Genomic DNA, 113710 nt, shown 5'->3' on the forward strand with positions numbered 1-113710 from the left:
ACCGCCCGCTGCCTGGGCGGCAGGTGCTGCAGCGCGGCGATGAGCGCGAGCCGGATGCTGTCGCGTGAGGTGACGATGGCGGCGGGGTCGTCGGCCCCGGCGCCGACCATCCCGGTGGGCACGGGCTCCAGCCACGGCACCTCGTCGCCCTCGACCAGGGGGCCGGTCGCCTCGGACGCGGGCGCGCCGAGCCCGGTCGGCAGCGGCCGCCGGCTCCGGCTGTCGAGCGCCGTCAGGCAGGCCGTCGTGGCGATGCGGTAGAGCCAGGTGCGCAGGGACGAACGCCCCTCGAACCCGTCGTAGGCGCGCCACGCGCGCAGATAGGTCTCCTGGACGAGATCCTCGGCGTCGTGCACCGACCCCAGCATGCGGTAGCAGTGCGCCAGCAACTCGCGCCGCATCTGGTCGGTCTGCCGCAGGAACTCCTCGTTCGACGGCCGCTCTGTCATTCTCCCTGTATAGCCCCCGCCACCGACAAATCGACGGGTCTCAGGGACGTACAGAGAGGACGATCTTCCCCGTCGTACGACCGGACTCGCCCAGCTCGTGTGCCTTGGCCGCGTCCGCCAGCGGCAGGACGGCGGCCAGTTCGGCCCGCAGCTTCCCGGCCTTCGCCAGCGCGGCCAGCGCCTTCATCGCGGCGTGGTCGGGCTCGACGAGCATGGCCGCCGACCGGATGCCCCGCTCGGCGGCCCGCGCGTGCAGGCTCTCGTCCAGGAGGGAGAGGGCCAGCGAGACGATCGTGCCGCTCTCGCGCAGGGTGCGCAGCGAGCGCGGGCCGTAGTCGCCGCCCATGGTCTCGATCACCACGTCGACGTCGCGGACGACCTCGGCGAAGTCCTCGTCGCGGTAGTCGACCAGCTCGTCGGCGCCGAGGTCGCGGAGCCACTCGTGCTTGGCGGCGCTGGCCGTACCGATCACGTACGCGCCGCGCGCCTTGGCGATCTGCACGGCGAAGTGCCCCACACCGCCCGCCGCGGCGTGTACGAGCACTCGATCACCCGCCTTCAGCCCGGCGGTGTCCACCAGTGCCTGCCAGGCGGTCAGCGCGGCGAGGGGGATCGCGGCCGCCTGGTTGTGGTCGAGGTTCGCGGGTTTGGGGGCGAAATGGCGGGCCGGGGCGCTCACGTACTCGGCGTAGGCGCCGTGGCCGTACGGAAAGCGGAGCATGCCGAAGACCTCGTCACCGGGCTGGTAAATGGTCGTGCCCAGGCCCACCTGCTCGACGACACCGGAGACGTCCCAGCCGAGCACGAACGGCGGCGCCCCCAGCTGGCCCCCGCTGGCCCGGGTCTTCCAGTCCGCGGGGTTGACCCCGGCCGCGTGCACCCGCACGAGCACCTCGGTCGGTCCCGGCGTGGGCCTGTCCACCTCGATCGTCTTCAGCACTTCTGGTCCGCCGAGGGCGTTCTGGCTGATCGCGCGCATCTTCATGCGCTCAAGCTTGCTGCGCCGGGTATCGGGCAGCGAGTGGCCCGGAGGCCAAGATGTGTAAAGATCGGGCCATGCATCGTGTGGTCGTACTGGCGCTGCCGAACGTCATCCCGTTCGAGCTGAGCGTGCCGTCCAGGATCTTCTGCACGGCACATGGGCCGGGAGACGAGCCGCTCTACCAGGTGATCACCTGCACGCTCGACGGCGGCCCCGTGGCCACGGCCGCCGACTACACGATCGCGGTCGAACACGACGCGAGCACGCTGGCGAGCGCCGACACTGTCGTCATCCCCGCCGCCGCCGGCTTCGCGGACATCACCGGCCGGGAGTCGCTGCCTCCCGAGCTCCTCGACGCCCTCGCCCTGGTACGGCCGGGCACCCGCGTCGTCTCGATCTGCATCGCCAGCTTCGTCCTCGCGGCCGCGGGACTCCTCGACGGCCGCCCGGCCACCACCCACTGGCGGCACGCCGAGCGCTTCGCCAGTCTCTTCCCCCATGTGCGGATGGACTCGGACGTGCTGTTCGTGGACGACGGCGACGTGCTCACCTCGGCGGGCGCGTCGGCGGGCGTGGACCTCTGCCTGCATCTGGTGAGGCGCGACCACGGCAGTGAGATCGCCAACCAGGTGGCCCGCCTCTGCATCGTTCCCCCGTGGCGGGACGGCGGCCAAGCCCAGTACGTCGAACGCCCGGTCCCCGAACCGTCGGCCGCCGGCACCGCCCCCACCCGGGCCTGGGCCCTCCAGCACCTGTCCACCCCGCTCCAGCTGGCCGACCTGGCCGAACACGCGGGCATGAGCAGACGCACCTTCACCCGGCACTTCCGCCACGAGGTGGGCCAGAGCCCCGGCCAATGGCTGCTCCAGCAACGCGTGGAGCTGGCCAGACACCTCCTGGAGACCACAGACCTGCCGGTGGACCGGGTGGCGGAGCAGGCGGGCTTCGGCACGGCGGCCTCCCTGCGGCAGCACCTGCACGCGTCGGTGGGGGTGTCCCCACACGCGTATCGCCGCACCTTCAGGGCCGTCGGCTGACGGCACGAACTAGAGATCGTTGACGAGCCGTGCGGCGGCGATCTCGATGCGCCGCTGGATCTGCTCATAGGTGCGGCGCCCGCGCAGCATCTCCAGGAGCTCCTGCACCCACACGCTGGACAGCGACCCCGCCAGGTCGAGCTGCACCTCGCTGGCCCGATCCCGGGTGAGGTCGGCGGACACGCGCAGCAGCAGCCCCGTCATTCGGTCGCCGAACGGCGTCTCCACCTCGGCCATGATCAGCGACCGGATCAGCGCGTCGGCCAGCTCCGGCTCGCGCATGAGGCCGCGGGTGGCGCGCATCAGGACGTCGACCGCGCGGCCCGCCGGGGTGGAGGCGCTCGGCGGACGGCGTTGGATGCTGCTCTCCAGCAGGTCGATCTCCTCGCCGACGACCGCCACGACCAGGTCCATCTTCGACGGGAAGTAGCGGTAGAGGGTGCCGAGCGCGACGCCCGCCCGCTCGGCGACCGTGCGCATCTGCATGGCCTCGACGCCGCCGCGCGAGGCCAGGGCGGCGGCGGCCTGGACGATGCGCTTGCGGCGCTGGTGCTGGCTACGCGTACGGACGCTGTGACCGCCGGACGTGGAATGGCTCTCCATGATCCCCTCGGTGTCGCTGGGGGGCGCGGCGGTCGTCGCCTGCGGGGTACGCATGAGAACACGTTATCTGATTTCTCGATAACTCGGCTTGTTACTCGCGAGTCACAAAGAACCTGTATAGGCGCATGTCTGCGGCGCTACAGGCATATATCCAGACTTGTTGGGATGTGTCGTGGCTGGACAGATATTAGAATCTGTTCTAGTTTGCGGAACTGTTGACCGAGCGCTTGCTGGGAGGGTCGATGGCCGCGGACACACTCGCCGCCCTGCTACTGGCCCGGGCCGATGATGACCGTCCGGGGCTGGTCTTCGAGGATCGCGTGTGGTCGTGGCGTTCGGTCGTGGCCGCCTGCCGTACCGCCGCCGCCTGGCTGAACGCCCGCGCCTTCGACGGGCCGCCGCACGTGGGGGTGCTCTGCGACAACGTGCCGGAGATGGTGTTCCTGCTGGGTGGGGCCGCGCTCTCCGGGCGGGTGCTGGTGGCGCTGAACCCGACCCGATCGGTGGCGGAGCTGACCCGCGACGCCGCCGCCACCGACGTCGGCCTCCTGCTGTGGGACGTGCCTTACGAGACGGTGGCGCGGTCCGTCGCCGATGCCTCGGGAACTGCCTCGATGCCCGTCCCGGACTGGGGCTCGGGGGACACATCGGACCTGGGCGTGAGCCCGCCTGATCAGGGCGCGAGCCCGCCTGGCGCGAGCTCGCCTGATCCGGGCGCGTTGGTCATGCTGATCTTCACCTCCGGGACGTCCGGACGGCCGCGCGCGGTGCGGATCACGCAGCGGAAGATCGCCGTCCCCGGCGTCTCGCTGGCCGCGATGCTGACCCCCGCCGACGCCGTCTACTGCGCGATGCCGCTCTTCCACTCCGGCGCCGTCATGGCCGCCTACGCCCCCGCCGTCGCGTCCGGGGCGGCGCTGGTGCTGCGCCGGCGGTTCTCCGCGTCGGGTCTGCTGCCGGACATCAGGCGGTACGGCTGTACGTACCTCCACTACGTCGGCAAAGTGCTCTCCTACGTCCTGGCCACCCCGAGACAGCCCGACGACGCCGACAACCCCCTGAGGCTCGCCTTCGGCAACGAGGGGAGCGCCACGGCGACCAGGCGGTTCGGGGAGCGGTTCGGCTGTCACGTGATCGACGCGTTCGGGTCGACGGAGACGGCCATCTCGCTCACCCCGGACCCATCGGGGCCGCCCGGCTGTCTCGGCAGGCTGCCGCCGGGCATCGAGATCCGCAGCTGGCTGACCGGCCTGCCGTGCCCGCCGGGCCGCGTCGAGGACGGGCGGCTGCTCAACCCCGACGAGGCGGTCGGCGAACTGGTGAACACCGGCGGCCTCGGCCTGTTCGACGGCTACTACAACGACCCGGAGGCCGACGCCGAGCGGATGCGGGAGGGCGCGTTCTGGTCGGGCGATCTGGCGTACGCGGACGGCGACGGCTACGTGTTCTTCGCCGGGCGGGGCACCGAGCGGCTCCGCGTGGACGGCGAGAACCTGGCGGTGGCCCCCATCGAGGCGGTCCTGCGGGAGTTCCCGGGGGTGATCGAGGCGGCCGTCTATCCGGTGCCGGACGCGGCGGCCGGAGACCAGGTCATGGCGGCGCTGGTCCTGGAGGCGGCGTTCGACCCCGTCGCGTTCGCCGGCTTCCTCGCCGGGCGCCGCGATCTGGGTGCCAAGTCGTTCCCCCGGTACGTACGCGTCTCCGATGCTCTGCCCCAGACCCCCTCGCACAAGGTCGTCAAGCGTGTCCTGGTGAAGGAGGGCTGGCGGACGGCCGACCCCGTCTGGTGGCGCCCCACGGGCGCGGAGATCCGATTACTGGGCGGCGCGGACGTCGCGGCGATCGAGCGGGAGTTCGCCCGGCACGGTCGGCAACACCTTTTGGAGAAATAGTGGATTTCAACCTGGATGAGACCCAACAGGACCTGCGTACCCTGACCTCCGACCTCCTGGCGAAGGAGGCGACCCCGGAACGGCTGGAGGCGCACGAGAAGAGCGGCCGGCCGTATGACGAACGGCTCTGGCAGGCACTGTGCCAGGCGGAGTTGATGAGCGTGTGCGTGCCGGAGGACGCGGGCGGCGCCGGGCTCGGGTCCGTCGAGCTGGCCGTGGTGCTCCGCGAGCTCGGCGCGCGGGCCGCACCGGCGCCCGCGCTCGCGACGCTGGTGAGCACGCTCGCACTGGCCCGCTACGGCACACCCGCACAGCGGCGCCGCCGAGCAGATGCCGCCTCCTCGGAGCGGGAGCGGCTGTCGGCCGACAGCGTCGGCACGGTGGCGCTGCGGGAGCCGGGCCGGGCGCCGGCGGCCCCGCCGTTGACCGCCGCCGAGCAGGACGGCGACGGGTGGGTGCTGACCGGCCGCAAGGTCGGGGTCCCGTACGGGAGCGAGGCCGCGTACGTGCTGGTCACCGCGGACGAGGGGGTGTTCCTGGTCACCGGCGGGTGGACGGCGCACCCGGAGTTCGCCGCCAACGGCGAGCCGCTGGCCACCGTCGTGCTCGACCGGACCCCGGCCGAGCGGCTGGCGGGTCCGGAGGCGGTCTCCGGTCTGCGGCAGATCTTCACGGCGGCCGTCGCGGCCCAGGCGAGCGGAGTGCTGGCCGGCGCTCTGAAACTGACCACCGAGTACATCAAGAACAGGAAGCAGTTCGGCCGGGCCCTGGCCGAGTTCCAGGCGGTCACCGTACAGATCGCCGACGTCTACATCGCCACGCGGGCGCTCGACGTGGCCGTGTGGTCGGGCGCCTGGCTCCTGGCCAACGACCTCCCGGCGGAGGAGGACCTGGCCGTGGCCGCCTTCCACGTCAGCGAGGCGTACAAGGCGCTCTACACCTGCCAGCACCTGCACGGCGGCCTGGGCCTCGACGTGACGTACCCGCTGCACCGCTACTTCGCGCACGCCAAGCACCTGACGCACCTGCTCGGCGGCGCCGACGCCCAGTTCGACCTGATCGGAGCGCTCGTCTGATGCTGATCGATCTGACCCCCGACCAGCGCAGGCTCCGCGACGAGCTGCGCGAGTACTTCCAGAACTGCCTCACCGACGAGGACCGCCGCAAGATCGCCCAGGACCCCTTCGGCACCGCCTACATGGAGCACTGCCGCAGGCTCGGCCGCGACCGCAAGCTCGGCCTCGGCTGGCCGAAGGAGTACGGCGGCGCCGGCTACGGCCCGCTCGAACAGCAGATCTTCGCCAACGAGATCGCCCGGGCCGGCGTGCCGTACCCGATCATCACGCTGCAGACGGTCGGGCCCACCCTGATGCAGTACGGCACGCAGGAGCAGAAGGAGACGTTCCTGCCGAGCATCCTGGCCGGCGAGTGCCACTTCGCGATCGGCTACAGCGAGCCCGAGGCCGGTACGGATCTGGCCTCGCTGCGGACCACGGCGGTGCTCGACGGCGACCACTACGTCGTCAACGGCCAGAAGATCTTCACCAGCGGCGCCCACTACGCCCAGTACATCTGGCTCGCCACCCGCACCAACCCCGACGCCAAGAAGCACAAGGGCATCACGATGATGATCGCCTCGACCGACGATCCCGGCTTCTCCTGGACCCCGATCATCACCATGGACGGCCGTCACCACACGAACGCCACCTACTACGCCGACGTCCGCGTCCCGGCGAGCATGGTCGTCGGCGAGGTGGACAAGGGCTGGGACCTGATCGTCAACCAGCTCAACCACGAACGCGTCACGCTCGGTCCCGCCGGGAACCTCGGCCAGACCTACGACCGCTTCCTGGCCTGGGCGCGGCGTACCGGGCTGGTGGACCAGCCGGACGTACGACGGGCGCTCGGCAGGGTGCGGGCGTACTTCCGGACGAACGAGCTGCTCAACTGGCAGGTCGCGGCGAACATGGACCTCGGCTGGCTGGGCGCGCCCGACGCGTCGGCCACCAAGATCTACGCCTCGGAGCGGGTACAGGAGGTCGGCCGGCTCGTCGGCGACATCCTGTCCCGCTACGGCGACCCGTCGGACCCGGAGACGGCCGAGCTCCTGGAGCGCACCGATCACGGGGTGAAGGGCGCGGTGGTGCTGACGTTCGGCGGCGGGGTGAACGAGGTGCAGCGCGAGCTGATCGCGATGCTCGGCCTGAGCCTCCCGAGGCCGCCCCGATGACCGACGCCCCCACCCCCGACCCGTCTACTTCCGACCCGTCTACGCCCGATCCCGCGAGCGTGGACAGGGAGCTGCGGGAGCTGGCGGACAAGCAGGCGGCCCTCGGGGAGATGCGCGGCGCCCCCGCGGCCGATCCGGTGAACGCGCCCATGATCAGGCACTGGCTGGACGCCCTCGGCGACGCGAACCCGGCCTACCTCGACCAGGGGGTCGCCCCGCCGGCGATGATCCAGGTCTGGACCATGCAGGGCCTGCGGCAGGACGCCGCCAAGGACCGCTCGCCGGTCGACGACATGCTCGCCGCGCTGCAGGCGCACGGCTACACGGGCGTGGTGGCGACGAACTGCGAGCAGACCTATCACCGGTATGTACGGCTCGGCGAGCGCCTGACCCCGTCGACCCGCTTCACGAGCCTCGTGGGCCCGAAGCGTACGGCGCTCGGCGAGGGCTACTTCGCCACCTGGAACGTCACCTGGTACGACGAGGCGGACGAGCCAGTGGCCGAGATGATGTTCCGAATCCTGAAATTTCGCCCACGCACCGGCCAGCGCCCCAGCTCCGCCGCCGCGCCAGCCACGAGCGCACCGTCTGCGACCGTGCCTTCCGAGGCCGCACCATCTACGACCGCACCATCTGCGACCGGGCCTTCCGAGGCCGCGAAGCCCCCGGAGGCCGGCCGCGAGCCGTACCCGTTGCGCCCCGCCGTCAACGCCGACACGGCCTTCTTCTGGGAGGGCGTCCAGCAGGGCGAGCTGCGCGTCCAGCGCTGCGCCGACTGCGGCGAACTGCGCCACCCACCCGGCCCGATATGTCCCGCCTGCCGTTCCACCAACCGCACCCACACCGTGGCGAGTGGCCACGGCACCGTCTACAGCTACGTCGTCCATCACCGCCCCCCGGTGCCGGGACGCGAGACGCCCTTCGTGGTGGCAGTGGTGGAACTGCCAGAAGGAGTGAGGATCGTCGGAAACATCGTGGACTGCCCGACCGACGCTGTCAGTATCGGCATGTCGTTGCGCGTGACGTATCGCGCGCTGGACGACGAACTAGTCCTGCCCATGTGGGCGCCAGGGGAGTCGTGATGCGGACGCTGACCGAAGACCAGGTCGAGCTCGGTTCGGCGCTGCCCGAGCTGTCGATCGAGCTCACGCCCACGGTGGTCGTCTCCACCGCCCTCGCCACCATGGACTTCACCCCGGTGCACCACGACGTCGAGCGCGCCCGCGCGCAGGGCTCCAAGGACATCTTCCTCAACATCCTGACCACGATGGGGCTGGTGGAGCGGTACGTCACGGACTGGGCGGGGCCGGCGGCCGTCATCAGGCGCATCAACGTCAAGCTCGGCGTCCCGGCGTACGCGGGCGACCAGCTGAGCTTCACCGGCACGATCGTCTCGCGGGCGGCGGGAGAGCTCACCGTCGAGGTACGCGGCAAGGTCAGCCTCGGCGACCACGCCACCGGCACGATCACCCTCAGCCTCCCCACAGCCCCCTGAAACAGCCTCCCGACTCCGAAGGAGTGGCACGTCAGTGCTCAAGTCACGAGCCGCCATCGCCGGCATCGGCGCCACCGAGTTCAGCAAGCGATCCGGCCGGTCGGAGCTACGGCTGGCGGCCGAGGCCGTGTTCGCGGCACTCGACGATGCCGGGGTGGCGCCGGGTGACGTGGACGGGATGGTGACCTTCACCCAGGACACCAACCAGGAGATCGCCGTGGCCCGCGAGATCGGCGCCGGTGAGCTCACCTACTTCTCCAGGGTCGAGTACGGGGGCGGCGCGGCGTGCGGCACGGTGGCCCAGGCCGCCATGGCCGTCGCGACCGGCATGGCCACCACCGTCGTCTGCTATCGGGCGTTCAACGAGCGGTCCGGCCGGAGGTTCGGGCAGCCGGACGCCCGCCTGGGCGGCCAGCCGACCTCGCAGGGGCTGGAGATGAGCTGGCATGTCCCGTTCGGGCTGATGACGCCCGCCGGGTGGGTGGCCATGTTCGCCCAGCGGTACATGCACACCTACGGCGCCACATCAGAGGACTTCGGCCGGGTGGCCGTCGCCATGCGCAGGCACGCCGCCACGAACCCCGCCGCCTGGTTCCACGGCCGGCCCATCACCCTGGCCGAGCACCAGGAGTCCAAGTGGATCGTGGAGCCGCTGCACCTGCTCGACTGCTGCCAGGAGAGCGACGGGGCCGTGGCCCTGGTGGTCACGACCACCGAACGAGCCCGTGACCTGCGCCGCTCCCCGGCCGTGATCACCGCCGCCGCCCAGGGGTCGGGCTCGGGACAGATGATGATGACCAGCTACTACCGCGATGACATGAGCGGCCTGCCGGAGATGGGAGTCGTCGGCCGACGTTTATGGGAAATGTCCGGCCTGACTCCGCAGGACATCCAGACCGCCATCCTGTACGACCACTTCACCCCATTCGTCCTGGCCCAACTGGAGGAGCTGGGCTTCTGCGGCCGGGGAGAGGCTCCCGGCTACCTCCAGGACGGCGGCATCGAGCTCGGCGGCCGCCTGCCCGTCAACCCGAACGGCGGCCAGCTGGGCGAGGCCTACATCCACGGCATGAACGGCATCGCCGAGGCCGTACGCCAGCTGAGAGGCACCTCCGCCAACCAGGTGAGCGGCGTCCGCAACGTCCTGGTGACGGCGGGAACCGGCGTCCCGACCAGCGGTCTGATCCTGTCGGCCGGCTGACGGCGCCTTGGGCGGCTCCGGCCGTCGGCGGGGAAATCACGGGCGGTTCGTCACGCGACCGGACGGCTCACTGGGCTCGCTCCGGTGTGAGCAAGAGGCGGGGCACGGCATCGACGGCGGACAGCGGGACCCGGAAACGGTGCTTCGGAAATGATCACCGGGTTGGCGCGTAGGGCCTACCGACCGTTGCGGCAGGTTCATGGAAGCACCGCGCGCAGCGTCGAAGGCATGCTGGGCTGCCTCGTCCACTGTCGTCTGGTCCGGGGAGTTGTCGTGCAGGCTGTGGTGATCACCATGGTGGCGGTCTTCTTTTGCGGGATGGGGGTGTTCGGGTTGTTCGCACCCGCCGCGCTGATCAGGCCGTTCCGGATGATCGCCGACTCGATCGAGGCGCGCAGTGAGGTCCGGGCGGTGTACGGCGGCTTCGGCGTGGCCGTCGGCGGATTGTTGCTGATGGCGCTTGCCGACGCGGGCGGGATACGCACGGGGGTGGTCATCACCGTCGCCGTGTCCCTGCTGGGCATGGCCTTCGGGCGGCTGGTGGGGCGGGCGCTCGAGCGGCCGGCGTCGTTCTATCCCGTCTGGTGCTACTTCTGGGTAGAGGTCGCCGCCGCAGGCGCGTTGCTGGCGAGCCTTAGGTGACGGCGTCAGGTGATGGGTCCAGGCAGTGGATCGTCAGGTCATGGGTGAGCAGGGCACTGGGCGCGAGGCCGAACATGGCGTGGAACGCGGTGCTCAAGTGGGACGGGCTGGCGAAGTAGCCATCGGCCGCCGCTCGGGTGAGGTTGTGGCCCGCCGCCAGTGCCCGCGCGGCGCGATGCATCTGCGCCCACAGCCGGAAGCGGCGATACGACGTCCCCGTGCCGTCTCTGAACAGCCGCAGGAAGCGAGACTCCGACAATCCCAGCTCGGCGGCCAGCGGGGCGGCGGGCAGCGGCTGGCGGGCGTCGATGAGCCGCTGGGTCGCGGCCGTGATCCGCGGGTCGGCGTACGACGTCCTGGCGTGGCCGGTGGCCTTGGTGATCCAGGCGGCGACCTGCGGGACGGGAGTCTGCGAAGACAACTGCGCCGCCCAGGCGAGCAGGTCGTCCTCGTGCCGGTGCTCGGCAAGGATCTTCTCATGGCCGGTGGTGAAGCAGGTCCGGCACGCCTGGTCGTCCGCCGAGCCGGGGTCGAGGTAGAGGAACACCATGTGGTCGCCGGACGCCGTGAGCTGGTGGCGTACCCGAGGGGCGACGAGCGCGGTGCGCGCCCGCAGTTCGCCACCGGTCATCGGGTGAACGGTGAAGGGCGCGTCCACGCCCACGGCCATGCACGCGACCGCGCCGGAGTGCGGTCCCAGCCGCAGCGACGGTCCGGCGTACAGGGCGCGGCCCGGCCACAACCACACCGTCGCCCCGGCTGTGGCGCGACGGATTGGTGAAAGCGCCGGCATCGAAGTCTCCTGCAGGCTGAGCGGAAAGCCGAGAACGTGTGAAGGAGGATACGGTGCGTTCCGTCGCTCGCATCACGGGGATGCTGCTGTTCGTCGCCGTGGGACTGCTCAACCTCGCGCCGGGAATCGCGGCGCCGGCCGCGCCGGCGGTGGCCGCCGTCCTCACCCGCGCCTGGACCACCCGCCCGCCGACCAGCGGGTGAACGGCTAGTCGTGCTTGGTCGGCCGCGTTTTCCCACGCCGATCACACATGTCTTCCACATTTGACCGGCGAGGACGGCTCCACGCGACCGGGTGATCGTTTCCGGTCACGGCACTAGCCGATGATGAGCGGGATCGCGAAGAACACGATCATCGCGATGGCGACGCAGACCAGGAACCCGACCAGTTCCCACGCCCAGTCGTGGTGCCGGTCCTTGCCAGGGCGTACCCGGGCTCGCGGTATGTCCGGGACGTCCGGGAGGTCCTCGGGTAGGTCGTCCACGATGGGCAGGTCGTCCACGGTCGGCGGAAACGGCAGCGGGGCCGGCAGCCGGTAGATGGGCTCCTTGGCGGCGGTCCTGGGGACGAAGAAGGCGCCCGGTTCCCTGGCCTCGCCCTTGTGCACGAGGATGTCGCCGATGGCGGGCAGTTCCTCGGTGATCGGCTCGTCGTCCAGCACGTCTCCCGGAATGGACGCCGAGAGAGTGAACGGCCGTTCCGGCAAGGGCTGCTCGGCCGGCTCGGCCGGCTGGGCGGGTGCGGGCTTCTCGGCAGCGGGCTGCGGCAGGCGGAACAGCCCATCACGCACCGGCCGCGCGCCGAAGAGGGCATCGTCGGATGGCCGCGCGCTGGGCAGCCGAGGCGTGAAGAACCGCTGTCCCTCAGGAGCCGGGGTCTCGGAAGCCGGACCGGCAGGGGCGGGGCCCTCAAGAGCGGGGCCGGGTCCGAACGGGTCGCGGAGTTTGGGCATCGGTGCCGTGGGTGCCTCGTGCTCCGGCACACGGGACGGCGACGGCGGCGTCAGCAGCTCTGTCGGGAAGATCCCGGTGCTGGTCGCCGCGTCCGCCACAGCCAACGGTTGCGGCCACGTGGGCGGCCCCGGCCAGAGCGGCTTGACGAACATCGGCGCCGCCGTACGACCGGGTGGGACCTGAGGAGCGAAGTGCGAGTGGAGAGAGGCGGGCGGCGGCGGCCAGGGCAGCCGTCCCAGTATGTCGCGCAACGGCGCCACACCGAGCGCCCCGTAGACGTCGGCCACCGGCTTGGTCACGCGGGTTTCTGTGCAGGCCAGGGTGGTGTCGAGCGCCTGCCGGTAACGGTGCGTGGCGCTGGTGGCCAGCTCGTCCGCCGTGTCCGGTGCCACGTCGAGCACCCAGGCCAGCTCGGCGCGGTCCAGCCCGCACACCTCGCACAGCACGAGCACCTCGCGCTGATGCGGGCGCAGCTCCCGCAGGACCCGCTCCACCAGCGCGGACGCCGGGTCGATCAGTGGGTCGACCGCCGGCGGCGCGTAGACGACGTCGCGGCGCTGGATCTCGCGGCGGGCGAACGCGAACAGGGCGGCGCGGGCGGGCGGCGCCCCCTGCCCGCCGGCGTGGGCGGACGTCGAGGCGGTAGCCCCAGAACCGCGGGCGGACGCCCAGGCGTCGGCTGCGGAACCGAGGACGGACACCAGGGCGTCGGCTGCGGAACCGTGGTCTCCGAGCTGGTCTGCGCAGTACGCGAACAGCCCGGCGGCGTAACGGTCGTAGAGCTCCGCGATCAGTTGTGCCCGGGAGGGGTGATCGGTGAGCAGGTCTGTCACGGGGCCGGATCCTCTTGCTGAAATACGGACGCTTGAGGTGGGGGGTGCGGCGTCTGAGTTTGTGGTGTTAATCATGCCAACTTACCCAGGTGCCGCGCACTATCAGAACGGCATTTCGCCTGAAACTTGCAGCTACCTGAAGCGTTTCAGATGGGGCCGAGGGGACAGGGTGTGCTGGATCACCGTAGTCTGGTCGTCCTGAGAGATCATGCGGCGGCCGTAGCAGGGGGGCTGCGGCCCCCGCCACGAACGCGAGAGGTCGCGCGTGATCACATTTGACGACGTCACCAAACGCTATCCGGACGGCACGGTCGCAGTCGATCACCTGAGCCTTGAGGCGCCGACGGGTGAGATCACCGTGTTCGTCGGCCCCTCCGGTTGCGGGAAGACGACGTCCCTCCGAATGATCAACCGGATGATCGACGCCTCAGAGGGGCGGATCCTCCTTGACGGTGAGCCCGTGCAGGGCATCGATCCGCCGACGTTGCGGCGTGGCATCGGCTATGTCATTCAGCAGGCCGGGCTCTTCCCGCACCGGAAGATCGTTGACAACATCGCCACCGTCCCCTATTTGCTCGGCTGGGACCGCAAGAAGGCCCGTGACCGCGCCATGGAGCTGCTCGAACGCGTGGGGCTCGACTCGGCGATGGGCGAGCGTTACCCGTTCCAGCTGTCCGGCGGGCAGCAGCAGCGGGTCGGTGTGGCCAGGGCGCTCGCGGCGGACCCGCCGGTGCTGCTCATGGACGAGCCGTTCAGCGCGGTCGACCCGATCGTCCGCACCAGCCTGCAGGAAGAGCTGCTCAGACTGCAGGCGGAGCTGAACAAGACCATCGTCTTCGTCACCCACGACATCGACGAGGCCATCAAGCTCGGCGACCGGGTGGCCGTCCTGCGCGTGGGCGGCCAGCTGGCGCAGCTGGCCGACCCCAAGACGCTGCTGTCGGAGCCCGCCGACGACTTCGTCCGCGAGTTCCTCGGTCATGACCGGGGCATCAGGCGCCTGCAGTTCATCTCGACGGAGGGTCTGCGCCTGCGCGACGACCTGACCGTGCCCGAGGGCTTCGAGGGGCCCACGGACGAGCCGTGGCTGCTCGTCGTCACCGGGGACGACCGGCCGGTCGGCTGGATCTCGCGCGAGCGGCCCGCCGAGCTGGAGCCGTACGGGACGTTCGTGCTCGGCCGCGACTCGATGCGCTCGGCCCTCGACGCGGCGCTGCTGTCGCCGTCGGGCTGCGCGGTGGCCGTCGACGGGGACGGCAAGGTCGTCGGCGCCGCCACCCGGGAGGCGCTCGACGAGGCACTGGCGGAGGCGGCCGATGGCTGACGGACCTCCCTCCATGTGGGCGATGGCTGACGGACCTCCCTCCATATGGGAGTGGATCGCGCGCAACTGGGACACCGGGCGGGTCGACAGCATCAAGAACCTGCTCGGCGATCACCTGATCATGTCGCTGGTGCCGATCGTCGTCGCGCTGATCGTGGCGCTGCCGCTGGGATTGGCCAGTGTGCGCTGGCGCTGGCTCTACCAGCCGACCACAGGCGTGTTCAACGTCATCTACGCGCTGCCGTCGCTGCCGGTCTTCATGCTGCTCATCCAGTTCAGCGGCCTGTCGAAGACGACCGTGATCGTCCCGCTGACCTTCTACGCCTGCGCCGTGCTCATCCCGTCGGTCGTCGACGGGCTCGGCGCGGTGCCCGAGCACGTGCGGCAGTCGGCCGTCGCGATGGGGTTCACCCCGCTGCGCCGCCTGATACAGGTGGAGCTGCCGATCGCCACGCCCGTCGTGATCGCCGGGCTCCGGGTGGTCGCCGTCTCCAGCATCAGCCTCGTGAGCGTCGGCGCGCTGATCGGGCAGGGCGGCCTGGGCATGCTGTTCACCAGGGCCTATCAGAACCCGTTCGTGCCGCCCGCGCTCGTCGGCATCGTGCTGATCGTGCTGCTGGCCCTTATCGCCGACGGCCTCCTGGTGCTCGCCCAGCGGCTGCTCACGCCCTGGGTCCGGGCTAGGAGGTCCGCGTGAACTGGCTGCTGGAGTTCTTCGGCGACGCCGACAACTGGTCGGGCTCGGCGGGCATCCCCGCGCGGCTGCTCGAACACCTGGAGTTCTCGGTCATGGCGCTGGCCCTGGCCGTGCTGATCGCGATCCCGCTCGGCCTGCTCATCGGGCACACCGGCAAGGGCGGGATCGGCGTGGTGGTCACGGCCAACCTGGCCAGGGCGCTGCCGACGCTGGGGCTGCTGGTGCTGTTCGTGCTGCTGCTCGGCACCGCGTCCATCCTGCCGGTGATCATTCCGCTGGTGCTCCTGGCCATACCGCCGATCCTGGTCAACACCTTCGAAGGCATCAGGGGCGTGGACCCCGAGCTGCGTGACGCCGCCTACGGGATGGGCTTGCGGAGCGGGCAGGTGCTCGGGCGGGTGCTGGTGCCCGTGGCGCTGCCGCTGATCCTCCTGGGGCTCCGGCTGTCGGCCATTCAGGTGGTCGCCACCACCACGATCGCGGCCTACACCGGATTGGGCGGCCTGGGGCGATTCGTTATCGACGGGTTCTCGACTCAGGATTACGCCAGCGTCGTCGGGGGTTCAGTACTGATTGTGTTGTTCGCGCTCGTCGTGCAGGTGCTGTTCACCCTCGTTCGGAGGGTGACGGTCTCCCCAGGGGTGAGCCAGCGGGTCAAGGTCCGCTAATCTCTCCAATACCTGCCGCTAAGGAAGGAAATAACGATGAAACGCATGTTCGGCACCGCGGCGGTGCTGCTGACGGCATCGCTCGCGTTGGCCGCTTGTGGAGGTGGCGGCAGTGGTGGAGGCAACCCGCTCAACACCACGAGCGCGGCGCCCAGCGGTTCGGCCTCCGCGAGTGGCGGCAAGGTCATCATCGGCTCCGCCAACTTCGATGAGAACACCCTGCTGGCCTCGATCTACGCCCAGGCGCTCCAGTCCAAGGGCGTGCAGGTCGAGGAGAAGCCCAACATCGGCACCCGTGAGGTCATCTACGACCAGGTCAAGAGCGGCGGGCTGACCGTCGTGCCCGAGTACAACGGCAACTTGCTGGCCTTCGTCGACAAGGAGACCAAGGCGAAGACCACCGACGAGGTCAACGCCGGACTCAAGGAGAAGCTGCCGCCCGAGCTCGAAGTCCTCGACTCCTCTCCCGCCGAGGACAAGGACACCCTGACGGTCAGCAAGGACACGCAGGCCAAGCAGTCGCTGAACACCATGGACGACCTGGCCAAGGTGTCCAAGACCATGGTCATCGGAGCTCCGGCCGAGTTCAAGAAGCGCTGGGAGGCGGAGCTGAAGTCGGTCTACGGGATCGAGTTCAAGGACTGGAAGGCCACCGGCGCCACGACCGCCGACGCCATCAAGGACGGCACGGTCCAGGTCGGCAACGTGTTCAGCACCGACCCGAAGATCGCCGCCAACAACCTCGTCTCGCTCCAGGACACGAAGAACCTCTTCGCCGCCCAGAACGTGACGCCGCTGGTCAACAAGGCGGCCGTGAACGACACGGTCAAGACCACGCTCAACGCGATCTCGGCCAAGCTCACGACGCAGGCGCTGCTCGACATGATGCAGAAGATCGCCGTCAACAAGGACGAGCCCGCCACGGTGGCCAAGGAATGGCTGACCTCCAACGGTCTCGGCTGACCCGCCCGGCGAGGGTCCCCGCGCTTCGGGGGCTCTCGTCGTGAGCGAGTTCACCGAGGCGATGGCGCAGCTCGCGGCGGGCGTGGCGGTGGTCACCGTGCGCGACGGCCGCGACGACCTGGGCACCACGGTCTCGGCGCTGATGTCGGTCTCGTTGGAGCCGCCGCTGATCCTGGTGAGCCTGGGCAGCGGCGGCTACCTCTGCGAGGTGCTGCTGCGCCAGGACCGCTGGGCGGCCTCGCTCCTGTCGGCCGGGCAGGCCGCGATCGCCAGCCGCTTCGCCACCGCCGGCCGGCCCAGCGCCCGCCACCTGGTGGCGGGCACCGCGCACCATCGCGGCGCCCACTCGGACGCGCTCGTCGTCGAGGGCGGCGTCGCGGCCCTGGAGGCGGAGACCATCCAGGTGGTCCCCGCCGGGGATCACACGCTGTTCGTCGCGCGCGTGCTCGCGGTGCCGTATGTCACGCCCTCGCTCCAGCCGCTGGTCCGGCTCCGCGCCCGCTACCGCCCGATGGGCGGCTCCTGACGAAAGCGCCCACCGGACCTCACGTACGGCGGTCTCAGCGGATCGCGTACCAGCTCGGGAGGGTCAGCGGCCCGGCGGCCGGGAGGCCCAGCTCGGCGGAGAGCCGGGCGAGCGGCCCCCAGGCCTCCAGGCGGACGCGGGCCAGCGCGGCGGCCTTGTCCTCGCTCGACTCCGGGCCCAGCAGCCGCTCCAGCGGGTTGAGCCGCGGATAGACCCGCACGGGCGCCTCCGCGCCCAGGCCCGCGCGCTTCCTGGCCATGCCGAGCGCGTCCTCGAGGCCGCCCAGCTCGTCGACCAGGCCGCAGGAGCGGGCGTCGGAGCCGGTCCAGACGCGACCGCGGGCCAGCTCGTGGGCGCGGTCCCGGGTCAGGCCGCGACCCTCGGCGACCTTGCCCACGAAGTCATCGTAGATACGGTCGAGCCAGGCGTTGACTCGCTCCCACTGCTCGGGGGAGAAGGCACGCGTCGCGGAGAACATGCCCGCGTTGGCGCCCCCGGCCACCAGTTCGGAGTTGACGCCGAGCTTCTCCAGCAGTTCCCGCATCACCGGCTTACCGGCGAACACGCCGATGGAGCCGGTCAGCGTGCCGGGCTGGGCGACGATCACGTCGGCGGCCATCGAGACGAAGTAGCCGCCGGACGCGGCCACGTCGCCCATCGACACGATCACCGGCTTGACCTTGCGGGCCAGCACGACCTCACGCCAGACCGTGTCCGAGGCGACGTACGAGCCGCCGGGGCTGTCCACCCGGAACACGATCGCCTTGACGTGCTCGTCGCGCCGGGCGGCCCGCAGCGCGGCGCTCACCGTGTCGGAGCCCATCGCGCCGCCGCCGCCGAGCGGGCTGCGTCCGCTGCGGCCGGACCTGATCTGCCCGTTGCCGTGGACGAGCGCGATGCCGGCGGCCGTCGGGTGCGGCAGCTTGCGTACGGCCGCGGCCTTGGCGTACCGGGAGACGTACTGCAGGTGCGGGTCGCCGCCCGCGGCCCGCTTGACCTCGTCGTACACCTCGTCGCGGTAGGCCAGCCCGTCGACCAGGCCGGCCTCCAGCGCCTCGGCGCCGATGAAGGGCCCCTGGTCGATCAGCTCGCGCACCTTGGCCGGGTCGAGCCGGCGGCCCTCGGCGATGCCCGCGCCGACCTGCTCGATGACCGACTCGACGATGCGGGTCATCGACTCGCGGTGCGGCTCGGTCATGTGGTCCTGGGTGAACATGTTGGCCGCGGTCTTGTACTCGTGACGCTGGCCGACCTCGTAGTCGACGCCCAGCTTGGCCAGCGTGCCCTTGACGAACCGCTGCTCCAGCGCCACGCCCGTCAGCCCCACGTCGCCGCTCGGCTGCAGGTAGATCCGCTCGAACGCGGTGGCCAGGTAGTAGGGCACGGTGGCGTTGCCGAACTCGCCGAACGTCTCGGCGAAGGCGACCGTCAGCTTGCCCGAGTCCCGGAACTGGGTCACCGCCTGGCGCAGCTCCTGCACCATCGCCAGACCGAGCGGGTTGCCGCCCATCTTCACGACCAGCGCCTTGACCCGGGAGTCCTGCCTGGCCCGCTTGAGGCCCGAGAGCACATCGGCCAGCCGCGTCTTGCGCATGGACAGCACAGCGGAGAGCGGGTCCGCCGGTGGCCCTTCGGTGAGCCCTTCGGTCAGATCGAGCTCGAGTACCAGCGGGGCGGTGCGCCGCTGGCGAAACCTGTCAACGGTATCCAAGATCGCCTTGCCTGCGTCCATAAAAGCCACCCTAAGCGGCAGGAGTCGGTCATGGGTTGACCAAACTCCTGCCGGGGGCCGGTCGGCAGGCTAGGCGGGGGCCGGTCGGCAGGCTAGGCGGGGTTGGGCGGCAGGCTGGGCGAGGGTCAGACGGCCGGCTGGGGCGGCAGGATCGCGCTGGCGAGGTTGATCCGTTCGGTGTTCACCACGGTGAATTCGCTGCTGTAGGAGATGTCCATGCCGGTGTTCTGCAGCTTCGCCACGACCTGGGCGACGCTCAGGCCGGGAAAGGCCTGCTTCATCACCGCGAACCCGCCGGTCACGTGCGGCGCGGCCATCGAGGTGCCGCTCAGCTCCGCGAAGGTGCCACCGGGCACCGACGAGTTGATCCGGACACCGGGCGCGAACACGTCCAGCATCGCGCCGCGGTTGGAGAACGAGGCGATCTGGTCGCTGTCGTCCGTGGCGCCCACCGCGATGGCGCTGGAGACACAGGCCGGCGAGGCGACGCCGTCGTTGCCGGAGTTGCCCGCCGCGACCACGGGCGCGACGCCGAGCGCCCGCAGGGCGTCGAACTGCGCCTTGTGGGTGCCGGCCCGCGGGTCGCTGTCGCACGGCTCGGTGTACATGCGGCCGCCGCCGAGGCTCATGTTCACCGCGGCGATGTGCCGCGCCTTGGCCGCCTTCGCGACGTACTCCAGCGCGAGCTTCTGGTCGGAGGTGTAGCTCAGGAAGCACGGGGTCGCGGGGGCTCCTGCCGCGCCGCAGGCCGTGGCGCTGTTGATGCGGGTGAAGACTTGGATGGGCAGGATGGCCGCGGCCGGGGCCACACCGTTGGACGGAGCGCCCCGCACCATCGCGCCCGCCGCTATGCCGGCCACATGCGAGCCGTGGCGGCACTGGTTGACGCCGTTCACGATGCACAGCGGGGTCTTGGCGTTCGCCGCGCCGAGGCCGGTCTGGCTGGGCTGCCCGTTCGGGCAGAGCGAGACGGCCTCGACGCTCGGGTTCGTGGAGGAGAAGCAGGCTTCGTCGGTGATCCGGCCGGCGAAGAACGGATGGTCCTCGTCGATGCCGGTGTCGAGGATGGCGACCGTGGCGCCCTTGCCGGTCCAGCCCGCCGCGTTGGCCCGATCGGAGCCGATCACCTTGGTGCTCACGTCCAGGAATTTGCTGTTGTCGTCCATGAAGGCCGAGCTCAGCTCGTCCGCGTAGACGGATTTGACGCGGTAGTCGTCCCTGAGCGCGTCCAGGCACGCGTCGTCGAGTTCGGCCACGAAGAAGTTCGGCGACTTCGCCGTCTCGACGATCCGCGCTGCCGCGGAGGCCGCCATGATGTCCCTGGCGACGGCCTCGCCGTCCTGGCCCGGATGGAGCTCGACGATCGAGCGGACGCGCTGCGTCCGCTGCATCTCCGCGACGAGCGCCGGGCTGATGATCGGGCCGCCGGCGCGGCTGTCCGCGCTGCTGGTCTGGGCCGCGACGAGCGCGGCCGAGACCGTGGCGAGCGCGAGCATGCCGGTCAGCAGCGGACGTAGCTTCACTGGTTCCTCCGTGGTGGGGACAGGCGTATTGCCTGCACAGTCCCCACCCGCGAGGAGCGTGATGTCGCTGTTTCCCAAGTGACGTATCTACGCCAGAGAAACCTTTGCCGCTACTTCGGCAGGACGCTCTTCGCCGCCTTCTTCAACGCCGCATTCGTGGATTTGGCGGTGAGTCGTACCTTTTCGGCGGACTTCAAGGTTGTTGTCCCATTGGTTCCGTGGGCCCAGTTCAGCCAGCCCGCCAGCAGGGCGGCGTCCAGTTTCTCCCGGTTGGTCTTCTTAGCCTTCAGCACGCGGTACGCGGTGCCCAGGGATGACGCCTTGGTCAGCTCGGGGAAGACCGTGCTGGCCTTCTGCACCAGGCTCAGATAGCAGGTGAGCGTGGCGTCGGGCAGCTTGCCGGTGCTCCGGTGCAGCTCCACGGCCCACTTCTTGGCCGTCAGGCGGGTGCCGGTCGTGCCGCGCGTACACACCGTGGCGGGAGACTTGGGGGTGACCGTCACGGTCACGGTCACGGTGAGGGTCGGCAGCGGGACCGGCGTCGGGCTCGTCTCCGACGGCTCGGGCGACGGCGTGGGGCCGCTGCTGTCCGACGGGTCGGGCTCGGGGTCGGGGTCGGACGGGTCGGGGTCCTCGGGGGCCGGCGCCGGCGTCTGGCTGATGGGCGGCTGCGGCGCGCCGCCGGTCAGCGCGGCGAGCACGTCCAGGCGCGGCGTGGTGACCTGGGTGCCGTTGGCCTGATAGACGTACGGGCGGCCGCTCGACTTGAGCTTGTCGATCAGCTCGGTCATCGGGGTCTGCGGGGACTGCGCCTTCAGCAGCGCCAGCGCGCCCGCCACGTGCGGAGTCGCCATCGAGGTGCCGCTGTAGACGGCCGTCTGGTTGTCGGGCACCGACGAGTCGATGTCCACGCCCGGCGCGAACAGGTCCACCCCGGCTCCCCGGTTGGAGAAGTCGGCGATCGCGTCGCTGTCGTCGTTCGCGCCCACGGCCACCGTGGAGGTGATGCAGGCGGGGAACGAGGTCCCCTCGAAGTACTCGTTACCGGCGGCGACCACGGTCGCGATGCCCTTGGCCAGCAGGGCGTCGATCTTCGGCTTGAAGACCGTGCCCTCCTCGCCGTCGTCGCAGGAGCCCTCGGACGGCTGGCCGCCCAGGCTCAGGTTCACCGCGGCGATGGGCTGCGTCGAGGCTGCCACATAGTCCAGGGCCAGCCGCAGCGACGACTCGTACGCCAGCAGGCACGACGGCTCGCCGTAGCAGACCGACTCGTCGTTGACCCGGCTGAACACCTGCACCGCGACGATCCCCGCGCCGGGCGCGACGCCGCCGTTGCCCGCCGCGATGCCCGCGACGTGGGAGCCGTGCTCGCACAGGTTCTCGCCGTTGGCCAGGCACTTGGCCGTCATGGCGTCGGCCGCGCCCTTGCCGGTCTGCGTGGTCTGGCCGTTCGGGCACAGCGACTCCACGCCCGCGTCCACCGCGGAGAAGCACGCCTCGTCCACGATCCGGCCGCCGAAGTTCGGGTGGTCCTCGTCGATGCCGGTGTCGAGCACGGCCACCGCCTGGCCGGTGCCGACGAAGCCCTGGGCGTGCGCCCGGTCGGCGCCGATCTGGGTGAGGTTGTTCGCCGCCGTCGGGGGATAGGCGCGATCACGGTGGATCGAGGTGACGCGCCCGTCCGCGGCGAGCGCGGCGAGCTCCTCGGCGGTGCCCTGGACCACCATGAACGGCTGGCTCTCCGGCCGCAGCACGACGTCCACGCTGTCGGCCGCCGCCTGCTTGGCCACCGGCGCGTTCTGCGCCGGGTCGGTCAGCTCGACGATGGCGCGCACGGTGCCGCCGCTGAGCGCCAGGCCGTCTTCGAGCTTCTCCTGGGTCGCGCTCGGCGAGGGTGTCGGGGTAGACGTGGGGTCGTCGGCGAAGGCCGGAGCGGCCGGCACTAAGGCCAGCAGGATCGCGCACACGATCAAGGGGCGAAGTCGCACGATCTCGGAGTTTAGGGGGATTTATCCGGCGCGCACAGGGGTGGAACGCCCTTCTCAGCGAACTCTCACTCACTTCCCAGCGCGTCGTGACGCAGCCACACGGTGCCCAGCGGCGGAACCCGCAGCGTGGCGGAGTGCGGCAGGCCGTGCCAGGGCTCCTCGACGGCCTGGACCTCGCCCATGTTGCCGACCCCGCTGCCCCAGTAGTCGTAGGCGTCGGTGTTGACGATCTCCGTCCACTGCCCGCCGTACGGCAGGCCGAGCCGGTAGTTCTCGTACGGGCCGCCGCTGAAGTTGGCCACGCACGCCACCGCCGACCCGTCGGCCGCGTAGCGGACGAACGAGAAGGTGTTACCCCGCGCGTCGTCGGCGTCGATCCAGCGGAAGCCCTCAGGCGCCGCGTCCTGCTCCCACAGGGCCGGGGTCTCGCGGTAGAGCTGGTTGAGGTCGCGCACCAGCCGTTGTACGCCCGCGTGCCCGTCGAACTCCAGCACCCACCAGTCGAGCCCGCGCTCCTCCGACCACTCCGAGCCCTGGCCGAACTCGCCGCCCATGAACAGCAACTGCTTGCCCGGATGCGCCCACATGAACGCGAACAGGGCCCTGAGCTGGGCGAACCGCTGCCATTCGTCGCCCGGCATCTTGCCCAGCAGCGAGCCCTTGCCGTGCACGACCTCGTCGTGGGACAACGGCAGCACGAAGTTCTCGGAGTAGGCGTACATGAGCGAAAAAGTCATCTGATGGTGGTGGTACTGCCGAAATATCGGCTCATGTCGTAGATAGCTGAGCGTGTCGTGCATCCAGCCCATGTTCCACTTGAAGCCGAACCCGAGCCCGCCCAGATGCACGGGCCGCGACACGCCCGGCCACGCCGTCGACTCCTCCGCCACGGTCGTGATGCCCGGAGACTCCCGGTAGCAGACGGCGTTCATCTCCTTGAGGAACTCCACCGCGTCGAGGTTCTCCCGGCCGCCGTAGATGTTCGGCGTCCACTCGCCCTCGCGCCGCGAGTAGTCGAGATAGAGCATCGAGGCGACCGCGTCGACCCGCAGCCCGTCGATGTGGAACTCCTTCATCCAGTACAGGGCGTTGGCGACCAGGAAGTTACGCACCTCCCGGCGGCCGAAGTCGAAGACGTAGGTCCCCCAGTCGGGGTGCTCGCCACGGGCGGGGTCGGCGTGCTCGTACAGCGGGGTGCCGTCGAAGCGCGCCAGCGCCCAGTCGTCCATCGGGAAGTGCGCGGGCACCCAGTCGAGCAGCACCCCGATCCCGGCCTGGTGCATCCGGTCCACCAGGTGGCGGAACTCGTCGGGCGTCCCGAACCGGGCCGTCGGCGCGTAGTAGGAGGTCACCTGGTAGCCCCACGACCCGCCGAACGGGTGCTCGGCCACCGGCAGCAGCTCCACATGCGTGAAGCCCATGTCCTGGACATAGTCGACGAGCTGCTCGGCCAGCTCCAGATAGGACAGACCAGGCCGCCACGACCCCAGATGCACCTCGTAGACGCTCCCCGGACCCCGCTGCGCGTCCTTCTCGGCGCGCCCGGCCATCCACGACTCGTCGTCCCAGGTGTAGGCCGAGTGCTCGACCACGGAGGCGGTCTGCGGCGGCACCTCGGTCCGCCTGGCCATCGGGTCGGCCTTGTCCCGCCACACGCCGTCGGCGCCGAGGATGTGGAACTTGTACCGCTCGCCCCGCCCCAGCTCGGGGATGAACAGCTCCCACACGCCGGAACGGCCCAGCGAGCGCATCGGGTAGGCGGTGCCGTCCCAGTGGTTGAAGTCGCCGACGACCCGGACGCCGCGCGCGTTCGGCGCCCAGACGGCGAACGCGGTGCCGTCGACGTCCTCGTGCCGCATCACGCGCGCGCCGAGCACCTCCCACAGCCGCTCGTGGCGGCCCTCACCGATGAGGTGCAGGTCCACCTCGCCCAGCGTGGGCCAGTGGCGGTAGGGATCACGGGCCTGGTACGGCTCGGCGCCGGCGTACTGGACGCTGAAGGAGTAGGAGGGCACCTTGTCGAGCCCCTTGACGGTGATCTCGAAGACCCCGTGGGCCGTGTGCTTGAGATCGTGGGCCGTCCCGTCGTCCAGGACCACGCGCACCCGCTCGGCCAGCGGACGCAGCGTACGGAAGGTGACACCGCCCTCGACGGGATGTGCTCCCAGCACGGAATGCGGATCGTGGTGTGCTCCGCCCGCGAGTCGGTCGAGCTCTGTCCTCATCGGCATGCTCCCACCCTGCCCTACGTCAGTCCTACAACCCAGGCACTGCCCGCATTCACGTAGACAATCACCGAAAGTGCGAAATCTTGGGTTTATCGCGAGCCAGCGACGGGAGTAAATGCCCGCTTTGCGATGGGTTCCGGATGATCTGCGGGGGTGACCCCGGCGACCGGCGCCGGCGTCAAGAGGGGTCGGTCACGGTGGCCCGCCGCCGGTCGAGCGCCGTCCGCACCGAGGCCGCGATCCGGTCGACATCGCCGCGTTCCGCCTCGGGCAGCGGGGCGCCCACCGACGCCCTGAGTGCGCCGGCGGTGTCCAGCAGCCCGGCCGCCTCCTCGTGATGGCCGCCGAGCGCGCGGGCGCCCGCCAAGCCCTCCAGGGCGAGCGCGATCGCGCGCGGATCGTTCACCCGCCGCGCCACCGCCAGCCCTTCTCGCTGCCACTCCAGCGCGGCCACCACGTCCCCGCGCCGCTCGGCGACGAACCCCAGCTCGGCCAGGATCAGCGCCGCCCCCGGCTCGCCCGCCACCTCGCGTACCCAGTCCAACCAGCGGCGCAGCAGCCGTTCCGCCTCATCGAGCCGCCCCTGCCGCCGGGCGACCAAGGCCAGCCCGACCTCGGCGAACTCCTCCAACGGCACATCCGACCGGGCCACGGCCAGCTGCCGGGCCCGCTCGTGCAGCTCCCGCGCCCCGTCGAGGTCCCCGGTCAGCAGCGCCACCCGGCCCAGCCTGGACAGCGCGCCGGACACCTCGCTCCACAGTCCGAGCTCCTCGGCGCCACGCAGCCCGTCGCGCCGCAGGTCGGCGGCCCGTTCGTAGTCGCCGGTAATCTCGGCCAGCGTGCCGAGGTTCTCGGCCGCCCGCATCTCGCCCCACCGGTCGCCCACCTCGCGGAACAGCTCAAGGCCCCGCTCCCCGTCCTGCCGCAGCGCCGCCAGATCGCCGCGCAGCAGCGCCCGCCTGGCCCGCAGGCTCAGGGCCGCCGCCGTGCCCCACCGGTCGGCCAAGGCGAGGAAGGACTCCAGGGCGCTGTCCAGCAACGCGTCGGTGACCACCGGGTCGTCATAGCCGTACAGCGTGAAGGCCAAGAACCACTGCGCCCTGGCCCGGCGCGCCGGATCCGCGATCGCGGCCGGCAGTCGCTCCACACCGGGAGCCCGCCCCTGCCCGGACAGCATCCGCAGCCCGGCCAGCCAGACCCGGGCCTGCGCGTCGTCGGCGACGGCCAGCACCCCCTCCAGGGTCCGCCGCCCCTCGCCGAGCCTGCCGCGCAGCACCCAGTACCAGGCCAGCGCGTTCACCAGCCGGACCGCCTCGTCCGTGGCGCCGAGCCGGAGCGAGGTCTCGATCGCGGCGCGCAGGTTGGCCGCGTCGGCGTCGAGGAGCGCGAGCCAGTGCCGCTGCTCGGGTCCGCGCAGACCAGGATCGGCGCGTTCGGCGAGGTCTGCGTGGTGGCGGGCGTGCCTCAGCCGGACCGCCTCCGTCTCACCCGCTTCGGACAGCCGTTCCAGGCTGTACGCGGCCACCGACTCCAGCAGCCGGTACCTGCCGCCGGGGGTCCGTACCACCAGCGACCTGTCCACCAGCCTGGCCAGCAGGTCGAGCACGTCCAGGCCCGGTTCGGCGCAGATCGCCTCAGCGGCTTCGAGCGTGCAGCCGTCGGCGTGCACGGCCAGGCGCCGCAGCACGACCCGCTCGCCGCTGGTCAGCAGCTCCCAGCTCCAGTCGATCATCGCCCGCAGTGTCCGCTGCCGCGCGGGAGCGCCCCGATGCCCAGTGGCGAGTACCCGGAACCGGTCGTCGAGCCGGGCGGCGAGCAGGCGCGGAGTGAGCGCCCGCAGCCGGGTGGCGGCCAGCTCCAGCGCCAGCGGGATCCCGTCGAGCCGCGCGCAGATCTCCGCCACCCCGTCGTCGCCCGGCCCGATACCCGCCCGGGTGGCGAGCAGCCGCGCGGCGGCCTCCGGCCCGAGTGGCGGCACGCTCCACAGGACCTCGCCGGGCACGCGCAGCGACTCCTGGCTGGTCGCCAGCACGCGCAGCTCGGGCGCGGCCCGCAGCAGCCGCTCGGCCAGCTCGGCGACCTGTTCGACCACGTGCTCGCAGTTGTCGAGGACGAGCAGCGTCGGGCTGGTACGCAGCGCGGCGGCGAGCCGGTCGACCACGGATCCGGGCAGATCATCCCTGACCCCCAGCACCCTCGCCACCACCTCGGCCACCACGCCCTCAGCGGGAGATGCGGACGATGTGGCCGAGGCCAGCTCGACCAGCCACACCCCGCCGGGGAACGGCCGGCCGGGCTCGGCCGCCGCCTCCAGGGCGAGCCGGGTCTTACCGACCCCGCCCGGCCCGGTCAGCGTGACGAGCCGCCCGGCCCCCAACAGCGACCGCACCTCGGCCACTTCCGCGTCCCGGCCGATCAGCTCGGTCAGCGGCGCGGGCAGATTCGTCCCCGGCGGACCGGCGAGCGCTCCGGGCCCACCGGAGTCCCCCAACCCTCCCAAAGGCGCGGGCGGATGGGGGTGCGGCGGGTCCACGGGTGGTGCGGGTGGACGGAGGTGCGGCGGGCCCGCGTGTGGTGCGGGCAAGCGGGAGCGCGTCCGGTCCATGAGGGGCGTGGGTGGGTCGAGGGCTGGGTCCTGGCGGAGGATCGCCGCGTGCAGCGCCGTGAGTTCGGGCGCCGGGTCGATGCCCAGCTCCTCCGCCAGCAGTCCGCGCAGCTGCCCATAACCGGCCAGAGCCTCGCTCTGCCGCCCCGCCCGGTACAGCGCCCGCAGGTGCGCGGCCCGCAGCCGCTCCCGCAGCGGGTGCCCGGCCACCAGCTCGGCCAGTTCGGCCGCCAGCGCCCCATGGTCGCCCAGCTCCAGCCGCGTCTCGGCCAGCTCCTCCAGCGCGACCAGCCGCTGCTCCTCCAGCCGGGCCGCGGCCGCCCTGGCGAAGTCGCCGAACTCGGCGTAGGGAGCCCCCCGCCACAGGCCGAGCGCCTCGGTCAGCAGCGCCTGCCGTACCCGCGCGTCGTCGCTCTGCCCGGCACGGGCGAGCAGGGACCGGAACAGGCCCGCGTCCACCGCCTCCGCGTCCACCGCGAGCAGGTACCCCGGCGGCCGGTAGGCCACCAGTGAGCGGTCGCCGAGCGCCCGGCGCAGCTGGGAGACCTTGACCCGGAGCGCGGCCGGCGCGTCGGCGGGCGGGCGGTCGCCCCACAGGTCCTCGATGAGCCGGTCGGTGGAGACCGGCCGGCCCCGGTGCGCCAGCAGGTCGGCGAGCAACGCCCGGACCTTGGCCTCGGGTACCTGGACCGGCTGCCCGTCCGGCGTCCACACCGACAGGGGGCCCAGCACCCCGAATCTCATCAGCCCCCCATAACAAACTCCGAACCCGACCATAACCCCCGGCCAGCAGTGTGGAAGCCGTCAACGGAAAGGACTGCTCAGCATGCGTATCTCTATCCTCGGCCTGGGCCTCATGGGCCAGGCCCTGGCCCGGACCCTTGTCGGGGCCGGTCATAGCGTCACCGTGTGGAACCGTACGGAAGGCAAGGCAGACGGCCTGGGCGCCACCAGCGTGGCGACCGCGGCGGAGGCGATCGAGGCCAGCCCGCTGGTGATCGTCTGCGTGCTCGACTACGCGGCCGTGCGGGAGCTCCTCGGCTCGGTACGGCTGGACGACCGGGTCCTGCTGAACCTCACCAACGGCCGGCCCGCAGAGGCCCGCGACATGGTGGAGTGGGTGGCCGCGCGCGGCGGCGACTACCTGGACGGCGGCATCATGGCCGTGCCCCAGATGATCGGCACGCCCGGCGCGCTGATCCTCTACAGCGGCTCGCCGACCGCCTTCGAGCGCTACGAGGAGGCGTTGGGCGCGCTGGCCGGGCCCCGCTACCTGGGGGCGGACGCGGGGCTCGCGCCGCTGTACGACCTGGCCATGCTCACCGGCATGTACGGCCAGATCGCCGGGTTCCTGGAGGCGGCGGCGCTGATCGCCTCGGAGAAGCGGCCGGTGGCGGAGTTCACCACGGAGCTGCTGGTGCCGTGGCTGACCGCGATGGCCGGGCAGCAGCCCCGGATGGCGGCGGACATCGAGGCGGGCGCCTACGTGACAAACGTCTCCAACCTGGAGATCAACCAGGTGGGCATGGTCAACCTGATCCGCGCCTTCGAGGAACAGGGGGTGAAGCCGGACCTGCTGCTGCCCATGAGGGACGTCCTCGACCGGCGGGTGGCGGCCGGCCACGGCGCCGAGGGCCTGTCGAGCCTGATCGAAGAGCTGCGTTAGCGGGACGTCAGCGGCGGAAGGCGGCCAGGGGGATGCGGATCCATGAGGGCCGGTTGCGGGCCTCGTAGACCACCTCGTACACCGCCTTCGACAGCTCGAACGCGCGCAACAGCGCCGCGTCCGCCGAGGTGATCACCCCGCCGCCCTCGGTATAGCCCTCCAGGAAGGCGGCCCTGTTGCGGTCGGCCCACTCGGCGGCCCGCTCCTCCAGCGTCTCGGGCTGCGAGTGGTCGGCCAGCAGGTGCCGGGCCGCGTAGTCGAACGAGCGGAGCATCCCGGCCACGTCACGCAGCGGGGACGACAGGGCCCGGCGTTCGGCCAGGGGCTGGCCCGGCTCGCCCTCGAAGTCGAGCACCACCCAGCCGGTCGCGATACGCATCACCTGGCCCAGGTGGTAGTCGCCGTGCACCCGCTGCACGGGCACCTCGACGGTCAGGTCCTCCACCGCGTGATAGGCGGTCTCCAGGGTGTCGACGTGCTCGCGCAGCTCCGGCACCTCGCCCACGGCCCGGCCCAGCCGCCGCCGGAAACCCTCGGCCATTCGCTTGACCTCGTGCACCTCGACCAGGTCCGTGGGGAAGGCGGTGGCCAGCTCGTGATGGACGTGGGCGGTGGCCACGCCGAGCCGGTGCGCCTCGGCGGCGAAGTCGCCCCCGACCTCGCCCGCCGACAGCTCGGGCATCGAGCCGTACAGGTCCCGCACGCTGGCCAGAGCCAGGTCCCAGCCGTCGTTGGCGTTGGAGAGGTATTCCTGCATGATGGCCAGCGTCGTGGCGGTGCCGTCGAGGTCGGTCTCGATCCAGCCGTAGGGCTTGGCGATGTGCGGGGACTCGAGGGCGTCCAGCGCGGTGACGATCTCCAGCTCCGGGTTCACGCCGGGGATCAGGCGGCGGAAGAACTTGCAGATGTAGGCGTCCCCGTACACCAGGGAGGTGTTGGACTGCTCGGCGCCGAGCACCAGGCTGCGCGGTGAGGTGTCGATGGTGACGCCGGGCAGGTGGCGGAAGCGCACGGTGTCCCAGCCGCAGCCCTCGGCCATGCACTCCAGGACCCAGTGGGTCAGGGCTTGGTCGTGGACGGCGTCGTAGACGTACCACTCGGGATGGTCGGGGCCGCCTTCGAAGGCGTAGGGGCCGTGCGTGCCGATCAGCGCGTGTTTCAGCCGGTCGGGCAGCTCGGTCCGCATACCGAGCAGGATCTGGTAGCGGTCTCTCGACGCTCCCTGCCAGACGGACACGATCAGGTGGCGGAGGCCGGGGTCGTCGGCGTCGATCACGACGTCCGACTCGATCGACAGTGAGTCGATCGCGCGCCCCTTGCCGCCGAACCATCGTTGGCGACTGATCCATGCGGCAAGGAGCTCGTCAAGCACGTCTTACTCCTCCTGGGTGATGGCCGGTGGGAGTGTGAACCAATAGAACCCATGCCCGGGAAGCGTCAAAAGATACGGAAGTTCGCCAATTGCCGGGAATGGAACTCCACCCATCGTCTCAACGGGTGAGACGCCGACGAATCTGCGCAGGTCCAGCTCGACTGGCTGGGGGAAGCGCGAGAGGTTGTTGACGCACAGCATCCGGTCGTCGCCCAGCTCGCGGACGAACGCCAGCACGCTCGGGTTGGAGGAGTTGAGCTCGGTGAACTCACCCAGGCCGAACACCGGGTGCCGCTTGCGAATCTCGATCATGCGCTTGGTCCAGTGGAGCAGCGAGCCGCCGTTCTTCTGGTGCGCCTCGACGTTGAGCCCCTGGTAGCCGTAGATCGGGTCCATGATGACCGGCAGGTAGAGCCGCCCCGGGTCGCAGTCGGAGAACCCGGCGTTGCGGTCGGGGTCCCACTGCATGGGCGTGCGTACGCCGTCGCGGTCGCCGAGCCAGATGTTGTCGCCCATGCCGATCTCGTCGCCGTAGTAGAGCACCGGCGAGCCGGGCAGCGACAGGAGCAGCGCGGTGAACAGCTCGATCTGGTTGCGGTCGTTCTCCAGCAGGGGCGCCAGGCGCCGCCGGATGCCGACGTTGGCCCGCATGCGCGGGTCCTTGGCGTACTCGGTGTACATGTAGTCGCGTTCCTCGTCCGTGACCATCTCGAGCGTCAGCTCATCGTGGTTGCGGAGGAAGATCCCCCACTGGCAATGTTCCGGAATCTTGGGGGTTTGGGCCAAGATTTCGGAAATGGGGTAGCGCGACTCCCTGCGTACGGCCATGAAGATGCGCGGCATCAGCGGGAAGTGGAACGCCATGTGGCACTCGTCGCCCCCGCCCACCGGGTCGCCGAAGTACTCGACCACGTCGGAGGGCCACTGGTTGGCCTCGGCGAGCAGCACCCGGTCGTTGTAGAGCCGGTCGACCTCCTTGCGGATCCGCTTGAGGTAGTCGTGCGTGCGCGGCAGGTTCTCGCAGTTGGTGCCCTCCTCCTCGAAGAGGTACGGCACGGCGTCGAGGCGGAACCCGTCGATGCCCAGGTCGAGCCAGAAGCGCAGCACCTCCAGCATCGCGTCCTGCACGGCCGGGTTCTCGTAGTTGAGGTCCGGCTGGTGGTGGAAGAAGCGATGCCAGTAGTACTGGCCGCGAACCTGGTCATAGGTCCAGTTGGACGTCTCGGTGTCGATGAAGATGATCCGGGCGTCGGGATAGCTGCTGTCGTTGTCCGACCAGACGTAGAAGTCGCCGAACGGCCCCTCCGGGTCATGGCGCGCGGCCTGGAACCAGGGGTGGGCGTCGCTCGTGTGGTTCATCACCAGGTCGGCGATGACCCGCATGCCGCGTTTGTGGGCCTCGTCGACGAGCTTCACGAAGTCTCCGAGATCGCCGAACTCCGGCAGGATCTTCATGAAGTCGGCGATGTCGTAGCCGCCGTCGCGCAGCGGTGACTCATACAGCGGCAACAGCCACAGGCAGTCCACGCCGAGCCACTGGAGATAGTCGAGCTTGCTGATCAGGCCCTTGATGTCACCGGTGCCGTCGCCGTTGGAATCGGCGAAGCCCCTGATCAGAACCTCGTAGAAGACCGCGCGCTTGTACCAGTAGGGGTCGCGCGGCTTCTCCTCGTCGAAGGGGTTGGGAATGGGTGTGGAGCTCATGAGCACTCCCTTGGGCTCATGAAGGAGGCGCTTTCACACACGTTGAAGACTCCCCGCTGAATTCTGTGTTCTACCGTGGCGCGGCTCGTACGGTGAAGATGTGGGCTGGCTGGATGTGGGGGTCGAGGCGAACGTAGTTGTTCTGCCGCCAACGATACGACTCGCCCGACAGCTCGTCGTCGACGACGAACTCGGCATTCCAGTCGAGGCCGAGGGCCGGCATGTCCAGTTCGACCGCCGCCTCGTGGGTGTGGTGTGGGTCGAGATTGACAACCGCCAGGACGACATCGCCCAGCCCGTGCCGTCGTGTGGCGGGGTCATAGGCGCCCGGCAGGCGCTTGGAGAAGCACACCAAGTCCGGTTGGTCGACCCGGTGGAACCGTAGATTACGCAACTCCTGCAGCGCCGGATGTGCTCTTCGGAACAAATTCAGGTGCGTGATGAAGGGCGCCAGGCTCCACCCTGCCCGCTCTGCCTCCACCCAGTCCCGCGGTTTGTACTGATATTTCTCACTATCGAGATATTCCTCACTACCCGGACGGACAGGGACATTCTCCCCAAGCTCGTACCCGGAATAGACGCCCCAGGTGGGTGAGGCGAGCGCGGCGAGCACGGCACGGATCCGGAAAGCAGGATTTCCTCCGTGTTGCAGGTATTCGTGAAGAATATCCGGTGTGTTAACGAACACATTGGGCCGCAGGAAGTACGACGTCTCCCCGGACAGCTCGGCGAGGTAGGTCTCCACGTCGTGCTTGGAGTTCTTCCACGTGAAGTACGTGTAGGACTGGTGGAAGCCCACCTTGGCCAGCGTCTGCAGCATCGCCGGGCGGGTGAACGCCTCGGCCAGGAAGATCACGTCCGGGTCGGTCGCGTGGATGTCGGTCAGCAGCCGCTCCCAGAACCCCACCGGCTTGGTGTGCGGGTTGTCCACCCGGAAGATCCGTACGCCGTAGTCCATCCAGTGCCGCAGGACCCGTCTCACCTCGGTGTAGATGCCCTCGGGGTCCTTGTCGAAGTTGACCGGGTAGATGTCCTGGTACTTCTTCGGCGGGTTCTCGGCGTAGGCGATCGTGCCGTCGGCCCTGATCGTGAACCACTCCGGGTGCTCCTTGACCCACGGATGGTCGGGGGAGCACTGCAACGCGAAGTCGAGCGCGACCTCCATGCCCAGCTCGCGGGTGCGGGCGGTGAACTCGGCGAAGTCCTCAATCGTCCCCAGGTCGGGATGGATCGCGTCGTGGCCGCCGTCGACGGAGCCGATCGCCCAGGGCGATCCCGGCTCGTCGGGCTCGGGGCTCAGGGTGTTGTTGCGCCCCTTGCGGAAGGTGTGGCCGATGGGGTGGATGGGCGGCAGGTAGACGACGTCGAAGCCCATCTTGGCGATCGCGGGCAGACGCTTGGCCGCGGTCTGGAAATTTCCGGACTTGGAGACGCCGGACTCGTTGACGACCGCGCCCTCGGACCTGGGGAAGAACTCATACCACGAGCCGTACAGGGCCCGGCGCCGGTCCACCCTGATCGTCCGCGGCCGGGCCCTGGTCACCAGGGCGCGCAGCGGGTGCGCCGCCAGCAGCGCCGCCGTCTCCGGCAACTGCGCGATGGACAGCCGGGCCCTGGGGTCGAGCTGCTCGTCGCGGAGCGTGGCGGCGACGGCCAGCAGCGCGGCGCGGTGACCGCACGTGCTGTCGCCGTTGCCGTTGCCGTTGACCTTGCCGTTGACCTTGGCGGATGGCTTGGTCGCCGACGACGTGGTCGTCCGGCCGGTCCTGGTGTGGGCCGCGGGATGCCCGTTCCCATGGCTGGGCTCGGGACAGTCTGCCTGCCGTACGGCCTTGGCGGCGCGCTCGAACAGCCGGGCGCCCTCCTCGCACATGAGATCGCTGTCCATGCCCCGCGGGATCTTGATCTCCGCGTCGTGCAGCCAGGTAGCGATGGGGTCGCTCCACGCCTCCACCCTGAACAGCCAGTCACCCTCGGCCGGCAGGCACACGTCGAGGCCCCACCTGTCGGTGCCCGGCGCGAGCTCGCGCATCGGTCTCAGGCGGCCTCGCTGCCCATCGGGCGTGGTGAGCACAACGCCCGCGGCCACGGCGTCGTGGCCTTCTCTGAACACGGTCGCCGAGACCTGAAAGGTCTCGCCGGCGACCGCCTTGGCGGGCCACTGCCCGCAGTCGACGACGGGGGAGATGTCCGTGATGGGAATTCGTCCGATCATCGCATTTCAAGGTTGCGACGGCACGCTCGGTACCGCCGGAGGCTTCCGTGGTAGGAACGATCCTTGCATGTAAATTGTGGGCAGCAGTGGAGGACCTCCCGAGTGTCACCAGGAGAACCAACATTGGTGGAAGTTGCCCCAATATTTCCTCTTCATGCTTCTTCTCGGAAGGGGTTTGAACGGCCTTGCTGAAGGTGAGGGACTGAGAGGTCCCTCCTAGCCCATAGGGTTCGAAAACGTGAGAGCAATCCGCCGGTTCACCGTCCGCACTGTCCTGCCCGCGGAGTTGGCCGCCCTCGGCGAGCTCGTGCACAACTTGCGCTGGTCATGGCACCCGGAGACGACCGACCTCTTCGCCGAGGTCGACCCCCGTCTCTGGGAGCAGGTAGGGCACGACCCCGTCGCCCTCCTGGGCGCCGTCGACCACGCCAGGCTGGCCGAGCTGGCCGCCGACCGCCGCTTCCTGCGCCGTCTCGCCGATGCCGCCGACGACCTGCGCGAATACATCACCGCGCCGCGTTGGTACCAGACGCTGCCCGACGCCGCGCGCGCCATCGCCTACTTCTCCCCCGAGTACGGCATCGCCGCCGCGCTCCCTCAATACTCCGGCGGCCTGGGCATCCTGGCCGGCGACCACCTCAAGACCGCCAGCGACCTGGGCGTGCCGATCCTCGCGGTCGGCCTGCTGTATCGCCACGGCTACTTCACCCAGTCACTCTCCCCGGAGGGCTGGCAGCTGGAGCACTACCCGTCACTCGACGCGGGCGGCCTGCCGCTGACCCTCCTGAAGGAGGAGGACGGCACGCCCGTCAAGATCCGCATCGCCCTGCCCGCTGAGCGGGTGCTGCACGCGCAGATCTGGGTGGCGCAGGTGGGCCGGGTGCCGCTGCTGCTCCTGGACTCCGACGTGGCCGACAACGACGCCGCGGCCCGCGACGTCACCGACCGCCTCTACGGCGGCGGCACCGACCACCGGCTGCTGCAGGAGCTGCTCCTGGGCGTCGGCGGCGTACGGGCGATCCGCGCCTACTGCCGCATCACCGGGCACGCCGAGCCCGAGGTTTTCCACACCAACGAGGGCCACGCCGGCTTCCTCGGCCTCGAACGCATCCGCGAGCTGACCGAGTCCCGCCTCTCCTTCGACGAGGCGCTGGAGGCCGTGCGCGCGGGCACGGTCTTCACCACGCACACGCCGGTTCCGGCGGGCATCGACAGGTTCCCCGTCGACATGATCGAACGCCAGTTCGGCGGCGACAACGCCTGGCCGACCGTGCCCGTCGAGCGCATCCTCGCGCTCGGCGCCGAGGACCAGCCCGGCCGGTTCAACATGGCGATCATGGGCATGCGGCTGGCCCAGCGCGTCAACGGCGTCTCCGTGCTGCACGGCGCGGTCAGCCGCGAGATGTTCAAGAGCCTGTGGCCGGGCTTCGACGTCGACGAGGTGCCGATCGGCTCGATCACCAACGGTGTCCACGCGCCCACCTGGGTCGGCCGTGAGCTCATGGAGCTGGCCGGCCGCGAGCTGCCCTCGCTGATCGAGCGGGCGCGCGGCTGGGAGGGCGTCCAGAAGGTCGCCGACTCGGACCTCTGGGACATCAGGGGCACGCTCCGGCGGCGGCTCGTCGAGGGGGCCAGAGACAGGCTGCGCAAGGCGTGGCGCGACCGCGGTGCCTCCGACGCCGAGCTCGGCTGGATCGACGACGTGCTCGACCCCGACGTGCTGACGATCGGGTTCGCCCGGCGTGTGCCGTCCTACAAGCGGCTCACGCTCATGCTGCGCGACGCCAAGCGCCTGTCGCAGCTGCTGCTCGACGCCGACAAGCCGGTCCAGATCGTGATCGCGGGCAAGGCGCACCCCGCCGACGAGGGCGGCAAGAAGCTGATCCAGCAGATCGTCAAGTTCGCCGACCGGCCCGATGTGCGGCACCGCATCGTGTTCCTGCCCGACTACGACATGGCGCTCGGCCAGCTGCTCGTCCAGGGCTGCGACGTGTGGCTGAACAACCCGCTCCGGCCGCTGGAGGCCTCCGGCACCTCGGGGATGAAGTCGGCGCTGAACGGCGGGCTCAACCTGTCGATCCGCGACGGCTGGTGGGACGAGTGGTACGACGGCACCAACGGCTGGGCCATCCCCACGGCCGACGGGGTGACCGATCCCGACCGGCGCGACGAGCTGGAGGCCGCCGCCCTTTACGACCTGATCGAGAACGAGGTGGCCGACCGCTTCTACGACCGGGCCGGTGACGGGCTGCCGCGCCGCTGGCTGGAGATGGTCAAGCACACGCTCACCTCGCTCGGCCCCAAGGTGCTCGCGGGCCGGATGCTCCGCGACTACGTGGTCGGCCTCTATCTGCCCGCCGCACGGTCCGCCCGCGCGCTGTCGGCGGACTCCTCGGCTGCTGCCAAGGCGTTCGCGGCCTGGCGCGTACGCGTCACGCGGGCCTGGCCGGGCGTCCGGGTCGAGCACGTGGAGTCGTCGGGCATCGGCGACGCGCCTGAGGTCGGCGCGGCGCTCGAACTGCGCGCCACGGTCGCGCTCGGCGACCTGGAGCCGGGCGACATCCTGGTCGAGGCCGCCTACGGCCGGGTCGGGCCGCACGACGAGCTGATCCACCCCGCCTACATCGAGCTGCGGACCGAGGGCGCCGACGACGACGGCCGGGCCCACTACGTGGGTGAGGTGCCGCTGGACCGTACCGGCGCGTTCGGCTACACGGTCCGCGCGGTCCCGCATCACCCGCTGGCCGCCTCCCGCGCCGAGCTCGGCCTCATCACCGTTCCCGAGGAGCCCGCCGGTATGACGAACGGCATGCTCCGGTGAACGTGGTGAGCGGGCCGGGTGGGCCGTGCAATAGGGAAAACGCTGGAGGAGCGTCATAATCGGGACCGTGGACGACAGCGCGAACGGCCTGCGGGCAGACACTCTGGTGGCGACGGTCCGCGGCGTGCTTCCGTCCCTGACTCCGGCCGCGCAGACCGTCGCCCGGCTCATCCTGGAAGATCCGGCGACGGTGGCCCGGAGCACGATCACCGAGCTGTCCGCCGCCTCGGGCACCAGCGAGGCGACGATCGTACGTACGGCCAGGCTCCTGGGCTTCGCCGGCTACCCGCAGCTGCGCCTGGCCCTGGCGGCGGCGGCCGCCCAGCCGGACCGGCTGGTGCCGGGCGACCTGGCGCCCGACGACCCGCTGTCGGAGGTCATCCAGAAGGTGGCCAGGGCCGAGTCGGAGGCGATCAACGACACGGTCGCCCAGCTCACCTCCGAGCGCCTCGGCCTGGTCGTCGACGCGATCGTCGGCGCCCGGCGGGTGGACGCCTACGGCGTGGGCGCCTCGGGCCTGGTCGCCGAGGACGTGGCGCAGAAGCTGCTGCGCATCGGCCTGTCCAGCCACGCCTTCCAGGACGCCCACCTGGCGCTGACCAGCGCCGTGCTGCTCAAGCCCGGCGACGTGGCGATCGGCATCAGCACCTCGGGCGAGACGCCCGACGTGCTCGAACCGCTGTCGAGGGCGGGGGAGGCCGGCGCGACGACCGTCGCCATCACCAACAACCCCCGCTCGTCGATCGCGGAGCTGGCCGAACACGTGCTGATCTCGGCCGGGCGCGAGACGGAGTTCCGTCCCGGCGCCCTGGCCAGCCGGATCAGCCAGCTCCTCGTCGTCGACTGCGTGTTCGTCGGCGTCGCCCAGCGCACCTTCGACTCCTCTCAGGAGGCGTTGCAGAGCACCAGGCGCGCCGTCAAGGAGTTCACCAGGCGAGCGACACCCGCACGTCGTCAGCCTTGACGAACATCACCCGGTGCCCGAACTGGATCTGCAGGTACTTCGTCTCGCCCTTGACCACCTTGTGGCTCGCCTCGTCGAAGGTGACCGCCCGGTAATACTCGGTGGCCGCCTTCCCGGCCAGGGTGTACTTCTCACCGGCCGAGAACGTGTACTGCAGCGGGGTCACCGCCTGGTACGGGATGTCGGCCGGGTAGGCCTCCTGCTCCGGGTAGGCCCTGCCGTACACCGGGACGGTCGCGAGACCCGGCTTGGGCGTGACCACCAGGCCCGCGGACGGGACGGCGGTCGGCGCGGAGCGCGGGTTGTAGAACCAGCCCTTCTGGCCGAGGTACCAGATCGCGGTCCAGTCGCCCTGCCGGTCGGCGACGGCGAACCGCTGGCCGGTGCTCGCCCTGGCGCTGTGGTCGTACACGCTGTAGAGCGAGTCGTTGGTGCCCGTCGGGTGCTTGCCGATGTCCTTGATCAGCGGCGCGTCGTCACGCGGCTCGGTGCGCAGCCACACGGTCCCGGCGGGGAGCGGCGGGCAGGCGGCCTCCGGGTTCTTGCGGTCGCAGCCGTAGAAGTACGGCTTGTTGGTGGCGAAGTCGGGCCTGATCATGATGGAGCCCGCCTTGGGGCCGCCGAAACCATGCAACGGCGCGCCGATCAGGTCGAAGTAGTGCTTCCAATCCCAGAACGGGCCCGGGTCTTCGTGCATGCCCCGTACCGTGGTCGGCAGCGTGCCCGGGACGTTGTCGTGGCCCAGGATGTGCGCCCGGTCCAGGGGCACGTCGTACCTGGCCGCCAGGTATCGCACGAGCTTGGCGGACGAGCGGTACATCGCCTCGGTGTACCAGGTGCTGCCCTCGGCCAGGAAGCCCTCGTGCTCGATGCCGATCGACTTGGCGTTGATGTACCAGTTGCCGGCCTGCCAGGCGACGTCCTTGCCCTTGACGTGCTGGGCGATGTGGCCGTCGGTGGAGCGCACGGAGTACTGCCAGCTCGCGCCGTAGTTGACGTCCTGGTTCATCTTGATCGACGGGAGGAAGTAGCCCTCCATGTCATGGATGATGATGTACTGGATCTTCTGGCTGGCGGGCCGGTCGGCCAGGTCGTAGTGCCCGTAGTCGCCGTTCGGCTTCTGCGCGTAGGCCGACGGGATCCACTCGCAGGAGATCGACCTCGGGCACTCGACGCCGTCGCGGCGCGGCGGCCGGAGGCCGAGCTTCTCCAGCCACTTCTCGATCCGCTCCAGGCCGGGGATCGGCGTGAGCTTGACCTGCTGCCCGTCGTCGGTCACCCGCTCGGCGCCGTCCTCGATGGTGCTGTAGACCTCGTCGGCGAAGACCTTGGCCGCCTCGGACTCGTCGGCGCCCGAGTATTTGGCGACCGCCCCGTACCACTGGGCCGGGTCCGTGCTCAGTGGCGCGCCGATCGACTTCTGGTAGTCGGCCAGGAGCGCCGCGCCGCCCCTGATGTTCGTGGCGGCGTCGGACCGCAGCGCCTCGTGGCTCGCGCCGGTCAGCTGGGCGGCCTTCTCCATGGTCCTGAGCGAGGCCGGGATCTCGATGGGCGCGACCGCCGTCGCGGCCGGGGCCAACGGCCGGCTCTCGTCGCCGCGCGCGTCCTCCTCACCCTCGCCGTGGTGATTGGACCCGGTGTAGGCGGCGGCGTCGGTCAGGTGCATGGGGCCGAAGCCGGCGTCGTTGCTGGGCTGCCCGGCGTGGGCGTCCCAGCGCGACTCCAGATAGGAGACACCGAGCAGGACGCTCTCCGGAACCTGGAACTCCTTGGCGGCCGCGGCGAACGCCGCCTGCCGATCGGGGGGTTGCTCGGCAGTGGTGCCGGCCGCGGCCGTCATGTTGACTAATGGCAGCAAGGCGACCACCGCGATCGCCAGTGCTCTGCGCATCTACTGCTCCTCGACTGGGGGAATATCGGAGTCAGCGTCTCAACAATTTCCTTCTTCGGCGAGAGTTTTGCGAAGACATTTTTCAGCATCTGACGCCCTAGGGTGGGGCGGGTGACGTCGATCGTGACCGGTGCGGCCGGATTCATCGGCCGCGCGCTGACGTCGGCCCTGCTCGCGTCCGGCTCCCCGGTCGTCGCCGTCGACCGCCTGGCCGTCGAGGAACGACCCGGACTGACCGTGATCACGGCCGACCTGCTGGACCTGGCGCCGGGGGCCTTCTCCGGCGCGGACGCGGTCTACCACCTGGCCGGGTGCGCGGGCGTGCGCGACACCGATCCCGAGATCGCCTGGCGGCGTCATCGGGACAACGTGCTCGCGGGCGCGCGGGTGCTGGCCCTCACGCCACCCGGCGTCCCGCTCCTGATCACCTCCTCCAGTTCGGTGTACGGCGGAGCGTCCCACGGCCGGCCCAGCGCGGAGACCGACCCGGTCCGCCCCATCGGCGGCTACGCCACGAGCAAGGTCGCCTTGGAAAAGCTCTGCCTGGACCGCCCCGACGTCACGATCGTCCGGCCGTTCACCGTCGCGGGGGAGGGGCAGCGGCCCGACATGGCGCTGTCGCTCTGGTTGCGCGCCGCCCAGGAGGGCCGCCCGCTGCGCGTGCTCGGCTCGCTCGACCGTACGCGTGACGTCACCGACGTACGCCAGGTCGCCCGCGCGATGATCGAGCTCATCGGCGCGCCCGGCATCGTGAACCTCGGCACAGGCCGCGGCCACACCCTGCGGGCCATGGCGGAGGCGGTCGCCACGGTGACCGGAGCCGGTCTCACCTTCGACGTCGTGCCCGCCCCGCCCGACGAGCCCGGCGACTCACTGGCCGACACCCGCCGCCTCCGCTCGCTGCTCGGCTGGACGCCGCGTACCGATCTACTGGACCTGGTTCAGCGTCAGCAGCTTGTAATGTCCTGAGCATGGGTGATTTCGTACGCGTTGAAGTGGCCGACCAGATCGCCACGATCCGGCTTGACCGTCCCAAGATGAACGCCCTCAACAGTCAGATGCAGCACGAGCTCGGCGAAGCGGCCCGAGCCGTCGACGCCGATCCCGAAGTGCGCGCCGTCGTCGTCTACGGCGGCGAGCGGGTCTTCGCGGCCGGCGTCGACATCAAGGAGATGGTCGTCATGTCCTATGCCGACATGGCCGCCCACTCCCGCGGCCTCCAGGGCTGCTTCACCGCGGTGGCCGCCATCGGCAAGCCCGTCATCGCCGCCGTCACCGGCTACGCGCTGGGCGGCGGTTGCGAGCTGGCCCTGTGCGCCGACTTCCGGGTGGCCGGCGAGTCGGCCAAGCTGGGCCAGCCGGAGATCCAGCTCGGCCTCATCCCCGGCGCGGGCGGCACCCAGCGCCTGCCGCGCCTGATCGGCCCCGCGCGGGCCAAGGACCTCATCTACTCCGGCCGCCACGTGGCCGCCGCCGAGGCGCTGTCGATCGGGCTGGTGGATCGGGTGGTGCCCGACGCGGAGGTCTACGCGGCGGCTCTGGCTTGGGCGGGGACCTTCACGGGCGGACCCGCCGTGGCGCTGCGGGCCGCCAAGCAGGCGGTGGACCAGGGGGTGGAGGTCGATCTGGATACGGGGCTGGAGATCGAGCGGCTGCAGTTCTCGGGTCTCTTCGCGACGGACGACGCCAAGATCGGGATGCGGGCGTTCACGGACAAGGCCGAGCCGAAGTTCACCGGCCGCTGACGGGTGACCGCTTCGGGCGGCCGGAGTCGGTGTCGGTCGCCCTTAGCGGTGCCGAAGTCGGTGTCGGTCGCCCTTGGCGGTGCCGGGGTCTGCGTCGGTCGCCCTTGGCGGTGGTGGCCGGGGTCGGTGTCGGTCGCCCTTAGGCGTGGCGGCCTGGGATGACGACGGTCGTGAGTGCCCGGGGCCGGAGGGTGACGGTCCCACCGGTGACCGGACTCGCGGTGAGCGCGTTGGCGTTGTCGGTCACGTACGCGGTGGCCCGGCCGTACACACCCTGCCACGTCACGGCGGCGGTGCCGGTGTTGAGCACCTCGACCACCTGGGAGCCGTCGGGGTTGCGGAAGGCTGAAACTTTCAGCGCCGGATCGGCCGCCGTCGCGTCCAGCCGTACCGCGCCCGGCCGGATGAACCGGCTGTAGGCCGCCAGCGCCCACAGCCGCTTGGAGACGTGATACGTACCCGCGGCCTCGTCGATCTGGAGCAACGCCCGGGTGGCGCCGCGCGAGGCGCCCAGCCAGTAGACGTAGCCGCTGACGTTACCGAGCGTGAGCGCGTCATGGACGGCCCCCGCGATCGTGAAGCCGTCGTAGCCGCTGCCGTCGTCCCAGTTCTCGTTCCAGGTGGAGCCGTTGGGGTTCCACTCCGACATCCAGGTGTTTCCGCTGGTCGGCAGCGGGCCGTCCACCGGGCTGGCGTAGGTGTGGCCGGTGTGCGTCCGCACCCAGCGGCGCGCCTCGGGGTCGGCCTCGATCGCGGCCGTGTACGCCTTGGCCTCGGTCCAGCCGAAGGAGTCGCAGCAGGCCACCTTGAGGCCCTTGACGCCCTTGGCGATCGGGCCGAGCACCTTGACGAACTCGGCGGCCTGCTGCGGGGTGAACCGCATGGAGGCGTACGTCGCCGTCCAGTCAGGCTCGTTGGTGAAGCCGAGGTCGGTGATCCTGATGCCCTCTCGGGCGTAGAACTTCGCGTATTGCACCAGGTAGCGGGCATAGGCTTGCCGCCACTCCGGCTTGAGCGTGCCGCCGTTCTTGTCGTCGCCGTTGTCCTTCATGTAGGCGGGCGCGCTCCAGGCGTCGGCGTAGAACCGCTCGACCCCGTACCCCTTGGCCGCCTTCGCCACCCAGACCTGGCTGTTGTCCTCGCCGTCCCACACGTACTTGGGCGGCGCGCCGGGCCCGCCCGGGTCTTCCGGCTGGATGGAGGCCATCTGGTCGTACGGGCTGCCCACGGGGGCGGAGCCGATGCCGAGCCGCAGAATGCTGAGCCCGGCGCCCTTGTCGCGGTCGAACCACAGGTCGAGGATCTCGCGCCGCTGCTCCTCGCCGAGCGCCTTGACCAGCTCGTTGCGGCGGAACGCCTGGGAGATCCCGAACCCGTCGATCCGCTGATGCCGGACGCGCTCGCGCACGGTAATGGCCGGGGGATCCGCCGGGGCTGGGGACTGGATGATGGGTAGACCGAGCAGGGTGACCGCGACAACGCCTCGTAACATGCCGCCTCCGAAACTTTCGAAACTATCGTGATAATTTCGCCCTCGGAACCGTAAACACCCACAGCCCCTTCGTCAACCTCGCCCCCACCGCCTGCTGCCCGCCCGTCCACAAGGCTCCGCCCGCGCGCGCTTCGCCACTGGCTGGCCGGGCCTGCCACGCCTCAGCCTTCGCCGGGATGGTCGGCGTCCCAGTGGGCGCGAGCGTCTTGCATGGCGTCCTTGTGCTCGCGCGACCAGTCGGCCAATTGCTGGATGGCTCCCGCGAGGCTGCGCCCCATCGGCGTCAGACGGTACTCGACCTGCGGTGGAATCGTCGGGTACGCCGTGCGTTCGGCCAGCCCGTCCCGGCACAGCCGCCGCGTGGTCAGCGTCAGCATCCGCTGAGAGATGCCGGGTATCGCCCGGTGCAGTTCACGGAAACGCCGTACCCCCTTGGCCAGTTCCACCACCACCAGCACCGTCCACTTGTCCCCGATGCGGTCGAGCACCTCCCGGATGCCGCAGTCATCGTCCCCGCACGGGCCCCCTACCTGGGGTGTTACCTGCGTGTGCGCGACTGACATAAAAGTGCCTCCTTACGGCGAGTGTCCGCTCTCGCCCATGCTTCACCTGGCAGAACCACACTAAGGAGTCTCATGATTGTCGTTACGGGTGTGTCCGGCGGGCTGGGCGGGGCAATTCTCGGCGAGCTGCGGGCCGTGCCGGGGGTGGAGGTGGCCGGGGCCAGCAGCTCGGGTGACGGCACAACGGTTCGGCACGCCGACTTCGACCGGCCCGAGACCCTGGAGCGGGCGTTCGCGGGGGCGCGGGTGCTGATGTTCGTGTCGGCCGGCTACGCCGAGGATGACGTCGTGCTGGCCCGGCACGGCGCGGTCGTGCGGGCGGCGGCCGACGCAGGTGTCGATCATGTGATCTACACCAGCCTGGCCGGGTCGGGAGAGCGGCTCACGATCGCCCTGGCTCACCGGTGGACCGAGGCGCGGCTGGCCGAGGCACCCTTCGACGTCACGGTGCTGCGCAATGGGCTGTACGCCGAGATCCCCGCAGGGCTGGCGCTGTTCGGCGCCGCGGCGGCGGCTGAGAGTGGGGTGTTCGCGGCGCCTTTCGGCGAGGGTCGGGTGTCGGTGGTGGCCAGGCAGGACCTGGCGACCGTGGCCGCGCGCGTGGCGGCGCAGGCATGGCGGGACGTGACCTCCGGAGGGGCGCGGCGGCACGCGGGCCGGACGTACGAGCTGGAAGGGCTGAGCACCGTGGGCGGGCACGACTTGGCGGAGGTGTTGTCCGAGGTCATGGGGCGGAACATCACCTACCAGACGGTGCCGCTGAGCCAGGCGCGGGCAGGGCTGGCAGGGCTGGAGGAGTACCAGGTGGGCCACTCGATCTCGACCTTCGCCAACATCGGCGCGGGCCTGCTGGAGGCCAGGCGCAGCGACCTGCCCACGTTCGTGGACACGCCGCGGCCGGCCCGTGACCTGATCGCGGAGGCCGTGCGGTCGGGGATCAGCTCTGGAGACCGGTCCGCATCAACACGATGAGCACGAGCCCCTCCGCTCGCGCTGGTCGAGTTGGAGCGAGCCGTGCCTGCTTTGCGTACTCCGCGCGGGTTCCTCGCGCACCCCACAGACAGGTGAACCGTGTCAGCCCCGGCCGAGGACGCAGAACTCGTTGCCCTCCGGGTCGGCCAGGACCTTCCACGAAACATCGCCCTGGCCGACGTCGGCGGTCGTGGCGCCCAGCGTCCGTAGCCGGGCCACCTCCGCCGCTTGATCGTCAATGGGGTCCGGCAGCAGGTCGAGATGGATGCGGTTCCACACGGTCGGCGCGCCGGGCGTGCGAAGGAACTCCAGATATGGGCCGACGCCCTTGGCGGCGCGCAGCCGGGCATGATCGTCGGTGACCTCGTGCAGGGTCCAGTCCAGCGCCTCGTCCCAGAACCGGGCCATGGCCCGCGGATCGGCGCAGTCGACCACCACCGCGGCGATCGGCCCGGTGTCCCGGTAGATCTCCCGAGGCTCCAGCACGCAGAACACGTTGCCCTCCGGGTCGGCCAGGACCGTCCACGGGACGTCGCCCTGGCCCACGTCGGCGGGCGTCGCACCGAGCTCCTTCAGGCGCGCCACCAACTCCGCCTGATGGGCGGCAGAGGTGGTGGCGAGGTCGAGGTGCACGCGGTACTTCACCGTTTCGGGGTCCGGGACGGCGACGAGATCGATGTAGAAGGCGTCGGGGTCCGGCCAGGCGAAGCCCTCGGGTTCGAGGTTGGTCACGCCGGGTCCCTCGCTGGAAACGCCCCAGCCGAGCGCCTCCGCCCAGAACCGGCCGAGCGCCGAGTCATCCCGAGCCTTGAAATTCACCTGAACAAGTCGCAGCGCCATGCCGCCGATCATATGCCCAGGTAAATGGGCGTTATGAATCATTAAGCGGGCCGTACACCAGTCCCGTCTCGCGGTCGCGAACCGCCGGTGCTTCGCTTCGGGCGCTCCAGGGAGCAAATAACCAAGACGATGCCGGGAGCCGCTGATACGGCGCCCACACCGCGCTAACAGCGGCCCTCGGACAGTCATGCGCCGCCGTGTCAGCGGCCGCGTCAGCTCGGCAACGGCCCGATATCAGAGCGGTCGGCGATCGTAAACGCCATGAACGGTTCAGCGCCTGTCCGTTCAGCCGGATCTCATAACAGATTTAAGGGAGCACGCCACCATGTCCATCACCGTTACCGGCCAGGACCGCCCGGAGTTGCGGCAGGCCATCGAAGAGATCGTCGATTCCGGTTTCACCGGGGTGCAGCTGCGCGTGCACGATGAGCGGGGTGAGTGGGTCGGCAGCGCCGGGGTGCGCGAGCTGGGCCAGAGCGAGAAGCCGCCGACGAACGGGTGGTTCCGGATCGGCAGCGCCACCAAGACCTTCGTCGCGACCCTGGTGCTGCAGTTGGTGGCCGAGGGCAAGATCGGGCTGGACACCCCGGCGGATGACTACCTGCCCGAGTTCGGCTTGGACCGGCGGATCACGGTGCGGATGCTGCTGCAGCACACCAGCGGGGTGTTCAACTACACCGGCGAGTACTTCGAGGACGGGACGGTCGTGCCGGGGGTCACCTGGGCGGGCCAGGCGTGGGTGGAGACCCGGTTCAAGACCTACCAGCCCGAAGAGCTGGTACGGCTGGCGTTGTCCAAGCCGGCGCGGTTCGAGCCGGGGACGGACTGGAGCTACTCCAACACCAACTACGTGCTGGCCAGGCTGCTGATCGAGAAGGTCACCGGCCGCTCGTTCGCCGAGGAGCTGCGGCGGCTGATCCTGGAGCCGCTCGGGATGTCGGACACCATGGCGCCGGGCACCTCGACGGAAATCCCCGAGCCGCACGCCCACAGCTACTACCGCTACGAGGAGGCCGGTCAGGAGAAGACGGTCGACGTCACCAGCCAGAACCCGTCCTGGATCTCCGCCGGCGGCGACATGATCTCGACCACCCGGGATCTGCACACGTTCTTCTCCGCGCTGCAGGGCGGCAAGCTCCTGCCGGCCCCGCTGCTGGCCGAGATGCGCAAGCCGGACCCGAAGATCGGCTACGGCCTGGGGGTGTTCGTACAGGACACGGGCCCGGACGGCGGCACCGTCTTCCATCACAACGGTGGCATCGCGGGCTACGCGACGCTGATGTACAGCTCGCCCGACGGCGGTAAGACCATGACCGCCTCGGTGACCTACGCGGACGACGCCGCGATGTCCCAGGCGGGGGCGTTCCAGAAGGCAGTGCAGAGGCTCATCGACGAGGTGTTCTGCGGCGGGCAGACCGAGGAGGAACTATGAGATTCCCATCCCCACCAGCGACCAAGGTCTTCCGACGAGTGGTGGTCACCGCGCTGGCGGCCGCGCTGCTGGCCGGGACGGCCACACACGCCAGTGCGGACAGCAGGCCGGTGCCGAACGCCGCCGCCGGGCCGGATCGCCCGGAGCTGCGGCAGGTCATCCAGGAGGTGGTCGATTCCGGTTACGCCGGGCTGCAGATGCGCGTACACGATCAGCGGGGCGACTGGGTCGGCAGCGCCGGGGTGCGCAAGCTGGGCGAGGCCGCCAAGCCGCCGACGGACGGGCGGTTCTGGATCGGCAGCTCCACCAAGAGCTTCACCGCGACCCTCGTGCTGCAGCTGGTGGCCGAGGGCAGGATCGGGCTGGACAGTCCGGTGGCCGGCTACCTGCCCGAGCTCGGGCTGGACCGGCGGATCACCGTGCGGATGATGTTGCAGCACACCAGCGGGTTGTTCAACTACACCGGCGAGTACTACAACGACGGGACGTACGTGCCGGGGATCCCCGCCACGGGCAAAGAGTGGGTGGACAACCGGTTCCACACCTACCAGCCCGAGGAACTGGTCCGGCTGGCGTTGTCCAAGCCGGCGAAGTTCGCGCCGGGGACGAACTGGAGCTACGCCAACACCAACTACACGCTGGCCCTGCTGCTGATCGAGAAGGTCACCGGCCGCTCGTACGCCGAGGAGATGCGGCGGCGGATCCTGGGGCCGCTCGGGCTGCGGGGCACCGTGGTGCCGGGCGCCCGGACGCGGCTCCCCGGACCGTACGCCCACGGCTACTACCGCTACCAGGACGCCGGCCAGTGGAAGGTGGTCGACGTCACCCGCCAGAACCTCTCCCTGCTGGCCGGCGCCGGAGACATGATTTCGACCACCCAGGATCTCCAGACGTACTTCTCCGCCCTGCAGAGTGGCAAGCTCCTGCCGGGCCCGCTACTGGCCGAGATGCGCAAGCCGGACCCGAGAAGCACCGGCCTCTTCGGCCAGTACGGCCTCGGTCAGTACGTGCTGGACACCGGCCCGGACTGCGCCGGTATCGTCCTCAACCACGACGGCAGCCCTCCGGGCGGCTACGGGTCGCTGATGTACAGCACGCCCGACGGCAGCAAGACGCTGACCGCCTCGCTGACCATGGGGGACGCCGCGGTCGACCAGTCAGTGGTGTTCCCGAAGGCCTTGGACAAGCTCATCAAGGCGGTGTTCTGCGGCACATCTTGAGGGTCAACTCCTTACAGCCGCGCACCAGGCAAAAAACGCTGACCGGGGTCAGGCCGAGCTCAATGAGCTCGGCCTGACCCCGTTCGCATGCGCAGACCCATCCAGACGGCGTGTCACGTCCGCAATGGGACGAACGGTGCCCGGTGCGCAATAGACTTGGATAATTCGTTATCTTGTACCATTCGTGTTTATACGGGTAGGTTTGGTCGCATGACCGCATCCAGCACTCCGACCATCGCCGAGGAGCTGCGCGGCGCCGGCCTGCGGGTGACAGCGGCCCGCGTCGCGCTGCTCCAGGCCGTCCGGGACGGTGACCACCTCGGCGTCGAGGCGATCGCCTCCGGGGTGCGCGATCGCGTGGGCCACATCTCGCTGCAAGCCGTTTATGAGGCACTCCACGCGCTCACCGCGGCGGGACTCGTACGCCGCATCGAACCGGCCGGCAGCCCGGCGCGGTACGAGGGGCGTGTGGGGGACAACCATCACCACATCGTGTGCCGGTCCTGCGGTGCCGTCGCTGACGTCGACTGCGCGGTCGGCGAGGCGCCCTGCCTGACCGCCTCCGACGAGCACGGCTTCTCGGTCGACGAGGCCGAGGTCATCTATTGGGGCCTGTGCCCCGGCTGTTCCACCGCCCGTACTTCCTGAGCACGTGATTCACATAGTCCGGAAGGATTCCCATGACCGAGAACCATGACGCGATCGTCACCGACCCGAAGACGGAGGGCGGAGGTGGCTGCCCGGTCGCGCACGAGCGCGCGCCGCACCCGACTCAGGGCGGCGGAAACCGCCAGTGGTGGCCGGAGCGGCTCAATGTGAAGATCCTCGCCAAGAACCCGGCCGTGGCCAACCCCCTCGGGGAGGAGTTCGACTACGCCGAGGCGTTCAAGACCCTCGACCTCGCTGCCGTCAAGCGGGACATCGCCGAGGTGCTGACGACCTCGCAGGACTGGTGGCCGGCCGACTTCGGCAACTACGGCCCGTTCATGGTCCGGATGGCCTGGCACAGCGCGGGCACGTACCGGATCAGCGACGGCCGCGGCGGCGCCGGCGCCGGCCAGCAGCGCTTCGCCCCCCTCAACAGCTGGCCGGACAACGGCAACCTCGACAAGGCGCGCCGCCTGCTGTGGCCGGTCAAGAAGAAGTACGGTCAGAAGCTCTCGTGGGCCGACCTCATGATCCTCACCGGCAACGTCGCCCTGGAGTCGATGGGCTTCAAGACCTTCGGCTTCGGCGGCGGTCGCGCGGACGTATGGGAGCCCGACGAGGACGTCTACTGGGGTCCCGAGACCACCTGGCTCGGCGACGAGCGCTACACCGGTGACCGGGAGCTCGAGAGCCCCCTCGGCGCGGTACAGATGGGCCTCATCTACGTCAACCCGGAGGGCCCGAACGGCAACCCGGACCCGCTCGCCTCGGCTCGCGACATCCGTGAGACGTTCCGCCGGATGGCGATGAACGACGAGGAGACGGTCGCCCTGATCGCGGGCGGTCACACCTTCGGCAAGACCCATGGCGCGGGCCCCGCGGACAACGTCGGCCCCGACCCTGAGGCCGCCTCGATCGAGGAGCAGGGCCTCGGCTGGCGCAACAGCTTCGGCACCGGCAAGGGCGGCGACGCGATCACCAGCGGTCTGGAGGGTATCTGGACCAACACCCCGGTGACGTGGGACAACAGCTTCTTCGAGATCCTCTTCGGCTACGAGTGGGAGCTGTTCAAGAGCCCCGCCGGCGCCCACCAGTGGAAGCCGAAGAACGGCGCCGGGGCGGGTACCGTCCCCGACGCCCACGACTCGTCGAAGAGCCACGCCCCGACGATGCTGACGACCGACCTCGCGCTCCGCGTCGACCCGATCTACGAGCAGATCTCGCGTCGCTTCCTCGAGAACCCCGCCGAGTTCGCGGACGCCTTCGCCCGCGCGTGGTACAAGCTGACCCACCGCGACATGGGCCCGATCGTGCGCTACCTCGGCTCGGAGGTCCCGGCCGAGACGCTGCTGTGGCAGGACCCGCTCCCCGCCGTGACGCACGAGCTCGTCGACGCCGCGGACATCGCCACCCTCAAGAGCCAGATCCTGGCCTTGGGCCTGCCGGTGTCCCAGCTGGTGTCCACCGCGTGGGCGTCGGCGTCGTCCTTCCGTGGCAGCGACAAGCGCGGCGGCGCCAACGGCGCGCGCATCCGCCTCCAACCCCAGAGCGGATGGGAGGCCAACGACCCCGACCAGCTGGCGATCGTGCTGCGCGCCCTGGAGAGCATCCAGAGCACCTTCAACGCCGCCCAGACCGGCGGCAAGCAGGTCTCGCTCGCCGACCTGATCGTGCTCGCCGGTGCCGCGGCCGTCGAGCAGGCCGCCAAGAGCGCCGGCTTCGACGTCGAGGTCCCCTTCACGCCGGGCCGCGTGGACGCCTCGCAGGAGCAGACCGACGTGGAGTCGTTCGCCGCGCTCGAGCCGGTCGCCGACGGCTTCCGCAACTACCTCGGTAAGGGCAACCGCCTTCCGGCCGAGTACCTGCTGCTCGACCGGGCGAACCTGCTGACCCTGAGCGCCCCCGAGATGACGGTCCTCGTCGGTGGTCTCCGCGTTCTGGGCGCCAACCACCAGCAGTCGTCGCTCGGCGTCCTCACCGCGACCCCCGGGGCTCTGACGAACGACTTCTTCGTCAACCTGCTCGACCTGGGTACGACGTGGAAGGCGACGTCCGAGGACGCGAACACGTTCGAGGCCCGCGACGCCGTCACGGGCGAGGTCAAGTGGACCGGCAGCCGGGTCGACCTCGTCTTCGGGTCGAACTCCGAGCTGCGCGCGCTCGCGGAGGTCTACGCGAGCGATGACGCGAAGAAGAAGTTCGTCAACGACTTCGTCGCCGCGTGGGACAAGGTCATGAACCTGGACCGGTTCGACCTCGCCTGATCCTCGACGTCTGATCCTTGATGTCTGATCACTGACGTCCAGGTCGGCCCACATCGGCCGACCTGGACGTTTTGTCATATGAACGGGCCGTACCGGGTAGCCATGCAGGTATGTCACCGGATGTCGTGAACGACGACCTCTTTCGCGTCGCGCTCGACGAGCTTGGCGCCGTGCTCGCGAAGATCGACGAAGGGTCGATCGACGCGGCCTGCCGGCTGATCGCCGACGCCAGAACGATCGGCGTCTACGGCTGTGGCCGGGAGGCGCTGCAGATCAAGGGTTTCGCGATGCGCCTGTACCATCTCGGCCTGCCGGTGGCGGTGGTCGGCGACATGACCATGCCGGCGCTGGGGCGCGAAGATGTCTTCCTCGCCACCTCCGGCCCCGGCGAATCCTCCACGGTCCTGGCCCTGATGCGGACGGCGACGGCGTCGGGCGCGACCAACCTCCTGCTGACCGCTGAGTCCGAGAGCAGCGCGGCGGAGCTCGCCGATGTCGCGCTCGTGATCCCGGCGCAGACCATGGCTAGCGACCAGGGCGAAAGGCGGGCCTCCATCCTGCCGATGGGGTCGGTCTATGAAGGCGCGCTGTTCGTGCTGTTCGAGGTGATGGTGCTGAAGCTCGGGGCGCTGATCGGCGCCACGCGAGAGGCGATGCGCGCCAGGCACACCAACATGGAGTGAGCGAGCCGGTGGTCAGCTGACGGTAGCGGCGCTCGTCTGGCGCATGTACGTGTCGATCAGGGCGAGGGTGGCTCCCGGTTGCTCGACCTGTGGCAGGTGGCCCGCCTCGGGGATGATCTCAAGCTGGGCGTCGCCGAAGGCGGCCGCGTACGCCGCGCCATAGGCGGGGGTGACGATACGGTCGCTTTCCCCCCAGAGCAGCAGGGTAGGCAGGTCGACGCGGGCCAGGCGGCGGGCGAGCTTGAGATCGTGCATGTACGGCTCGCCGGCCAAAACGCGCATGGTGGCCATGTTGCCCTGCCGGAGGGCGAGTTGCCCGGCGGGGAGGTCGGCGGGATCGACGTAGAAGCGGTCCGAGTCGTGCCAGGAGTACTCGGCGACGCCACGGGCGTCGAGGGCGAAGAAATCCCTGATCGGCTCGGCTTCGACGTGCACTCCGACGGGGTCGATCAGGACGAGTCCGGTGATGATCCCCGCGTTGTCGCGTACGGCCATCTCGGCGGCGGTCCAGCCGCCGAGTGAGGAGCCGATGACCAGCACGTCGGACAGCTGCCGGTCGTGGAGATAGTGCAGATAGGCGAGGGCGAGATCGTCGATGCCGGTGAACCAGCCGGGGCGGTCGGTGCCGTCCCAGCCGGGGTGCGTGGGGGCGATGGCGTGGCCGGTCCGCGCGAGCTGGTCGGCGAGCCCGGCGACGGTGGCCGGACCGCCACCGCCGTGCAGGATCAGGATGGGACGGCCGGTTCCGGCCTCCGAAACGGTGAGCGGCAGGTCCGGGTAGAGCGCGATGGTGTGGCGGGTCGTAGGCATGCCCCACACCATAACTAAACTTGTTGATATAAGCTAGTTGAGTAGCTGTTAAACTCGCTTCATGCTCGGTGAACTGCAAGTCCTTGGAAGAGCGGTCAAGCAAGCCCAATACCGGCAGCATCGGGCGCTGGACAGCCGGCTCGCCGCCATCGGCACCACGCTGGCCCAGTGGGATGCCCTGCGGGCGATCGGCCGGACACCCGGGGCGCCGGCGCGTGCCCTGGCCTCGGCGACGTTCCAGAGTGAGCAGGCATTCGGCACGCTCGCCGGCCGGCTGGTGGCTCAGGGCCTGATCGAGCGCCGGCCGGGCCATGGGCGCCGCATCGAGCACCATCTGACACCGGCCGGCGAGCAGCTGCTCGACGCGGGGCGCCGGGTCGCCGACGAGGTCCTGGCCGACTGCTTTTCCGTCCTGCCTCCAGGCGATCGCGCGACCCTGCTCGATCTTCTGCGACGCCTCAACTCCGGCGGCGACACATGACCTGAACGGCCGCCGCACACCACACGGCCGCCGTACGCCACACGCGTGTGGCGTACGGCGGCCGTGTGGCGTACGGCCGCCAACCTCCGTTCGCCTCTCAGCCGCCGTCGCTCAGGCGAGCCGCCACTCCTGGTTGCGCTGTCCGATCAGGCAGGTCCACTGGTGGACATTGGCCCCCTCGGCCGTACTGGCACCCGCGACGTCCAGGCACTTGCCGCTGTGGCGAGCGACGAGGGAGAAGTAGCCGTTGTCCTTCTGGACCAGTCGCCACTCCTGGTTGCGCTGCTGGTTGAGGCAGGTCCACTGGTGGACGTTGGCGCCGTCGGCCGTGCTGACGCCCGACACGTCCAGGCACTTGCCACTGTGCGTCGCACGGAGGGTGTAGTAACCGTCGCTGGTCGCCACGAAGTTCCACTCCTGGTTGGCCTGCCCGTTGATGCAGGTCCACTGGTGGACGTTGGCCCCGTCGGCGGTGCTGACGCCCGCCACGTCGAGGCACTTGCCGCTGTGACGGGCCACCAGGGTCGCCGAGAACTTGGGAAGGAACCGCTGCGCCGCGTCGGCGGCGTCCGCCGTCGAAGCCGCTGTGAACGGGGCAGCGAGCAGAGCGGCCGCGACAGCGACCGCTTGACCAGCGTGAATGAGGGTCATCGAACCTCCTGAGACGCTCTCGAAAGATCAGCAGGTCCGTCGTAACACGAATCACTCAGCGTATCGGGGAGTCGCTATCCGTGATGATGTTCGTGTCGCGCGGCATAGATGAGCTGGTTTACGAGGCGGCGAGTGCCGCGTCCAGGTTCGGTCCCCGGCCTGATCGGTTGGGGGCGGCGAGTGCCATGTCGAGGTTCGGTCCGCAGCCTGATCGGTTGGACAGGCCGCCCGGTGGCTACTCCCCAGTGCGCCCGTCCACCGACTCGCGGAGGAGGTCGACGTGGCCGTTGTGCCGCGCGTACTCCTCGACCAGATGGAGCAGGATCCACCGCAGGCTGGGCGTCTGGCCGTCGGAGAAGGAGCGCTGGGCCAGCCGGTCCAGGCCGCCGTCGGCCAGCGCGTCCGCGACCAGGGAGCGGGAGCGGGCCACGGCGTCCCGCCAGAGCGTGAGGAGCTGCTCGGGGGTGTCCTCGGCGGCCGAGTGCCAGTCCCAGTCGGCGTCGCTCGCCCAGTCCACCTTGTCCCATGGGGACTCCGGGGCTCGCCCATGCAGCCACTCGGAGCACCATGAGCTCTCGACATAGGCCAGATGCTTGAGCATCCCGCCGAGGGTCATCGTCGAGGGGGCGACTGTCGCGTTCAGGCCGGCCGTGTCCAGTCCGGTGCACTTCCACGCCAGGGTCGCGCGCTGGTAGTCCAGGAAGCCGAGGAGGGTCGCGGTTTCGTCGGCCGCGAAAGGAGGTTCGGGGCGGCCATGCTCATCCAAGTCGATCACGCGCGGGGAGTCTACCTGTCGGTCCCAGGGGACTTCTAGGGCTGCCGTGGTCCTCGGGCGTCAGCGACTGCGCGTGAGTTCCAGCACGTCAGTCAGCTGCCGTGCGGTCGGCAGGATGCGCAGCGCCTCGTCGATCTCGCGCTCCGCCCACTCGCGGTGCCGCTGCTCGGCGTGCGGGTCGAGGGCGACGCGGGCCTGGACCAGCAGGAAGTTCAGGTGGGACGCGAGAAGCATGGTGAAGTCCGCCGGGCCGGTGATGCGGCCTGGGCCGCCCTCGCTTACGTACGCCTCGTACATGCCGCGCATGGCTTCGAGATCGGCGGTCGAGTCGTCGCAGAACCAGTCGAACAGCGCCCGCGCCAGCTCCCGGCCCGGCGCGGCCGGTCCGAGGTTGTCCCAGTCGACGACCACGAGCGCACCGGCGGAGTCGGCGAGGACGTTCTCCGGGTGCAGGTCGCGGTGGCAGACGATCAGCTCGGCGGGATCGGCCGGCGCGACGGCCGCGCACAGCTCGGGCAGTGTGGCCGGCAGGTCGGCGAGTCTCGCGGCCCACACCGCGTCCGAGGCGGCCACCTCCGCCCACTCGTGCGCGGTGGGGACGCGGTCGTACCAGCGAGCGGGCGGTCCGCCGTCCGGCTCGACCGTCGCGGCGGGGGCGCACCGGTGCAGGCGCGCGAGCAGCGCCCCGATGTCTCCCGGCGTGGCCGGCGACGTCAGCTCGACCGGCCGCAGGTCGATCCAGTCGTAGAGGCGCAGCCATGTGCCTCCGGGCGGTTCGAGCAGGTGGCGCCCTGCGCGGTCGGGGTGGCTCGCCGGCAGCCGTACCCCCGCCTCGGCCGCCCGCCGCCCGAACGCCAGCTCCGCCTGGATCAGCGCTTCTGACGGCGGCTCGGCGAAGATCTCCTTGAGCGCATAGCGTGCGGGGCCGACGTCCAGCCGCCAGATCTGCCCGAGCGCGCCCCGTGGCCCAGCGGACACCACGACGTCGTCACTCCACCCGAACGCCGCCCGCACGTGGGCCACCAGCTCCTCGACCACGATCAGACTCCTGAGGACAGGCAGGACGACACGATGAGGCTCCTGGGCGCAGGCAGGACGAACGGCGGACAACGGGTGGGCACCGCGACAATCTGGGCGCTGCTGACGCCGCCGCCGAGATTCACACGACTCAGTATGGGCGACACGAGTGGTGGGACGCCTGCCGATTTATCCGTCGCGACAGCGGAAGTTGACACCAGTTATATGGCTTGGTTGCCATTCGGAAACAGCGTCCTGATGGCCGTGGATTTGCCACTATCGTGGCGTTTCATGATGCGCGTCCTGGTCCCCGCCCGCCTGCGCAAAGCCGTGCGCACGTGGTTCGATTCCCGCTACATCTCCATCGGCGATCACCGTCAGGACATCAGGGACGCTCTCTGGGAGGTCCAGACCCTGCGCCGGGAGATGGCGAGCCTGCAGGACGAGGTCGAGCGTCTTCGAAACGCCAGACCCGCCACCGCCGCCACCGCTCCCACCACCGACAAAGCCCGGCTGGACGACACCCACCGCCTGGCTCAGGAGACGGCCAAGGCGCTGGACAGGGTGCTCCAGAACGAGGTCCTCCTCTGGCAGGCGATCGACGACCTCAAGTCACGGACACCGCGTCCCCGTGATGCTGTGCGGGCGGAGGATTCGTCATGCGCGTGAGCTGGTCGGGAGGCGAGCTGACGTTCCGGCTCGGGGCTGACGACGAGATCACCGGCAAGGCCGCCGACGAGCACCCGGTCAAGCTGGCCACCAACTCCTGCACTATCGCCGGCGTGCCCGGAGACGCGCACCCCGACCTCTTCGCCGTCGCCGCGTGGACCGTGGTGGCGCCGTGGACGCGCAAGGAGATCGTGTTCGACCGGGCCATCTCCCCTGAGGTGGCCGCCGCGCTGCACGACGGGTGGGGGATCGAGGCCGGGCCGGTAGGCGCGGAGGCCCGGCGTACCGGGACGAACCTGGCGATTTCCTACAGCGGTGGCGCGGACTCCGTGGCGGCGGCGACCATCTATCCCGAAGCGCCGTTCGTGCACTTCAGGCGCGTGCCGCACCCCCGCGTGCCGAACCGGTGGCCGCACTATCGCTCCGACGTCCTGGCCAGGCTGGCCAGGCGCACCGGACGGGACCTCACCATGGTGGACTCCGACCTGGAGTTCACGCTGTCCGAGCCCCGGCCCGGATACCCGGAACACCACGCGGTCGCGGCAGGGGCGTTACTGCTCGCCGACCAGATGGATCTCGGCGGCCTGGCGTTCGGGTATGAACTCGGTTCACGGTGGCTCGGCGGGGATCGCTATCTCCTGCGTTACACGCCCGACAACCTGATGTGGGCGCCGCACGGGGCGTGGGGGCGGTTGCTCGCGGCGGCGGGTGTGCACATCGTGCTCCCCGTGGGTGGCGTGAGTGAGGCGGTCACCATGCGGCTGGCGCTGAACTCGGAGCTCAAGGAGCACGTCCGATGGTGCCTGCAGGGCACCGACGGTCCGTGCCGCAGGTGCGGCAAGTGCCTGTACAAGGAGCTCATCCAGGCCGCCGTCGAACGACGGCCGCTCGACACGCCTTTCACCGCCGAGGACCCCCGGGTGCGCAAGTGGCTCCAGCCTCCGCCGTACGGGGGACAGGAGATGGTGGAGTACGGCCTGGCGAGAGTGCCCGGCATCGCGGACACGCTGTTCGGGAAGGCGCTCGACTACTTCGACGCCACGGAGGAGTCGACGAGCTGGCTCGACCACTGCTACCCGCCGGCGCTCGACGAGATCCCGGCCCAGTGGCGTGAGCAGGCGACCGGGTTCATGACGTCCAAGGTCGGGCTCATGACCGAGGCCGAGGTCCGCAGGGTGGAGACATGGGGCGCGTGACGCCCCCACACCCTGGTCGGTCCGCCTCCGGTCGGTCGGCCTTCAGTCGGTTCGTCTCCGGTCGGTCGGCCTTCAGTCGGTCCGCCTCCGGGTGATCGATCTTCGATTGATCAGCCGTCGGTCGGTTCGCCGTTGTTCGATGCCGGGTGCGCAAGTGAGGGAGTGGGATTGTGAAGGTGTACTTGTCGGTCGACATGGAGGGCGTGACCGGGCTCACCGACCCCGAGGAGATGCACGCGGGCAAGCGGGGCTACGAGCGGGGCTGTGAGCTGATGACCGCCGACGCGAACGCCGCCGTCGAGGGGGCGTTCGAGGCGGGGGCGACCACGGTGCTGGTGAACGACGCTCACGGGTCCACCAAGAATCTGCGGATCGACCTGCTGGACCCGCGCGCCACCCTCATCCGGGGGCCGGGTAAGGCGCAGCGGATGGCGCAGGGGGTCGACGGGTCGTTTCAGGCCGCTTGTTTCGTGGGGTACCACGCCCGCGCGGGGGTGACGAACGGCGTGCTCAACCACACCTGGATGGGCAAGGAGATCCAGAACGTCTACCTCAACGGCGAGGTGTGCGGCGAGACGCGGCTGGTGGCGGCGTGTGCGGGGTTCCATGGTGTGCCGGTGGTGCTGGTGACCGGGGACGAGGCCGTCGGTGAAGAGGCGCGCGAGTTGCTCGGCGATGTGGAGACGGTGGCGGTCAAGAAGGGGATCGACAAGTTCTCGGCCGAACTGCTGCCGCCGAGCGTTGCCCAGGCTCGGATTCGTGAGGCGACGGCCAGGGCGTTGGGGCGGTTGAGCGACTTCACGCCTTACCGGGTGGCTGCGCCGTACACGCTGGGGGTGGAGTGGAACTCCACTGCCATCGCGGCCGCCGTCGGGCTTGTTCCCGGCGTGAAGGCAGTGGGATCGCGTCACACCGAATTCACTACCGATGACTTCGCACAGATCATGGCGCTGTTCGGTATCTTCGCCACGATTGGTGGTCAGATCTCCTGCGGCAGCGGCCCCTACGGCTGAACGCCATAAAGAGCACACGCAGGCTGGTGAAGAGCGGGTCGGCATACGCGGGCCGGTGGAAGCGGCCCGCATAGTTGGGAGCGAGTGGCATGGAGGGCGCGGCGCTGACCCGGCGGGGGTTACTCGTCGGTATCGGGGCGGTGGGTGGCGCGGGGGCGATGTACGCCGCCATGGGCGCGCTGGGTCTGGCGCCGTCCCAGCAGGACAAGGACTTCGCCGCCCCCCGGCAGGGCGACTTCTCGCTGCGCGGCAAGGCGGCGGCCAAGGTAGTGATCATCGGTGCGGGTGTCGCCGGGTTGACCGCCGCGTACGAGCTGGGCAAGGCCGGCTACGACTGCACGCTGCTGGAGGCCAAGGACCGGGCCGGCGGCCGGAACCTCACGCTGCGCGGTGGCGATCGGCTCACCGAGCTCAACGGCCCCGCGCAGGACGTGAAGTTCGGCGAGGGCGTCTACTTCAACGCGGGCCCGGGGCGGATCGCGCCGTGGATGGTCACCCTGGACTACTGCCGCGAGCTGGGCATCCCGATCGAGACGTTCATCAACACCAACGGCCAGGCGCTCGTCCACACCAACGGGCAGACAATCCGGGCAAGAGCCGCGCGTGCGGATATGTACGGGTATGTCGCTGAGCTGCTGGCTAAAGCGACGAATGTCGGCGCGCTCGACAAGCAGATCGGCAAGGACGACCAGGAACGCCTGCTGGAGTTCCTGCGCAGGTTCGGCGACCTGGGGCCCAAGCTCGACTACGAAGGCTCCACCCGCCGCGGTTTCGTGAAATATCCGGCGCTGGACGACGGCACCCCCATCGCGGCTCCCGGCACCCTGCACGCCGTCCTGGCCGCCGGCACCGGCCGTTCCATCACCAACGACTTCGGCTACGAGCAGTCGACCCCCATGTTGCAGCCGGTCGGCGGCATGGACGCCATCGTCGTCAAGCTCACCGAGGCGGTCGGCCAGGACCGGATCAGGACCGGCGTCAAGGTCACCAAGATCACCAACCTGGCCGACGGCGTGGAGGTGACCTGGGACGGCGGCTCGCTCAAGGCCGACTACTGCATCGCCACCCTGCCGCCCCACCTGCTCGCCAAGATCCCGCACAACCTCGGCGCCCCCGTCACGGCCGCGCTCAAGACGCCCATCCCGGTCGCCAGCGGCAAGATCGGGCTGGAGTACGGCCGGCGCTGGTGGGAGCTGGAAGACCGCATCTACGGCGGCGTGACCGAGACCGATCTGGACATCACCCACATCTGGTACCCGTCGGCCGGCTTCCACGCCCAGCGCGGCGTGCTCGTCGGCTACTACAACACCGACCAGAACGCCGAGCTCTACGGCGCCCTCACCCCGGAGGACCGCAGACGCCGCGCCCTCACCCAGGGCAGGAAGATCCACGGCGACAAGTACGGCAAGGACCTGCTCTCCAGCGTCTCCATAGCCTGGGACCGCCAGGAACACATCCAGGGTGGCTGGGTACGCTGGCCCGCCTTTGATTCGTCCTTCACTCTTCTGCAACGCCCCAGCGGAAGGGTGTACTTCGCGGGCGACTGGCTCACCCATCTGATCGCGTGGCAGGCAGGCTCCATGGAGTCGGCCCGCGGCGCCGTCACCCAGCTGCACCAACGGGTGTTGCAGTCACCGTGACGTCGCGCGCTGCTCAGGTGACCGGCGTAAGGTCCTGAGAGAGCGATCGAGGAGATGGGATGACGTTGGACTGGGTGCCCGCGACCGACCGGACCGACCTGCTGGCCGAGCCGGTGGCCCTTGCCGTGCAGGGGCTGGCGGGCGTCGAGGTGGCCGAGATCGACCCCGAGCTGGCCGATACGGCGGCGTTCTGCGAGCGCTACGGCGTGACGCTCGACGAGTCGGCCAACTGCGTGGTCGTCGCGGCCAAGCGCGGCGGCGAGACGCGGTACGCGGCGTGCATGGTGCTCGCGACGATGCGGGTCGACGTCAACGGCGTCGTGCGCAGGCATCTCGACGCGCGCAAGGCGAGCTTCGCCCCGATGGCGGAGGCGGTCGAGCTCACCGGGATGGAATACGGCGGCATCACTCCTCTCGGGCTGCCCGCCGACTGGCCGATCCTGGTGGACACGAAGGTCGCCGAGCACGACAGGGTAGTGATCGGAAGTGGGGTGCGGCGGTCGAAGCTGGCCGTCTCCGGGGCCGCGCTTGCCGGGTTGAAGGGGGCGGAGATCCTCCCCCTGGCGAACTGAAGCCAAGAACTGAAGCCAAAGAACAAGCCAAAACTGAAGCCAATTCGAGACCGTTGAATGGGAAACCGATGGGCCCCTTCGGGACGTTGTACGAGTGGGAATGTGGCCTCATGGTTCATCTCGTGGGCGGGGATTAAGCCGGTATGGTGCTTCATGCCATGAACGATGACCGACTCGGCCCTTACCGGCTGCTCAGGCGGCTCGGCGAAGGTGGGATGGGCGTTGTCCACCTCGCTGTCGACCCGCAGGGGAGACAGGTAGCGGTCAAGGTCCTGCGCGCGGAGGTCGCCGGCGACGAGGTCGCCAGGCGGCGTCTGTCGCGTGAAGTCGAGACCATGCGCCGCGCGCGCAGCAAATACATCGCCGAGGTGATCGACGCCGATGTGACGGGTCATCGACCCTACATCGTCACGCGTTACGTCGCCGGGCGGCCACTCGACGAGATCGTCAAGGACGACGGCCCGCTCGGCCTGCCCGCGCTGGTCAGGATCGCGCACGGGGTCGCCACCGCGCTGGCCGCCGTGCACGCGGTCGGCGTGATCCATCGCGACCTCAAGCCGGGCAACGTGCTGATCATCGACGGCGAGCCGGTTCTGATCGACTTCGGCATCGCCCAGGCGGTCGACGCGACCAGGCTGACGCAGACGGGGATGTTCATCGGCACGCCCGGATACCTCGCCCCCGAGATCATCGAGGGGCAGGAGGCCGGGCCCGAGGTCGACGTCCACGCCTGGGCGGGCACCCTGCTGTACGCGGGCACCGGTCAGCCGCCCTTCGGCAAGGGCACGCTGGAGATGATCTTCTACAACATCACCGCGGGCAAGGCCGACGTCAGCGCGGCCCCGAAGGAGCTGCAGCCGCTGCTCAAGGCGGCCTTCCAGCGCAACCCCGCCAAGCGGCCCAAGGCGGCCGAACTGGCCGAGCAGACCGCCAGGATGCTGCCCAAGCCGCCGGGCAGCGCGCGCGACGAGATCTCGACCGTGCCCCGGTCCGACCGCTCCAACCCGTCGATCGAGCTGCCGACGCCGCAGCCGCTGGCCGACAAGCCGTCGTACGACATCTCGACGCCGCCCATGACGCCGCGCCGGCTCGTCGACGGCCAGCCGCGCCGGCAGCCCCCGTACCAGGGCCAGCCGCAGCAGGGGTCCGGCCCGAACTGGCCGCCCCAGGGCCAGCCGCCCCAGCCGCCGCCGCAGGAGCAGCAGTACGTCTCGTTGCTCCCCGAGCAGCAGGGCGACCCCTATCCGACCCGCAGGGTGACCCCGGAGGAGCTGCGCAAGATGCAGCGCGAGGCCACCTCGCAGCCCTGGCAGGTCTCCGCGCAGAACAGCGATCAGCGGGGCAGCGATCAGCGGGGCAACAATCAGCTGAGCAACAATCAGCTGAGCAACAGCCACATGCCGCCGGGGGCCGAGGCCGACGTGCCCACCCGGCGCGTACGCCCCGACGCGCCCGACGTCCCCACCCGCCGGGTACGCCCCGAAGCGCCCGACTACGGGCGGGGCAACCCGATCCAGCCGCCGCCCTACATCCCGGTCCAGGGCCAGTTCCCGCCCGACCCCCAGGCGAATCGCGAGCCGTACCTGCCGCACGAGGCGCAGACCAGGAGAGACGCCTACGGGCAGCCCGACCTGCGGACCAAGCGCGAGCCGTTCATCCCGGCGGCCCGCCCGGGACAGGTGCTGCAGCGGTCCAGGGCCTACGGCCTGGCGAGCGCGATGCTGCTGGTCCTGATGGTCATGGTGGCCGTGGTGGCGCCTGTGCTGGTGGGCCTGCTGGTGCTCCCGGTCGTGGTGCTGCTCCGCGCGGCCGACCTGGCCCAGCCGGAGCTGGTCGCGCGCAGGTCCACCGGGTCGGCGGCGCTCGACGTGGTGCGGGTGTTCGCGTTCCCCAAAAAACTGGCCAAGTCAGTGGGGATCACGTTCGCGCTGCTCTTCTACGCGCTTATCCTGGGGCTACCGGTGACGCTGCTGCTCACGGTGTTCGTCAAGATGAACCCCTACAACGCCTTGGCCTGGGGCGCGGCGATCGCTCTGTGGACCGTCTGCGCGGGCCCGGGAGTGGAGGGGCCTGGAAGGCAGATGCGCAGAACCCTCTCATCGCTCGTACCCTCGAGAACAGCGGCGATGGTGATGGTGGGAGTTCTCGCGGCGGGGGCCGCGCTCTCCCTGATCCTCGCTTACAGCTCGTTCGACAACGCGAGGAGGGCCGTATGGGCTCCGCTGGACGTCGGACCTGTGGTGACCCAGCTCAGAGGACTGAGCGGAAGCACAGGGGGATGACGCTGGGACGGTGGCGATGAGCACGCAGGCGCCGGAGCGGCTCGGCCCCTACCGACTGGTCAGGAAGATCGGCGAGGGCGGCATGGGCGTGGTCCACCTGGGCCTCGACACCGAGGGCCGCGAGGTCGCCATCAAGGTGCTGCACCCGCATGTCGCGGCCGACCTGAAGGCCCGCGACCGGCTGACGCGCGAGGTCGAGACCATGCGCCGGGTGCGTAGCCCGCACGTGGCCGAGGTGCTCGACGCCGAGCTCGTCGGCGGCCAGCCGTACGTCGTCACCCGCTTCGCCCCGGGCCGCACACTCGAGGAGACCGTGCTGGCGGAGGGCGCGCTGGAGGCGCGCGAGGTCATCAGGCTGGCCCAGGGCCTGTGTCAGGCGCTGGTGGCCATCCACGCCGCCGAGGTGATCCACCGCGACTTCAAGCCGTCCAACGTGATGCTGGTCAACGGCGATCCGCTGGTCATCGACTTCGGCATCGCGCACCTGGTCAACGCCACCCGGCTGACGCAGACGGGGATGTTCGTCGGCACGCCCGGCTACCTGGCGCCCGAGATCATCCGCGACTCGGAGATCACCCAGGCGGCCGACGTACACGCGCTGGCCTCCACGGTGTTCTTCGCCGCGACGGGCGCGCCGCCGTTCGGCACGGGCACCTTCGAGGCGGTCTGCTTCAACATCATGGAAGGACGGGCGCAGATCGACAAGGCGCCCGCCTGGCTGCGCGGCTGGCTGAGCCGCGCGCTGCGGGTAGAGCCCGATGCCCGGCCCGGCGCCCAGGAGCTCCTGCGGATGGCCAGGGCGCTGGACCCGTCGGTGACCTCCTTCCACGAGACGTCCGCCGACGGGCCGACCGGCACCAAGCGGATGGGCAACCGGACGCGGGTCATGGAGAACTACTCCGACCTGCTGCCCCCGGTCGCGTACGGGACCCCGCCCGCGCCTTCGCGCGAGGAGCGGCCGCCGCCCTACGTTCCGGCGCCGATGCCGGACCGGCACCCGGCCCCGCGCACCGACCAGCGGGTCGCGGGCTACCCGGCGCCGCCGACCCAGCCGCCCGCCTACCCGTCCACCCAGGCGGGCCGGCAGCCGCAGCCGCACCAGCAGCGGCCGGTCGCGCCGCCGCCCCCGTACACACCGCCGGCCGAGCGCAAGCGCTACCTGGTCGGCAGCCAGTTCGTCGGCCTGCTGCTGCTGGTCGCGCTGACCGCGCTGGCCGTCGTGCTGCCCGTCGCGGTGAGCGCGGTGGCCGTCGCGCTGGCGTTGGTGCTGCGGGTGGGCGAATACCTCTTCGGCGACATGGTCAAGCGCCGGCAGGTGCGGGGGAGCAGCGCGGCCGATCCGCTGCTGGTCCTGGTCGGCACGCCGTGGGCGCTGGTCAAGGCCGCGCTCGTGACGCTGGTCCACGTGCCGCTGGCGCTGGCGTTCGGCGCCTGCGTCTGGGGCGTGCTGCGCTGGGGCGGCGGCATGAGCGTCAACGCCGCCGCCGCGTACGGCGCGGGCGCCTTCACGGCCGGACTGTTCGTGCTGCCGGGCGGCGGCGCGCCGCGCAAGGCGGTCACGCGCTCGCTCACCGGCATCCTGCGCACGCCCGGTGCGGCCCTGGTCGCCGCCCTGATCGTCGGTACGGCCGCGATGCTCGCGGTGATGTTCGCGATGGGCCAGGCCCCGACCTGGGCGCCCTGGCGGGCACCGGAGACCGTGATCAACGAGCTGACCAGCGGCGCGCGGCGGAGCACGATGGGCTTGATCACCGGCCTGATCAACGATCTGCTCGACGGCGTGGGAATGGGGTTCCTGTCACCCTGGTCGTAAGTGTCTTGGCCCGCTCCGGGGGGAGATAAGGGGTATGAGCGAGCGGCTCGGCCCGTATCAGTTACTCTCCCGGCTTGGAGCGGGCGGGTTCGGTGAGGTGCACCTGGCGCTCGACCCCGAGGGCCGTACGGTGGCGGTCAAGGTCCTGCACCCGCACGTGACGGCCGGCAGCGGCGCGCTGGCCCGGCTGGCGCGCGAGGTGGAGACGATGCGGTTAGTGGGCGGGCCGCACGTGGCCGAGGTGCTCGACGCCTCGCTCGACGTCGCCAAGCCCTATCTGGTGACCCGCTACGTCCAGGGCAGGCCGCTCAGTGCGGTCCCCACGCCGGTGGCCGAGCTCCGGCAGCTGGCCGCCGGACTGGCCGACGCGTTGCTGGCCATGCACGAGGCGGGCGTCGTGCACCGGGATCTGAAGCCGGCCAACGTGATGATGGCCGAAGGCGAGCCGGTGGTCATCGACTTCGGCATCGCCAGCGCGCTCGACTCCCTCTCGGTGACGGCCTCGGGAGCCGTGGTGGGCACGCCCGGCTACCTGGCGCCCGAGGTGCTGGAGGGCAAGGAGTCGGGGATGGCGGCCGACGTGTTCTCGTTCGGGGCCACGCTGGCCTACGCGGCCACGGGACGCCAGCCGTACGGGCAGGGGCCGGCCTCGGCGGTCGCCTACCGTGTCGTGCACCACGACGCCGACCTGGAGGGCGTCCCCGACTGGCTGGGCCCGCTGCTGCGCGAGTGCCTGGCCACCGACCCGGCCGCACGGCCGACGGCCGCGCAGATCTGCGCCAGGCTCGGCGTCGAAGCCGCCCATTACGTCCGGCCATCCGCTACGGCTCTGCGCCCCCGGCCCGGTGAGGCGCACGACCTGGAGACCCGAGAGTGGCGGCCGGGTCAGGTGCGGGGCCGTCCGTCGGTCGAGGAGTCCAGGGCCAGACATCGGGAGAAGGTACGCAGGCGCTGGCTGATCGGCTCCGGGCTGTTCGTGGCGCTGCTGGCCGCCGCCGCGCGGGAGCCGCTGCCGGAGGTGGCGCTGTTCCTGCTGGCCGCGTACGCGCTGGTAGCGGTGGCCGACGCGGGGGTGGCGCTGTTCGCGCGCGGTCCCTACAGGACGAGCCGGATCATCTTCGATTTCGCCGGGATGCTCGGCGCCGCGGGGCTCTGCCTGGGGCTGAGCGCGGTCTTCAGCACGTTCACGCTCGCGCTGTTCGCCGGTACGGCGCTGGTGGTCGGGATCGTGTTCCTGCTGTCGGCTTGAACCCATGCTGTCGGCCTGAACTCACTGCTGTCGGCCTGAGCTCAGGCAACGGAATAAAGTTCGGTATGGTGGGGGTGCTTTGTCGTAAGCCTTGCTTGCTTGCGCCTAAGCTACTCATGGGTAACATGGCCGCGAGAGCACCCGCTGTCACGGCCCTCATGGGATACCTGGCAGTCTGTCAGCAAGCATCAGGCGCCGAGCGTCGGCGCACGCGAACACGGGAGGTCGGCCACCGGCCATGAACATCGTCGTCTGCGTGAAGCAGGTCCCCGACACGGCGACCGAGCGCAAGCTCCGGTCCGATGACAAGACGCTCGACCGTGACGCCGTCGACGGCGTGGTGAACGAGCTTGACGAGTATGCGGTCGAGGAGGCCCTGAAGCTCAAGGAAGCCCACGGCGGTGAGGTGACCGTTCTCACCATGGGACCGGGCCGGGCCACCGAGACCATCCGCAAGGCCCTGGCCATGGGCGCGGACAAGGCCGTCCACCTGACGGATGACGCGCTGCACGGCTCCGACGCCCTGTCGACCTCCTATGCGATGGCACAGGTGCTCAAGAAGATCGGCTTCGACCTGGTCATCCTGGGTTCGGAGTCCACCGACGCGCGTACGGGCGTGCTGGCCGCGATGCTGGCCGAGCGCCTGGGCGCACCCCAGCTCACGCTGGCCAAGAAGGTCGAGATCGAGGGCTCCGAGATCGTGATCCAGCGGATCACCGACTACGGGTTCGACAAGGTCGCGGCCCGGTTGCCCGCCGTCGTGTCGGTGGTGGAGAAGATCAACGACCCGCGCTACCCGTCCTTCAAGGGCATCATGGCGGCCAAGAAGAAGCCGGTGGAGACGCTGGCCATCGCCGACGCGGAGATCGCGGCCGACCAGGTCGGCCTGGACGCGGCCTGGTCCAAGGTCGTCGAGTTCGCCGCGGCCCCGCCGCGCGCGGCCGGCACGATCGTCAAGGACGAGGGCGACGGAGGCTCGAAGGCCGCCGACTTCCTCGCGTCCAAGAAGTTCATCTGAGCACGGGAGAGACAGCTGATATGTCGGAGATTCTCGTTCTCGTCGAGCACGTCGACGGCGAGGTCAAGAAGGTCACACTCGAACTGCTGACCCTGGCCCGCTCGCTCGGCGCACCGGCCGCCGTCTGGGCCGGACCCGGCATCACCGACGGAGCCAAGGCCAGGCTCGCCGAATACGGTGCCGAGAAGATCTACGTCGCCGGAGCCGACGAGATCGTCGATTACGTCGTCGCGCCCAAGGCCGAGCTGCTCGCCCAGCTGGTGGCCGACAAGTCGCCCGCCGCCGTGCTGGTGGCCGCCACGACCGAGGGCAAGGAGGTCGCCGGCCGGCTCGCGGTCAAGACCGACTCGGGCGTCATCACCGACGCCGTGGGCCTCGGCGAGGGCTTCGTGGCCGACCAGTCCATCTTCGGCGGCGGCGTCAACGTCCGCTCGAAGGTGCGTAAGGGCACGCCGATCGTCGCCGTACGCCCGAACTCGACGGCCCCCGAGGCCGCCGCGGGCGCGGGCACCGAGGAGCAGGTGTCGGTCACGCTGACCGAGTCCGCCAGGGCCGCCCGTGTCCTGGAGCGGGTGAAGCAGGAGAAGGGCGCGCGCCCCGAGCTGACCGAGGCCGCGATAGTGGTCTCCGGCGGCCGTGGCGTCGGCTCGGCCGAGAACTTCTCGGTCATCGAGGGCCTGGCCGACGCCCTGGGCGCGGCCGTGGGCGCCTCGCGCGCCGCCACCGACGCGGGCTGGTACCCCCACCAGTTCCAGGTGGGCCAGACGGGCAAGACAGTGTCGCCGCAGCTGTACATCGCGGCCGGCATCTCCGGCGCGATCCAGCACCGGGCCGGGATGCAGACCGCGAAGACCATCGTCGCGATCAACAAGGACCCGGAGGCGCCGATCTTCGAGCTCGCCGACTACGGCGTCGTGGGCGACCTGCACCAGGTGGTGCCGCAGCTCACCGAAGAGGTCACCAAGCGCAAGTAGCGCCGCTGGGGCCGGAGTCACTGGTCGATGGCGGGGAGCAGGACCTGGAAGGCCGCTCCCCGCCCCGGCGTGGAGCGGACCTCCACCCGGCCCCCGTGGGCGGCGACGATGGAGCGCACGATGGCCAGTCCGAGTCCCGCCCCACCCGTGGACCTGGCCCTGGAGCCGTCGGCGCGGTAGAAGCGGTCGAAGACGGCTCTCAGTCCGTCTCCAGGGCGTACCGCAGGTAGAAATCCGGCTTGGCAAGGAAGCGCCGCCAGTGGTCAACCAATTGGAGGCTCTCCCACTCTGCCGGGTGAATGCCGTCCTCGCCCACTTCGATGATCTGCGCCCCCGGGAGGCTGGCGAGGATCGGCGAGTGAGTGGCGCAGACGATCTGCCCGCCCTCTCCTGCAACGCGGTTCATGAGAGCGACCAAGCGTAGGCATGACTGGAACGACAGGGCCGCTTCGGGTTCGTCCATCAGATATAGCCCCGGCCCCGACACCATGCGTTCGAGCACAGTAAAGAACCCCTCACCATGGGACTGCTCCGCAAGGTCATCTTCCCAGAATCCATGCATGCCCGACACGTTCTGCCCGAGGTTGAACAGTGTCTCGGCGCGGAAGAAGAATCCGCGCCGCTTGGTACGAGGACCCTGCAGCAGTCGCATCCCCGTGGCGGTGAGTTCGGCGTCAAGGACCTCCCCCAACGGGGTGGGGTCGCCAGTTGAGGAGTACTTGGTCCCCGCCTTGCCGCCTTCAGAGTTGATGCCGCACACATCAGCAATGGCTTCAACCAACGTTGACTTCCCTGACCCGTTCTCGCCCACCAGGAAGGTAACTGGACGGCTGAACGTCAGCCCATGCTCGACAAGGTGGCGCACCGGAGGCAGGCCACCAGACCAGCCGCTCGGCAAGTGCGGAGCCGCAAGCCGTGTCAGGAGCACCGTTACTCTCTTTCCGCCTCATCCAGAAGCCGATGAGCGTGAGCCCACACAGGGCGTTGCAACTCACCGTAGTCATCCACACGATAGCCACGACTGAGGATGTGAGCTGCGGCGCTGAGCTGAGCGACAAGGCCGGTCGGCGTATCCAGCAGGTCGGCGAACACCTCGTGCACCTTCTCGGCCGTTTCAGGTACGAGAAGACTGTGACAGTAGAGCAAAGCCGCACCATACCCGGACGGAGCCGCTCCCCAGTACTCCCAATCCAAGATCCACAGCCGTGGGCTGGTCAGATTGGCCCAGTGCAGATCGGTGTGCTCAGTGCGCAAAACTGGACTTGGCAGGTCCAAGCGTCGCGCGTACAAGTCTTCAAGCCTGCCCACAACGCTGTCAGGGTCGTGTTCGCCCCGGTCGGTAGGGTGCGTGGCCAGTTTGTTGAGCGCCGCCCGCAGATCCGCCCACCACGTGTCTGGAGCGGCGAAGGGCTGCAGCAGCTCAGATGTAGCAGAGCATGGCTTGTCCGGCACATAGGTCATCAGCTCCGCGTACATGCCGACAGGCGGTTCAGTCCACTCCACACGCCCGAGGACTTCCGGCTTCGGCAAGCCCCGGATGTCGGCCGCATCGCGATTGCCGGTCCACACCTCGCCCTGCGCCCAGTCCTGATGCTCAGCAGTGGCACGCAACCAGAATCGGCCGCCGCTGGAGGTGACGGCCGATCCAATGGTGCGGTCGCGCCAGCCGAACACCACATCACCAATGGGTGCCACGCCAAACCGCGTCGCACCCTCACGGAGCAGACGACGCAGGAACGCGCGCTGCCCGCTCGGCTCATGATGTTCGCTGGTCACGTCGGAATATCCCTACTTGGTAGGACGGCACTGATTGGGCTTGCAACTCCTGCCAGGGTCGCACAGTCGCTTGTCCGGCTCACATGACCCGTACGAGGGACTGCATCCCTGACGCGGCTTGCACGGCGTCCTGGGCTGCGGCTGGCAGGCTGGGCCACAGGACGGGCCGCACCTTGGAGTGCACTCATCTGGCCCGCACTTGCCCCCTCCATCGAATGCTTCCCGAAGCTGCCCCGTTACCTCCGCGAACCGCTGACCGGAAAGGATTTCGGCTAGCGATGCTGTTTGGACGTTACCGATCGGCAGCCAGCGGGAGAACACGCACGGCCACACCTCGCCCGTGGGTGAGATGGCGATCTGCCGGTCTCCGCACCTGCCGCAGAGCTGATCGAGGCCCGGTCCGTTCTCCCGAACGCCGCGCCCGACCTCCCGAAGGTCGTCGTAACCGACCTCGGGAACGCCTAACCATTCCAGTGAGGTGACGGCCTGCGCGGTGCGCTGCCCGTCGAGAATCCCGATCACTCCGGCACGAAGCGGGATGCCCAGTTCTCGCGCGCGGACGATGTTCTTCGTGGTGACTCTGAGAGAGGGCCGTTTGGTGATCGCCTCGTGTTCGTCGGACCGGTCGGAATAGTACGAGGTCGCCAGACGGACCCCCGGCAGCCGGAAGGTCTCCCACATCTCCGGCGTGACATGGACGAGATTCGTATAGATCTCGACGTCTATGCCGGCGCTAAGCGCGTGCTGTACGAGCTGGGGCAACGCCGGATGCAGCGTTGGCTCACCTCCGATGAACTGCCCCATCCTCGCGCCCGCCTCACGGGTCTGGGTGATGACGCACCGCCAGTCGGCCACACTCAAGCTTCCGTGAGTTCCTGTGGGGCCGGACGAGGCATAGCAGTGATCACAGGCGAGCTGGCACTTTCCCGTGATCTCCCACCAGGCGAAATCGAGAAGATCGAGCTTTGGCACAGAACCTCCTACGGGTTCCAGGACCGGAGAGGGGCATGGCCTGAGTTGGACCCGCTCCATCGCACATGTCCGAAGAGCAGGGAGTTCCACATACCGTCCGCGACGTGATCGATCCAGCGATCCGTCTCATGCACCACCTTCTTCCCGTTGAAGAGCTGGGTACGGCGGATGTAACGCGCCCCGCCGAGCGTGACCAGTTCGTACACGAGGGGCTGACAGTCGCAGGTCCACCGCAGCACCCGCGCCTCTGGTTCACCCTCGCGCGGAGGCGTCCATCTCAGCGGTTCGTATTCCGATCTGGCGGGAACGTGGGGTGATTCGCAGCGCGGCGGAAATTCCCATAGAACCATCTGGCTCACGCCCCGATCTCTCGCGTCAGAGCATGGCCGGCCGCCTCACACAGATGCGCGGTGTGCGTCACGGTGGCGAACTGCGCCCAGACCGTGAGGTGGCCAGCGCCCAGTCGCCGCATACCCCATGTGGTCGAGATCTGTTCCACCAGCCTCAGGCCCCGCCCGCGAGAGTCCAGGTCATCGGACACGCGCGGACACGGAATGGTGCGGGCTCCGTCATCGGTCACCTCGATCCGCGCCACGTCGGTACCGAAGCCGACCACATCCACCGCGACGAGGCCACCACCACGACCCGACGCCGTGTGCTGAATCGCGTTGGACATCAACTCGCTGACGATCAACCGCGCGTTGTCCACGTTCCGATGACCCGCACCCAGCAGGATCGCCGCGACGCAGCGACGAACCACCGGCACCACCCAAGTCTCACCGGGAAACACCATCTCGCCCAGAAACCGCTCCGTCACTGCGCCTCCTCCCAGACCCGCGTAATGCTCCCCACGGCCCGTCATGGTTCGCAGTCCTTTCTGTGATCAAGGAACCCATCTGGCGCGCGAACGCTCGGCGGGTTCCGCCCTGCTGAACGATCGCCCCGCACGTTGCCCGAGGGGTAACGGTGATGTAGCGGACAGCAACGGGGCGAGTCACTAGCATCAGCCGTGACAGAGCGTGAGTCATCGTTGCGGGGTTGCCGCAACTCGAATGCGGCAACTAGATCCGGAAGGACACATGACGTGACCACCGGTCGAGATCTGCGTGAGCTGCGGGAATCCCGTGGCCTCAGTCTCGATGAGATGGCTTCGGTTACTACCGTCTCCAAGGGACATCTCAGCCGCGTGGAACGGGGGGAGCGGCAGGTCACCCCGGCTCTGGTGCTGGCCTACGAAATGGCGCTTGGTGTGCCCGTTGCGGCAACGACGGACACTGATGATGAAGGGGCCCTGGCGGGTACCGTCAATGATGTGAGGCGACGAGAACTCCTCGGCTCCATCGCAGCGGCTTCCCTCGGGACAGCTGCTCTGGACCCGATTGCCCGCATTTTCGAGACTTACGAGATGCCCCCCGCACGAGTCGGACTGGCGGACGTTCAGGCGATCGAGCGCGCCACCGAGTTGTACATGAGCATGGACCTAGCCCGTCATGGCGACGTCGCCGCCGCGATGGCGAGCGGCGTGCTCAGGTGGGCGACATCCCTCGCGAAGGGCAGCATGGATACTGCCGTCCGGGAACGGCTGCGGTCAGCCATGGGGCTGCTCGCAGACCGTCTCGGGTGGAACACTTTCGACGCCGGGTCCAGTCCGCGAGCAGTCCAACTGCTGACGTTCGCCCTCGACGCAGCGGCCAAGGGCCCGGATCGGGACTTGAGGGCCCACATCATGCTCGACTTGTCCACTGTGCTTACCGACATGGGTCGGCCGGCGGACGGGGTCGAGATCCTGCGGATGGCGCTCGGCGACGAGCGGATCAGCTCAGCCGAGCAGGCTAATCTACATGCCGTGGCGGCCCGGCACTGCGCTGTAGCCGGAGACATCGAGGCGGGTCTGCGGCACGTCCAGCGGGCCGAGGCGGCCCTCGAACGAGAGACGGCGGCGCTTGCCCCGCCGTGGGCCCGGCAGATCACATTCTCGCCAGGTCATCACGACAGCGCCCTCGGGCTCGCATTGTTCGCGCTCGGCGACGACGTCCGTGCGCGGGAACGGCTCACGGCTGCCGTGGAGCACCTCGATCCTGGCCGGACGAGAACGGGCCTGCGGTGCCTTGCCCGTCTCGCAGTGCTGGACCTCAAAGCCGGGGATCATGAGGGCGGCGTCGAACGGGTGCGGTACGTCGCACAGACGGCGTCCGATGTGCAATCAACTCGGATCGCCGCCGACATCAAGATGATGATGGAAAGCGCCAAGCGGTACGGACTCCAAGAGCAGGTGGCAGATCACGTGAGGTGATCCCAAATCACGCCTCGGCGAGCGCCTCCCGGATCCGGTCCGCGAGCTCCCGGGCCTGGCCGGTCGACCAGGGGATCACCCCGTTCTCCGACATGAGCGCGTAATACTGCTGCTCCTCGTAGGGGGTGCCGGGCGGCAGCGGGGCCACGTGCCAGTGCAGGTGCGCGTTGCCCTGCTGGCTGCCGAGCGTGAGCAGGTACGTGCGTTCGGACGGCACCGTCGCCTCGACGGCCAGCGCCACCCGCCGTACGACGCGCATGAGATCGAGGTAGTCGTCCTCGTCGAGATCGCGGACCGCGTGCTCGACGTGGACCTTCGGGCACACCAGGACATAGCCCGGCATCGTCGGGTAGCGGGCCAGGAACGCCAGGTGGCGTTCGTCCTCGTAGACGATCTCCTCCAGGTCGTAGGCCGGGTCACCGGCCACGATGGCGCAGATGAAGCACGGCCCGCCCTTCACGCGAGCGACGTAGGCTGCGAGGTCGAACGGGACTTTCCGGTCAGAGCCCATGCCGCGATCATGCCACCCAGCAGGGCCACGCCGTGGAGGTCGGCCAAGGCGCTGAGCGTGACGCCGACGACCGCGAGGACGACGGGGAAGAGCCACACGGGCAGCCGCTCGTGGCGGACCACCAGCTGGAACCCGGCCGCGGTGAGCGCGACCGTCACCACCCAGCTCCAGATGCCGCCGGAGGGCGCGAGGGCGGACGCGCCCAGCATCACCGCGTAGAAGGCGCCCACGGAGCGCTCCAGTGACCCCTCGCAGGCGATGGCCAGGCCCGCCGCCAGGCCGCACAAGGCGATCGAGTTCCCGGCTCCCGGGTCGTTGAACAGGTATCCGGCCGCCTGCCCGGCCGCGGCGCCCGCGGCGTACAGGATGAGCCAGCGGGCAGGCCCGAGCGAGCGCTCGGCGAGGTACCCGAGCACCGCCAGGAACGCCAGGTTGAACAGTGTGCCGAACACACCGCTGTCCTGGACGACGAGGGAGGTCGCCGGCCGCCACCATTCCCCGGCGCGGATAGCCGCCGGGTCGCGCATGAGTGCGGGCTCCAGGCCGGGGAGGAAGAACTGGAGGACACTCGGCACGGCGGTCACGACGAGGACTGAGGCGGTGACGATTGGTTTGACCATGGGCTCAGCCTCACACTGATCTGCGGATCGGGGCAGTGCAGAATGTAAGCCGCTGAACCAGGACAAATGTCATGGGGTCAGGCGGTGGCGAGTTCGGGCTCCCTGACAGCCGGGCCGGCAGTGACCACCGCGGGCTCCTCGCGCGGCAGGAAGCGGGCGGCCACCGCGATCGCCACGCCCAGCACCACCGCGATCCCGAGCGCGACACGCAGCGACGTGGCGTCCGTCAGGAAGCCGATCACCACCGGGCCGAGCAGCAGTCCCGCGTAGCCCATGGCGCCCGCCTGGGCGATCGCCGGGCCGGGGGTGTCGGTGGCGGTCCCGGCCAGCGAGAGCGTCATCGGCGAGATCGTCGCCACACCGAGGCCGACGAAGAACATCGCCAGCACCGCCACCAGCGGCGCGGGCGCGGCCAGGACGACGGTGAAGAACCCCGCGGTGGCCACGCCGGAGGCCGTCATGATGCCGCGTACCCCGAACCGGGTCCGCAGCCTGTCGCCGGTGAGCCTGGCGACCAGCATGCCCACCTCGAAGACCGGGTAGCCGAGCGCGGCCAGCGCCTCCGGCGCGCCGAGGGTGTCGCGCATGAACAGCCCGTTCCAGTCGGCGACCGTGCCCTCCACCATGAACGCGAAGAACATCAGAGCGCCGAGCAGGTAGACGATCGGGGGCAGGCGGCGGCCGGCCTTGGTGGTGGCCGAGACGGCCGGGGCCTCGGGCAGGTACGTACGGCCCAGCAGGACCGTCACCGGCAGCGAGACCAGACCGACCAGCGCCACGTTCGCGGTGAACGACAGTCCCAGGGCGATCGACAGGCTGCCCAGAGCGCCCGCCGAGATCGCGCCCACGCACCAGCCCGCGTGCATGCCGTTCAGCAGCGGGCGTCCGTAGGCCCGCTCGACCGTGGATCCCTGGGCGTTCATCGCGATGTCCACCATGCCGAACGCCATGCCGAAGAACGCGGCCGCGGCCAGCAGCAGCGGGAGGTTCGGCGCGAAGGCCACGCCCACCAGGCCGAGCGCCGTCAGCGGGCCGCCGATCCGCAGGACGGTCTTGCTGCCCGCCCGGCTCATGACCCGGCGCATGGACTGCATGGTGATCAGCGCGCCCACACCCCACGCCAGCAGGATCAGGCCGACCGCCGACTCGGACAGGCCGAGCTTGTCGGTCAACGCCGGGATGCGCACGGTCATCGTGCCCACCAGGAGCCCGGCCAGGACGAAAGTAAGAACCGCCCCGTAACGGGCGATCCTCAAGTCGCGGATCATTGGTACATACCTCGCAAATCACTCATTAATTGGCATGCAGCGCGGCCCGGCGCTCGTGACACGAGCGCGAGCGCGGGCGGCGTAGGTGTTGGGGGCTTAGGAGCGCGCGTCAGAGACTGAGAAGCGCGTCAGGTGGCTCGGGGCGGAGGGGGCAGTCAGGGTTTGAGGAGGGCGCGACAGCGGGCCTCCAGGGCGCGCAGGTCGCTCTCGGCGTGGAGGCCGGGATCGTGGCTCGCCACGTCCCACAGCCCCTCGCACGCCAGCCGGACGATCTGGGACGCCACCCGGTCGGGCTCGTCGTCGAGCCCCTCGCGATGCCAGCGGGCCATCGCCTCGCGGATCGGCGCGAGCAGGAACAGGTTGCCCGACGCCCCCGTGACCACGGCCCATCGTCGCAGCCGGTTGGAGCGCACGGCCTCAAGCGTCGCCGCGAGGTAGCGCTCGGTGTAGGTGGGGTCGCCCTGGGCGGCCATCAGCTCGTCGAAGTCGTCGATCAGCCGCTCCACCATGCCCTTGATCAGGGCTTCCTTGGAGGAGAAGTGATAGAGGAGGCCGCCCTTGCTCACGCCGGCCCGATCGGCCACCGCGGACAGGGTCAGCGCGGTCGAGCCCTGGTCACAGAGGAGATCCTCTGCCGCGTCCAGTAGCTCGTCCCTTCTCATGCCTCTACTGTACCGTCCGGACGGTACAGTAGCAAAGGGGATACGCTTTCCGGGTGAGCAGACCGTCGGCCTACCTTGATCACGCGGCGACCACGCCCATGCTTCCCGAGGCGATCGAGGCCATGACGGAGCAACTCGGCCTGGTCGGAAACGCGTCCTCGCTGCACGCGACCGGCCGCCGAGTGCGCAGAGTCGTCGAGGAGTCGCGCGAGACCATCGCCGACACGCTGGGCGCCAGGCCGAGCGAGGTGGTGTTCACCTCGGGCGGCACCGAGGCGGACAACCTCGCCGTCAAGGGCCTCTACTGGGCACGCCGGCCGAAGAAGCGGGTGCTGGTCAGCTCGGTCGAGCACCACGCGACGCTCGATCCGGCCCACTGGCTGGCCGACAGCCAGGGCGCGCGGCTCGAGTTGCTGGAGGTCGACGAGTTCGGCCGGGTGCATCCCGACACGCTGCGCGACGCCATCGCCCGCGACCCCGACGACGTCGCCATGATCAGCGTCATGTGGGCCAACAACGAGGTGGGCACGGTCCAGCCGGTGCACATGCTGGCCGCCATCGCCCACGACAGCGGCATCCCCTTCCACACCGACGCCGTGCAGGCGATCGGGCAGCTGCCGGTGTCGTTCGCCGACTCCGGCGCCGACGCGCTGACGGTGACCGGCCACAAGGTCGGCGGCCCGATGGGCGTCGGCGCGCTGCTGCTGGCCCGCGGAATGACTCCGGTCTCGGTCATGCACGGCGGCGGCCAGGAGCGGGACGTGCGCTCAGGCACGCTCGACGCGCCCGCCATCGCCGCTCTCGCCACCGCCATCCGGGTCGCGGTCGGCGAGCAGGAGTCGCTGAGCCGCCGCCTGACCGCGCTGCGGGACGAGCTCATCCAGCGCGTACGGCAGGCGGTCCCCGACGTGCTGCTCAACGGCGACCCGACGGACCGGCTGCCGGGAAACGCCCACTTCTCCTTCCCCGGCTGCGAGGGCGACGCCCTGCTCATGCTGCTCGACGCCAAGGGCGTGGAGTGCTCGACCGGGTCCGCCTGCTCGGCCGGGGTGGCCCAGCCCTCCCACGTACTCCTGGCGATGGGCGCCGACTCGGCGGCGGCCAGGGGCTCGCTCAGGTTCTCCCTCGGCCACACCTCGACCCACGACGACGTCGACCGGCTGATCGAGGTGCTCCCCGCGGCGGTCGAACGCGCCCGCCGCGCCGGCCTGAGCTGAGCTGAGCTGGGCTGAGCTGGGCTGAGCTGAGCTGGGCTGAGCTGGGCTGACAAAGGGCCAGGTGATGAAGCGTTAGTTGATGAAGGCCACCACCGCGCTCCACGCGGGGTCGGTGGCCACGTCGACCCGCGGCTCCCCTTCCTCCCAGCCCACGATCAGCTCCTTGGCGTGGATCGCCGCGTCGCCGGTCGGGTCGGCGTAGATGTGGATGACCCGGTGACTCTCCGCGCTCAGGTGTGCCACCAGCACGGCGTCGTCGTGGAGCTTGAGCAGCCGCGCGGCCAGCCGTTCCTCGAAGTCGCGCAGCGCCGTCAGCGACTCCCCGACGGGCAGCCCGTTCTCGTCGCGGTGCGCGTACGGGAGCGTGATCGCGATGTGCTGGTCGAAGAGCGGATAGTCGACCGGCCGCAGCGGATAGCGGGCGGTGGCGACCAGCGGCGCGCCGGCCGCCGTCTGGCCCTCCAGCAGCGCCCACTGCTCCTGTTCGTAGCCGGAGGCCAGGTCGGCCACCACGGCGGGCAGGTGTACGGCGGCGACCGAGTCGATCGGCTGGAACGTCGCCGGGGTGATCTCGCCCACCCAGCGGGCCACGTCGTCCTCGCCGAGCAGCCAGTCGAGGGCCAGCAGTGTGGTCTCCAGCCGGGTGTCCTCGTCGAGCTGGCCGAAGATCGGGTGATAGGCGGCCACGTCCACGCGCGGCGAGTTGGGCGGCACCCGCAGCCCCAGCATCAGCTTGTCGAAGGCGAACTCGAAGCCGCCCACGTCGATCGTGAGCTCCAGCGCCTGCGGGTTGACCTGGCGCGACGGATGGAACTCCCACAGCAGGTCGGCGGGCGGCGCCCCCTTGACCAGGCGGTGCGCCAGCGAACGCAGCTCGGCGTCGCCGGCGGCGGTCAGGACCAGCGCGTGCGCCGCGTCCCTGCCGGGAGCCACCTCCCAGACCAGGCCGGGATGCACCGCGGCCACGGCCGGGGCGATCGTCTCCCACAGCAGCTCGGCGTCGCCGGAGGCCACCAGCGAGTCGAGCCGCGGCCTGGTCTCCTCCCACCACGCCCAGAACGACGCGATGCCGTCGCTCGGCTCGATGGGCTCTTCGTCGTCGTCCTTGCGCCCGAACAGTCGCATGGCCTGAATACTCCCAGACGCGGAGCCCGGTTGTGCAGATGGCCGAGCACGCTTGGCGGGACAGTACGCTGGGATGGTCATGGGATTGCGTGTGCTTGCCGCCATGTCGGGCGGCGTCGACTCCGCCGTGGCCGCCGCCCGGATCGCCGAGGCCGGTCACGACGTCACTGGTGTGCATCTGGCCTTGTCGGCCAACCCCCAATCCCACCGTACGGGGGCCAGGGGCTGCTGCACGGTCGAGGACTCCCGCGACGCGCGGCGCGCGGCCGACGTGATCGGCATCCCGTTCTACATCTGGGACATGGCCGAGCGCTTCCAGCGCGATGTGGTCGAGGACTTCGTGGCCGAATACGCGGCGGGCCGCACGCCCAACCCGTGCCTGCGGTGCAACGAGAAGATCAAGTTCTCGGCGGTGCTCGACCGGGCGCTCGCGCTGGGCTTCGACGCGGTCGCCACCGGCCACCACGCCAGGCTGGTCGACGGCGTGCTGTCGAGGAGCGCCGACCAGGGCAAGGACCAGTCCTACGTGCTGGGCGTGCTCACCCGCGAGCAGCTCGGCCACGCGATCTTCCCGCTGGGCGACTCGACCAAGGCCGAGGTACGCGAGGAGGCCGCCAGGCGGGGCCTGACGGTCGCCGACAAGCCCGACAGCCACGACATCTGCTTCATCGCCGACGGCGACACCCGCGGCTTCCTGGCCAAGCGGCTCGGCGCGGCCGAAGGGCCGATCGTCGACCAGGAAGGCGAGGTCGTCGGCAACCACCACGGCGCCCACGGCTTCACGATCGGCCAGCGCAAGGGCCTGCACATCGACCGGCCCGCCGCCGACGGCAGGCCGCGTTACGTGCTGTCGATCGAGCCCGTGTCCAACACGGTCACGGTGGGGCCGCGCTCGGCGCTGGAGGTCACCTCGATCACCTGCGCCCGGCCGGTCTGGAACGGGCCGACGGAGCCGGCTTCGGCCGCGTTGGCGGCCTCGCCGGGCGAGCTGAGGGTGCAGTTGCGGGCCCACGGCGAGGTCTATGGGTGCCACTTCGAGGAGGTCGGCGACGGGCTGCGCATCACGCTCGACCGCCCCGCCACGGGGGTCGCGGCGGGGCAGGCGGCGGTGCTCTATTCGGGTGAGACCGTGATCGGCTCGGCCACCATCGCCTCGGCGGGCTGACCTAAGGACTGCTAGGCCACGGCTGATCTCAAGGCAGTTCCACCGACTCGCCGACCTTGAGCCGCCGCATGTCGGCGTGCTGCTTGTCGGACTCCAGCTTCAGGTAGTTGTCGATCAGGCTGAGGCCGATGTCGTTGAGCAGCCCGTCATGCGTGGAGAACGCCCTGGCCGGACGGATCGTACGCAGGTAGTCGACCATCTCCAGAAGCTTCAGCCAAGGAGCGTTCGTCGGCACCAGGAGGGTGGGCACCTCGACGCCCGGCACGGTCAGCGCGTCACCGGGGTAGAAGACCTCGTCGTCGAGCATGAAGCCGACATTCTGCGCGATCGGCACGTCAGGGTGATTCTTGGCATGCCATTCGCCGAACACCTTCACGTCGAACCCCGCCGCGGTGAAGTCGTCGCCATGCCGTACGACCTGTACCTTCCCCGGAACCTCCGTCAGCTGGGCGGCGACCGCCTCGCAGGTCCAGATCTCCAGGTCGGAAGAGGCGGCCTTGAGCCGCTCGACGTCGACGTGGTCCATGTGCTCGTGGGTGATGAGCACCGCGCCGGCACCGTCGAGGACGGGCCCCTCGGTGAAGGCGCCAGGGTCGATGACGAGGACGTTGCCGTCCTTCTTCAGCCGTACGCACGCGTGGCCGTATTTGGTGAGCTCCATTTTTCAGAGCCTACGCTTGTCCCATGTCGATGTTCGAAGCCACCGGGGTTGGGTCGCATCCGGGTGAGGATCATTTCGAGGCCCTCCGAGTGGTGTTCGGTGAGTTGCCCGGCCTGCCGTACCTGCCGGAGTTGCCAGGCCGCGGGGTGGGCGCCGACCTGGTGGGGCGGACGGCGGCGCTGCTCGTCGAGCTGCCGGTGGAGGTGCAGCCGTCGGGCTGGCGGCTGTCCGACCGGCCCGGCCGCGACCACCAGCGGGCGGTGGACCATCTCAGACGCGATCTCGACGGCCTGGAGGAGATCGGGCACGACTACGCGGGGCCGCTCAAGCTGCAGGTCTGCGGGCCGTGGACGCTGGCGGGCGCCATCGAGCTCAAGTACGGCGACAAGATGCTCGCCGACGCCGGAGCCGTACGCGACCTGACCGCCTCGCTCGCTCAGGGCGTCGCCGACCACGTCGCGGAGGTACGGCGGCGCCTGCCCGGGGTCACCGAGATCGTCCTGCAACTCGACGAGCCCGGCCTGCCGGGCGTGCTCGCGGGCACCGTGCCGACCGCCTCGGGCTTCGGGCGGCTGGCCGCCGTGGAGGGCTCGCGGGTGGCGGAGTCGCTGCGCCTGTTCGGCGACCCGATCGTGCACTGCTGCGCGCCGTCGGTGCCGCTCCGCCTCCTCCGTACGGCCGGCGTCCGCGGCGTCTCGGTGGACGCCTCCCTGCTCAGCCGCAGGGACGACGACGCCGTGGGGGAGGCGCTGGAGGCGGGGCTGCTGCTGTTCCTCGGGGTGGTGCCGGGGACCGACACCCGGTTGCCCGATACCGGCGTCGTCGCCAGGCCGGCGGTGGACCTGTGGCGGCGGCTCGGGTTCCCGCCCGACAAGCTGGCCGGGCAGGTCGTGCTGACCCCGGCCTGCGGGCTCGCCGGAGCCTCCCCCCGCTACGCGCGGGCCGCCCTGGCCGCCTGCCGCAAGGGCGCCCAGGTGCTGCGCGACGATCCGGCAAGCGGCCTGCAAGCCAGGTGAGTAGCCTCAGTTTCATGATTTTTCGCACTGTGGCGGTCGGCGTCACGCTCCTGATCGCGTCCGCGTCGATCGCCGCTCCGGCCGCGGCCGCCGCCAACCCGGAGATCTGGAACTGGGGCTCCATCTACTCCGCCGACAAGGCGGGCAAGGCCAAGGGCAAGGTCGTCCTGGACCGGCCGGGGTTCGTGGTGAACGGCAAGCTCTACGACTTCCCCGGGCGGAGCGGGTGCTCGTGGCTGAAGTTCCGGTGGGTCAAGGAGGACGGCGGCAGGGGGGCCAAGACGTTCCACAACTGCTCGGGGACCAAGCCGCTGCAGTTCTCCTTCCCGACCGGCTACATGCTCTCGATCGAGGGCCGGGTCTGCCGCGGCACGGCCGTGAAGGTCACCGGCAAGTGCTCGGGCTGGGACGGCGTCTGGTCCCAGGGCGGCTGACGCCCCTCCACCGGTCCCCCTGCGGCCGACCCGTAAAGGCGGTCGGCCGTCCACGCCGCTGATCCCAGCGTGACCTGCCCGTCCGGGCGTCGTGGAAGGTGCCTGTTGTCGGTGCTCGGCGATAGCGTTTGCCTAGGGTGTTTGACGGAAGGAGACCCTGGTGAGCGAGCCAAGCGTCGATGGCGTGCCCGTGGCCGCGCGTGAGCGGCACGCTGAGATGAGCGAGTTGGTGGAGGAAGCCCGCTATCGCTATTACGTGCTCGACCGGCCCACGGTCAGCGACGCTCAGTTCGACGAGTGGTTCAACGAACTGCTCGCCCTGGAGGCGGCGCATCCGGGTCTCCAGACGCCCGACTCACCGACGCAGAAGGTCGGCGCGCCGGTGGCCGGCGACTTCGCCAAGGTCGACCACCTGGCGCCGATGGAGAGCCTCGACAACGCCTTCGACCCGGCCGGGATGGCAGCGTGGCAGGCGCGGGCCGAGCGGCTGGCCGAGGGCGAGCCGGGCCCGTACCTCTGTGAGCTCAAGATCGACGGGCTGGCCATCGCGCTGGTCTACCGCGACGGCCGGCTGGAGCGCGGCGCGACCAGGGGCGACGGCAGGACGGGCGACGACGTGACGCCCAACGTCCGCACCATCGAGGGCGTGCCCCACCGGCTCAAGGGAGCCGACGTCCCCAGCCTGATCGAGGTCCGGGGCGAGGTCTACATGCCGGTCGCGGAGTTCGGGCGGCTCAACGAGCAGCTGGTCGCGCAGGGGGTCGCCCCCTTCGCCAACCCGCGCAACGCCTCGGCCGGCTCGCTGCGCCAGAAGGACCCGCGGATCACCGCCCAGCGCCCGATGCGCATGATCGTGCACGGTGTCGGCGTCTGGGAGGGCGCGGCCGAGCCCAAGGCGCAGTCCGAGGTCTACGAGCGGTTGCGCGAGTTCGGTCTGCCGGTCAGTGACCTCTACCGGGTGGTCGGCGACCCCGCCGAGGTCGACGCCTTCATCGAGCATTACCGCGTGCACCGCCACGACCCGCCCTACGAGATCGACGGCGTGGTGGTCAAGGTCGACGACTTCCGCACCCAGCGCGAGCTCGGCTCCACCTCGCGGGCGCCGCGCTGGGCGATCGCCTACAAATACCCGCCAGAAGAGGTCAACACCAAGCTGCTCGACATCCAGGTGGGCGTCGGCCGCACCGGCCGCGTCACGCCGTTCGGTGTGATGGAGCCGATCAGCGTCGCCGGGTCCACGGTGGAGCGCGCCACGCTGCACAACGCCGCGGTGGTGGCCGCCAAGGGCGTGCTCATCGGCGACACCGTCGTGCTGCGCAAGGCGGGCGACGTCATCCCCGAGATCCTCAGCCCGGTCACCGACCTGCGTGACGGGTCCGAGCGGCCGTTCGTCATGCCGACCCACTGCCCCGAGTGCGGCACGGAGCTGGCCTACGAGCAGGAGGGCGACGCCGACCTGCGCTGTCCCAACGCCCGCGGCTGTCCCGCGCAGATCCGCGAGCGGTTGTTCTTCGCGGCCAGGCGCAGCGCGTTCGACATCGACGGGCTGGGCTATGTCGCGGCGACCGCGCTCAGCCAGCCGCTGCCGCCGCAGGAGCCGGTCGTGCGCACGGAGGCCGACCTGTTCGACCTGACGCTCGAACAGCTGATCCCGATCAAGTCCGTGGTCCGCGACAAGGACAGCGGCCTGCCCAAGATCGATCCGAAGACGGGCGAGCAGAAGATCGTCTCGTTCTTCTCCAACATCAACGGCGAGCCCAGCCAGAACGCCCACAAGCTCATCGAGGAGCTGACGCGGGCCAAACAGGCGCCACTGGCCAATGTCTTGGTCGCGCTGTCCATCCGCCATGTCGGGCCGCCGACGGCCCGTGACCTGGCCGTCGCCCTGCGCTCGATCGACGCCGTCATGGCGGCCTCGGAGGAGGAGCTGGCGGCCATCAAGGGCATCGGGCCGCGGGTGGCCGCCACGATCCGCGCCTGGTTCGAGGTCGACTGGCATCGCGAGATCATCACCCGCTGGCGGGCCGCGGGCGTGCGCATGGAGGACGAGCCCGCTCCCGAGAAGGGGCCGCAGACGCTCGAGGGCCTGACCTTCGTGGTGACGGGCACGCTGCCGGGCTTCACCCGCGACTCCGCCGCCGAGGCGCTCAGCGATCGGGGCGGCAAGGTCGCGAGCTCGGTGTCGAAGAAGACCTCGTTTCTGGTGGCGGGCGACAACGCCGGGTCCAAGTACGACAAGGCGGTCAGCCTGGGCGTGCCGATCCTCGACGGTGAGGGCTTCGGGGTGCTCCTCGCCGATGGGCCGGAGGCGGCTTCGCGGGTGGCCGTCACTCCCCAGCCGTAGTGGCCGCCACCCCCCAGCCGTAGTGGCCGCCACCCCCCAGCCGTAGTGGCTGTCACTCCTCAGCCGTAGATCATATACGCACTGTTGATGGGGAGTATACTAAGAGTGATTTCGGGGTATATGTCCGAAGGATAAGTGACGGAACGTACGCGGTTGGTTTCGCGAAGTGGGGTGAAGGTCGTACCCTCCCATAGTGACCTAATGGGGGTTCTGTTACTGATGGCTGACCCAACCGACACCCGCGACACAGGGCCACGCGCCGGGACGCCTCTGTGGGCGTTCCTCGCCGGCATCACCGTGATCGGCTTCACCGCGCTGGCCGTGGCCATGCTCAGACTCGACCCGGCCGGCCTGGCGGAGCTCGCCCGTACGCCCTTGTTCTGGGTGCTGACCGCGCTCGTGGTGCTGGGCGAGCTCAGGCCCGTCATGGTGTCCTCGGCGACCGCCGTCGGCGGCACGTACCCCTCCACCATGTTCACCTTCGCCGTGCTCCTGCACTTCGGCCTGCCCGTGGCGGTGCTGATGCAGGCGGTGGCCGTGGTGATGAACGGCGTCGTCACCCGTAAGGCGTTGCATCGGGTGATGTTCAACATCGCCCAGTCGACGCTCGCGCTGACCTCCGCCGGCGTGGTGCTCGGCCTGTTCGGCATCGTGCCGAGCCCGGCCGCGCCGTGGGTGCCCACGGGCGCCGACCTGCTGGCGCTCTCGCTGGCCGGCATCGCCTACTTCGCCGTCAGGGCCGCGCTGGTGAGCGGCGCGGTCGCGCTGCACGAGCGCCGGTCGATCACCCGCGTGCTGAAGGCCAGCCTCGGGCCGCAGAGCCTCGTCTACGTCGCGCTGCTCGGCCTGGCGCCCCTGGTCGTCGTCGTGATGACCCATTCACCCACCCTCGTACCGCTGTTCGTGGCGCCCCTGGCGGCGGTCTACTTCACCGCCACCCTGTCGATGCGCCGCGACCACCAGGCCATGCACGACGAGCTGACCGGCCTGCCCAACCGCAAGATGCTGATCGTGAGCACCGAGGAGGCGCTCGCCGAGGCCCGCCAGGACGAGCGGGTCGGCCTGTTCCTGCTCGACCTCGACCGGTTCAAGGAGGTCAACGACACGATGGGCCACCCGGTCGGTGACCGGCTGCTGCAGATGGTCGCCCACCGGCTCACCCATTCCGTACGCCCCGGCGACGTCGTGGCCCGGCTGGGCGGTGACGAGTTCGCCGTCCTGCTGCCCTCGATCAGGGACGCCCACGCGGCCCGTGAGGTGGCCGCCCGGCTGCGCGCGGCGCTCACCGAGCCGGTACGCCTGGAGGGCATGTCGTTCGACCTGGACGGCTCGGTCGGCATCGCGCTCTACCCCGACCACGCCCCCGACTTCGAGCTGCTGCTCCAGCGCGCCGACGTGGCCATGTACCTCGCCAAGGAGGGGCGCACCGGCGTGGAGCTCTACCAACCGGACAAGGACCGCAACTCGCCCGAACGGCTCAACCTTCTCGGTGACCTGCGGCGCGCCGTGGACAACCGCGAGCTCAGGCTGCACTATCAGCCCAAGGTGGGCATGGCCACCGGGGCCGTCCACGGCATGGAGGCCCTGCTGCGCTGGCATCACCCGGTGCACGGCCAGATCCCGCCGTCGGAGTTCATCCCGCTGGCCGAGCAGTCCTACCTCATGCGCCAGCTCACCGAATACGTCATCGAGGCGGCCCTGGAGCAGGCCTCCCGCTGGTGGCACAGCGGCCTGCGGGTGCAGGTCTCGGTCAACATCTCCGCCCGCGACCTGCTCGACTCGGCCCTGCCCGAGCAGCTGGAGGCGGGGCTGGCCAAGCTTCGGCTGCCGCCGTCGGCGATCCAGCTGGAGGTCACCGAGCGCATCCTGATGGGCGACCAGGCCTACACACACGAGACGATCAAGGCGCTGGCCGTGCTCGGCGTGCCGCTGTCCCTGGACGACTTCGGCACTGGCTACTCCTCGCTGATCAGGCTGCAGCGGCTGGCGGTGTCGGAGGTCAAGATCGACGCGTCGTTCGTGCAGCGCATCGCCGAGTCCGACGACGACTACCGGATCGTGCGCTCCATCGTCGACCTGGTCCGCTCGCTCGGCCTGAGCTCGGTCGCCGAGGGCGTCGAATCCGACGACGTGGCCATCCGGCTCACCGAGATGGGTTGCGAGATGGGTCAGGGCTGGCTGTTCCACAAGCCCATGCCGCCCGCCGAGGCCACGGTCTGGCTGCGCGAACACATCGAGACCCAGCCGGAGATCGAGTACGGCTACCGCTCCGGGGTCACCCAGACCGCTTGACCCGGCGCTTCCCCAGGGCACCGAATGGCCAGGTACGTGGCGCCGCAGCTGTCGCGAGCGTGGAACCCCTGTGGCGAGGGTTAATGGTTCTGTGTCGCTCCGTCAAGGCCCCTAGGATGACAGTGTCCCAACTCCATCCACGAAACGGGTTACACGACTCATGTCCGCCATAACCCGCGACGAGGTCGCACACCTGGCCCGGTTGTCCAGGCTGGCCCTCACCGACGACGAACTCGACCACTACGCCACACAGCTCGATGCCATCATCGAGTCGGTCGCGAAGGTGGCAGAGGTCGCCGCCGAGGACGTTCCGCCTTCGTCGCACGCGCTTCCGCTGACCAATGTCTTCCGCGCCGACGAGGTGCGACAGTCCCTGACGCCCGAGCAGGCGCTGTCCGGCGCGCCGGCCGTCGAGGACAGCCGCTTCCGGGTGCCGCGCATCCTTGGGGAGGAGGCATGAGCCTGATCCACAAGACCGCCGCCGAGCTGGGCGCGCTGATCGCCGGTGGCGAGATCACGGCCGTCGAGGTGGCCGAGGCGCATCTCGACCGCATGGCCGAGGTCGAGCCCAAGGTCAACGCGTTCCTGCACGTCGATCGCGAGACCACCGTCGAGCAGGCCAGGGCCGTCGACGCCCGGCTGGACGCCGGTGAGCGGCTCGGCCCGCTGGCCGGGGTGCCGATCGCGCACAAGGACATCTTCGCCACCGCCGACATGCCGACGACGGCCGCGTCCAAGATCCTCGAAGGCTGGCGCCCGCCGTACGACGCGACCGTCACGAGCCGCCTGCGCGCGGCCGGACTGGTCATCCTCGGCAAGACGAACCTCGACGAGTTCGCCATGGGCTCCTCCACGGAGAACTCCGCCTACGGCCCGACGCACAACCCATGGGACCTGTCCAGGATCCCCGGCGGGTCCTCCGGTGGTTCCAGCGCCGCCGTCGCCGCGTACGAGGCGCCGCTGTCCACCGGCACCGACACCGGCGGCTCGATCCGGCAGCCCGCGGCTGTGACCGGCATCGTGGGCATGAAGCCGACCTACGGCGGTTCGTCGCGTTACGGCCTGATCGCGTTCGCCAGCTCGCTCGACACGCCGGGCCCGTTCGCCCGCAACGTGCTCGACGCGGCGCTGCTGCACGAGGCGTTCTCCGGGCACGACCCGATGGACTCCACCTCGATCGACGCGCCCGTGCCGTCCGTGGTCGAGGCCGCTCGCAACGCCGACATCTCCGGCATGCGCATCGGCGTGGTCAAGGAGTTCGGCGGCGACGGCTACCAGGCCGGCGTGCTGGCTCGCTTCCACGAGGCCGTCGAGCTGCTCGAATCGCTCGGCGCCAAGGTCGTCGAGGTCTCCTGCCCGTCGTTCTCGACCGCGCTGCCCGCCTACTACCTGATCGCGCCGTCGGAGTGCTCCTCCAACCTGGCGCGCTTCGACGCCATGCGCTACGGCCTGCGCGTCGGCGACGACGGCACCCGCAGCGCCGAGGAGGTCATGGCGCTGACCAGGGCCGCCGGGTTCGGCCCCGAGGTCAAGCGGCGCATCATGCTCGGCACCTACGCGCTGTCGAGCGGCTACTACGACGCCTACTACGGCCAGGCGCAGAAGGTGCGCACGGTCATCTCGCGCGAGTTCGAGGCCGCCTACCACCAGGTGGACGTGCTGGTGTCGCCGACGACGCCGACGACGGCGTTCCCGATCGGCGAGCGCGCCGACGACCCGATGGCCATGTACCTCGCCGACCTGTGCACGATCCCGTCCAACCTGTCGGGCAACGCGGCCATCTCGGTCCCGTGCGGCCTGGCCGACGAGGACGGGCTGCCGGTCGGCCTGCAGATCATGGCCCCGGTGCTGGGCGACGACCGCTGCTACCGGGTCGGCGCCGCGGTCGAGCAGGCCCTGGAAAGCCGCTGGGGCGGCAGCCTGCTGTCCAAGGCTCCGGCGCTGTAGGAACTTGTCGAAAGGGGGACGGTGGCGTGCTGACGCACATTGAGATCGACGGGTTCGAGTCATTCCCTGACTTCGAGCTCGACGTGCCGCCGTCCTCGCCGTGGTTGGCGGCCCGGCAAACCGCATGAGCTGTTTCACCGTCCAGTGAGACACGATTCCGTCTCCAGGTCCACGATCGGCGTGGAAGCGGACATGCGGGTGACGAAGGGGCGTGAAATGCGACGATCTGAACTAAGGACTTCATCATGACTGTCGATACGCACATGCCGTACGACGAAGCCCTCGCGCGGTTCGAGCCGGTGCTCGGGCTGGAGACGCACGTCGAGCTCGGCACCGCGTCGAAGATGTTCTGCGGGTGCAAGACGACCTTCGGCGCCCCGCCCAACACCCAGGTCTGCCCGACCTGTCTGGCGTTTCCCGGCTCGCTGCCGACGGCCAACGCCGTCGCGATCGAGTCGACGATCCGCATCGGCCTGGCGCTGAACTGCTCGATCGCCGAGTGGTGCAGGTTCGCCCGGAAGAACTACTTCTATCCGGACATGCCGAAGAACTACCAGATCTCCCAGTACGACGAGCCGCTCTGCTTCGAGGGTTACCTCGACGTCGAGGTCGACGGCCGGACCGTGCGCGTCGAGATCGAGCGGGTGCACCTGGAGGAGGACACCGGCAAGTCCACCCACGTGGGTGGGGCGACCGGTCGCATCCAGGGCGCCGACTACTCGATCGTCGACTACAACCGCGCCGGCATCCCGCTGGTGGAGATCGTCACCAAGCCGATCGAGGGCACCGAGAGCCTGGCGCCAGAAGTGGCCAAGGCGTACGCGACCGAGCTGCGCGAGATCATGCGCACGCTGGGCGTCTCCGACGTGCGCATGGAAGAGGGCTCGATGCGCTGCGACGTCAACGTCTCGCTCATGCCCCGCGGCTCGTCCGAGTGGGGTACCCGTACCGAGACCAAGAACGTCAACTCGCTGCGCAGCGTCGAACGTTCCGTGCGCAGCGAGATCGAGCGGCAGGCGGCGATCCTCGCCGAGGGCGGCCGGATCATTCAGGAGACCCGGCACTTCCACGAGGACACCGGCGTCACCACACCCGGCAGGTCCAAGGAGGAGGCGCAGGACTACCGCTACTTCCCCGAGCCCGACCTGGTGCCGATCGCGCCCGACCCGGCGTGGGTGGCCACGCTCAAGGACGCGCTGCCCGAGCTGCCGTCGGTCCGGCGCAAGCGGCTGCAGGCGGAGTGGGGGGTGTCCGACCTCGATATGCAGGCCATGCACAACGCCGACGCGTTCGACCTGGTCGAGGCCACGGTCGCGGCGGGCGCGCCGGCCGCCGACGCGCGCAAGTGGTGGATGGGCGAGCTGGCGCGGCGCGCCAACGAGTCCGCTGTGGCCCTGGCGGACCTGCCCATCACGCCCGCGCAGATCGCCCGCGTCACCGAGTTGGTGGCCTCGGGCGCGCTCAACGACAAGCTGGCCCGCGAGGTGCTCGAAGGCGTGCTGGCCGGGGAGGGCACGCCCGACGAGGTGGTCGAGCGGCGCGGGCTGAAGATCGTCAACGACGAGGGCGAGCTGTCGGCGATCGTCGACCAGGTCATCGCCGGCAACGCCGACGCGGCCGAGAAGGTCCGCTCCGGGAAGATCGCCGCGGCCGGTGCGCTGGTGGGCGGCGTGATGAAGGCCAGCCGCGGCAAGGCCGACGCCGCTCGGGCCCGCGAGCTGATCCTGGAGAAGCTGGGCGTCTCCGAGTAGGGCGATCCGCTCGACTCAGGCCCCGTCACCGAGTGAGGTGGCGGGGCCTCTGTGTTGCCTCTGAGGTGGTCGTCACCAGGGCGAGCAGGCGGTCGATGAGGCCTTCGTCGTCGGGGGACTGCTCACTGGCCCAGCCGATCGCGTTGGCCAGCCGGAGGAGGTCCGTGATGTCCACCCCCTCGGGTGCGGAGCCGGCGCGGCGGGCGTGGTCGAGCAGTGCGGCGCCGGTGGCGGTGATCTCCTCGTGGCAGGCCGCCAGCGCACCGTCCGCGGGCCAGGAGGCCAGCTGCGCCGCCACCAGTCCGCGCATGGCCGTCGCGTGTACGGCCACCGCCCGCAGCCACGCCCGCAACGCCCGGTCCGCCGATGCCGCGGAAATCGCCGGTGCCGCGGAAATCGCCGACGCCCCGGATGATGTCGATGTCTCGGGAAGCGCTGACGCCTCGGAGAGCAGCGCCTGGCCCCGTGCGCAGAGTGCCGCCACGTCGTCTCTGATCACTGCCACCAGCAGGTCCTGCAGCGTCGGGAAGTGCCGGTAGAGGGTGCCCGGCCCTACCTCGGCCTGTTGCGCCACCTGGTTGAGCGAGGCGTCGGGACCGTGCTCGGTGAAGACGGCCCTGGCCACTCGTACGATCCGCTCGCGGTTGCGCAGCGCGTCGGCCCGCATCATCAGACGGCTCCCTGGTTGCTAAGTGGAGAGGTTCTCCCTATCGTATCGAACCGGAGAAGTTCTCCGTTAATGGGGAGTGGAACACGTGAAGATCGGAATCGCCGTCGGCGACGTACGCGGCCCCGCGACGCTGGAGGAGCTGACCGAGCAGGTCAGGACCGCCGCCGAGCTCGGCTACAGCACCGCCTGGGCAAGCCAGGCCCTCGGCTGGGACGCGCTCACCGCGCTGACCGCCGTGGGCGGGCGAGTCCCGGCATCCCGCTCGGTACGGCCGTCGTCCCCGTGCCGCAACGCCATCCGCTTGTGCTGGCCGGTCAGGCGCTCAGCGTTCAGGCCGCCACGGGCAACCGCCTCACGCTCGGGATCGGCGCGGGGATCGCGATCGGTGATTTAGGGCCTGTACGGAGTTCTGATCTTTAGATGGGTTGGATGCTTCGGACCCACAGCATGGCTCCGCGGAGATGAAGACCGGCCAGATAGCTGGTGGGGGTTTTGTCGAAGCGGAAGGCCAGCCCGCGCCACTCTTTCATCCGGTTGATCGCCCGTTCGGCCGTGTTGCGCTGCTTGTAGAGATCGGGATCATGACCGACGGGGCGGCCGCCGCGGGAGCCGCGCTTCTTGCGGTTGGCCGCCTGGTCGCTCTTCTCCGGGATGACCGCCTTGATCCGGTGCCGGCGCAGGTAGGCGCGGTTGGCGCGGGAGGAGTAGGCCTTGTCGGCGGCCACCGCGCCCGGGCGGGTGCGGGGGCGGCCGATGGGCAGGCGGATCTTGATGCGCTCCAGCACGGCGCGAAACTGCGGGCTGTCTCCGGCCTGGCCGGGGGTCAGGACGAAGGACAGCGGACGGCATCGCCGGTCGGCGGACAGATGCACCTTGCTGGTCAGCCCACCCCGCGAGCGGCCCAGCTTGGCCGCCGTCAGCCGGAACCTGCGCTGTCGTCGTAACCGCCGTCATCCGTCCCCGTCCCCGTCCTCGTCCTCGTCCTCATCCCCGTCTCCATCTCCGTCTTGGCCGGGGTCGCCGTTGTGGGGGTTTTGCCCCTTTGGCGTAGCCTCTTTTCCTGTTCGGCGGCCTCTTCCAGCGCCTCGGCCAACTCGCCGTCCAGGACCATCCCAGCGGCGTGGTGGTGGGCACGGGCCGTCGTGGAATCCACGCTGACCAGGTCGAGATCGGCCTGCCCACGGGCAGCGGCCTCGGCGATCATCGCCTGCATCAACTGCTCGAAGACGCCGCTCCTCGCCCACGACCGGAACCGGTCGTAGACGGTGGACCAGGGCCCGTACTCGACGGGCAGATCCCGCCACGGACTGCCGGTCCGAAAGCGCCACATCATCGCGTTGAACTGCTGTCGCAGGTCCGGGATCGGGCCTCGCTCACCCAGCGGCAGGTGAGGCTCGATCAAGGACCATTCCTCGTCGGTGAGGTCTCCACGCGCCATGGCGAAGGCGTACCAGGATCGCCGGCCGTAGCGCAGCGAATCCCTCTGATCTCAACTCCGTACAGGCCCTAGGGCGCGGACCCTGGGTTTAGCCATGGGGGTGAGCCCTTCTGTCGAATCTTTGAGCGGTAGATAGGTCGCTGCTGTATATTGATTCATGTGACCGTGACCTTGCGCACGAACAGCAACATCGCCTTCCAATGCGCCTTCCACGTGGTGTGGTGTCCCAAGTACCGCAGGCGGGTGCTGGGCGGAGGGATCGAGGAACGACTCAAGCAGCTCATCGGCGAGGTGGTCGAGGAGAAAGGGGCGTGGCTGGTGGAGACGGAGGTCATGCCCGACCACGTGCGGCTGCTGGTCGAGGTGGATCCCCAGCTCGGGATCCACAAGCTGGTAAAGGCCATCAAGGGCCGCTCCTCGCGGGTCCTGCGCCAGGAGTTCCCGAGCTTGACGTCGAAGCTGCCGACGCTGTGGACCAACTCCTACTTCGTGGCCACCATCGGCGCGGCGCCTCCGGAGGTCGTCAAGCGGTACGTCGAGAACCAGAAGAACCGGTGATCGCGGATGCTGACCGGGCGTAAGTACCGCCTGGATCTGACTGCCGGCCAGGCGGAGTTCGCCGAGCGGGTCGGCGGGGCCTGCCGCAGCGTGTGGAACACCGCGCTAGAGCAACGCCGCACCTACCGGCGACGCGGCGCGTTCATCGGCTACCACGACCAGGCCCGCCAGCTCGCCGAGGCCAAGCAGGAGTTCGCGTGGCTGGGCGAGGTGCCCGGCCACTGCCTTCAGCAGACGTTGATCGATCTGGATCAGGCGTGTGCCCGGCACGGCACGTGGAAGGTACGCTGGAAGTCCAAGACCGGGAATCGGCCGTCGTTCCGGTTTCCCGAGGGCGCCAAGATCGCCATCGAGCGGTTGAACCGGCGCTGGGCGCGGGCGAAACTCCCCAAGTTCGGCTGGGTCCGCTTCCGTATCACCCGCCCGCTCGGCGGCAGGGTCAAGAACGCCACCATCAGCCGGGATGGCAAGCACTGGCATGTCAGTTTCCTTGTCGAAGACGGCGTGATCACACCCGGGCGGCACGCCCATCCCGGCAGTGCGGTCGGTATCGACCGGGGCGTGGTCAAGGTCGTGACCCGCTCGGACGGCTTGTTTCACCATCAGGTGTTCGCCCGGGAGCGGGAGGTCGGGCACGCCAAGAAGCTCCAGCGGGACGTCGCCCGGACCACCAAGGGATCGGTCCGGCGCAGGAGAGCCGCCGCGCGGGTCGCCGCACTGGCGCGGAAGATCCGCCGACGCCGGGAGGACTTCGCCGCCAAGACCGGCTGCATCCTGGCCGCGAGCTTTGAGCTGGTGGTGTTCGAGGCGCTGGCGACCAGGAACATGACCGCCGGGGTAGCACCCAAGCCGGACCCCGAGCAGCTGGGCGCGTTCCTGCCCAACGGGGCCGCGAGTAAGTCCGGCCTGAACCGAGCCATCCTGGACAAGGGCTGGCATCGGATCGAGCTTGCCACCCGGAGCAAGGCCCGGTACACGGGCACCTGCGTGATCACTGTCAATCCGGCGTATACGAGTCAGACGTGCAATGTGTGCACGGTGGTGGATCGCAAGTCCCGCGAGAGTCAAGCGGTCTTCCGGTGTACCTCGTGCGGACACACCGAGCACGCCGACGTGAACGCCGCCAAGAACATCCTCACCGCCGGGAGGGCGGAGCACGCACAACCCCGACCGGGTGTGCGGGTTGGGGCGCGCAAACCACGCAACCGCGTGGGCCGGAAGGCGAACCGCCAAGCAACAGCAGCTCAGGCCACCGCGCAGACGGAGCCCGAGCTGGCTGGAATTCCCCGACCGTAGTCGTGGGGAGCGCTTCAAGATGGTCGAGTCGATGTACGGCCTGCCCGCCGACAAGCCCGTACGGCGGATGCGCGAATACTTGTCAGTGCTGAGACCTCTCCTGCGGGGCGAAACCGTGGCGCACCATGGCGAACTGCTCACCGCCTCGGGCACGGCCGCCGTGCCCGGCGCGGAGCCGCCTCAGGTGCTGCTGGCGGCGATGGGCCCGGCCATGCTGTCCCTGGCAGGAGAGCTCGCCGATGGCGTGGTGACGTGGATGACCGGCCCGCGCACGCTGGCCGGGCACATCGTGCCGTCCGTCACCAAGGCGGCCGAGTCCGCCGGACGCCCCGCGCCCCGGGTGATCGCCGGACTGGTGGTGTGCGTGACGGACGACGAGGCAGGGGTGCGCGGGCGCGTCGCCGAACAGTTCGGGCTGGCGGGTCAGATGCCGGAGTATCGCGCCATGCTCGACCGCGAGGGCGTGGCCGGACCGCAGGACGTGGTCATCGTGGGCGACGAGGCGGCCGTCGCCGAGGGGATCGGCAGGCTGGCGGACGCGGGCGTCACGGAGTACCTGGCCGCTCCGTTCGGCACACCCGAGGAGCAGCACCGCACCATCCAGGCGGTCGCCGCCCTCGCCACGGGCACCTAGGAGGACCGCCCGGCTGGGGTAAGGACGGCGGGGGCCAGGGCCTTCAAGGCCTCTTCGTCGCCGTGCCGCTCGATCTATCGTGGTGTGCTCGCCCGTCGGGACGGGGCGCGTTGTTTCTACTGCCGGTACCCGTTCGCCGACCCTATGACCGAAGCCACGTTCCCCGCCCTGGCCACAGCGCTCGGGCGTAGCCTGGCAGTGGATACGGAACGAATCGAGAGTAGCCCTGATGCTCGACGACCTCGAAGGGAAGCGCACAGGCGAGCGGATCCAGACGATCCGGGAACGCAAAGGGATGAGCCGGTCAGTACTGGCCGGGCTTGTCGGCTACTCCGCGGAGTGGCTCAAGGGCATTGAGTCCGGCCGACGCCTGCCGCCCCGCCTGCCTGTGCTTATCCGCCTTGCCGAAGTGCTCGCCGTGGGCGACGTCGCCGTCCTTGCTGGAAGCGACATGGATCTCGGGGGGAACACCACCATCCCCATCAGTGCGTTCGCCCGAATACCGCACGAGGCGGTGCCCGCTATCCGTGAGGCCATCCGGGCGCCCCTGCTCACGGTCGATCAGCAGCCGCTTCCGGTCGCGATCCTGCGAACCCGTACAGCGGACGCCTGGCAGGTGTGGCACACCTCCCGCACCCACCGCACCGACGTGGGCCGGGTCCTGCCATCCCTCATCCGCGATGTGCGCGCCTCCGCCCGCCAGACGGAAGGCCAGGAACGGCGCGACGCCCACGCCGTGCTCGCTGACCTGTGGGCACTCGTACAGCACGTCATCGTGTGGGCGAGCGAGCCAGAGTTGATCTGGGTTGTCGCCGACCGGGCCATGGCCGCTGCTCAGGAGGCCGACCAGCCCGCCGCGCTGGCCGGAGCCGCCTGGACGTACGCCATCGTGCAACGCTCGGGAGGCGACACCGACGCTGCCCTCACACTTGCCCTCGACGCGGCCGGTCTGCTTCGCGACCGGCTCGACGACGGCGACGACGAACTTCGCGCCCTGTACGGTGCGATGCAGTTGCATGCCGCCACCACGGCGGCCCGCGCGGGCAGAGAGGGCGACGCCTGGCGGTTCTGGGACGAGGCCGCCGCTGTCGCCCGCCGTCTGTCCGTCGGCTACCACCATTCGTGGACCCAATTCGGCGACTCGAATGTTGCCCTGCATGCCGTGTCGATCGGCGCCGACCTGACCAAGTCGGCCAGCGCGAAGGACCGCGCCGAGCAGATCAACCCCGACAGCATCCCCTCTCGGGAGCGGCGGGCCCGGCTCCACGTCGAGATTGCCCGCACCTATCACCAGCGGCGCGACTGGTCATCCATGCTCGACTGGCTGCAACAGGCGTACGCCATCTCGCACGACTCGGTGCACTTCAGCCCGACCGGCCGGCTGATGGCCTCCGACGCGGTCGATCAGGGTGGCCCGCTGATCGAGCGTCGGGCCCGCGGCTTTGCCCAGGAGCTCGGACTGCCCCTGTAGATCAAGGTGCGGAGTGCACCCCTGCGGCGACGGGTGCAGACGGCACCGGTGCCCGGTCTTGGCGCGCATACGGTGCGTGCATGACAGAAGTCCGCAGCCTGATAGTCGATAAGGGTGAGTTGGTCGGAGGACCAATGACCGACGACGAGCTACTTGCCCTCCTTCGCGTCACCAGCAAGAGCGCCCGAGAGGTCATGGCACAGGCGGCGCTGCTGCAGGACTTGCGAGGCCGCCAGCTCTCGGTGCTGAGGAACACCTATCCGGGGTGGGACATCGACTTCGGGCGCTCTGCGTCCGGTCAGGTGTGGTGGACGGCCGAACTGCGCAAGGCCGTCACCGTCGAAATGGTGGCGGCCGGCGTTGTGCAGTGCGTCCGGCAGCCGGATGCGATTGCGCTCGCGGCGACGCTGGCTTGGCAGTCGGCTCTCGTTCACAACTGCCGAGCCCACAACATGTTCGGCACATGAACTTCCCGGCCCGCCGCGTCGCCCCCGTCGAGGCGGGCCGGGTTGGTGGCCCCGCAACTCGTTAACCTGCGGTCCCGATGTCTGCGGCCGGCGGGACGGCGCGGGGCCACCTTCCACCGGCCGGGGCTCGCAATCAACCGCTTGCGTGGCCCCGGCCCCAACGTCCGGCAGGCCCACGTCTACTGCCGGGCCCGCCCCGTCCCGCATTGCGCTGGACGGGGCCGCCACGACCAGGGCTCAGCCGCCACTACTGATCCAGGCCAGCTCTTCCGCGATCTGATCGTTATGGGCATTGGCGATGGCAGGTGCCTTGTGGTCCGAGCTGATGCAGAACTCGTTGCCCTCCGGATCGTGCAGGGTGACCGCGTAGTAGTCGGGCAGGCCGCCCACCAGCAGCACATTCGACAACGTCGCCCCCAGCCCACCAGCCGTTCGGGCTCGGTGCCGAAGGCCCGCCGCCCCACTGATGAAGAGACACTGTTGGCGAATCCGGGGATTCCTGCCTACGCAGCCAGCGCTGCGAAGTGCGAAGTCCTCATCTTCGAACAGCACTCCCAGTTCGTCACGGATTCTGATCGCCATGCTCCCCTTGGGAACGCGGCCCGTGCGACCTCTGCGGTGGCGCTGGGGATCAGCTCGGACTCCACTCGGCGTAGCGACACCAACGACCAACCTTCGAGAAGATCAACAAAGAATCTCTGGCCTCAGTTAGCGATCTGTACGGTGTGACGTGAACGAGTATGTGGTTACCGGGCCCGTCTACTCGTAGCGGCGAGGGGAGTGTTGGTGTCGGGATGACGGGGCAGACAGCAAAGATCGAATCGCGTTGTGGTAGCTGCGAGGGCACCCTGGTCCGTCAGGTGAACCAGTTCATCGACAACGGGCAGTTGTGTTGGGATGCCGAGGTCGCCTGCGAGTCCTGCGGTACTGGCTGGTGCGAGCAATTTGGTTCAGGCGAGACGCCGGAGGATATCCGCAGTGCCCTGCTGGCGGAGCATGGCCCCAGCCGGCTGTGTGTGGTCGGTCCGGTGCCGAACCTGGTCTCGGTCTTAAAGGTTCTGCGGGAGGTCTGGGAGGTGCCGATTCCCCAAGCTCGTGAACTCGCCGACAAACTCACTGACACCGGCTTGGTCGGGACGCTGGCGGAGATGGAGTTTCTGCACACCCGGCTGCGAAGCCGTGGCGTCGCAGCCGAGGTGAGGTCCGATGCCGGCCCAGAGGGTGAGCAGATTCCCTCATAGCCAGTCTTTGATCAATTCGCCAACAGCGTCCCACTGATGAATAGAGGTAGTGGGGCCTTCGTGTGCCCTGCCGATCACGTCGGCTATCAGGGCTTACGCGGCCCACGCGATGCGGACTACGTACACGAGTCGGCGTTCTTCCATGACGACGTACATCCCTTAGTCGCCGCGCTGCCGCATGCGGGCCTTGTAGGTGTCGTCCACTCTGACGGCGCCGGGTGGTGACTCTCCCCGCTCCAGGTACTTCAGGGCGCGTTCGGCTGCCTGGATTGTCTCTGCGCACTCGTACGGGGCGGCCTTCTGGTACGCGGTCCACCACCAGCTGTCTTGGAAGGACTGGATGGGGGCAAGGTCATAGTTGAGCTTGGCCTTGTCGAGAGCACGCCAGTACTCGCGATCGAACATGGCGCGATCCTTCGGAGGAAGCGCGGCCCGGATGTTCTTTGGGCTGCGGTCGCTCTTGAGGGACGCGCGGATCTCCTCCGGCGTCCGGTGAAGGTCGTGCGCTTCAGCCATCGTTGCTCCGCCCCTCCTTCAGCGTTGCGGTCCTAACTGATGCAGAACTCGTTGCCCTCCGGGTCCAGCAGGGTGATCGCGTAGTAGTCGGGCAGGCCCTCCACCAGGAGCACCTTCGACAGCGTCGCTCCCAGCCCGACCAGCCGCTCGGCCTCGGCGTCGAGCTGGGCCCGGCGGACCTCCACCGGCCGGTCCCCGGAGGTGACGGACAGGTCGAGGTGGAGGCGGTTCTTGAGCACCTTGCCCTCGGGCACCTTCTGGAACCACAGCCGCGGGCCCACCCCGGCCGGATCGACGACCGAGTCGTGGCCGCCGTCGCCGGTCAGCTCCTCCTCGGGCAGCCCCCGGGCGCGCCAGTAGTCCTGCCAGGTGGCGAAGCCCTGCGGGGGCTCTTCCAGCCGGTAGTGCAGCGCCTCGGCCCAGAACCGGGCCAGCTTGTCGGGGTCGGTGCAGTCGAACGACACCTGTATCTTCACGGCCATGCCTGCCATGATGCCCGGCTGGCACGACATAAACGGGGCTCCACCGGTTCGGACAGGCCGGTGGAGCCCCGGAGGAAAACCCACAGGACCGCCGCCTAGTCCTCCTCCCGGGACGCGGGCGTGGCCGGTTCGACGTGGCGCCGTTCCATCAGCTTCCTGAACAGCGGCGCGGTCAGCGCGGCCAGGGCGAGCAGCAGCAGGATCACCGCGATGGGGCTGCGCACCAGCGTGGTCACGTCACCCGCTCCGATGGCCAGCGCCCGGCGCAGCTGGATCTCCGCCATCGGGCCCAGGATCAGGCCGATGACCGCCGGGGCGACCGGCAGTCCGAAGCGCCGCATCGCATACCCCAGCAGGCCCAGCAGGAAGAGCGCGACCAGGTCCACCACCGAGCCGTTCAGCGCGTACACGCCGAGCGCGGCGAACAGCACGATCCCCGCGTACAGGTACGGCCGGGGGATGCGCAGCACACGAGCCCACAGCGGCGCCAGGGGCAGGTTCAGCACCAGGAGCATCGTGTTGCCGATGAACAGCGACGCGATCATGCCCCACACCAGGGCCGGGTTGTGGTCGAACAGCTGCGGCCCGGGCTGCAGGCCGTACTGCTGGAAGGCGGCCAGCAGGATCGCGGCCGTCGCGGACGTGGGCAGGCCCAGCGTCAGCAGCGGTACCAGGGTCCCGGCGGCCGAGGCGTTGTTGGCCGCCTCGGGCCCGGCGACGCCCTCGATGGCGCCCTTGCCGAACTCCTCCTTGGCCACGCCGCGCGCCAGGCGCTTCTCGGCCGCGTACGACAGGAAGGTCGGGATCTCGGCGCCGCCGCCGGGCAGCGCGCCGAACGGGAAGCCGAACGCGGTGCCGCGCAGCCAGGGCAGCCATGAGCGGCGCCAGTCGGCACGCCCCATCCAGGCCCGGCCGACCGGTACGACTTCGGGCATCGAGTGGCGCAGCCGCGAGGCGACGTACAGGGCCTCGCCCAGCGCGAACAGCCCGACGGCGACGACCACCACGTCCACGCCGTCGAGCAGCTGGTCCAGGCCGAGCGTGAGCCGTGCCTGGCCGGTCTGCTGGTCGATGCCGATCAGTCCGATCACCAGGCCGAACCCGAGGGAGGCCAGCCCGCGCACGACCGAGCGCGACAGCACCGACGACACCGCGGTGAAGGCCAGGATCGCCAGCGCGAAGTAGTCCTCGGGCCCGAAGGAGATGGCGAAGCTCACCACCGCGGGGGCCGCCACGACCAGCAGCGCGGTCGCGATCGTGCCCGCCACGAACGAGCCGATGGCCGCCGTGGCCAGCGCCTGCGCCGCCCGCCCGCGCCGGGCCATCTTGTTGCCCTCCAGCGCGGTGATCATCGAGGACGACTCACCGGGGGTGTTGAGCAGGATGGAGGTGGTCGAGCCGCCGTACATGCCGCCGTAGTAGATGCCGGCGAACATGATGAACGCGCTGGTCGGCGGCACGGTGAAGGTGATGGGCAGGAGCAGCGCCACGGTCATGGCGGGGCCGATGCCGGGCAGTACGCCGACGAGGGTGCCGAGGGTGACGCCGATGAGCGCGTACATGAGGTTGACCGGCGTCAGCGCCCCGGCGAACCCGTCGAGCAGCAGCTGGAACGAATCCACCTAGATCACCCCCCGCAGCAGCCCACCCGGCAGCGACACGCCCAGGCCCTTGACGAACAGCAGGTACGTGGCGATCCCCAGGACCACCCCGACGCCCGCCGCGCGCAGCTTGTGCTCCGCGCCGAGCACCACGGAGAGGCCGAAGAACAGCAGGCTCGCGGCGATGATCCAGCCGAGCACGTTCAGCACGGCAGTGAACGCCAGGAAGATCCCGCTCACCAGCCCGACGCTGCGCCAGTCTGCGGGGGCGTCCACGTCGACGTCCTCGCTCTCCTCGGGGTCACCGCTGCCGCCCCTGAGCACGTCGGCCACGTAGAACAGGCCGATGACGATCATGGAGCAGCCCACCAGCATCGGGAAGAACCGCGGCCCGATGCCGAGCTGCGAGGCGGCGGCGGACACGTCGAGCGTCCCGAGCACGACGAACACGCCGAGCGCCAGCACGATGACGGCCAACCCCAGCTCGGGCCGCCACCGCCGGCGCTGCTTCTGGCCGGCGCCATCAGAGCTGGTATGGGTCTCGGACATCAGGAGACGACACCCAGCTCGGCGATGATGGCCTTGACCTTGGTCTGCTCGGCGTTGAGGTAGTCCGCGAACTGCTGACCGGTCTGGAAGGAGTCGATCCAGCCGTTCTTGGCCACCGCGTCCTTCCACGCCTGCGAGTCGTGCATCTTGGTCACCTGGTCGGTCAGCGACTTCTTGGCCGCCTCGTCGAGCCCGGCGGGCGCCACGAAGCCGCGCCAGTTGGTCAGCTCCACGTTCAGCCCGGCCTCCTTGAGCGTGGGCGCGTCGAGGTCGGGCAGCCGCTGGGCCGAGGTCACGGCCAGCGCGCGCAGCTTGCCGGACTTCACGTGCTCGGCGAACTCACCGACGCCCGAGATGCCCGCGCTCACCTTGTTGCCGAGCAGCTCGTTCAGCGCCTCGCCGCCGCCCGAGTGGGCGATGTAGTTGACCTGCTTCGGGTCCACGCCCGCGGCCTTGGCCATCAGCCCGGCCGCGATGTGGTCGGTGCCGCCGGCCGAGCCGCCCGAGATGGACACCTTCTTCGGGTCGGCCTTCCAGGCGGCGACCAGGTCGGCCACCGACTTGAACGGGGAGGCCGCCGGAACCACGATGATCTCGTACTCCTCGGTCAGCTTGGCGATCGGCGTCGTCTGGGCCAGTGTGACCTTGGACTTGTTCTGCTCGATCGCGCCCACCATGACCAGGCCCATGGTCATCAGCAGGTTGCCGTTGCCCTTCTCGCCCGCCAGCTGGGCCAGGCCGATCGTGCCGCCCGCGCCGGGCACGTTGAACACCTCGACCTTGCGCTTCGGGTCGACGGACTTGAGCGCCTGCTCCGCCGTACGGGAGGTCTGGTCCCAGCCGCCGCCCGGTGAGGCGGGAGCCATGATGCGCAGCGCGCCCGTGCCTCCACCGTCGGAACCTGAGCCGGCGCCGCAGCCGGACACAGCGGCGACGGAGAGCGCCGCGACGGCGGCGAGTATGCGGAGACGCATGATCACTCCAAAGGGGGGATTTCACGTTACGGAATACTGGATGGTGAAGTCCGTCGCCGATGGAGTCGACCCTTTTCACGATAGCCGTCATATAGGTCGTATTGGTCGCAACCCCCCTCGCACCCCCTCGCACCCCCTCGCAACCCCCCTGTGACCTCGGCATGTTTCCATGGGGCGGTGAGACGGGTACGTGACGCCTCCCTCGGAACCCAGCTGTTCGTGCTCCAGATGGTCATCGTGCTGCTGGCCGTCGGAGGCACCGGAGGCGTGTGGGCCGAGCACACGCGCGCGCAACTGGACTCGCTGCACCAGCAGCGAGCGCTGGCGATCGCCCAGTCCGTGGCGGGCCTGCCTCAGGTCCGGGCCGCGTTCAACGTCAAGGATCCGCAAAATGTGCTGCAGCCGCTCGCGCTGAGCGTGCAGCAGTCGACCGGCGCCGACTACGTGGTCATCGCCAACCGCGAGCAGACGCGGTACGCCCACCCCAACGCCGCGCTGATCGGCAAGCGGCTGTCCACCGACGGCACCACGGTGCTGAACACCGGCAAGAGCTGGGTCGGCACCGAGACCGGCACGATAGGCACCACGGTCAGGGGCAAGGCGCCGATCTTCGACGAGTACGGCGACGTCATCGGCCTGGTCTCCGTCGGCGTGCTCCAGACCACGGTCACCGGCCAGCTGGCGGGCGCGCTGCCGCCGCTGATATGGACCGCGCTGGCCGTGCTGCTGTCCGGGCTCGCGGCGGCGGCGCTGATCACCGCGCGGGTGCGCCGGCAGACGTTCGGCCTGGAGCCGCGCGAGATCGCCGCGCTGCTGGAGCAGCGCGAGGGCGTGTTGCACGGGGTCAAGGAGGGCGTGCTCGCGCTCGACCTCGCGGGCCGGGTGACGCTCGTCAACGACTCGGCCCGCGAGCTGCTCGGCGAGGTGGGCGAGGACCTCACCCAGATGCCGGTCTCCGAGCGGATGCGCGACGTGCTCGGCGGCGCCGACCCGGGGGAGGACCGGATCGTGCTGCACGGCGAGCGGGTGCTGGTACTCAACCGCACGCCGATCTCCGTACGCGGTCAGCACCGGGGCTGGGTGGTCACCCTCAGGGATCGCACCGAGCTCGTCCGGTTGGCCCGCGAGCTGGACGACACCAGCAGCGCCACCGGGGCGCTCAGGGCCCAGGCGCACGAGTTCGCCAACCGCATGCACACCGTCGTCGGCCTGCTCGAACTGGGCGAGCACGAGGCCGCGATCGGTTTCATCACCAGCACCACCGGCGGCACGTACATCACCGACCTGCGCGAGCGCGTCCAGTGCCCCACGCTGGCCGCGCTGCTGCTCGCCAAGTCGGCGGAGGCGGCCGAGCGCGGCGTCCTGCTGGTCCTGTCCGAGGACTCCGCGGTGGAGCAGGGCGCGCTCGGCGACCCGCAGGACGCGGTCCTGGTGGTCGGCAACCTGGTGGCCAACGCGCTCGACGCGCTCGACGGGGCCACGGGCACCATCGAGGTGTCGGTGCTGACCGACGCCGACGGGCTGCACGTCCGGGTCGGCGACTCCGGTCCCGGGATCGCTCCGGACCTGGTCGAAGAGGTGTTCAGGGAGGGGTTCACCACCAAGGCCGCCCATTCGGGGCCACGCGGGCTCGGCCTGGCGCTGACCCGGCAGGCGTGCCTGCGCAGAGGCGGCTGGGTGAAGGTGGGCAACGCGGACGGCGCGGTGTTCACCGCCCTGCTGCCGGCACCGGTTCGCGAGCGGGTGCGATGAACGAGATCCGGGTGCTGGTCGTGGACGACGACTTCATGGTGGCGCGCATCCACAGCGGCTACGTGGCGCGGGTGCCCGGCTTCCGGGTGGTGGCCGCCGCGCACACCGGGGCCGCCGCGCTCGCCATGGCGGCCGAGCTCCGGCCCGACCTCGTCCTGCTCGACATCTACCTACCCGACATGTCGGGACTTGAGGTGCTCAAGGCGCTGCAGGACGTAGACGTCCTCATGATCAGCGCCGCCCGCGACGTGTCCACGGTCAGGGAGGCGATGCGCGGCGGCGCGGTCAACTATTTGATCAAGCCGTTCACCGCCGCCGCGCTGACCGAGCGGCTCCAGCAGTACGTCGACACCCGCAAGCAGCTCACCGCCATCGGCGCGGAGGCCCGCCAGGACGACGTCGACCGGCTCTTCGGCACGCAGCCCGTCGCGGCGCCGCTGCCCAAGGGCCTGTCGTCGGCGACGTGCGCGCTGGTCGCCGACACCCTCCGGACCTGCGGCCGCGACCTGTCGGCGGCCGAGGCCGCCTCGCTCGCGGGGCTGTCCCGCGTCAGCGCCCGCCGTTACCTCGAATACCTGTGCCTCGCCGGGCACGCCGAACTCAGGCCCCGGTACGGTACGGCCGGACGCCCCGAACATCGCTACCGGTGGCTAGGTTGACACACTTCCGTAGTCATTTCTCGTGACATATCCCAATGGGCGTGCCTTACTGTTGCCTGAGAATGTGGCTGCGGAGCGGGAGGAGATTGAGGCGTGCGTAACGCCGGACCGATCGAATCGCCGACCGACCCTTTCGCTTCAGTGCCTCTGCCCATGTCAGGCGGTAGCAAGAAGCCACGGGTCGAGGGGCTGCCCCCGGGGGTGTCCCGTGACATCTTCGGGCCGCCCGGTCAACCGGAGCCCCGGCCGGCGACTCCCAGCGTTGCGAACGGGTCCAACGGGCAGAACGGCCAGAACGGCAGTGGCGCTCTGCCGCCGGTGGCGCCTCCGCCCCAGCCCTGGCCGGTGAACGAGGGGCGCCGGCAGGAACCGCCCGCCCCCGTGTTCGGCGTTTCCGCCTCCGAGCGGCTGCCCGCCTTCATCGACCCCGAGCCGCCCCGCCGCCGTCGCCTTCTGCCGGCATTAGTGCTGCTCGTGGTGATCCTGGCCGTGCTGGCGTACCTGGTGCCGGCCGTACTCATGTCCGGGTCCGTACTGCGGGGCACGCGCGTGGCCGGTGTGGACATCGGCGGGCTCACCGTGACGCAGGCGGCGGACAAGCTCCGCACCGAGCTCGCGGCCAAGCTGAACAAGCCCGTCGTCGTCGACATCGCCGGGCGCAAGGAGACCATCCAGGCCGACGAGGCCGGGCTTGAGCTCGACGTGGTGAGCACGATCGGGCAGGCGCCCAGTGGCTTCCCCGGCCCGGTCGAGGTGTGGAAGGGGCTGACCGGCACCACCGAGCTCCAGCCGAAGATGACCATCGACTCCTCCCAGCTGTCCAGGACCGTCGAGGGCCTGGCGGAGACCTACGACAAGAAGCCGCGTGACGGCCGGGTGGCCTTCAAGAACGGGCAGCCGGTCTCGTCGGAGCCGCGCGACGGCGTGGTGATCGACAGGCCCGACGCCGTCCGCGTGATCAGTGACGCCTTCCTGCGCGGCCGCGACTCCGCCGTTCTCACGCTCAGGCCCGCCAAGCCCGAGACCACGCCGACCGCGCTCAAGCAGGCCGAGGCCGCCGCCAAGCGGGCGGTCGCCGCTCCGCTCACGCTGAAGCTCGGCGCCAAGCAGGCCCAGCTGCTCCCGGCCGTGATCGCCGCCAACCTGAGCTTCGTCTCCGACGACGACGGCGGTCTGACCCCGCAGTTCAACGCCGCGGCGGCGCTCACCTCGGTGGAGGGCAAGCTCGTCGACGCGGCGCAGGCGCCGCAGGATGCCACCTACCAGATCGTCAACGGCAAGCCGGTGCTGGTCCCCGCCCACCGTGGCAGAGGGATCGACGCCAAGCAGCTGGCCCGCGACGTGGCCAAGGTGGTCAGCGGCAACGGCGCACGCATCATCCCCGTGACCCTGGCCGTGGTCGCGCCGAAGGTGACCACCGAAGAGGTGACGGGGCTCGGCATCAAGGCGAATATCGCCGAGTTCACCACGACCTTCGACTGCTGCCTGCCCCGCGTGACGAACATCCAGCGGATGGCCGCCCAGGTCGACGGTTACCTGGTGAAGCCGGGGGAGACGTTCTCGCTCAACGACGCCGTGGGCGAGCGCACCGTCGAGGGCGGCTACGTCCAGGCCGGGCAGATCGTCGGCGGCCGGATGGTGCCCATCGTCGGCGGCGGCGTCTCGCAGTTCGCCACCACGATGTACAACGCGGCCTTCTTCGGCGGGTTCGACGACGTCTCGCACACGCCGATGGACTACCACGCCGCCCGCTACCCGGCCGGCCGCGACGCCGCCCTGCTGTACCCGGACCTGGACCTCAAGTGGCGCAACGACTCCGACTACGGCGTGCTGATCAAGACGGTGTCGACCGGGACCTCGGTCTCCGTGCAGCTGTGGAGCACCAAGCGGTACGACAAGATCGACGCCGTCGAGTCGGAGAAGCGGGACTTCACCCCGTTCCGTCGCGAGACCAGCTCCGCCCCCGGGTGCATGGCCACGGTCGGCGAGCAGGGCTTCACGATCGACGTGACCCGCGTGTTCTTCAAGGACGGCAAGGAAGTCAAGCGGGACAAGAAGCTGACCACGAAGTACCGGCCGCAGGCGCAGACCACGTGCGCCACTGGCAACTAGCGCGGTGGCCGCGGGCCCACCGGTGATTCGTGCCACGACCGTCGTGGCTGGGGCCCCTGGGGGATGAAGGCGGTCCGTCGCGGCTAGGAGCGGCTCGGGTTCACGGACAGGATGCGGTCATCGCCGTCCCTGGGGTCGCCGCGGCCGTCCTTGTTGCTGGTGGACAGCCACAGCGTGCCGTCGGGGGCCGTGGCCAGGCCGCGGAGCCGGCCGTAGGTGTCGGTGAAGTGCGCGACCGGCCTGCCGGGCGAGCCGTCCCGGCCGAGCGGGATCTGCCACAGGCGCTCCCCGCGCAGCGCGGCCACCCAGAGCGAGCCGGCCGCGTAGGCCGCGCCGGATGGTGAGGCCTCCGACGTGGGCCAGGTGATGATCGGGTTGACGAACCTCGGGTCGTCGCCCTTGCCCTCCACCTCGGGCCAGCCGTAGTTGGCGCCGGGCTTGATGAGATTGACCTCGTCGAAGGCGTTCTGGCCGAACTCCGAGGCGTACAGCCGACCCGCCGGGTCCCAGGCCAGCCCCTGGACGTTGCGGTGGCCGAGGCTGTAGACGAGCGTGCCGAACGGGTTGCCGGGGGCGGGGGCGCCGTCCACCGTCATACGAAGGATCTTGCCGCCGAGGGAGTCGCGCCGCTGGGCGAGCTGCCGGTCGCCCGTCTCGCCCGTGGTGGCGTACAGGAAGCCGTCGGGCCCGAACGCCAGCCGGCCGCCGTTGTGGATGGCGCCCTTGGGGATGCCTCGCAAGACCACCTTGGGGTCGGAAACGGTGTCGCCGGTGAACCGGTAGCGGACGATCCGGTTGTCGTCAGCGGCGGTGAAGTAGACGAAGACCTGATTCCCCTTGACCGCCACGCCCATCAACCCGCCCTCGCCGTCGGGGGTGACCCCGGCGATGCGGGTCAGCTCGGTGACCTGGCCCGCCCGCGTCACGCGCAGCAGCCTGGCCGTGTCGCGCTCGGTCACCAGCGCGTCGCCGCCGGGGACGAAGGCGATCCCCCACGGCACCGCCAGATCGCGCGCCACCGTCCTCGGCTCACCAGGCGGCGGCGCGGCGGCGACGGCCGCGTCCGGCACCGCCCCTCCGGCACTGGAGCAGGCGGTCAGCACAGCGAGCAGCATGGCGAGCGGCATCAGGGTCATAAGCTTTCTCATGCGTTCCATACTTCCTCCCTAGCCGTAAGGTTCTCGGCATGAAGATCTGGGTCCCTTCTGGTGCCGTTGCCGGGGTTTTGACCGATCTGCCCGGAGTGGAATGCGACGTTTATGACGGTACGGGGCCAGTTCCCGCGGGCATCGGCCAGGTGGAGGTGTGGATCCCGCCGCTGGTCACCGTTCCGGACGTGCCGGGCCTGCTGGCCGCGATGACCTCGCTGCGCCTCGTGCAGACCGTGACCGCGGGCGTGGAACCGTACCGGCCCCACATGCCGGACGGCGCGGTGCTGTGCAACGCGCGCGGCGTGCACGACGCCGGGACCGCCGAGTGGGCGGTCGGCGCGATGATCGCGGTGCTGCGGGAGTTCCCGGGGTTCGTCGACGCGCAGCGCCAGGGGGAGTGGACCTACCACCACACGGACGTGCTGGCCGACTCCACCGTGCTGATCGTGGGTTACGGCTCCATCGGCGCGGCGCTGGAGCGGCGGCTCGGCGGCTTCGATGTCGAGGTCGTCCGGGTGGCCAGGAGCGCGCGTGACGGCGTGCACCCCCTCGACGAGCTGCCCGCGCTGCTGCCGGCCGCCGACGTCGTGGTGCTGCTCGTGCCCGCCACGCCGGAGACCGCCGGGATGGTCGACGCCGGGTTCCTGGCCCGGATGAAGGACGGCGCGGTGCTGGTCAACGCGGCGCGCGGCGGCGTCGTCGACACCGACGCCCTGGTCGCCGAGCTGAAGACCGGCCGGCTGCGCGCGGCCCTGGACGTGACCGCCCCCGAACCCCTGCCGGCGGGCCATCCCCTGTGGAGCGCGCCGGGCCTGCTGATCACCCCGCACATCGCGGGCAGCACCCCCGCGTCCGGGCGGCGCCTGCTGCGCCTGATGCGCTCGCAGCTCCTCCGCTACCTGTCCGGTGAGCAGCTGAACAACGTCATCACCGACACATATTGAGAGGATTCCGGAACGTGGCTGGCCCGTGACCTTCGGTGCGTACGGTTGCCTCTAACTGAGGGTTCCTGACTCGCTGTCAAGTGAATCTTCGGGGCAATTGGTCTGTGTGGTTATCAGATCGGTGACGACATCGCCGTTGTCACCACCCGCACACCCGCAAACGCACACACTGGCGATGTGATCGACCGGACTTCGGCGATCACTGGACAGTGTTCGAGACGGGATGGGCTAACGACTGTGATCCGCTGGCGTGATCCACGGGCACCGCTGATCGCCGCGGCGGCGCTCGGTGTGGCGGGGTTCGCGGCTGCGCTCCTTGCGGGCGGCCCGGCTCTGCTCACCGGCGCGATCGCCGGACTTCTCGCGGCGCTGTTCGCCGCGGTCTCCCTGCTCGTCGCCTCGGTCAAGCTGGACGAGCACCGCTCGACCGCGATGGGAGCCCGCTGGATGGGCAGCGGCGCCATCGTCTGGGCCGCCGGAGTCGGAGTGCGTCCGATCGCCGACACCTCCAGCGTCGCGGTGAGTTTCGCGGATCTGCTCGTGCTGCTCGGCGTGGTGCTCACCGCGGGCGGCGTTCTCATCGCGGCCCGGCGCAGGCTGCCCGCCACCGTGGTGCTGCGCCACGTCACCGGCGCCTACCTGTGCGCCGCCTCGCTCTTCGTGATCGCCTGGGTGGTGGCGCTGCGGCAGGTCTACGCGGAGGCCGCCGACCCGGCGATGTTCACCTTCGCCATGCTGCCGCCGATGATCGCGCTGCTGGTGACCTGCGCCGTGGTCCCCTCCGTGATCACCAGTAGGACCGCGGCCTGGCCGCTCGGGCTCGCGGGCACCGGCGTGCTCGCCACCACCTCGGTCGCCGGGGTGGCGGCCGCGACCGCGCGCCTCACCGGCGGTGTGCCGCCGACGTGGAGCATCATGATCGCGCCCGTGGCGTTCCTGCTCCTGGCCGCCGTGCCCTGGGGGCCGCGCCCCGCCGAGCCGCAGGCCCGCGCGAGCGGCAGCGGCATCGGCAACCTGATCGCGACGGTGCCGATGGCGCTGGTCGCCGTCGCGACCTGCACGCTGCTCGTGCACCTGGTGGGCGGCCAGCCGCAGACACCGGTCACCGGCGTCGTCGTGCTCATCGCCTCGGTGGTCCTGCTCCTGCTCGTCCGGCTGTTCGTGCTCGCGGCCGCCAACATCCGGCTGCGCAGGAAGGTCTCGCTCGGCGACCGGCAGCTCAGGGAGCTGGCCGAGAGCACCGGCGACGTGGTGTTCATCTGCGACTACGACGGCCTCATGTACGAGATCGGCGCCGGGATGCAGGTGACGTACGGCTACCGCCCCGAGGATCTCGTCGGCGGGTCGATCTTCGACTACATCCACCCCGAAGACGTCCCCGGCATCCAGGCCGCGCTGAGCGCGATGGGCCTCGACGACGAGGGCGCCACGTCCGGCGCCTGCCTGATCGCCTGCCGGGTGCGCGCGGCCGACGGCACATGGCGGCCCACCGAGTCCGTCGCCACCCGCCACGTGGGCGGCGAGGACCAGTTGCTGGTGACCACCCGGGACGTGAGCGACGAGGAGGCCCTGCGCAACCAGGTCGCCCACCTGACCTTCCACGACGGCGTCACCGGGCTGCCCAACCGCTCCTACTTCGAGGAGCGCACGCGCGAGGTGCTGTCCGGCCGGATGTCCGGCCACGTGGCGGTCATCTTCCTCGATCTCGACGGGTTCACCTCGGTCAACGACTCCGTGGGCCATGCCAGCGGCGACTACCTGCTCGGGCAGGCCGCGCGCCGGCTGCGCGGGGCCGTACGCCCCGACGACACGCTCGCCCGGTGGGGCGGCGACGAGTTCGCGGTGCTGCTGGAGACCGGCGGCGAGGCGCAACTGGCGGTCGATCTGGCCGAGCGGTTGGTCAGGGCGGTCTCGCAGGAGCCGTTCCGGGTGGCCGACCGCGACGTGGCGCTGACCGCGAGCGTGGGTGTGGCCTTCGCCGAGGACGACATGCCCTCCGGCGATCTCATCCGCAACGCCGACGTGGCCATGGCCAGGGCCAAGGAGCTGGGCGGGCGCCGGGTGGAGGTGTTCGCCGCGCAGATGCACGCCGACGTGGTGCGCAGGCTGGAGCTGGCGGCCGACCTGCAGCGGGCGCTGATCGAGCACCAGTTCGCCATCGAATACCAGCCGGTCGTCGACCTGGCCACCTCCCGGGTGACCGCGGTGGAGGCGCTGGTGCGGTGGTGGCGCGGCTCGGAGTTCGTCCCACCGGACCAGTTCCTGGGCCCGGCCGAGGACACCGGCCTGATCGTGCCGCTGGGCGAGTGGATCCTGCACGAGGCATGTCGTGAGGTGGCCGCCTGGCGGGCCTCCTCCTGGGACATCGGGCTGTCGCTCAATCTGTCGGCCCGCCAGATCACCGCGCCGCGCTTCGTCGAGACGGTCGAGGAGGCGCTCGCCGAGAGCGGGCTGCCCGCCTCCGCCCTCACCCTTGAGGTGATCGAGGAGATGCTCGTCGAGGACGCCGAGGAGACGGTCAAGCGGCTGTCCGAGCTGCGCGCCCTGGGCGTACGGCTGGCCATCGACGACTTCGGCACCGGCTACGCCTCGCTGGCCTTCCTCCGGCAGCTCCCGGTCGACATGATCAAGATCGACCCGTCGTTCGTGTCCGGGTTGGGCCGGGACGAGACCCTGACCCTGCTCACCCGCACGATCGTCCGGCTCGGCCATGACCTGGGCCTCATCGTGGTGGCCGAGGGCATCGAACGTCCCGAGCAGCTCGAACTCCTGCGGGAAATGGGCTGCACCAGGGGTCAGGGTTTCCTGGTGGCACGCCCGATGGCGGCTCGCGGAGTGGACTCGCTGATGCGGACCAGTCTCACTGTTTGAGACATGTGTCCATGAAGTTGGCATCAGGCCCTCCGGTGGGGCTATGGTATGGCCATGCTTCGCAGTGAGATTCTCGTAGTACTTCGCCGGCGCGCGGGCCGATAGCGAAGCACTACCGCCTGCGCGCCGCCCCAGTACCACCTCCGGTGGATGGGGCATTTTTTATGTCCTTAAGGTGTAGCCACGCAAGGAACGAGCCGATGACCGAACGGATGACAGGTGCACAGGCCCTGGTCAGGGCGCTGGAGCACGTGGGAGTCGACACTGTGTTCGGGATCCCCGGCGGCGCCATCCTGCCCGCCTACGATCCCCTGTACGACTCGACCAAGGTCCGGCACGTGCTCGTACGGCACGAGCAGGGCGCGGGCCACGCGGCCGAGGGATACGCGCAGGCCACGGGCAAGGTCGGGGTCTGCATGGCGACCAGCGGCCCGGGTGCGACGAACCTGGTCACGCCCATCGCCGACGCCTACATGGACTCGGTGCCGATCGTGGCGATCACCGGCCAGGTGGCCAGCGGGGCGATCGGTACGGACGCCTTCCAGGAAGCCGACATCTCCGGCATCACCATGCCGATCACCAAGCACAACTTCCTGGTCACCGATCCGCATGACATCCCCCGCACGATCGTGGAGGCCTTCCACATCGCCTCCACGGGCCGTCCCGGTCCGGTGCTGGTCGACATCTCCAAGGACGCCTTGCAGGCCGACGCCACCTTCAGCTGGCCGCCGACCATGCAGCTGCCCGGCTACCGCCCGGTGACCCGCCCGCACTCCAAGCAGATCCGCGAGGCCGCGAAGCTGATCGCCGAGGCCAAGCGCCCGGTGCTCTACGTCGGCGGCGGTGTGCACAAGGCGGGCGCCGCGCCCGAGTTGCTCCGGCTGGCCGAGCTCGCCAACATCCCGGTCGTCACCACGCTGATGGCGCGCGGGACGTTCCCCGACAGTCATCCCCAGCACATGGGCATGCCGGGCATGCACGGCAGCGTCACGGCCGTCGGGGCGCTGCAGAAGGCCGACCTGCTCATCGGCCTGGGCGTGCGCTTCGACGACCGGGTGACCGGTCAGCTTTCGACGTTCGCGCCGCACGCGAAGGTCGTCCACGCCGACATCGACCCGGCGGAGATCTCCAAGAACCGTCACGCCGACGTGCCGATCGTGGGCGACTGCAAGGAGGTCATCACCGACCTGCTCGCCGCCGTCGAGGCCGCCGGGCTGCAGGGCGACTACGCCGACTGGTGGAAGCTGCTCAACGACATGAAGGAGACCTACCCTCTCGGCTACGACGAGTTCGAGGACGGGTCGCTGGCCCCCCAGTACGTCATGGAACGGCTCAGCGCCATCGCCGGGCCGGACACCTACTTCGTGGCGGGCGTGGGGCAGCACCAGATGTGGGCCTCGCAGTTCATCGACTACGAGAACCCGGGCACGTTCATCAACTCCGGCGGCCTCGGCACGATGGGCTTCGCCGTGCCGGCCGCGATGGGCGCCAAGATGGGGCAGCCGGACAGCACCGTGTGGGCCATCGACGGCGACGGCTGCTTCCAGATGACCAACCAGGAGCTCGCCACCTGCACCCTGGAGGGGGTGCCGATCAAGGTCGCGATCATCAACAACGGTAACCTGGGCATGATCCGCCAGTGGCAGACGCTCTTCTACGACCAGCGCTACTCCAACAGCGACCTCCAGACGACGCGCCGGATCCCCGACTTCGTCAAACTCGCGGAGGCCTATGGTTGTGTCGGCCTGCGATGCGAGCGCCCAGAAGACGTCGACGCGACCATCAAGAAGGCCATGGAGATCAACGACGTGCCCGTCGTGGTCGACTTCGTGGTCCACCAGGACGCGATGGTCTGGCCGATGGTCGCGGCGGGCACGAGCAACGACGACATCAAGATCGCCCGGGACATGGCGCCGACGTGGGAGAACGAAGATGAGTAGGCACACGATCTCTGTGCTTGTCGAGAACAAGCCGGGTGTTCTCGCCCGCGTGTCCGCGCTGTTCAGCAGGCGGGGCTTCAACATCGACTCGCTCGCGGTCGGGCAGACCGAGCACAACGACATCTCGCGCATGACCATCGTCGTCAGCGTCGAGGAACTCCCGCTCGAACAGGTCACCAAGCAGCTCAACAAGCTGGTGAACGTCCTCAAGATCGTCGAGCTCGACCCGACCCAGTCCGTGCAGCGCGAGCTCATGCTGGTCAAGGTCAAGGCCGACGCCGACAGCCGCTCGCATGTGCTGGAGCTCGTCCAGC

At 69.9% G+C, this 113710-nt stretch carries 100 protein-coding genes and 1 pseudogene (2 of these 101 cut by a window edge); 60 read left to right on the top strand and 41 right to left on the bottom strand.

Annotation, left to right across the window (positions count from 1 at the left end):
- Together AB0H88_RS11950 and AB0H88_RS11955 are read right to left on the bottom strand one after the other, a co-directional pair.
- Positions 1-449: the 5' portion of a sigma-70 family RNA polymerase sigma factor gene (locus tag AB0H88_RS11950; protein WP_357643417.1), read on the bottom strand. The gene continues 544 nt to the left of window position 1, outside the view; the window shows 449 of its 993 coding nt (coding positions 1-449); the start codon lies at positions 447-449; the stop codon falls past the left edge of the window.
- A gap of 40 nt (positions 450-489) precedes the next feature.
- Positions 490-1428: an NADP-dependent oxidoreductase gene (locus AB0H88_RS11955; RefSeq protein ID WP_357644748.1), complete on the bottom strand. Its 939-nt coding sequence runs from the start codon at positions 1426-1428 to the stop codon at positions 490-492.
- Positions 1429-1505: 77 nt separating this feature from the next.
- Here AB0H88_RS11955 and AB0H88_RS11960 point away from each other — a divergent pair, with 77 nt between their 5' ends.
- On the top strand, positions 1506-2468 hold the full coding sequence (locus AB0H88_RS11960; RefSeq protein ID WP_357643419.1) for a helix-turn-helix domain-containing protein: 963 nt from the start codon (positions 1506-1508) through the stop codon (positions 2466-2468).
- 9 nt (positions 2469-2477) lie between these two features.
- On the opposite strand, the gene AB0H88_RS11965 is transcribed toward AB0H88_RS11960, so the two are convergent.
- On the bottom strand, positions 2478-3071 hold the full coding sequence (locus tag AB0H88_RS11965; protein WP_357644750.1) for a TetR family transcriptional regulator: 594 nt from the start codon (positions 3069-3071) through the stop codon (positions 2478-2480).
- A gap of 242 nt (positions 3072-3313) precedes the next feature.
- Here AB0H88_RS11965 and AB0H88_RS11970 point away from each other — a divergent pair, with 242 nt between their 5' ends.
- The 7 genes from AB0H88_RS11970 (at position 3314) to AB0H88_RS12000 (ending at position 10531) form a co-directional block, all read left to right on the top strand.
- Positions 3314-4963 (top strand): AMP-binding protein, encoded by a 1650-nt coding sequence (locus AB0H88_RS11970; RefSeq protein WP_357643421.1) that lies wholly within the window; start codon positions 3314-3316, stop codon positions 4961-4963.
- Positions 4963-6039: an acyl-CoA dehydrogenase family protein gene (locus AB0H88_RS11975; RefSeq protein ID WP_357643423.1), complete on the top strand. Its 1077-nt coding sequence runs from the start codon at positions 4963-4965 to the stop codon at positions 6037-6039. The genes AB0H88_RS11970 and AB0H88_RS11975 overlap by 1 nt, the downstream gene beginning before the upstream one ends.
- Entirely contained in the window at positions 6039-7193 is a 1155-nt protein-coding gene (locus tag AB0H88_RS11980; protein WP_357643425.1) for an acyl-CoA dehydrogenase family protein, read from the top strand. The genes AB0H88_RS11975 and AB0H88_RS11980 overlap by 1 nt, the downstream gene beginning before the upstream one ends.
- Positions 7190-8275 (top strand): bifunctional MaoC family dehydratase N-terminal/OB-fold nucleic acid binding domain-containing protein, encoded by a 1086-nt coding sequence (locus AB0H88_RS11985; protein WP_357643427.1) that lies wholly within the window; start codon positions 7190-7192, stop codon positions 8273-8275. The genes AB0H88_RS11980 and AB0H88_RS11985 overlap by 4 nt, the downstream gene beginning before the upstream one ends.
- Positions 8275-8688 carry a MaoC/PaaZ C-terminal domain-containing protein gene (locus tag AB0H88_RS11990; RefSeq protein WP_357643429.1) on the top strand — a complete coding sequence of 138 codons (414 nt, stop codon included), beginning with the start codon at positions 8275-8277 and terminating at the stop codon, positions 8686-8688. Before AB0H88_RS11985 ends, AB0H88_RS11990 begins: the two co-directional genes overlap by 1 nt.
- A gap of 34 nt (positions 8689-8722) precedes the next feature.
- A complete protein-coding gene (locus AB0H88_RS11995) occupies positions 8723-9889 on the top strand; it encodes a lipid-transfer protein (protein WP_357643431.1) in 1167 nt (388 codons plus the stop codon).
- Positions 9890-10039: 150 nt separating this feature from the next.
- Positions 10040-10531: a DUF4345 domain-containing protein gene (locus tag AB0H88_RS12000; protein WP_357643433.1), complete on the top strand. Its 492-nt coding sequence runs from the start codon at positions 10040-10042 to the stop codon at positions 10529-10531.
- Here AB0H88_RS12000 and AB0H88_RS12005 read toward each other — a convergent pair.
- Complete coding sequence (locus AB0H88_RS12005) at positions 10524-11324, bottom strand: helix-turn-helix domain-containing protein (protein WP_357643435.1); 801 nt, start codon at positions 11322-11324, stop codon at positions 10524-10526. The genes AB0H88_RS12000 and AB0H88_RS12005 overlap by 8 nt on opposite strands.
- 53 nt (positions 11325-11377) lie before the next feature.
- Between AB0H88_RS12005 and AB0H88_RS12010 the strand changes: the two genes are divergently transcribed.
- The gene (locus AB0H88_RS12010) at positions 11378-11527 is read left to right on the top strand and encodes a hypothetical protein (protein ID WP_357643437.1); all 150 of its coding nucleotides are present in this window, start codon (positions 11378-11380) and stop codon (positions 11525-11527) included.
- A 113-nt stretch (positions 11528-11640) separates the two neighbouring features.
- On the opposite strand, the gene AB0H88_RS12015 is transcribed toward AB0H88_RS12010, so the two are convergent.
- A complete protein-coding gene (locus tag AB0H88_RS12015; protein ID WP_357643438.1) occupies positions 11641-13110 on the bottom strand; it encodes a hypothetical protein in 1470 nt (489 codons plus the stop codon).
- Between the two features lie 265 nt (positions 13111-13375).
- On the opposite strand from AB0H88_RS12015, the gene AB0H88_RS12020 reads away from it, so the two are divergent.
- The 5 genes from AB0H88_RS12020 to AB0H88_RS12040 are packed head-to-tail and all read left to right on the top strand — an operon-like array spanning position 13376 to position 17288.
- Positions 13376-14434 carry an ATP-binding cassette domain-containing protein gene (locus AB0H88_RS12020; protein WP_357643440.1) on the top strand — a complete coding sequence of 353 codons (1059 nt, stop codon included), beginning with the start codon at positions 13376-13378 and terminating at the stop codon, positions 14432-14434.
- 22 nt (positions 14435-14456) lie between these two features.
- The gene (locus AB0H88_RS12025; protein ID WP_357643442.1) at positions 14457-15131 is read left to right on the top strand and encodes an ABC transporter permease; all 675 of its coding nucleotides are present in this window, start codon (positions 14457-14459) and stop codon (positions 15129-15131) included.
- The gene (locus AB0H88_RS12030; RefSeq protein ID WP_357643444.1) at positions 15128-15799 is read left to right on the top strand and encodes an ABC transporter permease subunit; all 672 of its coding nucleotides are present in this window, start codon (positions 15128-15130) and stop codon (positions 15797-15799) included. Before AB0H88_RS12025 ends, AB0H88_RS12030 begins: the two co-directional genes overlap by 4 nt.
- A gap of 36 nt (positions 15800-15835) precedes the next feature.
- Positions 15836-16762, top strand: a complete 927-nt coding sequence (locus tag AB0H88_RS12035) for an ABC transporter substrate-binding protein (protein WP_357643446.1) — start codon at positions 15836-15838, stop codon at positions 16760-16762.
- Between the two features lie 40 nt (positions 16763-16802).
- On the top strand, positions 16803-17288 hold the full coding sequence (locus AB0H88_RS12040; protein WP_357643448.1) for a flavin reductase family protein: 486 nt from the start codon (positions 16803-16805) through the stop codon (positions 17286-17288).
- 34 nt (positions 17289-17322) lie between these two features.
- Here the strand turns inward: AB0H88_RS12040 and sppA are convergent, their stop codons facing one another.
- The 5 genes from sppA to AB0H88_RS12065 all read right to left on the bottom strand — a co-directional run bounded on the left by sppA (position 17323) and on the right by AB0H88_RS12065 (position 28108).
- A complete protein-coding gene (gene sppA, locus AB0H88_RS12045; RefSeq protein WP_357643450.1) occupies positions 17323-19020 on the bottom strand; it encodes a signal peptide peptidase SppA in 1698 nt (565 codons plus the stop codon).
- Positions 19021-19145: 125 nt separating this feature from the next.
- Entirely contained in the window at positions 19146-20543 is a 1398-nt protein-coding gene (locus tag AB0H88_RS12050) for a S8 family serine peptidase (protein WP_357643452.1), read from the bottom strand.
- A 110-nt stretch (positions 20544-20653) separates the two neighbouring features.
- Positions 20654-22531 carry a S8 family serine peptidase gene (locus tag AB0H88_RS12055; protein ID WP_357643454.1) on the bottom strand — a complete coding sequence of 626 codons (1878 nt, stop codon included), beginning with the start codon at positions 22529-22531 and terminating at the stop codon, positions 20654-20656.
- 65 nt (positions 22532-22596) lie between these two features.
- Positions 22597-24756: a 1,4-alpha-glucan branching protein GlgB gene (gene glgB, locus AB0H88_RS12060; protein WP_357644752.1), complete on the bottom strand. Its 2160-nt coding sequence runs from the start codon at positions 24754-24756 to the stop codon at positions 22597-22599.
- Between the two features lie 181 nt (positions 24757-24937).
- On the bottom strand, positions 24938-28108 hold the full coding sequence (locus tag AB0H88_RS12065) for a BTAD domain-containing putative transcriptional regulator (RefSeq protein ID WP_357643455.1): 3171 nt from the start codon (positions 28106-28108) through the stop codon (positions 24938-24940).
- A gap of 82 nt (positions 28109-28190) precedes the next feature.
- Between AB0H88_RS12065 and AB0H88_RS12070 the strand changes: the two genes are divergently transcribed.
- Entirely contained in the window at positions 28191-29030 is an 840-nt protein-coding gene (locus tag AB0H88_RS12070) for an NAD(P)-binding domain-containing protein (RefSeq protein WP_357643457.1), read from the top strand.
- Between the two features lie 7 nt (positions 29031-29037).
- Here AB0H88_RS12070 and AB0H88_RS12075 read toward each other — a convergent pair whose 3' ends face one another.
- The 3 genes from AB0H88_RS12075 to AB0H88_RS12085 form a co-directional block, all read right to left on the bottom strand.
- Complete coding sequence (locus tag AB0H88_RS12075) at positions 29038-30402, bottom strand: aminoglycoside phosphotransferase (protein ID WP_357643459.1); 1365 nt, start codon at positions 30400-30402, stop codon at positions 29038-29040.
- 3 nt (positions 30403-30405) lie between these two features.
- Entirely contained in the window at positions 30406-32106 is a 1701-nt protein-coding gene (gene treS / locus AB0H88_RS12080; protein ID WP_357643461.1) for a maltose alpha-D-glucosyltransferase, read from the bottom strand.
- Positions 32107-32176: 70 nt separating this feature from the next.
- A complete protein-coding gene (locus AB0H88_RS12085; protein WP_357643463.1) occupies positions 32177-34321 on the bottom strand; it encodes an alpha-1,4-glucan--maltose-1-phosphate maltosyltransferase in 2145 nt (714 codons plus the stop codon).
- A gap of 238 nt (positions 34322-34559) precedes the next feature.
- Here AB0H88_RS12085 and glgP point away from each other — a divergent pair, with 238 nt between their 5' ends.
- Complete coding sequence (gene glgP / locus AB0H88_RS12090) at positions 34560-37142, top strand: alpha-glucan family phosphorylase (protein WP_357643465.1); 2583 nt, start codon at positions 34560-34562, stop codon at positions 37140-37142.
- 67 nt (positions 37143-37209) lie between these two features.
- Positions 37210-38106, top strand: a complete 897-nt coding sequence (locus AB0H88_RS12095; protein WP_225292140.1) for a MurR/RpiR family transcriptional regulator — start codon at positions 37210-37212, stop codon at positions 38104-38106.
- Here AB0H88_RS12095 and AB0H88_RS12100 read toward each other — a convergent pair.
- The gene (locus tag AB0H88_RS12100; protein WP_357643467.1) at positions 38069-39997 is read right to left on the bottom strand and encodes an N-acetylmuramoyl-L-alanine amidase; all 1929 of its coding nucleotides are present in this window, start codon (positions 39995-39997) and stop codon (positions 38069-38071) included. The two genes, AB0H88_RS12095 and AB0H88_RS12100, sit on opposite strands and share 38 nt — an antisense overlap.
- A 111-nt stretch (positions 39998-40108) precedes the next feature.
- Here AB0H88_RS12100 and AB0H88_RS12105 point away from each other — a divergent pair, with 111 nt between their 5' ends.
- Together AB0H88_RS12105 and AB0H88_RS12110 are read left to right on the top strand one after the other, a co-directional pair.
- Positions 40109-40966: an NAD(P)-dependent oxidoreductase gene (locus tag AB0H88_RS12105; protein ID WP_357643469.1), complete on the top strand. Its 858-nt coding sequence runs from the start codon at positions 40109-40111 to the stop codon at positions 40964-40966.
- Positions 40967-40968: 2 nt separating this feature from the next.
- Positions 40969-41742, top strand: a complete 774-nt coding sequence (locus AB0H88_RS12110; protein WP_357643471.1) for an enoyl-CoA hydratase-related protein — start codon at positions 40969-40971, stop codon at positions 41740-41742.
- A gap of 139 nt (positions 41743-41881) precedes the next feature.
- Here the strand turns inward: AB0H88_RS12110 and AB0H88_RS12115 are convergent, their stop codons facing one another.
- Together AB0H88_RS12115 and AB0H88_RS12120 are read right to left on the bottom strand one after the other, a co-directional pair.
- Entirely contained in the window at positions 41882-43234 is a 1353-nt protein-coding gene (locus AB0H88_RS12115; RefSeq protein ID WP_357643474.1) for a glycoside hydrolase, read from the bottom strand.
- 161 nt (positions 43235-43395) lie between these two features.
- Positions 43396-43797, bottom strand: a complete 402-nt coding sequence (locus AB0H88_RS12120; protein ID WP_357643476.1) for a helix-turn-helix domain-containing protein — start codon at positions 43795-43797, stop codon at positions 43396-43398.
- A 72-nt stretch (positions 43798-43869) separates the two neighbouring features.
- On the opposite strand from AB0H88_RS12120, the gene AB0H88_RS12125 reads away from it, so the two are divergent.
- Positions 43870-44769, top strand: coding sequence for an NmrA family NAD(P)-binding protein (locus tag AB0H88_RS12125; protein WP_357643478.1), 900 nt, complete (start codon positions 43870-43872; stop codon positions 44767-44769).
- 102 nt (positions 44770-44871) lie between these two features.
- On the opposite strand, the gene AB0H88_RS12130 is transcribed toward AB0H88_RS12125, so the two are convergent.
- Positions 44872-45609 carry a VOC family protein gene (locus AB0H88_RS12130; RefSeq protein WP_357643479.1) on the bottom strand — a complete coding sequence of 246 codons (738 nt, stop codon included), beginning with the start codon at positions 45607-45609 and terminating at the stop codon, positions 44872-44874.
- A gap of 325 nt (positions 45610-45934) precedes the next feature.
- On the opposite strand from AB0H88_RS12130, the gene AB0H88_RS12135 reads away from it, so the two are divergent.
- The 5 genes from AB0H88_RS12135 (at position 45935) to AB0H88_RS12155 (ending at position 51856) form a co-directional block, all read left to right on the top strand.
- The gene (locus AB0H88_RS12135) at positions 45935-47041 is read left to right on the top strand and encodes a serine hydrolase domain-containing protein (protein ID WP_357643481.1); all 1107 of its coding nucleotides are present in this window, start codon (positions 45935-45937) and stop codon (positions 47039-47041) included.
- Positions 47038-48261, top strand: coding sequence for a serine hydrolase domain-containing protein (locus tag AB0H88_RS12140; RefSeq protein ID WP_357643483.1), 1224 nt, complete (start codon positions 47038-47040; stop codon positions 48259-48261). The genes AB0H88_RS12135 and AB0H88_RS12140 overlap by 4 nt, the downstream gene beginning before the upstream one ends.
- A gap of 210 nt (positions 48262-48471) precedes the next feature.
- Positions 48472-48909, top strand: a complete 438-nt coding sequence (locus tag AB0H88_RS12145; RefSeq protein ID WP_225292121.1) for a Fur family transcriptional regulator — start codon at positions 48472-48474, stop codon at positions 48907-48909.
- 32 nt (positions 48910-48941) lie between these two features.
- On the top strand, positions 48942-51173 hold the full coding sequence (katG, locus tag AB0H88_RS12150) for a catalase/peroxidase HPI (protein ID WP_357643485.1): 2232 nt from the start codon (positions 48942-48944) through the stop codon (positions 51171-51173).
- Positions 51174-51283: 110 nt separating this feature from the next.
- Positions 51284-51856: an SIS domain-containing protein gene (locus AB0H88_RS12155; RefSeq protein WP_357643487.1), complete on the top strand. Its 573-nt coding sequence runs from the start codon at positions 51284-51286 to the stop codon at positions 51854-51856.
- A 12-nt stretch (positions 51857-51868) separates the two neighbouring features.
- Here AB0H88_RS12155 and AB0H88_RS12160 read toward each other — a convergent pair whose 3' ends face one another.
- Positions 51869-52666, bottom strand: coding sequence for an alpha/beta hydrolase (locus AB0H88_RS12160; RefSeq protein WP_357643489.1), 798 nt, complete (start codon positions 52664-52666; stop codon positions 51869-51871).
- 61 nt (positions 52667-52727) lie between these two features.
- Here AB0H88_RS12160 and AB0H88_RS12165 point away from each other — a divergent pair, with 61 nt between their 5' ends.
- Complete coding sequence (locus AB0H88_RS12165; protein ID WP_357643491.1) at positions 52728-53147, top strand: MarR family winged helix-turn-helix transcriptional regulator; 420 nt, start codon at positions 52728-52730, stop codon at positions 53145-53147.
- A 111-nt stretch (positions 53148-53258) separates the two neighbouring features.
- On the opposite strand, the gene AB0H88_RS12170 is transcribed toward AB0H88_RS12165, so the two are convergent.
- From AB0H88_RS12170 to AB0H88_RS12180, 3 genes are all read right to left on the bottom strand, one after another.
- Complete coding sequence (locus tag AB0H88_RS12170) at positions 53259-53798, bottom strand: RICIN domain-containing protein (RefSeq protein WP_357643493.1); 540 nt, start codon at positions 53796-53798, stop codon at positions 53259-53261.
- A gap of 235 nt (positions 53799-54033) precedes the next feature.
- Positions 54034-54573 carry a DinB family protein gene (locus AB0H88_RS12175; protein ID WP_357643495.1) on the bottom strand — a complete coding sequence of 180 codons (540 nt, stop codon included), beginning with the start codon at positions 54571-54573 and terminating at the stop codon, positions 54034-54036.
- 60 nt (positions 54574-54633) lie between these two features.
- The gene (locus tag AB0H88_RS12180) at positions 54634-55611 is read right to left on the bottom strand and encodes a phosphotransferase (protein ID WP_357643497.1); all 978 of its coding nucleotides are present in this window, start codon (positions 55609-55611) and stop codon (positions 54634-54636) included.
- Between the two features lie 270 nt (positions 55612-55881).
- Here AB0H88_RS12180 and AB0H88_RS12185 point away from each other — a divergent pair, with 270 nt between their 5' ends.
- The 10 genes from AB0H88_RS12185 to AB0H88_RS12230 all read left to right on the top strand — a co-directional run bounded on the left by AB0H88_RS12185 (position 55882) and on the right by AB0H88_RS12230 (position 68016).
- The gene (locus AB0H88_RS12185; protein WP_357643499.1) at positions 55882-56259 is read left to right on the top strand and encodes a hypothetical protein; all 378 of its coding nucleotides are present in this window, start codon (positions 55882-55884) and stop codon (positions 56257-56259) included.
- Complete coding sequence (locus tag AB0H88_RS12190) at positions 56250-57455, top strand: DUF6395 domain-containing protein (RefSeq protein ID WP_357643501.1); 1206 nt, start codon at positions 56250-56252, stop codon at positions 57453-57455. The genes AB0H88_RS12185 and AB0H88_RS12190 overlap by 10 nt, the downstream gene beginning before the upstream one ends.
- 170 nt (positions 57456-57625) lie before the next feature.
- A complete protein-coding gene (locus AB0H88_RS12195; protein WP_357643503.1) occupies positions 57626-58468 on the top strand; it encodes a M55 family metallopeptidase in 843 nt (280 codons plus the stop codon).
- An 89-nt stretch (positions 58469-58557) separates the two neighbouring features.
- A complete protein-coding gene (locus tag AB0H88_RS12200) occupies positions 58558-60108 on the top strand; it encodes a flavin monoamine oxidase family protein (protein WP_357643505.1) in 1551 nt (516 codons plus the stop codon).
- 59 nt (positions 60109-60167) lie between these two features.
- Positions 60168-60680, top strand: coding sequence for a YbaK/EbsC family protein (locus AB0H88_RS12205; protein ID WP_357643507.1), 513 nt, complete (start codon positions 60168-60170; stop codon positions 60678-60680).
- Between the two features lie 158 nt (positions 60681-60838).
- A complete protein-coding gene (locus AB0H88_RS12210; protein ID WP_357643509.1) occupies positions 60839-62962 on the top strand; it encodes a protein kinase in 2124 nt (707 codons plus the stop codon).
- 16 nt (positions 62963-62978) lie between these two features.
- Positions 62979-64775 (top strand): protein kinase, encoded by a 1797-nt coding sequence (locus tag AB0H88_RS12215; protein ID WP_357643511.1) that lies wholly within the window; start codon positions 62979-62981, stop codon positions 64773-64775.
- A 34-nt stretch (positions 64776-64809) separates the two neighbouring features.
- A complete protein-coding gene (locus AB0H88_RS12220) occupies positions 64810-66024 on the top strand; it encodes a serine/threonine-protein kinase (RefSeq protein ID WP_357643513.1) in 1215 nt (404 codons plus the stop codon).
- Positions 66025-66262: 238 nt separating this feature from the next.
- Positions 66263-67042 carry an electron transfer flavoprotein subunit beta/FixA family protein gene (locus AB0H88_RS12225; protein ID WP_357643515.1) on the top strand — a complete coding sequence of 260 codons (780 nt, stop codon included), beginning with the start codon at positions 66263-66265 and terminating at the stop codon, positions 67040-67042.
- Positions 67043-67062: 20 nt separating this feature from the next.
- Positions 67063-68016, top strand: a complete 954-nt coding sequence (locus AB0H88_RS12230) for an electron transfer flavoprotein subunit alpha/FixB family protein (protein ID WP_357643517.1) — start codon at positions 67063-67065, stop codon at positions 68014-68016.
- Between the two features lie 17 nt (positions 68017-68033).
- Here AB0H88_RS12230 and AB0H88_RS12235 read toward each other — a convergent pair whose 3' ends face one another.
- From AB0H88_RS12235 to AB0H88_RS12255, 5 genes are all read right to left on the bottom strand, one after another.
- On the bottom strand, positions 68034-68276 hold the full coding sequence (locus AB0H88_RS12235) for an ATP-binding protein (RefSeq protein ID WP_357644754.1): 243 nt from the start codon (positions 68274-68276) through the stop codon (positions 68034-68036).
- On the bottom strand, positions 68216-68881 hold the full coding sequence (locus tag AB0H88_RS12240) for an AAA family ATPase (protein WP_357643519.1): 666 nt from the start codon (positions 68879-68881) through the stop codon (positions 68216-68218). Before AB0H88_RS12240 ends, AB0H88_RS12235 begins: the two co-directional genes overlap by 61 nt.
- 65 nt (positions 68882-68946) lie before the next feature.
- A complete protein-coding gene (locus tag AB0H88_RS12245; protein WP_357643521.1) occupies positions 68947-69792 on the bottom strand; it encodes an aminoglycoside phosphotransferase in 846 nt (281 codons plus the stop codon).
- A gap of 12 nt (positions 69793-69804) precedes the next feature.
- On the bottom strand, positions 69805-70764 hold the full coding sequence (locus tag AB0H88_RS12250; protein WP_357643523.1) for a radical SAM protein: 960 nt from the start codon (positions 70762-70764) through the stop codon (positions 69805-69807).
- A gap of 355 nt (positions 70765-71119) precedes the next feature.
- Entirely contained in the window at positions 71120-71581 is a 462-nt protein-coding gene (locus tag AB0H88_RS12255) for an ATP-binding protein (RefSeq protein WP_357643525.1), read from the bottom strand.
- A 267-nt stretch (positions 71582-71848) separates the two neighbouring features.
- Between AB0H88_RS12255 and AB0H88_RS12260 the strand changes: the two genes are divergently transcribed.
- Positions 71849-73057 carry a helix-turn-helix transcriptional regulator gene (locus AB0H88_RS12260; RefSeq protein WP_357643527.1) on the top strand — a complete coding sequence of 403 codons (1209 nt, stop codon included), beginning with the start codon at positions 71849-71851 and terminating at the stop codon, positions 73055-73057.
- 7 nt (positions 73058-73064) lie between these two features.
- Here AB0H88_RS12260 and AB0H88_RS12265 read toward each other — a convergent pair whose 3' ends face one another.
- From AB0H88_RS12265 to AB0H88_RS12280, 4 genes are all read right to left on the bottom strand, one after another.
- Positions 73065-73517: an HIT family protein gene (locus AB0H88_RS12265; RefSeq protein ID WP_357643529.1), complete on the bottom strand. Its 453-nt coding sequence runs from the start codon at positions 73515-73517 to the stop codon at positions 73065-73067.
- A complete protein-coding gene (locus AB0H88_RS12270; RefSeq protein WP_357643531.1) occupies positions 73514-74188 on the bottom strand; it encodes a rhomboid family intramembrane serine protease in 675 nt (224 codons plus the stop codon). The genes AB0H88_RS12265 and AB0H88_RS12270 overlap by 4 nt, the downstream gene beginning before the upstream one ends.
- A gap of 77 nt (positions 74189-74265) precedes the next feature.
- Positions 74266-75456, bottom strand: a complete 1191-nt coding sequence (locus AB0H88_RS12275) for an MFS transporter (RefSeq protein ID WP_357643533.1) — start codon at positions 75454-75456, stop codon at positions 74266-74268.
- A 155-nt stretch (positions 75457-75611) separates the two neighbouring features.
- Positions 75612-76118, bottom strand: coding sequence for a TetR/AcrR family transcriptional regulator (locus AB0H88_RS12280; RefSeq protein ID WP_357643534.1), 507 nt, complete (start codon positions 76116-76118; stop codon positions 75612-75614).
- Positions 76119-76171: 53 nt separating this feature from the next.
- Between AB0H88_RS12280 and AB0H88_RS12285 the strand changes: the two genes are divergently transcribed.
- Positions 76172-77335: a cysteine desulfurase family protein gene (locus AB0H88_RS12285; protein WP_357643536.1), complete on the top strand. Its 1164-nt coding sequence runs from the start codon at positions 76172-76174 to the stop codon at positions 77333-77335.
- 72 nt (positions 77336-77407) lie between these two features.
- Here the strand turns inward: AB0H88_RS12285 and AB0H88_RS12290 are convergent, their stop codons facing one another.
- The gene (locus AB0H88_RS12290) at positions 77408-78460 is read right to left on the bottom strand and encodes a DUF695 domain-containing protein (RefSeq protein WP_357643538.1); all 1053 of its coding nucleotides are present in this window, start codon (positions 78458-78460) and stop codon (positions 77408-77410) included.
- Positions 78461-78539: 79 nt separating this feature from the next.
- Between AB0H88_RS12290 and mnmA the strand changes: the two genes are divergently transcribed.
- A complete protein-coding gene (gene mnmA, locus AB0H88_RS12295; protein WP_357643540.1) occupies positions 78540-79625 on the top strand; it encodes a tRNA 2-thiouridine(34) synthase MnmA in 1086 nt (361 codons plus the stop codon).
- Positions 79626-79653: 28 nt separating this feature from the next.
- Here mnmA and AB0H88_RS12300 read toward each other — a convergent pair whose 3' ends face one another.
- On the bottom strand, positions 79654-80286 hold the full coding sequence (locus AB0H88_RS12300; protein ID WP_357643541.1) for an MBL fold metallo-hydrolase: 633 nt from the start codon (positions 80284-80286) through the stop codon (positions 79654-79656).
- A gap of 23 nt (positions 80287-80309) precedes the next feature.
- Between AB0H88_RS12300 and AB0H88_RS12305 the strand changes: the two genes are divergently transcribed.
- The 7 genes from AB0H88_RS12305 to gatB all read left to right on the top strand — a co-directional run bounded on the left by AB0H88_RS12305 (position 80310) and on the right by gatB (position 90070).
- A complete protein-coding gene (locus AB0H88_RS12305) occupies positions 80310-81302 on the top strand; it encodes a methionine synthase (RefSeq protein ID WP_357643543.1) in 993 nt (330 codons plus the stop codon).
- Between the two features lie 14 nt (positions 81303-81316).
- On the top strand, positions 81317-81736 hold the full coding sequence (locus AB0H88_RS12310) for a hypothetical protein (RefSeq protein ID WP_357643545.1): 420 nt from the start codon (positions 81317-81319) through the stop codon (positions 81734-81736).
- A 160-nt stretch (positions 81737-81896) separates the two neighbouring features.
- Positions 81897-84080 carry an NAD-dependent DNA ligase LigA gene (gene ligA / locus AB0H88_RS12315; protein ID WP_357643547.1) on the top strand — a complete coding sequence of 728 codons (2184 nt, stop codon included), beginning with the start codon at positions 81897-81899 and terminating at the stop codon, positions 84078-84080.
- Positions 84081-84299: 219 nt separating this feature from the next.
- On the top strand, positions 84300-86372 hold the full coding sequence (locus tag AB0H88_RS12320) for an EAL domain-containing protein (RefSeq protein ID WP_357643549.1): 2073 nt from the start codon (positions 84300-84302) through the stop codon (positions 86370-86372).
- A gap of 160 nt (positions 86373-86532) precedes the next feature.
- Complete coding sequence (gatC, locus tag AB0H88_RS12325; RefSeq protein WP_357643551.1) at positions 86533-86832, top strand: Asp-tRNA(Asn)/Glu-tRNA(Gln) amidotransferase subunit GatC; 300 nt, start codon at positions 86533-86535, stop codon at positions 86830-86832.
- Positions 86829-88319, top strand: coding sequence for an Asp-tRNA(Asn)/Glu-tRNA(Gln) amidotransferase subunit GatA (gatA, locus tag AB0H88_RS12330; RefSeq protein WP_357643553.1), 1491 nt, complete (start codon positions 86829-86831; stop codon positions 88317-88319). The genes gatC and gatA overlap by 4 nt, the downstream gene beginning before the upstream one ends.
- A gap of 245 nt (positions 88320-88564) precedes the next feature.
- On the top strand, positions 88565-90070 hold the full coding sequence (gene gatB / locus AB0H88_RS12335) for an Asp-tRNA(Asn)/Glu-tRNA(Gln) amidotransferase subunit GatB (protein WP_357643555.1): 1506 nt from the start codon (positions 88565-88567) through the stop codon (positions 90068-90070).
- A gap of 25 nt (positions 90071-90095) precedes the next feature.
- On the opposite strand, the gene AB0H88_RS12340 is transcribed toward gatB, so the two are convergent.
- Positions 90096-90740 (bottom strand): helix-turn-helix domain-containing protein, encoded by a 645-nt coding sequence (locus tag AB0H88_RS12340; protein WP_357643557.1) that lies wholly within the window; start codon positions 90738-90740, stop codon positions 90096-90098.
- A gap of 69 nt (positions 90741-90809) precedes the next feature.
- Between AB0H88_RS12340 and AB0H88_RS12345 the strand changes: the two genes are divergently transcribed.
- Positions 90810-91160 carry an LLM class flavin-dependent oxidoreductase gene (locus AB0H88_RS12345; RefSeq protein ID WP_357643559.1) on the top strand — a complete coding sequence of 117 codons (351 nt, stop codon included), beginning with the start codon at positions 90810-90812 and terminating at the stop codon, positions 91158-91160.
- Here AB0H88_RS12345 and AB0H88_RS12350 read toward each other — a convergent pair.
- Positions 91157-92178, bottom strand: a pseudogene (locus AB0H88_RS12350) (IS5 family transposase). The gene AB0H88_RS12345 and the pseudogene AB0H88_RS12350 sit on opposite strands and share 4 nt — an antisense overlap.
- 159 nt (positions 92179-92337) lie before the next feature.
- On the opposite strand from AB0H88_RS12350, the gene tnpA reads away from it, so the two are divergent.
- The 5 genes from tnpA to AB0H88_RS12375 all read left to right on the top strand — a co-directional run bounded on the left by tnpA (position 92338) and on the right by AB0H88_RS12375 (position 96604).
- Positions 92338-92736, top strand: coding sequence for an IS200/IS605 family transposase (gene tnpA / locus AB0H88_RS12355; protein ID WP_357643561.1), 399 nt, complete (start codon positions 92338-92340; stop codon positions 92734-92736).
- Positions 92737-92742: 6 nt separating this feature from the next.
- Entirely contained in the window at positions 92743-94032 is a 1290-nt protein-coding gene (locus AB0H88_RS12360; RefSeq protein WP_357643563.1) for a transposase, read from the top strand.
- 19 nt (positions 94033-94051) lie between these two features.
- On the top strand, positions 94052-94666 hold the full coding sequence (locus AB0H88_RS12365) for an LLM class flavin-dependent oxidoreductase (protein ID WP_357643565.1): 615 nt from the start codon (positions 94052-94054) through the stop codon (positions 94664-94666).
- A 229-nt stretch (positions 94667-94895) separates the two neighbouring features.
- Positions 94896-96137 carry a helix-turn-helix transcriptional regulator gene (locus AB0H88_RS12370; protein WP_357643567.1) on the top strand — a complete coding sequence of 414 codons (1242 nt, stop codon included), beginning with the start codon at positions 94896-94898 and terminating at the stop codon, positions 96135-96137.
- A gap of 134 nt (positions 96138-96271) precedes the next feature.
- A complete protein-coding gene (locus AB0H88_RS12375) occupies positions 96272-96604 on the top strand; it encodes a hypothetical protein (RefSeq protein WP_357643569.1) in 333 nt (110 codons plus the stop codon).
- A 237-nt stretch (positions 96605-96841) separates the two neighbouring features.
- Here the strand turns inward: AB0H88_RS12375 and AB0H88_RS12380 are convergent, their stop codons facing one another.
- Positions 96842-97186 (bottom strand): hypothetical protein, encoded by a 345-nt coding sequence (locus tag AB0H88_RS12380; RefSeq protein WP_357644797.1) that lies wholly within the window; start codon positions 97184-97186, stop codon positions 96842-96844.
- 212 nt (positions 97187-97398) lie between these two features.
- On the opposite strand from AB0H88_RS12380, the gene AB0H88_RS12385 reads away from it, so the two are divergent.
- The gene (locus AB0H88_RS12385; protein ID WP_357643571.1) at positions 97399-97845 is read left to right on the top strand and encodes a hypothetical protein; all 447 of its coding nucleotides are present in this window, start codon (positions 97399-97401) and stop codon (positions 97843-97845) included.
- Positions 97846-98004: 159 nt separating this feature from the next.
- On the opposite strand, the gene AB0H88_RS12390 is transcribed toward AB0H88_RS12385, so the two are convergent.
- The 5 genes from AB0H88_RS12390 to AB0H88_RS12410 all read right to left on the bottom strand — a co-directional run bounded on the left by AB0H88_RS12390 (position 98005) and on the right by AB0H88_RS12410 (position 101967).
- On the bottom strand, positions 98005-98361 hold the full coding sequence (locus AB0H88_RS12390) for a DUF6247 family protein (protein ID WP_357643573.1): 357 nt from the start codon (positions 98359-98361) through the stop codon (positions 98005-98007).
- 32 nt (positions 98362-98393) lie between these two features.
- A complete protein-coding gene (locus AB0H88_RS12395) occupies positions 98394-98843 on the bottom strand; it encodes a VOC family protein (RefSeq protein WP_357643575.1) in 450 nt (149 codons plus the stop codon).
- A 95-nt stretch (positions 98844-98938) separates the two neighbouring features.
- The gene (locus tag AB0H88_RS12400; RefSeq protein ID WP_357643577.1) at positions 98939-100465 is read right to left on the bottom strand and encodes a tripartite tricarboxylate transporter permease; all 1527 of its coding nucleotides are present in this window, start codon (positions 100463-100465) and stop codon (positions 98939-98941) included.
- On the bottom strand, positions 100466-100993 hold the full coding sequence (locus AB0H88_RS12405) for a tripartite tricarboxylate transporter TctB family protein (RefSeq protein ID WP_357643579.1): 528 nt from the start codon (positions 100991-100993) through the stop codon (positions 100466-100468).
- The gene (locus AB0H88_RS12410; RefSeq protein ID WP_357643581.1) at positions 100993-101967 is read right to left on the bottom strand and encodes a tripartite tricarboxylate transporter substrate binding protein; all 975 of its coding nucleotides are present in this window, start codon (positions 101965-101967) and stop codon (positions 100993-100995) included. Before AB0H88_RS12410 ends, AB0H88_RS12405 begins: the two co-directional genes overlap by 1 nt.
- 177 nt (positions 101968-102144) lie before the next feature.
- Here AB0H88_RS12410 and AB0H88_RS12415 point away from each other — a divergent pair, with 177 nt between their 5' ends.
- The 3 genes from AB0H88_RS12415 to AB0H88_RS12425 all read left to right on the top strand — a co-directional run bounded on the left by AB0H88_RS12415 (position 102145) and on the right by AB0H88_RS12425 (position 106490).
- Positions 102145-103719 (top strand): sensor histidine kinase, encoded by a 1575-nt coding sequence (locus tag AB0H88_RS12415; protein ID WP_357643582.1) that lies wholly within the window; start codon positions 102145-102147, stop codon positions 103717-103719.
- On the top strand, positions 103716-104378 hold the full coding sequence (locus AB0H88_RS12420) for a response regulator (protein WP_357643584.1): 663 nt from the start codon (positions 103716-103718) through the stop codon (positions 104376-104378). The genes AB0H88_RS12415 and AB0H88_RS12420 overlap by 4 nt, the downstream gene beginning before the upstream one ends.
- Before the next feature lie 153 nt (positions 104379-104531).
- Positions 104532-106490, top strand: coding sequence for a VanW family protein (locus AB0H88_RS12425; protein WP_357643586.1), 1959 nt, complete (start codon positions 104532-104534; stop codon positions 106488-106490).
- Positions 106491-106573: 83 nt separating this feature from the next.
- Here AB0H88_RS12425 and AB0H88_RS12430 read toward each other — a convergent pair whose 3' ends face one another.
- The gene (locus AB0H88_RS12430; protein WP_357643588.1) at positions 106574-107647 is read right to left on the bottom strand and encodes a PQQ-dependent sugar dehydrogenase; all 1074 of its coding nucleotides are present in this window, start codon (positions 107645-107647) and stop codon (positions 106574-106576) included.
- Between the two features lie 29 nt (positions 107648-107676).
- Between AB0H88_RS12430 and AB0H88_RS12435 the strand changes: the two genes are divergently transcribed.
- The 4 genes from AB0H88_RS12435 to ilvN form a co-directional block, all read left to right on the top strand.
- Entirely contained in the window at positions 107677-108585 is a 909-nt protein-coding gene (locus AB0H88_RS12435) for a 2-hydroxyacid dehydrogenase (RefSeq protein WP_357643590.1), read from the top strand.
- 237 nt (positions 108586-108822) lie between these two features.
- Positions 108823-111456: a GGDEF domain-containing protein gene (locus AB0H88_RS12440; protein ID WP_357643592.1), complete on the top strand. Its 2634-nt coding sequence runs from the start codon at positions 108823-108825 to the stop codon at positions 111454-111456.
- A gap of 200 nt (positions 111457-111656) precedes the next feature.
- Positions 111657-113396, top strand: coding sequence for an acetolactate synthase large subunit (locus tag AB0H88_RS12445; protein WP_357643594.1), 1740 nt, complete (start codon positions 111657-111659; stop codon positions 113394-113396).
- On the top strand, positions 113389-113710 hold the 5' portion of the coding sequence (gene ilvN, locus AB0H88_RS12450) for an acetolactate synthase small subunit (protein WP_357643596.1). It continues 203 nt past the right edge of the window; only the first 322 of its 525 coding nucleotides appear in the window; its start codon is at positions 113389-113391; its stop codon lies off the right edge, out of view. Before AB0H88_RS12445 ends, ilvN begins: the two co-directional genes overlap by 8 nt.

This window comes from Nonomuraea sp. NPDC050680, assembly GCF_040654555.1.
Classification (GTDB): domain Bacteria; phylum Actinomycetota; class Actinomycetes; order Streptosporangiales; family Streptosporangiaceae; genus Nonomuraea.

Bases quoted from the DNA above. Each gene is read 5' to 3' on its own strand.
- AB0H88_RS11955 (WP_357644748.1), bottom strand. From the start codon at position 1,428: ATGCGCGCGATCAGCCAGAACGCCCTCGGCGGACCAGAAGTGCTGAAG.
- AB0H88_RS11960 (WP_357643419.1), top strand. From the start codon at position 1,506: ATGCATCGTGTGGTCGTACTGGCGCTGCCGAACGTCATCCCGTTCGAG.
- AB0H88_RS11965 (WP_357644750.1), bottom strand. From the start codon at position 3,071: ATGGAGAGCCATTCCACGTCCGGCGGTCACAGCGTCCGTACGCGTAGC.
- AB0H88_RS11970 (WP_357643421.1), top strand. From the start codon at position 3,314: ATGGCCGCGGACACACTCGCCGCCCTGCTACTGGCCCGGGCCGATGAT.
- AB0H88_RS11980 (WP_357643425.1), top strand. From the start codon at position 6,039: ATGCTGATCGATCTGACCCCCGACCAGCGCAGGCTCCGCGACGAGCTG.
- AB0H88_RS11985 (WP_357643427.1), top strand. From the start codon at position 7,190: ATGACCGACGCCCCCACCCCCGACCCGTCTACTTCCGACCCGTCTACG.
- AB0H88_RS11990 (WP_357643429.1), top strand. From the start codon at position 8,275: ATGCGGACGCTGACCGAAGACCAGGTCGAGCTCGGTTCGGCGCTGCCC.
- AB0H88_RS12000 (WP_357643433.1), top strand. From the start codon at position 10,040: ATGATCACCGGGTTGGCGCGTAGGGCCTACCGACCGTTGCGGCAGGTT.
- AB0H88_RS12005 (WP_357643435.1), bottom strand. From the start codon at position 11,324: ATGCCGGCGCTTTCACCAATCCGTCGCGCCACAGCCGGGGCGACGGTG.
- AB0H88_RS12025 (WP_357643442.1), top strand. From the start codon at position 14,457: ATGGCTGACGGACCTCCCTCCATATGGGAGTGGATCGCGCGCAACTGG.
- AB0H88_RS12035 (WP_357643446.1), top strand. From the start codon at position 15,836: ATGAAACGCATGTTCGGCACCGCGGCGGTGCTGCTGACGGCATCGCTC.
- sppA (WP_357643450.1), bottom strand. From the start codon at position 19,020: ATGGACGCAGGCAAGGCGATCTTGGATACCGTTGACAGGTTTCGCCAG.
- glgB (WP_357644752.1), bottom strand. From the start codon at position 24,756: ATGAGGACAGAGCTCGACCGACTCGCGGGCGGAGCACACCACGATCCG.
- AB0H88_RS12065 (WP_357643455.1), bottom strand. From the start codon at position 28,108: ATGAGATTCGGGGTGCTGGGCCCCCTGTCGGTGTGGACGCCGGACGGG.
- AB0H88_RS12070 (WP_357643457.1), top strand. From the start codon at position 28,191: ATGCGTATCTCTATCCTCGGCCTGGGCCTCATGGGCCAGGCCCTGGCC.
- treS (WP_357643461.1), bottom strand. From the start codon at position 32,106: ATGAGCTCCACACCCATTCCCAACCCCTTCGACGAGGAGAAGCCGCGC.
- AB0H88_RS12085 (WP_357643463.1), bottom strand. From the start codon at position 34,321: ATGATCGGACGAATTCCCATCACGGACATCTCCCCCGTCGTCGACTGC.
- AB0H88_RS12100 (WP_357643467.1), bottom strand. From the start codon at position 39,997: ATGCGCAGAGCACTGGCGATCGCGGTGGTCGCCTTGCTGCCATTAGTC.
- AB0H88_RS12110 (WP_357643471.1), top strand. From the start codon at position 40,969: ATGGGTGATTTCGTACGCGTTGAAGTGGCCGACCAGATCGCCACGATC.
- AB0H88_RS12115 (WP_357643474.1), bottom strand. From the start codon at position 43,234: ATGTTACGAGGCGTTGTCGCGGTCACCCTGCTCGGTCTACCCATCATC.
- AB0H88_RS12120 (WP_357643476.1), bottom strand. From the start codon at position 43,797: ATGTCAGTCGCGCACACGCAGGTAACACCCCAGGTAGGGGGCCCGTGC.
- AB0H88_RS12125 (WP_357643478.1), top strand. From the start codon at position 43,870: ATGATTGTCGTTACGGGTGTGTCCGGCGGGCTGGGCGGGGCAATTCTC.
- AB0H88_RS12130 (WP_357643479.1), bottom strand. From the start codon at position 45,609: ATGGCGCTGCGACTTGTTCAGGTGAATTTCAAGGCTCGGGATGACTCG.
- AB0H88_RS12135 (WP_357643481.1), top strand. From the start codon at position 45,935: ATGTCCATCACCGTTACCGGCCAGGACCGCCCGGAGTTGCGGCAGGCC.
- AB0H88_RS12140 (WP_357643483.1), top strand. From the start codon at position 47,038: ATGAGATTCCCATCCCCACCAGCGACCAAGGTCTTCCGACGAGTGGTG.
- AB0H88_RS12145 (WP_225292121.1), top strand. From the start codon at position 48,472: ATGACCGCATCCAGCACTCCGACCATCGCCGAGGAGCTGCGCGGCGCC.
- katG (WP_357643485.1), top strand. From the start codon at position 48,942: ATGACCGAGAACCATGACGCGATCGTCACCGACCCGAAGACGGAGGGC.
- AB0H88_RS12155 (WP_357643487.1), top strand. From the start codon at position 51,284: ATGTCACCGGATGTCGTGAACGACGACCTCTTTCGCGTCGCGCTCGAC.
- AB0H88_RS12160 (WP_357643489.1), bottom strand. From the start codon at position 52,666: ATGCCTACGACCCGCCACACCATCGCGCTCTACCCGGACCTGCCGCTC.
- AB0H88_RS12165 (WP_357643491.1), top strand. From the start codon at position 52,728: ATGCTCGGTGAACTGCAAGTCCTTGGAAGAGCGGTCAAGCAAGCCCAA.
- AB0H88_RS12170 (WP_357643493.1), bottom strand. From the start codon at position 53,798: ATGACCCTCATTCACGCTGGTCAAGCGGTCGCTGTCGCGGCCGCTCTG.
- AB0H88_RS12185 (WP_357643499.1), top strand. From the start codon at position 55,882: ATGATGCGCGTCCTGGTCCCCGCCCGCCTGCGCAAAGCCGTGCGCACG.
- AB0H88_RS12190 (WP_357643501.1), top strand. From the start codon at position 56,250: ATGCGCGTGAGCTGGTCGGGAGGCGAGCTGACGTTCCGGCTCGGGGCT.
- AB0H88_RS12200 (WP_357643505.1), top strand. From the start codon at position 58,558: ATGGAGGGCGCGGCGCTGACCCGGCGGGGGTTACTCGTCGGTATCGGG.
- AB0H88_RS12205 (WP_357643507.1), top strand. From the start codon at position 60,168: ATGACGTTGGACTGGGTGCCCGCGACCGACCGGACCGACCTGCTGGCC.
- AB0H88_RS12210 (WP_357643509.1), top strand. From the start codon at position 60,839: ATGAACGATGACCGACTCGGCCCTTACCGGCTGCTCAGGCGGCTCGGC.
- AB0H88_RS12215 (WP_357643511.1), top strand. From the start codon at position 62,979: ATGAGCACGCAGGCGCCGGAGCGGCTCGGCCCCTACCGACTGGTCAGG.
- AB0H88_RS12220 (WP_357643513.1), top strand. From the start codon at position 64,810: ATGAGCGAGCGGCTCGGCCCGTATCAGTTACTCTCCCGGCTTGGAGCG.
- AB0H88_RS12225 (WP_357643515.1), top strand. From the start codon at position 66,263: ATGAACATCGTCGTCTGCGTGAAGCAGGTCCCCGACACGGCGACCGAG.
- AB0H88_RS12230 (WP_357643517.1), top strand. From the start codon at position 67,063: ATGTCGGAGATTCTCGTTCTCGTCGAGCACGTCGACGGCGAGGTCAAG.
- AB0H88_RS12270 (WP_357643531.1), bottom strand. From the start codon at position 74,188: ATGGTCAAACCAATCGTCACCGCCTCAGTCCTCGTCGTGACCGCCGTG.
- AB0H88_RS12275 (WP_357643533.1), bottom strand. From the start codon at position 75,456: ATGATCCGCGACTTGAGGATCGCCCGTTACGGGGCGGTTCTTACTTTC.
- AB0H88_RS12280 (WP_357643534.1), bottom strand. From the start codon at position 76,118: ATGAGAAGGGACGAGCTACTGGACGCGGCAGAGGATCTCCTCTGTGAC.
- AB0H88_RS12290 (WP_357643538.1), bottom strand. From the start codon at position 78,460: ATGCGACTGTTCGGGCGCAAGGACGACGACGAAGAGCCCATCGAGCCG.
- mnmA (WP_357643540.1), top strand. From the start codon at position 78,540: ATGGGATTGCGTGTGCTTGCCGCCATGTCGGGCGGCGTCGACTCCGCC.
- AB0H88_RS12300 (WP_357643541.1), bottom strand. From the start codon at position 80,286: ATGGAGCTCACCAAATACGGCCACGCGTGCGTACGGCTGAAGAAGGAC.
- AB0H88_RS12305 (WP_357643543.1), top strand. From the start codon at position 80,310: ATGTCGATGTTCGAAGCCACCGGGGTTGGGTCGCATCCGGGTGAGGAT.
- AB0H88_RS12310 (WP_357643545.1), top strand. From the start codon at position 81,317: ATGATTTTTCGCACTGTGGCGGTCGGCGTCACGCTCCTGATCGCGTCC.
- AB0H88_RS12320 (WP_357643549.1), top strand. From the start codon at position 84,300: ATGGCTGACCCAACCGACACCCGCGACACAGGGCCACGCGCCGGGACG.
- gatC (WP_357643551.1), top strand. From the start codon at position 86,533: ATGTCCGCCATAACCCGCGACGAGGTCGCACACCTGGCCCGGTTGTCC.
- gatA (WP_357643553.1), top strand. From the start codon at position 86,829: ATGAGCCTGATCCACAAGACCGCCGCCGAGCTGGGCGCGCTGATCGCC.
- gatB (WP_357643555.1), top strand. From the start codon at position 88,565: ATGACTGTCGATACGCACATGCCGTACGACGAAGCCCTCGCGCGGTTC.
- AB0H88_RS12340 (WP_357643557.1), bottom strand. From the start codon at position 90,740: ATGATGCGGGCCGACGCGCTGCGCAACCGCGAGCGGATCGTACGAGTG.
- AB0H88_RS12345 (WP_357643559.1), top strand. From the start codon at position 90,810: ATGGGGAGTGGAACACGTGAAGATCGGAATCGCCGTCGGCGACGTACG.
- AB0H88_RS12360 (WP_357643563.1), top strand. From the start codon at position 92,743: ATGCTGACCGGGCGTAAGTACCGCCTGGATCTGACTGCCGGCCAGGCG.
- AB0H88_RS12365 (WP_357643565.1), top strand. From the start codon at position 94,052: ATGGTCGAGTCGATGTACGGCCTGCCCGCCGACAAGCCCGTACGGCGG.
- AB0H88_RS12370 (WP_357643567.1), top strand. From the start codon at position 94,896: ATGCTCGACGACCTCGAAGGGAAGCGCACAGGCGAGCGGATCCAGACG.
- AB0H88_RS12375 (WP_357643569.1), top strand. From the start codon at position 96,272: ATGACCGACGACGAGCTACTTGCCCTCCTTCGCGTCACCAGCAAGAGC.
- AB0H88_RS12380 (WP_357644797.1), bottom strand. From the start codon at position 97,186: ATGGCGATCAGAATCCGTGACGAACTGGGAGTGCTGTTCGAAGATGAG.
- AB0H88_RS12385 (WP_357643571.1), top strand. From the start codon at position 97,399: ATGACGGGGCAGACAGCAAAGATCGAATCGCGTTGTGGTAGCTGCGAG.
- AB0H88_RS12390 (WP_357643573.1), bottom strand. From the start codon at position 98,361: ATGGCTGAAGCGCACGACCTTCACCGGACGCCGGAGGAGATCCGCGCG.
- AB0H88_RS12395 (WP_357643575.1), bottom strand. From the start codon at position 98,843: ATGGCCGTGAAGATACAGGTGTCGTTCGACTGCACCGACCCCGACAAG.
- AB0H88_RS12405 (WP_357643579.1), bottom strand. From the start codon at position 100,993: ATGTCCGAGACCCATACCAGCTCTGATGGCGCCGGCCAGAAGCAGCGC.
- AB0H88_RS12410 (WP_357643581.1), bottom strand. From the start codon at position 101,967: ATGCGTCTCCGCATACTCGCCGCCGTCGCGGCGCTCTCCGTCGCCGCT.
- AB0H88_RS12420 (WP_357643584.1), top strand. From the start codon at position 103,716: ATGAACGAGATCCGGGTGCTGGTCGTGGACGACGACTTCATGGTGGCG.
- AB0H88_RS12425 (WP_357643586.1), top strand. From the start codon at position 104,532: ATGTCAGGCGGTAGCAAGAAGCCACGGGTCGAGGGGCTGCCCCCGGGG.
- AB0H88_RS12430 (WP_357643588.1), bottom strand. From the start codon at position 107,647: ATGGAACGCATGAGAAAGCTTATGACCCTGATGCCGCTCGCCATGCTG.
- AB0H88_RS12435 (WP_357643590.1), top strand. From the start codon at position 107,677: ATGAAGATCTGGGTCCCTTCTGGTGCCGTTGCCGGGGTTTTGACCGAT.
- AB0H88_RS12445 (WP_357643594.1), top strand. From the start codon at position 111,657: ATGACCGAACGGATGACAGGTGCACAGGCCCTGGTCAGGGCGCTGGAG.